This window comes from Desulfobacca acetoxidans DSM 11109, assembly GCF_000195295.1.
Classification (GTDB): Bacteria; Desulfobacterota; Desulfobaccia; order Desulfobaccales; family Desulfobaccaceae; genus Desulfobacca; species Desulfobacca acetoxidans.
Genome location: NC_015388.1, coordinates 1,210,950 through 1,326,292, shown reverse-complemented (window position 1 = coordinate 1,326,292; position 115,343 = coordinate 1,210,950). Strand labels below are relative to the sequence as shown.

The 115,343-nt window shown below is 53.9% G+C and carries 94 protein-coding genes and 3 tRNA genes (2 of these 97 cut by a window edge); 42 read left to right on the top strand and 55 right to left on the bottom strand.

Going from position 1 to position 115,343, the window contains the following annotated elements; genetic code table 11:
* Positions 1 to 457: the 3' portion of a cation-translocating P-type ATPase gene (locus DESAC_RS05690; protein ID WP_013706121.1), read on the top strand. The gene continues 2,282 nt to the left of window position 1, outside the view; the window shows 457 of its 2,739 coding nt (coding positions 2,283–2,739); the start codon falls outside the window, past its left edge; the stop codon is at positions 455 to 457.
* Positions 458 to 747: 290 nt separating this feature from the next.
* Here DESAC_RS05690 and DESAC_RS05685 read toward each other — a convergent pair whose 3' ends face one another.
* On the bottom strand, positions 748 to 1,125 hold the full coding sequence (locus tag DESAC_RS05685) for a hypothetical protein (RefSeq protein WP_013706120.1): 378 nt from the start codon (positions 1,123 to 1,125) through the stop codon (positions 748 to 750).
* A gap of 89 nt (positions 1,126 to 1,214) precedes the next feature.
* A complete protein-coding gene (gene ppdK / locus DESAC_RS05680) occupies positions 1,215 to 4,013 on the bottom strand; it encodes a pyruvate, phosphate dikinase (protein ID WP_013706119.1) in 2,799 nt (932 codons plus the stop codon).
* Positions 4,014 to 4,374: 361 nt separating this feature from the next.
* Between ppdK and DESAC_RS05675 the strand changes: the two genes are divergently transcribed.
* On the top strand, positions 4,375 to 5,382 hold the full coding sequence (locus DESAC_RS05675) for a GDP-mannose 4,6-dehydratase (protein ID WP_013706118.1): 1,008 nt from the start codon (positions 4,375 to 4,377) through the stop codon (positions 5,380 to 5,382).
* 45 nt (positions 5,383 to 5,427) lie between these two features.
* The gene (locus DESAC_RS05670) at positions 5,428 to 6,603 is read left to right on the top strand and encodes a DegT/DnrJ/EryC1/StrS family aminotransferase (RefSeq protein ID WP_013706117.1); all 1,176 of its coding nucleotides are present in this window, start codon (positions 5,428 to 5,430) and stop codon (positions 6,601 to 6,603) included.
* A 302-nt stretch (positions 6,604 to 6,905) separates the two neighbouring features.
* On the opposite strand, the gene ispH is transcribed toward DESAC_RS05670, so the two are convergent.
* Complete coding sequence (gene ispH, locus DESAC_RS16240; protein ID WP_013706116.1) at positions 6,906 to 8,645, bottom strand: 4-hydroxy-3-methylbut-2-enyl diphosphate reductase; 1,740 nt, start codon at positions 8,643 to 8,645, stop codon at positions 6,906 to 6,908.
* A gap of 365 nt (positions 8,646 to 9,010) precedes the next feature.
* On the opposite strand from ispH, the gene DESAC_RS05660 reads away from it, so the two are divergent.
* Positions 9,011 to 9,820 (top strand): carotenoid biosynthesis protein, encoded by an 810-nt coding sequence (locus DESAC_RS05660; protein WP_013706115.1) that lies wholly within the window; start codon positions 9,011 to 9,013, stop codon positions 9,818 to 9,820.
* Positions 9,821 to 9,998: 178 nt separating this feature from the next.
* On the opposite strand, the gene DESAC_RS05655 is transcribed toward DESAC_RS05660, so the two are convergent.
* The 3 genes from DESAC_RS05655 to DESAC_RS05645 all read right to left on the bottom strand — a co-directional run bounded on the left by DESAC_RS05655 (position 9,999) and on the right by DESAC_RS05645 (position 12,125).
* Positions 9,999 to 10,742 carry a phosphorylase family protein gene (locus DESAC_RS05655; RefSeq protein ID WP_013706114.1) on the bottom strand — a complete coding sequence of 248 codons (744 nt, stop codon included), beginning with the start codon at positions 10,740 to 10,742 and terminating at the stop codon, positions 9,999 to 10,001.
* A 146-nt stretch (positions 10,743 to 10,888) separates the two neighbouring features.
* Positions 10,889 to 11,626, bottom strand: coding sequence for a hypothetical protein (locus DESAC_RS05650; protein WP_013706113.1), 738 nt, complete (start codon positions 11,624 to 11,626; stop codon positions 10,889 to 10,891).
* Positions 11,627 to 11,681: 55 nt separating this feature from the next.
* Entirely contained in the window at positions 11,682 to 12,125 is a 444-nt protein-coding gene (locus DESAC_RS05645; RefSeq protein WP_013706112.1) for an acyl-CoA thioesterase, read from the bottom strand.
* A 225-nt stretch (positions 12,126 to 12,350) separates the two neighbouring features.
* On the opposite strand from DESAC_RS05645, the gene DESAC_RS05640 reads away from it, so the two are divergent.
* On the top strand, positions 12,351 to 13,421 hold the full coding sequence (locus tag DESAC_RS05640; protein ID WP_013706111.1) for an alpha/beta hydrolase: 1,071 nt from the start codon (positions 12,351 to 12,353) through the stop codon (positions 13,419 to 13,421).
* Positions 13,422 to 13,475: 54 nt separating this feature from the next.
* On the opposite strand, the gene DESAC_RS05635 is transcribed toward DESAC_RS05640, so the two are convergent.
* The 6 genes from DESAC_RS05635 to DESAC_RS05610 form a co-directional block, all read right to left on the bottom strand.
* Positions 13,476 to 13,787, bottom strand: a complete 312-nt coding sequence (locus DESAC_RS05635) for a hypothetical protein (protein WP_013706110.1) — start codon at positions 13,785 to 13,787, stop codon at positions 13,476 to 13,478.
* 99 nt (positions 13,788 to 13,886) lie between these two features.
* Positions 13,887 to 16,373, bottom strand: a complete 2,487-nt coding sequence (locus tag DESAC_RS05630; RefSeq protein WP_013706109.1) for a PEP/pyruvate-binding domain-containing protein — start codon at positions 16,371 to 16,373, stop codon at positions 13,887 to 13,889.
* 143 nt (positions 16,374 to 16,516) lie between these two features.
* Positions 16,517 to 16,897, bottom strand: a complete 381-nt coding sequence (locus DESAC_RS05625) for a response regulator (protein ID WP_013706108.1) — start codon at positions 16,895 to 16,897, stop codon at positions 16,517 to 16,519.
* Between the two features lie 11 nt (positions 16,898 to 16,908).
* Positions 16,909 to 19,008 (bottom strand): ATP-binding protein, encoded by a 2,100-nt coding sequence (locus DESAC_RS05620; RefSeq protein WP_013706107.1) that lies wholly within the window; start codon positions 19,006 to 19,008, stop codon positions 16,909 to 16,911.
* A 71-nt stretch (positions 19,009 to 19,079) separates the two neighbouring features.
* Positions 19,080 to 20,009, bottom strand: a complete 930-nt coding sequence (locus tag DESAC_RS05615) for a phosphate/phosphite/phosphonate ABC transporter substrate-binding protein (RefSeq protein WP_013706106.1) — start codon at positions 20,007 to 20,009, stop codon at positions 19,080 to 19,082.
* 121 nt (positions 20,010 to 20,130) lie between these two features.
* Positions 20,131 to 21,543 carry a sigma-54 interaction domain-containing protein gene (locus DESAC_RS05610; protein WP_013706105.1) on the bottom strand — a complete coding sequence of 471 codons (1,413 nt, stop codon included), beginning with the start codon at positions 21,541 to 21,543 and terminating at the stop codon, positions 20,131 to 20,133.
* 222 nt (positions 21,544 to 21,765) lie between these two features.
* Between DESAC_RS05610 and DESAC_RS05605 the strand changes: the two genes are divergently transcribed.
* The 4 genes from DESAC_RS05605 (at position 21,766) to rnhA (ending at position 25,199) form a co-directional block, all read left to right on the top strand.
* Positions 21,766 to 22,923: a sulfite exporter TauE/SafE family protein gene (locus DESAC_RS05605; protein WP_013706104.1), complete on the top strand. Its 1,158-nt coding sequence runs from the start codon at positions 21,766 to 21,768 to the stop codon at positions 22,921 to 22,923.
* An 89-nt stretch (positions 22,924 to 23,012) separates the two neighbouring features.
* Positions 23,013 to 23,543 (top strand): hypothetical protein, encoded by a 531-nt coding sequence (locus DESAC_RS05600; RefSeq protein WP_013706103.1) that lies wholly within the window; start codon positions 23,013 to 23,015, stop codon positions 23,541 to 23,543.
* A gap of 120 nt (positions 23,544 to 23,663) precedes the next feature.
* Complete coding sequence (locus tag DESAC_RS05595; RefSeq protein ID WP_013706102.1) at positions 23,664 to 24,494, top strand: DUF169 domain-containing protein; 831 nt, start codon at positions 23,664 to 23,666, stop codon at positions 24,492 to 24,494.
* Between the two features lie 198 nt (positions 24,495 to 24,692).
* Complete coding sequence (rnhA, locus tag DESAC_RS05590) at positions 24,693 to 25,199, top strand: ribonuclease HI (protein WP_013706101.1); 507 nt, start codon at positions 24,693 to 24,695, stop codon at positions 25,197 to 25,199.
* On the opposite strand, the gene qatC is transcribed toward rnhA, so the two are convergent.
* Genes qatC through DESAC_RS05570 form a run of 4 tightly spaced genes read right to left on the bottom strand, consistent with a single transcriptional unit; the run spans position 25,196 to position 29,100 of the window.
* Positions 25,196 to 26,482: a Qat anti-phage system QueC-like protein QatC gene (qatC, locus tag DESAC_RS05585; RefSeq protein ID WP_013706100.1), complete on the bottom strand. Its 1,287-nt coding sequence runs from the start codon at positions 26,480 to 26,482 to the stop codon at positions 25,196 to 25,198. The two genes, rnhA and qatC, sit on opposite strands and share 4 nt — an antisense overlap.
* The gene (locus tag DESAC_RS05580; protein WP_013706099.1) at positions 26,472 to 27,209 is read right to left on the bottom strand and encodes a Qat anti-phage system associated protein QatB; all 738 of its coding nucleotides are present in this window, start codon (positions 27,207 to 27,209) and stop codon (positions 26,472 to 26,474) included. Before DESAC_RS05580 ends, qatC begins: the two co-directional genes overlap by 11 nt.
* Positions 27,210 to 27,226: 17 nt before the next feature.
* Positions 27,227 to 28,540 carry a B12-binding domain-containing radical SAM protein gene (locus tag DESAC_RS05575; protein WP_013706098.1) on the bottom strand — a complete coding sequence of 438 codons (1,314 nt, stop codon included), beginning with the start codon at positions 28,538 to 28,540 and terminating at the stop codon, positions 27,227 to 27,229.
* A gap of 38 nt (positions 28,541 to 28,578) precedes the next feature.
* Complete coding sequence (locus DESAC_RS05570; RefSeq protein WP_013706097.1) at positions 28,579 to 29,100, bottom strand: hypothetical protein; 522 nt, start codon at positions 29,098 to 29,100, stop codon at positions 28,579 to 28,581.
* Positions 29,101 to 29,343: 243 nt separating this feature from the next.
* Between DESAC_RS05570 and yihA the strand changes: the two genes are divergently transcribed.
* Positions 29,344 to 29,991 (top strand): ribosome biogenesis GTP-binding protein YihA/YsxC, encoded by a 648-nt coding sequence (gene yihA, locus DESAC_RS05565; RefSeq protein ID WP_218915712.1) that lies wholly within the window; start codon positions 29,344 to 29,346, stop codon positions 29,989 to 29,991.
* A gap of 174 nt (positions 29,992 to 30,165) precedes the next feature.
* Positions 30,166 to 30,372: a hypothetical protein gene (locus DESAC_RS05560; protein ID WP_013706095.1), complete on the top strand. Its 207-nt coding sequence runs from the start codon at positions 30,166 to 30,168 to the stop codon at positions 30,370 to 30,372.
* Between the two features lie 84 nt (positions 30,373 to 30,456).
* Here DESAC_RS05560 and DESAC_RS05555 read toward each other — a convergent pair whose 3' ends face one another.
* Positions 30,457 to 30,831, bottom strand: a complete 375-nt coding sequence (locus DESAC_RS05555; RefSeq protein ID WP_013706094.1) for an EamA family transporter — start codon at positions 30,829 to 30,831, stop codon at positions 30,457 to 30,459.
* 155 nt (positions 30,832 to 30,986) lie between these two features.
* Here DESAC_RS05555 and DESAC_RS05550 point away from each other — a divergent pair, with 155 nt between their 5' ends.
* The 3 genes from DESAC_RS05550 to feoB all read left to right on the top strand — a co-directional run bounded on the left by DESAC_RS05550 (position 30,987) and on the right by feoB (position 34,822).
* Positions 30,987 to 32,048, top strand: a complete 1,062-nt coding sequence (locus DESAC_RS05550; RefSeq protein ID WP_013706093.1) for a M42 family metallopeptidase — start codon at positions 30,987 to 30,989, stop codon at positions 32,046 to 32,048.
* A gap of 330 nt (positions 32,049 to 32,378) precedes the next feature.
* Positions 32,379 to 32,627 (top strand): FeoA family protein, encoded by a 249-nt coding sequence (locus DESAC_RS05545; RefSeq protein ID WP_013706092.1) that lies wholly within the window; start codon positions 32,379 to 32,381, stop codon positions 32,625 to 32,627.
* Complete coding sequence (gene feoB / locus DESAC_RS05540; RefSeq protein ID WP_013706091.1) at positions 32,627 to 34,822, top strand: ferrous iron transport protein B; 2,196 nt, start codon at positions 32,627 to 32,629, stop codon at positions 34,820 to 34,822. The genes DESAC_RS05545 and feoB overlap by 1 nt, the downstream gene beginning before the upstream one ends.
* A 155-nt stretch (positions 34,823 to 34,977) precedes the next feature.
* On the opposite strand, the gene DESAC_RS15110 is transcribed toward feoB, so the two are convergent.
* From DESAC_RS15110 to hrcA, 6 genes are all read right to left on the bottom strand, one after another.
* Positions 34,978 to 35,496, bottom strand: coding sequence for a hypothetical protein (locus tag DESAC_RS15110; protein ID WP_013706090.1), 519 nt, complete (start codon positions 35,494 to 35,496; stop codon positions 34,978 to 34,980).
* A gap of 263 nt (positions 35,497 to 35,759) precedes the next feature.
* Complete coding sequence (locus DESAC_RS05530) at positions 35,760 to 36,749, bottom strand: P1 family peptidase (protein WP_013706089.1); 990 nt, start codon at positions 36,747 to 36,749, stop codon at positions 35,760 to 35,762.
* A 17-nt stretch (positions 36,750 to 36,766) separates the two neighbouring features.
* On the bottom strand, positions 36,767 to 38,611 hold the full coding sequence (locus DESAC_RS05525) for an ABC transporter substrate-binding protein (RefSeq protein WP_013706088.1): 1,845 nt from the start codon (positions 38,609 to 38,611) through the stop codon (positions 36,767 to 36,769).
* A gap of 509 nt (positions 38,612 to 39,120) precedes the next feature.
* On the bottom strand, positions 39,121 to 41,031 hold the full coding sequence (gene dnaK, locus DESAC_RS05520; RefSeq protein ID WP_013706087.1) for a molecular chaperone DnaK: 1,911 nt from the start codon (positions 41,029 to 41,031) through the stop codon (positions 39,121 to 39,123).
* Positions 41,032 to 41,229: 198 nt separating this feature from the next.
* Positions 41,230 to 41,802 carry a nucleotide exchange factor GrpE gene (gene grpE / locus DESAC_RS05515; protein WP_013706086.1) on the bottom strand — a complete coding sequence of 191 codons (573 nt, stop codon included), beginning with the start codon at positions 41,800 to 41,802 and terminating at the stop codon, positions 41,230 to 41,232.
* A 135-nt stretch (positions 41,803 to 41,937) separates the two neighbouring features.
* Positions 41,938 to 43,008 carry a heat-inducible transcriptional repressor HrcA gene (hrcA, locus tag DESAC_RS05510; RefSeq protein WP_013706085.1) on the bottom strand — a complete coding sequence of 357 codons (1,071 nt, stop codon included), beginning with the start codon at positions 43,006 to 43,008 and terminating at the stop codon, positions 41,938 to 41,940.
* A gap of 507 nt (positions 43,009 to 43,515) precedes the next feature.
* Here hrcA and DESAC_RS05505 point away from each other — a divergent pair.
* The 4 genes from DESAC_RS05505 to DESAC_RS15105 all read left to right on the top strand — a co-directional run bounded on the left by DESAC_RS05505 (position 43,516) and on the right by DESAC_RS15105 (position 46,706).
* Positions 43,516 to 44,328, top strand: a complete 813-nt coding sequence (locus tag DESAC_RS05505) for a LabA-like NYN domain-containing protein (RefSeq protein WP_052301986.1) — start codon at positions 43,516 to 43,518, stop codon at positions 44,326 to 44,328.
* A 57-nt stretch (positions 44,329 to 44,385) separates the two neighbouring features.
* Positions 44,386 to 45,855 carry a glycogen synthase GlgA gene (gene glgA / locus DESAC_RS05500; protein ID WP_013706083.1) on the top strand — a complete coding sequence of 490 codons (1,470 nt, stop codon included), beginning with the start codon at positions 44,386 to 44,388 and terminating at the stop codon, positions 45,853 to 45,855.
* Between the two features lie 10 nt (positions 45,856 to 45,865).
* The gene (locus DESAC_RS05495) at positions 45,866 to 46,066 is read left to right on the top strand and encodes a DUF6485 family protein (protein WP_013706082.1); all 201 of its coding nucleotides are present in this window, start codon (positions 45,866 to 45,868) and stop codon (positions 46,064 to 46,066) included.
* 433 nt (positions 46,067 to 46,499) lie between these two features.
* A complete protein-coding gene (locus DESAC_RS15105) occupies positions 46,500 to 46,706 on the top strand; it encodes a hypothetical protein (protein WP_013706081.1) in 207 nt (68 codons plus the stop codon).
* Between the two features lie 146 nt (positions 46,707 to 46,852).
* On the opposite strand, the gene DESAC_RS05485 is transcribed toward DESAC_RS15105, so the two are convergent.
* The 6 genes from DESAC_RS05485 to DESAC_RS05460 are packed head-to-tail and all read right to left on the bottom strand — an operon-like array spanning position 46,853 to position 53,968.
* Positions 46,853 to 47,275 carry a DUF3795 domain-containing protein gene (locus tag DESAC_RS05485; RefSeq protein WP_013706080.1) on the bottom strand — a complete coding sequence of 141 codons (423 nt, stop codon included), beginning with the start codon at positions 47,273 to 47,275 and terminating at the stop codon, positions 46,853 to 46,855.
* Positions 47,272 to 50,340, bottom strand: a complete 3,069-nt coding sequence (locus DESAC_RS05480) for an FAD-dependent oxidoreductase (protein ID WP_041283823.1) — start codon at positions 50,338 to 50,340, stop codon at positions 47,272 to 47,274. Before DESAC_RS05480 ends, DESAC_RS05485 begins: the two co-directional genes overlap by 4 nt.
* Before the next feature lie 24 nt (positions 50,341 to 50,364).
* Positions 50,365 to 50,847, bottom strand: a complete 483-nt coding sequence (locus tag DESAC_RS05475) for a 4Fe-4S dicluster domain-containing protein (RefSeq protein WP_013706078.1) — start codon at positions 50,845 to 50,847, stop codon at positions 50,365 to 50,367.
* Between the two features lie 2 nt (positions 50,848 to 50,849).
* A complete protein-coding gene (locus DESAC_RS05470) occupies positions 50,850 to 51,305 on the bottom strand; it encodes an ATP-binding protein (protein WP_013706077.1) in 456 nt (151 codons plus the stop codon).
* Complete coding sequence (locus tag DESAC_RS05465; protein WP_013706076.1) at positions 51,305 to 52,678, bottom strand: amidohydrolase family protein; 1,374 nt, start codon at positions 52,676 to 52,678, stop codon at positions 51,305 to 51,307. Before DESAC_RS05465 ends, DESAC_RS05470 begins: the two co-directional genes overlap by 1 nt.
* Positions 52,679 to 52,696: 18 nt before the next feature.
* Positions 52,697 to 53,968 carry a formylmethanofuran dehydrogenase gene (locus DESAC_RS05460; RefSeq protein WP_013706075.1) on the bottom strand — a complete coding sequence of 424 codons (1,272 nt, stop codon included), beginning with the start codon at positions 53,966 to 53,968 and terminating at the stop codon, positions 52,697 to 52,699.
* A gap of 406 nt (positions 53,969 to 54,374) precedes the next feature.
* Between DESAC_RS05460 and DESAC_RS05455 the strand changes: the two genes are divergently transcribed.
* A complete protein-coding gene (locus DESAC_RS05455; protein WP_013706074.1) occupies positions 54,375 to 55,406 on the top strand; it encodes a glycosyltransferase family 9 protein in 1,032 nt (343 codons plus the stop codon).
* A 232-nt stretch (positions 55,407 to 55,638) separates the two neighbouring features.
* Here DESAC_RS05455 and DESAC_RS05450 read toward each other — a convergent pair whose 3' ends face one another.
* The 10 genes from DESAC_RS05450 to DESAC_RS05405 all read right to left on the bottom strand — a co-directional run bounded on the left by DESAC_RS05450 (position 55,639) and on the right by DESAC_RS05405 (position 64,392).
* Positions 55,639 to 56,415, bottom strand: coding sequence for a DUF4198 domain-containing protein (locus DESAC_RS05450; protein ID WP_013706073.1), 777 nt, complete (start codon positions 56,413 to 56,415; stop codon positions 55,639 to 55,641).
* A gap of 169 nt (positions 56,416 to 56,584) precedes the next feature.
* Positions 56,585 to 57,049, bottom strand: a complete 465-nt coding sequence (locus DESAC_RS15100) for a MamS/MamX family magnetosome protein (protein WP_013706072.1) — start codon at positions 57,047 to 57,049, stop codon at positions 56,585 to 56,587.
* 188 nt (positions 57,050 to 57,237) lie between these two features.
* The gene (locus DESAC_RS05440; RefSeq protein ID WP_013706071.1) at positions 57,238 to 58,275 is read right to left on the bottom strand and encodes a transporter; all 1,038 of its coding nucleotides are present in this window, start codon (positions 58,273 to 58,275) and stop codon (positions 57,238 to 57,240) included.
* Between the two features lie 10 nt (positions 58,276 to 58,285).
* The gene (locus DESAC_RS05435) at positions 58,286 to 58,954 is read right to left on the bottom strand and encodes an energy-coupling factor ABC transporter ATP-binding protein (RefSeq protein WP_013706070.1); all 669 of its coding nucleotides are present in this window, start codon (positions 58,952 to 58,954) and stop codon (positions 58,286 to 58,288) included.
* The gene (cbiQ, locus tag DESAC_RS05430) at positions 58,954 to 59,733 is read right to left on the bottom strand and encodes a cobalt ECF transporter T component CbiQ (protein WP_013706069.1); all 780 of its coding nucleotides are present in this window, start codon (positions 59,731 to 59,733) and stop codon (positions 58,954 to 58,956) included. The genes DESAC_RS05435 and cbiQ overlap by 1 nt, the downstream gene beginning before the upstream one ends.
* Positions 59,730 to 60,368, bottom strand: a complete 639-nt coding sequence (locus DESAC_RS05425) for a NikL family nickel/cobalt ECF transporter subunit (protein WP_013706068.1) — start codon at positions 60,366 to 60,368, stop codon at positions 59,730 to 59,732. Before DESAC_RS05425 ends, cbiQ begins: the two co-directional genes overlap by 4 nt.
* Positions 60,361 to 60,966: a cobalt transporter CbiM gene (gene cbiM / locus DESAC_RS05420; RefSeq protein ID WP_013706067.1), complete on the bottom strand. Its 606-nt coding sequence runs from the start codon at positions 60,964 to 60,966 to the stop codon at positions 60,361 to 60,363. Before cbiM ends, DESAC_RS05425 begins: the two co-directional genes overlap by 8 nt.
* 348 nt (positions 60,967 to 61,314) lie before the next feature.
* A tRNA-Leu gene (locus DESAC_RS05415) sits at positions 61,315 to 61,402 on the bottom strand.
* A gap of 345 nt (positions 61,403 to 61,747) precedes the next feature.
* Positions 61,748 to 64,060, bottom strand: coding sequence for a cysteine synthase (locus tag DESAC_RS05410; RefSeq protein ID WP_013706066.1), 2,313 nt, complete (start codon positions 64,058 to 64,060; stop codon positions 61,748 to 61,750).
* Between the two features lie 62 nt (positions 64,061 to 64,122).
* A complete protein-coding gene (locus tag DESAC_RS05405; protein WP_013706065.1) occupies positions 64,123 to 64,392 on the bottom strand; it encodes a hypothetical protein in 270 nt (89 codons plus the stop codon).
* A gap of 1,740 nt (positions 64,393 to 66,132) precedes the next feature.
* On the opposite strand from DESAC_RS05405, the gene DESAC_RS05400 reads away from it, so the two are divergent.
* Together DESAC_RS05400 and DESAC_RS05395 are read left to right on the top strand one after the other, a co-directional pair.
* Complete coding sequence (locus DESAC_RS05400) at positions 66,133 to 66,576, top strand: universal stress protein (protein ID WP_013706064.1); 444 nt, start codon at positions 66,133 to 66,135, stop codon at positions 66,574 to 66,576.
* A 44-nt stretch (positions 66,577 to 66,620) separates the two neighbouring features.
* Positions 66,621 to 67,565, top strand: coding sequence for a hypothetical protein (locus DESAC_RS05395; protein WP_041283820.1), 945 nt, complete (start codon positions 66,621 to 66,623; stop codon positions 67,563 to 67,565).
* Here DESAC_RS05395 and mgtE read toward each other — a convergent pair.
* The gene (gene mgtE / locus DESAC_RS05390; RefSeq protein ID WP_013706062.1) at positions 67,558 to 68,898 is read right to left on the bottom strand and encodes a magnesium transporter; all 1,341 of its coding nucleotides are present in this window, start codon (positions 68,896 to 68,898) and stop codon (positions 67,558 to 67,560) included. The two genes, DESAC_RS05395 and mgtE, sit on opposite strands and share 8 nt — an antisense overlap.
* 328 nt (positions 68,899 to 69,226) lie before the next feature.
* On the opposite strand from mgtE, the gene DESAC_RS05385 reads away from it, so the two are divergent.
* Positions 69,227 to 71,821: a mechanosensitive ion channel domain-containing protein gene (locus DESAC_RS05385; protein ID WP_013706061.1), complete on the top strand. Its 2,595-nt coding sequence runs from the start codon at positions 69,227 to 69,229 to the stop codon at positions 71,819 to 71,821.
* A 96-nt stretch (positions 71,822 to 71,917) separates the two neighbouring features.
* Here the strand turns inward: DESAC_RS05385 and DESAC_RS15095 are convergent, their stop codons facing one another.
* The 3 genes from DESAC_RS15095 to DESAC_RS05370 form a co-directional block, all read right to left on the bottom strand.
* Positions 71,918 to 73,090, bottom strand: coding sequence for a lytic transglycosylase domain-containing protein (locus DESAC_RS15095; RefSeq protein WP_013706060.1), 1,173 nt, complete (start codon positions 73,088 to 73,090; stop codon positions 71,918 to 71,920).
* Positions 73,091 to 73,696: 606 nt separating this feature from the next.
* Positions 73,697 to 74,101 carry a CBS domain-containing protein gene (locus tag DESAC_RS05375; protein ID WP_013706059.1) on the bottom strand — a complete coding sequence of 135 codons (405 nt, stop codon included), beginning with the start codon at positions 74,099 to 74,101 and terminating at the stop codon, positions 73,697 to 73,699.
* A gap of 199 nt (positions 74,102 to 74,300) precedes the next feature.
* Positions 74,301 to 75,356, bottom strand: a complete 1,056-nt coding sequence (locus tag DESAC_RS05370; protein WP_013706058.1) for a uroporphyrinogen decarboxylase/cobalamine-independent methonine synthase family protein — start codon at positions 75,354 to 75,356, stop codon at positions 74,301 to 74,303.
* A 229-nt stretch (positions 75,357 to 75,585) separates the two neighbouring features.
* Here DESAC_RS05370 and DESAC_RS05365 point away from each other — a divergent pair, with 229 nt between their 5' ends.
* Positions 75,586 to 75,912, top strand: a complete 327-nt coding sequence (locus DESAC_RS05365; protein WP_013706057.1) for a carboxymuconolactone decarboxylase family protein — start codon at positions 75,586 to 75,588, stop codon at positions 75,910 to 75,912.
* Positions 75,913 to 75,926: 14 nt separating this feature from the next.
* On the opposite strand, the gene DESAC_RS05360 is transcribed toward DESAC_RS05365, so the two are convergent.
* The 8 genes from DESAC_RS05360 to DESAC_RS05325 all read right to left on the bottom strand — a co-directional run bounded on the left by DESAC_RS05360 (position 75,927) and on the right by DESAC_RS05325 (position 80,932).
* Positions 75,927 to 76,019 (bottom strand) — tRNA-Ser (locus DESAC_RS05360).
* A 21-nt stretch (positions 76,020 to 76,040) separates the two neighbouring features.
* Positions 76,041 to 76,126 (bottom strand) — tRNA-Ser (locus DESAC_RS05355).
* A gap of 85 nt (positions 76,127 to 76,211) precedes the next feature.
* Positions 76,212 to 76,844 carry a molybdenum cofactor guanylyltransferase gene (mobA, locus tag DESAC_RS05350; protein WP_013706056.1) on the bottom strand — a complete coding sequence of 211 codons (633 nt, stop codon included), beginning with the start codon at positions 76,842 to 76,844 and terminating at the stop codon, positions 76,212 to 76,214.
* The gene (gene mobB / locus DESAC_RS05345; protein WP_083800319.1) at positions 76,817 to 77,341 is read right to left on the bottom strand and encodes a molybdopterin-guanine dinucleotide biosynthesis protein B; all 525 of its coding nucleotides are present in this window, start codon (positions 77,339 to 77,341) and stop codon (positions 76,817 to 76,819) included. Before mobB ends, mobA begins: the two co-directional genes overlap by 28 nt.
* Before the next feature lie 26 nt (positions 77,342 to 77,367).
* The gene (locus tag DESAC_RS05340) at positions 77,368 to 77,820 is read right to left on the bottom strand and encodes a MerR family transcriptional regulator (protein WP_013706054.1); all 453 of its coding nucleotides are present in this window, start codon (positions 77,818 to 77,820) and stop codon (positions 77,368 to 77,370) included.
* 167 nt (positions 77,821 to 77,987) lie between these two features.
* Positions 77,988 to 79,208 (bottom strand): SufB/SufD family protein, encoded by a 1,221-nt coding sequence (locus DESAC_RS05335; protein WP_013706053.1) that lies wholly within the window; start codon positions 79,206 to 79,208, stop codon positions 77,988 to 77,990.
* Positions 79,187 to 79,921 (bottom strand): ABC transporter ATP-binding protein, encoded by a 735-nt coding sequence (locus tag DESAC_RS05330; RefSeq protein WP_013706052.1) that lies wholly within the window; start codon positions 79,919 to 79,921, stop codon positions 79,187 to 79,189. Before DESAC_RS05330 ends, DESAC_RS05335 begins: the two co-directional genes overlap by 22 nt.
* Before the next feature lie 690 nt (positions 79,922 to 80,611).
* The gene (locus tag DESAC_RS05325; protein ID WP_013706051.1) at positions 80,612 to 80,932 is read right to left on the bottom strand and encodes a hypothetical protein; all 321 of its coding nucleotides are present in this window, start codon (positions 80,930 to 80,932) and stop codon (positions 80,612 to 80,614) included.
* 651 nt (positions 80,933 to 81,583) lie between these two features.
* Here DESAC_RS05325 and fdhF (DESAC_RS15695) point away from each other — a divergent pair.
* From fdhF (DESAC_RS15695) to nuoF (DESAC_RS05300), 4 genes are all read left to right on the top strand, one after another.
* Complete coding sequence (gene fdhF / locus DESAC_RS15695; protein WP_083800212.1) at positions 81,584 to 84,277, top strand: formate dehydrogenase subunit alpha; 2,694 nt, start codon at positions 81,584 to 81,586, stop codon at positions 84,275 to 84,277.
* Between the two features lie 13 nt (positions 84,278 to 84,290).
* Positions 84,291 to 86,132: an NADH-quinone oxidoreductase subunit NuoF gene (gene nuoF, locus DESAC_RS05310; protein ID WP_013706048.1), complete on the top strand. Its 1,842-nt coding sequence runs from the start codon at positions 84,291 to 84,293 to the stop codon at positions 86,130 to 86,132.
* Positions 86,133 to 86,914: 782 nt separating this feature from the next.
* Positions 86,915 to 89,608: a formate dehydrogenase subunit alpha gene (gene fdhF / locus DESAC_RS05305; protein ID WP_013706047.1), complete on the top strand. Its 2,694-nt coding sequence runs from the start codon at positions 86,915 to 86,917 to the stop codon at positions 89,606 to 89,608.
* Positions 89,609 to 89,621: 13 nt separating this feature from the next.
* A complete protein-coding gene (gene nuoF, locus DESAC_RS05300) occupies positions 89,622 to 91,463 on the top strand; it encodes an NADH-quinone oxidoreductase subunit NuoF (protein WP_013706046.1) in 1,842 nt (613 codons plus the stop codon).
* 54 nt (positions 91,464 to 91,517) lie between these two features.
* On the opposite strand, the gene DESAC_RS05295 is transcribed toward nuoF (DESAC_RS05300), so the two are convergent.
* Positions 91,518 to 91,841, bottom strand: coding sequence for a type II toxin-antitoxin system PemK/MazF family toxin (locus tag DESAC_RS05295; protein ID WP_013706045.1), 324 nt, complete (start codon positions 91,839 to 91,841; stop codon positions 91,518 to 91,520).
* 5 nt (positions 91,842 to 91,846) lie between these two features.
* A complete protein-coding gene (locus DESAC_RS05290; protein ID WP_013706044.1) occupies positions 91,847 to 92,095 on the bottom strand; it encodes an AbrB/MazE/SpoVT family DNA-binding domain-containing protein in 249 nt (82 codons plus the stop codon).
* Between the two features lie 839 nt (positions 92,096 to 92,934).
* On the opposite strand from DESAC_RS05290, the gene fdhF (DESAC_RS05285) reads away from it, so the two are divergent.
* From fdhF (DESAC_RS05285) to DESAC_RS05240, 10 genes are all read left to right on the top strand, one after another.
* Positions 92,935 to 95,631: a formate dehydrogenase subunit alpha gene (gene fdhF, locus DESAC_RS05285; protein ID WP_013706043.1), complete on the top strand. Its 2,697-nt coding sequence runs from the start codon at positions 92,935 to 92,937 to the stop codon at positions 95,629 to 95,631.
* A gap of 69 nt (positions 95,632 to 95,700) precedes the next feature.
* A complete protein-coding gene (gene nuoF, locus DESAC_RS05280) occupies positions 95,701 to 97,545 on the top strand; it encodes an NADH-quinone oxidoreductase subunit NuoF (RefSeq protein ID WP_013706042.1) in 1,845 nt (614 codons plus the stop codon).
* A gap of 294 nt (positions 97,546 to 97,839) precedes the next feature.
* Positions 97,840 to 98,043: a cold-shock protein gene (locus tag DESAC_RS05275; RefSeq protein WP_013706041.1), complete on the top strand. Its 204-nt coding sequence runs from the start codon at positions 97,840 to 97,842 to the stop codon at positions 98,041 to 98,043.
* Positions 98,044 to 98,154: 111 nt separating this feature from the next.
* Positions 98,155 to 98,442, top strand: coding sequence for an RNA-binding regulator (rbp, locus tag DESAC_RS05270; RefSeq protein WP_258164927.1), 288 nt, complete (start codon positions 98,155 to 98,157; stop codon positions 98,440 to 98,442).
* Between the two features lie 161 nt (positions 98,443 to 98,603).
* A complete protein-coding gene (locus DESAC_RS05265) occupies positions 98,604 to 100,157 on the top strand; it encodes a B12-binding domain-containing radical SAM protein (protein WP_013706039.1) in 1,554 nt (517 codons plus the stop codon).
* Between the two features lie 66 nt (positions 100,158 to 100,223).
* Positions 100,224 to 100,658 (top strand): hypothetical protein, encoded by a 435-nt coding sequence (locus DESAC_RS05260; RefSeq protein ID WP_013706038.1) that lies wholly within the window; start codon positions 100,224 to 100,226, stop codon positions 100,656 to 100,658.
* Positions 100,659 to 100,903: 245 nt separating this feature from the next.
* Entirely contained in the window at positions 100,904 to 102,151 is a 1,248-nt protein-coding gene (locus DESAC_RS05255) for a DEAD/DEAH box helicase (RefSeq protein ID WP_013706037.1), read from the top strand.
* Between the two features lie 313 nt (positions 102,152 to 102,464).
* The gene (gene modA, locus DESAC_RS05250) at positions 102,465 to 103,238 is read left to right on the top strand and encodes a molybdate ABC transporter substrate-binding protein (protein ID WP_013706036.1); all 774 of its coding nucleotides are present in this window, start codon (positions 102,465 to 102,467) and stop codon (positions 103,236 to 103,238) included.
* A 103-nt stretch (positions 103,239 to 103,341) separates the two neighbouring features.
* Positions 103,342 to 104,010: a molybdate ABC transporter permease subunit gene (gene modB, locus DESAC_RS05245; protein ID WP_013706035.1), complete on the top strand. Its 669-nt coding sequence runs from the start codon at positions 103,342 to 103,344 to the stop codon at positions 104,008 to 104,010.
* Positions 104,010 to 104,765 (top strand): ABC transporter ATP-binding protein, encoded by a 756-nt coding sequence (locus DESAC_RS05240; RefSeq protein ID WP_013706034.1) that lies wholly within the window; start codon positions 104,010 to 104,012, stop codon positions 104,763 to 104,765. Before modB ends, DESAC_RS05240 begins: the two co-directional genes overlap by 1 nt.
* Before the next feature lie 141 nt (positions 104,766 to 104,906).
* On the opposite strand, the gene DESAC_RS05235 is transcribed toward DESAC_RS05240, so the two are convergent.
* Entirely contained in the window at positions 104,907 to 106,541 is a 1,635-nt protein-coding gene (locus tag DESAC_RS05235) for an FmdE family protein (RefSeq protein WP_013706033.1), read from the bottom strand.
* Between the two features lie 354 nt (positions 106,542 to 106,895).
* Between DESAC_RS05235 and fdhF (DESAC_RS15690) the strand changes: the two genes are divergently transcribed.
* The 5 genes from fdhF (DESAC_RS15690) to csrA all read left to right on the top strand — a co-directional run bounded on the left by fdhF (DESAC_RS15690) (position 106,896) and on the right by csrA (position 114,545).
* The gene (fdhF, locus tag DESAC_RS15690) at positions 106,896 to 109,604 is read left to right on the top strand and encodes a formate dehydrogenase subunit alpha (protein WP_013706032.1); all 2,709 of its coding nucleotides are present in this window, start codon (positions 106,896 to 106,898) and stop codon (positions 109,602 to 109,604) included.
* A 14-nt stretch (positions 109,605 to 109,618) separates the two neighbouring features.
* A complete protein-coding gene (nuoF, locus tag DESAC_RS05220) occupies positions 109,619 to 111,463 on the top strand; it encodes an NADH-quinone oxidoreductase subunit NuoF (RefSeq protein ID WP_013706031.1) in 1,845 nt (614 codons plus the stop codon).
* Positions 111,464 to 112,093: 630 nt separating this feature from the next.
* On the top strand, positions 112,094 to 112,738 hold the full coding sequence (locus DESAC_RS05215) for an L-threonylcarbamoyladenylate synthase (RefSeq protein ID WP_013706030.1): 645 nt from the start codon (positions 112,094 to 112,096) through the stop codon (positions 112,736 to 112,738).
* Between the two features lie 39 nt (positions 112,739 to 112,777).
* The gene (locus tag DESAC_RS05210; protein ID WP_013706029.1) at positions 112,778 to 113,773 is read left to right on the top strand and encodes an ROK family protein; all 996 of its coding nucleotides are present in this window, start codon (positions 112,778 to 112,780) and stop codon (positions 113,771 to 113,773) included.
* 562 nt (positions 113,774 to 114,335) lie between these two features.
* Complete coding sequence (csrA, locus tag DESAC_RS05200; protein WP_013706027.1) at positions 114,336 to 114,545, top strand: carbon storage regulator CsrA; 210 nt, start codon at positions 114,336 to 114,338, stop codon at positions 114,543 to 114,545.
* A 309-nt stretch (positions 114,546 to 114,854) separates the two neighbouring features.
* Here the strand turns inward: csrA and carB are convergent, their stop codons facing one another.
* A protein-coding gene (gene carB, locus DESAC_RS05195; RefSeq protein ID WP_013706026.1) for a carbamoyl-phosphate synthase large subunit crosses the window boundary here: on the bottom strand, positions 114,855 to 115,343 show its final stretch. The gene runs 2,754 nt beyond the window's last position; the window shows 489 of its 3,243 coding nt (coding positions 2,755–3,243); its start codon lies beyond the right edge, outside the window; its stop codon occupies positions 114,855 to 114,857.

Genomic DNA, 115,343 nt, shown 5'->3' with positions numbered 1-115,343 from the left:
CCCCCCCCGACCATTGACCGAGGGGGTTTTCACCAACACGGTTAATACCCTGCTGGCGGTAATCGCCGGTTATAAAACCCTCATCATCCTACCATTGTTTGCCTACTATTACCTCTATAATCCAACCGGCGCCACCGATTCCGAACAGATTCTGCCGCACGCCCAGACCATGGTATTCGTCACTCTGGTGCTGGCCGAATTGGTCAACGCCTTTAACTGCCGCTCCAGCCGCCTGTCTCTGTTCACCGTCGGCCCCTTTGCCAACCGTTTCCTGATCGCCGCGGTCATCATCTCCTTGGCAATGACCGTGGGGGTAGTGCAATGTACCCCCTTAGCCACGCTCTTCCATACGACTCCCTTGGACTGGCATGATTGGCTGCTGGCCGGCGGCCTCAGCCTCAGTCTGATCCCGGTGGTGGAATTAACTAAGCTGGCTCTCCGACGGCGGGCTCAATAAGCTCCTCGAGATTATCATCAAATCCCAGAAAATTAGACACCCGGTGAATGAATCCGATGATTAAAGCCGAAAAAACCAAACCGCTCAGGACAAATGCGGAATTCGCCGGATCAACCCACCTTTGCCTAGGGCGAATACAAGATTCGCCCCTACAGGCGAGCCTGCCGGGGTTGCAGTGTTGTAGGGCGGGAATCGCAGATCGGCGTAAGCCAAAGCGAAGCGCATGCCGCCTTCTGGAATGGTCCGACACCAATTTTCATGGTTCGCGGGTGACCGATAGGCAATGCCAATCAGTCAGAAATGGGCGAGCCTTTCAATGATTCCAAGACCTCTCCTATATCCTCTGGCATATCGAGGTCTTTGGGGACTGGGCGGCGGATTTTTTGGACAAACTCCTGATCTTCTACCTCATGGTGTTCCGGGACGACGGCCAGCAGGTAGGCCCTATCAGAGGGGCGGCGGTCGAAGCGGTGCACCACCAGTTCCACCTCCTCCCATTCCTGGGTGGCGGCCAGAATGGCGCGAGCCAGGTGTAGGGCCTCTTCTCGGGAAAGTCTGACCCCCATGGTTTTCAGTTCCCGATAAGCGGCCTCGCTCTCTTGCGGAAACACCTGCTGACAGCGGACATGCATGTCGATAGTGAGGCTGGACAAAGTTTTTTTCGGCATGTATTCCACCTCCTTATTTCAGGAGTTTGCAGTCTTCTCTTTATTAAGGTGCAGGGGCAGGTTACCCCGCCCCTAGCAGCGGGTTACTTTTACAACGCCTTGGTTACCGCCCTGCCCTTTTCCTTGATGACTGCGTGTGCCGCCGCCATCCGGGCAATGGGAATGCGCATGGGGGAACAGGAAACGTAATTCAGGCCGACCTGGTGGCAGAATTCGATGGCCTGTGGTTGGCCGCCGTGCTCACCACAGATGCCCACCTTGAGATTCGGGCGGGTCTGGCGGCCTTCCTTGACGGCCAACTCCATCAGGCGTCCTACTCCCATGACGTCCAGGATTTCAAAAGGATTGTCTCTCAGGATGCCTTCGGTATTATAGATCGGCAGGAACTTATTCTCGGCGTCTTCCCGGGAGAATGAGAAGGTGGCCTGGGACAGGTCGTTGGTGCCGAAGGAGAAGAATTCAGCGATTTCGGCAATCCGCCCCGCCCGCAGGCAGGCCCGGACGACTTCTATCATAGTACCGAACTTATGAGGAATCTTGACGTTGTAACGTTTTTCAACCTCGCCGTGAATGCGCACGGCCCGCTCTTTCACCCACTCGAGTTCCTTGGCAGTGCAAACCTGAGGAATCATGACTTCGGCGCGGGCGTCGATTTTATCCCGTAAAGCCAAGGCGGTGGCTTCGAAGATGGCCTGAAGCTGCATATCATAGATTTCCGGGAAGGAGATGCCGCAGCGGATGCCGCGGTTTCCCAACATGGGATTGACTTCGGTGAGCACCCGTACCCGGCGCAGGACTTCTTCCTTCTGCTTCAACAGCTTCTGGTCCAATTTTTTCGTTTTATATTCGCTAAACTCCCGAGTCATGGTCTCAATGCTGGGCATCAGCTTATAGAGCTCGGGATCGATCATCATGGCCGTTCCCGGCAGCTGCTCCAGGGAGTACATGACCTGGCTGAATTCCTTCAGGCGGCTGATATCGTTGAGCAGTTCCTCGATGGTGGGCAGAAATTCGTGCAACGGCGGGTCCAAGAGGCGGATGGTGACCGGCAGTCCGTCCATAGCCTTGAAGATATCGTAAAAGTCCTGCCGCTGCATGGGAAGCAGCTTGTCACACCAGCGCTTGCGCTCGTCCGGGGTGTTGGCCAGGATCATGCTGCGCACCAAGGGCAGGCGGTCGGCTTCATTGAACATCCGCTCGGTGCGGCACAGACCGATGCCTTTGGCCCCGTGTTCCCGAGCCTTGGCGGCCATCTCCGGGGTATCGGCGTTGGCCCAGACCTCCAAACGGGAGATTTTGTCGGCCCACTGCAGCAGCATGACCAGATCGTCGCTGACTTTGGGGTCTACCATAGGCACGGCGCCCAGATATACGGCCCCGGCGCCGCCATCGATGGTGACAATATCGCCTTCCTTGATAATATGCTTGCCGATGCGGGCCTCTTTGAGTTCATAATTAATGTCCATGCCCTCCGCTCCGGAGACGCAGGGTTTGCCCATGCCTCGGGCCACCACGGCGGCGTGGGAGGTCTTGCCGCCCCGGCTGGTGAGAATACCCTGCGCCGCGAAAAAGCCGTGGATGTCTTCCGGCTTGGTCTCAATGCGGGTCAGAATGATCTTCTCGCCCTCATTGCCCAAGCGTTCGGCCCGGTCGGCATCAAAGACCACCTTGCCGACGGCGGCGCCGGGGGAAGCTGCAATGCCCACGGCGATCGGCTCTACTTTGGCATCCGGGTCGATCCGGCGGTGCAGGAACTGTTCCAGGAAATCCGGCGGAATTCTGAGCAGCGCCTCCTCTTCATTGATAAGGCCTTCCTTTACCAGGTCCACCGAGGTCTTGCATAAGGCCCAGGCGTTCATCTTGCCGTTGCGGGTCTGCAGCATATAGAGCTTGCCCCGCTCGATGGTAAATTCGAAATCCTGGATTTCCCGGTAATGCTGTTCCAAGGTGTGCCGCAGTTGCTCCAATTGCTTATATATCTCCGGCATGTCGGTGCGCAGCTCCCGCAGGGGCCGCGGGGTGCGGATACCGGCCACCACGTCCTCGCCCTGGGCGTTTACCAGGTAGTCGCCGTAGAGGATATTCTCTCCGGTTCCCGGATCGCGGGTAAAGCCTACGCCGGTGGCCGAATCCGTGCCCATGTTGCCGAAAACCATGGTGCAGATGTTTACTGCCGTGCCATAGGCCATATCCGGGGTAATGTTAAACTGGCGCCGGTAGTCCACCGCCCGCTTGCCGGTCCAGGACTTGAAAACCCCGTCTACCGCCATCACCAACTGGGCCCAGGGATCTTGCGGAAAGGGTTTCCCGGTTTTCTGCTTGATCAGCTCCTTGAACCGGTCGCAGACCTCGGCCAGGGCCTTGGCATTAAGTTCCGTGTCTACATGGGCGTGATATTTACCCTTAATTTCTTCAAATATTTTGTCGAAATGTTCGTCCTGAATGCCCAGGCCGATCTTGCCGAACAGTTGCAGAAAGCGGCGGTAGGCATCATAGACAAACCGTTCGTTTTGAGTCAGTTTAATAAAGCCGGGAACCGTCTCGTCGTTTAACCCCAGATTTAAGATGGTATCCATCATACCCGGCATGGACAGCGCGGAACCGGAGCGCACTGAAATGAGCAGGGGGTTTTCCGGGTTACCGAAGCCCTTGTCCGTCTTTTTCTCCAAGGCCTCCATATATTCGTGCACTTCATCCATCAGGCCTTCGGGGAACTGGCCGCCTGACTCCAGGTAATCCACATTGGCCTTCGTGGTTATGACAAAACCCGGAGGCACCGGCAGGCCGATCTGCGTCATGGTGCAAAGACCCGCCCCTTTGCCGCCTAATAAGTGTTTATTTTTCCCGTCTCCCTCTTCAAAAGCGTAACAGTAGCGCTCTGGTGCCATGGATTCTCCTCCCTTATAAAAAATAGCCGTTTCCTGCCTTACGGCCACGGAATATAAGATTTTCGGCAAGGTAAGCTTAAAAATAATATAAATGACGGGAAAAATCTACTAGATATTTAACATTGGCTCCGGTAAGAGACTTTATTTCAAATATTTGGTTTTTTTTCATGAAATTTGCCACAATTAGTATTATAAATAAAAGATAAATCAGCTTTCAGCCAAAACCATATTTTAAAGTGTAAGTCCACAAGCTCGGTAGATATTTATAATTTTCTATCATATTGGTTTACCTTAATAATTTAACCGCTGAGGGCATGCTGAAAAACTACTTCATTGGACCTTTCAATCTGACCCGATAAAAATGGCCATAGATACTAACATATATTGGAAGAATACCCGCGTCCTGGTAACCGGCGCCGGCGGTTTTATCGGCAGCCACCTGACAGAATCATTGCTCCAACTCGGGGCCCAGGTCAGGGCCTTGGTACATTATAACTCCCGCAGCGACTGGGGCTTGCTGGAATTGATCCATCCGGATCTGAGAGGGCAACTAGAAGTAATGGCGGGAGATATTATCGATCCATTTTGCGCTTTCCGGGCCATGGCCGATTGTGAGATCGTCTTCCATCTGGCCGCCTTAATCGCTATCCCTTATTCTTATATCGCTCCGGCCAACTATGTGACCGTTAATTGTGGCGGCACCTTAAATCTGTTGGAGGCCGCCCGTCAGCACCGGGTCCGGCGTTTTGTCCATACCTCCACCAGCGAAACCTATGGCACCGCCCGATATACTCCCATCGACGAGGAGCACCCATTGAAGGGCCAATCCCCATATTCGGCTAGTAAAATAGGGGCGGATAAATTGGCGGAAAGCTACTTCCTCTCTTTCGGAACGCCGGTGTCAACAATCAGGCCTTTTAACACCTACGGTCCCCGACAGTCGGCCCGGGCGGTCATACCCACCATTATCTCTCAGGGGCTCTCCGGCAATATTATCCGTCTAGGAAGCCTAACGCCGTTGCGCGATCTCAACTTTGTCTCCGATACCGTTGCCGGTTTTCTCAAAGTAGCAGAATCCGACGCGGCGGTGGGGCAGGTCATCAATGTCGGCTCCGGAAAATCAGTTTCTATCGGCCAACTGGCCTACATGATTATTACCCTGTTGGGCGGCAATAAAGAGATTATCTGTGAAGACCAGCGCGTCCGCCCCGAGGCCAGCGAGGTTATGGAACTTCTTTGTGATTACAGTAAGGCCAAGGCATTACTAGACTGGGAGCCAATGATTAGCCTGGAAGAAGGCCTTAGCCACACCATCGCTTTTATTCGGGAGAATCTGGGACAATATAAACCGTATTTATACAACGTCTGAGCAGTAACCACTGCCGGTAATTTTACTTTATAGAAGATAATTCCTATGAATCCATGGAAAGTCCCCCTGGCTGATGTTACCTTAGGTCCCGAGGAAATTGCCGCCGTCACCGAAGTCTTACAATCTGGCTGGCTTTCGATGGGCCCCCGCACTCAGGAATTCGAAGAACGCTTTGCCACCTTTCTGGGCATCAAACACGCTTTTGCTGTGGCTAATTGCACTGCCGCGCTGCATCTGGCCGGCGAAGTTGTGGGTCTTCAAACCGGTGATGAGGTCCTCTGTCCGGCCTTAACCTTTGTGGCCACCGCCAACGCCATCCTCTACACCGGAGCCCAACCGGTTTTTGTGGATATCAACGGACCCCATGATTTGAACATCTCGCCTGGGGATGCCGCCGCCAAAATTACCCCTCGCACCAGGGCATTGATGGTAGTCCACTACGCCGGCTACCCCTGCGATATGGACTCCCTAGTTGAATTGGCCAAACAGCACAACCTCAAGATTATCGAAGATTGTGCCCACGCCCCAGGAGCAGTTTATCAATCGGCAGCCGGTCCTCAAAAAGCCGGAACCATCGGAAATATCGGCTGTTTTAGCTTTTTTTCGAATAAAAATATGACCACCGGCGAAGGTGGGATGCTTGTCACTAACGACGATGAACTGGCAGCTAAGATAAAGGTGGCCCGCTCTCACGGCATGACCACTTTAACATGGGACCGGCATAAAGGACATAGCTTCAGCTACGACGTTATAGCTCGAGGCTACAACTTTCGGTTAGATGAAATACGGGCTGCCCTGGGAATTGTCCAACTGGAGAGGCTGGTAGCGGGAAACGCGAGGAGACGGGAATTAACCTTGGCTTATCAGGAAAAATTGCGGGAGTTGGAACAATTGGAACTCCCTTTTCTCCGGGCGCCGGTTGGTTCTACCCATCATATCTTCCCTGTATTGTTAAATAAAGAAATCAATCGGTTCGAACTCATGACCGCCCTGGCTCAAGCAGGAATTCAGACCAGCATACATTATCCTCCGGTGCACCGTTTTACCCACTATCGCCACCTGTTGGGGGAAAACTTTGACCACCGCCTGCCTCTCACCGAAGACGCCGCGGCTCGTGAGCTTACTCTGCCACTCTATCCGGCGCTATCCAGCACCCAACTCGAAATAGTAACCGAGACAATTCGAAACTTTCTCACCTCCGGTCGTTTTCATCGCATCTAATTTTTGCTAATTTTCATAAATTGTACGTAACCTACAAACCATGAAAACAATCTTGCAGCGATTTGATGGCTTCGATCTGTTCAACCCGGAACTTGAAATTTGAAACTCATTTTCTTGATAGGATCATCACGATATTTTCAATATTGGGAAGATTATCAAAAAACTGCTAGAGGCTCTTGCATAACTATTGTTATGGGGTTATTGTCATTCTGAACGTAGCGAAGAATCTAATGTTTTTATAGGCTTAAGATCCTTCACATCGTTCAGGATGACAAAGACAACTGTTTTGCAAAAAGCTCAGATTAAAAAATATAATGAAAAGGATCCCATAGGAAGGAGATCCAGCCGGCCAGGATCATATTGCCTTCCACCAGACTTTCCAGCAGCAGGCCGGATTCCAGGTAGCCCCGGCGGTAAAGGGTCAGGTAGCCGAGGGCGTAGGCCCCGCAGCCGAGCAGGGCGTAGCCCAAGGTCGGCAGGACGCCCATGAGGCTGCCACCGGCCATGACTGCCAGCAGCAGTCCGGTTGACAGGTAAAGCATCTTAAACGTATTCTCTTTCCCCAAAGCTACCGCCAGGGTTTCCTTACCGACGACCCGGTCACCCTCCAGGGCTTGAATTTCGAAAAAGCCTGACCGGATAAACACCAGGCCGGCCACAAACAGGAAGGCAAAAGCCGTAGCCGGGGTAAGGCTGCGCTCCGAACAGATGACGGGGATCAAGGCCGCCAGGACCCCCCAGGCGATCGAGGTGAAGATGGCCTTAGAACCCGGAATCTCCTTCAAGCGATGAAATTTCATTAGAGAAGCCAGACGGGACGGGAAGATGTTAATGGTATACATCAGACCCAACACACTCATGATGAGGATAAAGACAAAGGCCAGGGGGGTCAGGGCCAGACCCAGGAGCAGTGCCAGGATTCCCGAAGCAACTCCGGAAATAAGCAGAAAACGGCGGTGGCGGCCGTAGAACCGGGTCTGCACCGGATCGTTCAGTCTGCTGGCGGCGTCGGTAAAATTGTTCAAGATATGCATGGCATAAATGTAACAAAAGGCCACAAAAAAATAGCGCCAGAGCGGTTCAACGGTCTGCAGGAGAGAAGAACTATAACTCAAACAGCCGGCCCCCAGGGCGACGTATAAGTTGGACTTCACCAGGAAACGCCAGAGACGCTGCCAGAGTTGGGCCACAAAACCATGCCGCGTGGCCCAGTCGTGCTTCAACATGGAGACAACGTTGCTGATCAGCCAATGGGGGGTGGAGGCGCCGGCGGTCACTCCCACCGTCTTAAACTGCTGCATTTCCTCCATGTCTAGTTCCTGTTCAGTTTCCACATGATAGGTCGGCGTCCCGGTAGCCCGGGCAATTTCCACCAACCGCTGGGTATTGCCGCTGCTCCGGCCACCGACAACTACGACCGCCTCCACCTCTCTCGCCAGTTTTTGAACCTCGGCCTGGCGGTTGGCCGTAGCGTCGCAGATAGTATTATAGACCTGCACTTCCGCAAATCTGGCCTTGATTTCCGCTACCCGCCTGGTAAAAACATCTTCGCTCTGAGTGGTTTGGGCCACCACGATAACCCGCGCCAACTCCGGCAGCCGGGCAACGTCATCTGAAGTCACGACTACCCGCCCGCGACCCTCGGTATATCCCATCAGACCCAGGACCTCGGGATGGTCCTCGTCGCCCACAATGATGGCGTCGTAGCCCCGTTGGGCCCACCGGCGAAGAATAGCGTGTACCTTAGCCACCTTGGGACAGGTGGCATCGATGATCTGGCAGCCGGCCGCCTTGAGCAGTTCCAGCTCTTGAGGAGGAATACCGTGGGCCCGGATGACTACCACGGAACCTGAGTCCGGCGTGGCGTTCTTCAAGATGCCAATGCCCCGTTCCTCCAGCAACTCCAAAACCTGGGGGTTATGGATCAGGGGACCATAAGTGTAAATGCTTCCGGACTTGCGGTTTATGGCCTGCAAGACCAATTCCATAGCCCGTTTGACGCCCATACAGAAGCCGGCTGTGCGGGCAAGAATGACTTTCAAGGAAGTGAACTCCTCTGGTAGGTTTCTGGTTTTTGGTTAGAATACTACAGTAATAGTAATTGCTTTTCCTGCTCACGGCTCACTGTTTTTATATAAGTGCACATGTTCTGCCGAACACAACGAAGCATAAAAACAGAATCGTGGCGGCTGCTCACAATAATGTTTTTGCGGCTCACGGCTCACGGCTCACGGCTCACTGTTTTTATATAAGTGTCAGGGTCTACCACCGGAATTTTTAAATCAACGGCCCTGAATAGCTTGACAAGTTTTTCCTATCCCGTCAAGATATCATCGCCGACAGCAAGCTTAACGCAAACCGCTTGCTAATCTGTCAGGAACCGTCGGTTATTTCTACAGAGGTTTAGATGTCTGAGTCCACTCCTTCTTTTGTAAGCCTGCTCTGGGGTACATTATTCCTGCGACCTTACGTCTTTATTTTTCTGGCGGCCTATCTCTGTCTGGCCACGCGCCATCTGGGTCTCGGGCCGACTCTGCTGTACCTGCTTCTCGGCTACGGCATTGCCTGGACGTCGGAATTCTGCTCTATTCACACCGGCATTCCGTACGGGTTATATATGTATATTCCGGCGACTCACAGCCAGGAACTCTGGGTTCTGGGAGTGCCCTTGATGGACTCCCTGTCATACGTCTTCCTATCTTACGCCAGTTACAGCCTGGCTTTGTTTTTGCTGGCCCCCCTACCACGTTCGCCCGTCTCGGGACATCCCGTCAACACCGGCAGGTATAATCTGGCAACCCTGCTTTTGGCGGTGGTGCTCTTTGTAACCCTGGATATCATCATCGATCCATTGGCGCTGCGCGGCTATCGCTGGTTTCTGGGGCAGATCTACGGGTATCCGGAAGCGGGCATTTATTTTGGCATCCCCTTGAGCAATTTTGTCGGCTGGTTTGTCGTCGGGTTGGTGATGGTCGCGGTCCTCCAACGCCTCAGCCACTGGTCTGTGCCGTTTCCGTGGCTGTCCTGGGGGCAAAGCCGGTCCACCAATGATGGCTATCTGGGCGCCGGGCTGTATCTTGGAATTCTGCTGTTTAACCTGATCCTGACATTTTATATCGGAGAGACCCTCTTGGGACTGGTAGGGCTTTTTATTTACCTGCCGTTCACCACTCTTGCAATACTAGTGCGCTGTCACCCAGGGTTCAAAGCGAACTAGAGCAGGGTCGGCGCCGTCCAGCAGGCTCATTTCTCATTATGTGCCATTAAGCCCCCGTCCCATGAAAAACTAAATTACTGCGAACTTTTATAAAAACAGTGGGCAGTGGGCGGTGAGCAGCAAAAGCATTATTGTGAGCAGCCGCCACGGTTCTGTTTTCATGCTTCGCTGTGACTTATTAAACATGAAAATCTATATAATCCAGTATGAGATTCAAGGCCCTGCCCAACTGTCGGCCAGCCAGACGGGAGCGGCGCCACAGATGCCCGAGATAACCCAGGCGTTGGGGACGTTGCCTGACTGCCTGGATGAGCGAAGATATCGTGACGATGCCTTGGGTATTGATGAGGTCGGCCAGAAAGGGGGCAATCTCCTCGCTGCCGGTATCAGTGATCGCCCGCACTCCTACCAATGGCAGGCGGTGCGCCTGGGCCGCCAACGCCACTGCGGCCGTCTCCAGATCAACCACGGGCAGGGGCAATCGGGTTATTTGGAGGGGGAGCGAGGCTTTTGGCATGATCGCCGGGGTTGTGATGCTGACGCCTTCGTAGGCGTTAATCCCCTTTTCCCGCAAATAACCTACCAATGCCGCCGGAGGCCCGGCCAGGATCGGCTCCAGACGATTGAGGGCGCCTTCCCGGGGTTCTAATTGCCAGAACTCGGCGGCCAACACCACCGCACCCGGCGGCAAAGATGGGTTCAGGGCGCCTCCAAATCCTGCCGTCAGCAGACAATCGGGGGCAAATGCGGCAATGGCCCGCTCGGTCCACCTCCGGGCCCGTTCTCTGCCCATACCGGACAGAACGGCGACACACTCATAATTGCCTTTCGTCAGAATCCAGGCTGGGGCCTTGCCGAATTCTATCCGCCGGGGTCGATTTCTACGCCAGAGCGGCTGCAATTCCTCTCGAACTGCCGCCATCAAGACTATGCGAACGATCGCCTTGCCTCCGAAAAAAAACCCCGCTGCTGCAGGGTTTATTATCTGGTCAGGTCTTAAATCGATGGCCTGCTCTTTAAAATAGCTTAAATATCAGGTCTTTCGATCTGGAACTCTAAAAATGCCCCCTACTCTTTCAACATCGGCAGGTTCTCATCCATTCCAGACTGGGGTTGGAGCAGCTGCGTCTGGGGGGGAAGTTTTCCTACCTGGCGAGCCCGCCGGAAACGCCGGTTACCCTGAACCAGGAGGTCGCCATTTTTGTGCAACACGGTCTGGTCTTCCAGGATGATCAGCCCATACTTGTTTGATATATCAGTATAATATTGATATTGCATGTGCTTTTTGTTCAAACGATATTTGTAAAACATAAAGAACACTAAATATAGGGCCACCAGGGCGCCGAACACTGCGACGGCGTAGCTGAGAAACTTAAAGGTCTGTTGACCCAAAGAACTCACCCAGGCCATGATGTGATTCATGTTGTACAGGCCCAGCATCGTCACCAGCAGGAGGAAGAGCAGGACAAGGTAGGGCAGACGCCGCATCTGGCTGAGGATAGTGGAAAAACGGTCCCTTGCAGGTGCTTCGCCGGCTTCGGCCTCCTGGTCATCGGCACCCATAAAATAATTGAAGCCGGTGATGACCACTCCCATAAGAAAAGTGAACATGACGGGAAAGGCGAAGGCAACAAACAGATATTGCCGCCAGGGGAAGGGAGTGTAAACCCGATGGTATTTATCATCCGTGGCCCAGAGCGCCACTACGATAAAAATCACGATCTCCAGGATGCCGATGAGCTTGAGGTAGTCGAAGAACAGTTTTTTGCGATCGCTTTTGGTAAAATAATCAGCGATTTTGGGCATACTTAGCTCCACGCACATGAATTCAGCAAAAATGTATCAAGAAAGCCCCTGCCGGTCAAGCCTTTTCGACTTTCCCCCCGGCCCGGGAAAGCCGGGTCTGTATCCGTTCCGGCAACGGAATGGCTCGCCATTGCGGGCTGATGGCGACCATAGTGGCTGTTCCTTCCGCTATCAGGTCTGATTTCCCGGCCAGGAAAAAATCAAAATGAAAGATGATTGCTTTGCGGCGTAGCTCCTGAATCCTGGTATCGATCTCGACTAGATCGCCATAGCGCGTCGGCCGCAGGAATTTCCCGTGGGCCTCCACTATCGGCAGGCCGAAGCCTTCTGGCACGTTCCGGAAAGTCTCCTCCGGAAGCAATTCGAGAGAGCGCAGGAATTCTTCGATGGCCTGGTGACAATAGCGGAAATAGCTGACAAAGTAAACGATGCCGTATGGATCGGTATCGCCGAAACGCACCCGCACCTCAGTCCGATGTCGATAGGTCTCCCAACTCATGACGTTCTCCTCATGATCGGTCAGCGCCCAAACATTACCTGAATTGTATCACAGCTTCTTCAAAGATTCCAAAAATCCAATCCACCTGAGATATCCGTTGACAAAAGACCTGCTCTAGTCACAATCTTTAATGGACAGATATCGTAAACTCCGGACATCCCATCCTGCGGCGGCCAAACCGTCAAGGCCCGGAGCCGCCGCCACACTCCACTCAGGAGGTTGATCATGCGATTGCGTAAATCATCCCTGCTTTTGATCATTATTACCTTACTAATTCAGCTCCTTTCCGCGGCTTCACTCCCGGCCCAGGCGCAGTCCGGGCGGCTGGTAGCTGATGCAGTGTCCAGCCCGGCATTGGCCAAAAACCTCTTGGGCGACCCGGCCCAGCGAGCGGTGACCGTCTACCTGCCCCCCCAATACGATAGTGAACCGCCACGGCACTTCCCGGTACTCTATCTCTTGCATGGGTTCGGCGGTAAACATCGGTTTTGGACCAGCTCGGACCGGCCGAAACGGCCTATCCGGCTCCAGGAAATGGCCGATGATCTCATCCGCCAGGGTAACATACAACCCTTGATTATAGTCATGCCGGACGGCGACAATGCCTACAAGGGAAGCTTCTATCTGAACTCTGCGGTAACCGGCCGCTGGGAGGATTTCGTCTGCCAGGATCTCGTGCGGCACGTTGACAGCACTTATCGCACTATCCCGCAGGCCTCTGCCCGGGCCTTGGCCGGGCACTCTATGGGCGGTTACGGCGCCCTGCTGCTAACTATGCGGCATCCCGAAACCTTTCGGGCCGTCTATGGACTCTCTCCGGCCTGTCTGGTCTTTGAGGAGCATTTCTTGAATCTGCAGAAGGCCAATCTGCTCACCGTTCTGAAACTCACCAGCCGGGACCAGTTCCCTGGCCTGTCCTGGCGGGATCAGGTGATTATTGCCGCCGGCGCCGCTATTGCCCCCAACCCCAACAAACCTCCGTTCCTCTTTGACCTGCCGTTCAAGGAAGAATCTGGCCAACCGGTGTTCGATGCCGCCATTTGGAAGACCTGGCTTAAGAGTGATCCATACTCACAGTTGCCGCTTTTAAAGGAAAATCTGGCCCAACTCAAGATCGCCTTCGACATAGGAACTGCCGACCGTATGCTCCCCCAAACCCGTCTTTTCAGCCAATCCCTGAAAAAACTCGGCATTCCTCACAGTTACGAAGAATACGACGGCGATCACTTCAACCGTCTGGCAGAGCGCCTGCATACCAAGGTGCTACCGTTCCTGTCACAGGCGCTTCATCCCTAAAAAGCCTAAGGGCGGCCCTTGTCCGCCCTAAGATATAGCAAGCGCCGGCTCTAGCTATTCATCCAGGTATTCATCAAAGTCCATCTGCTTTTTCTTTTCTGTGACCGCCGGCTTATAATAAGCTATATTGCTGTTCCTCCAACTGAGAACATATTGAGAGCCTTCATAAGAAATTAAGTGGTTAACCATTAACATTATCGTCTCCACCAGGCGCCCGTGCAAGGGATGCGCCAATACCGCGGTAATGGGTTTTATGGTTGTCTGGCCGACAAAATCCAAGCCAAAGCCATAGGGATCGATCATTTTGATATCCTCTTTGGTATTTACCCGAAAATCGACTTGGCCTTCCCCGTCCACCTGGATCAAGAGAGCCTGCCGCGCCGCTTTCAGGTCGTTCTATTATTAACATATGTCCGATTATGGGAAATACCACCGGTCAGGAAAATTTCTTTTGAAGCTAAACCATCAGCCGTCGCCAACATAGTCGGCAAACTTCTCTTTCAACGAACTCACCAGGGCAACGACCTGATCATCATCATTCAAGGAAATATCCAACAATTGGGTCTTTCCCTGCAGGATGCCTAAAAGCGTCAGGCGGGAGAGGACCGTCTCGGCATGGCGGCGCTCGAATCGGGCCTCGAGGAGATCTCCCTCGGTGATGACCTTGAAGCCGGCCCAGGTCAAAACTTCCTGGATTAATTGCACCCGCAAAAGCCGGTTCTCGTAGTTGCCCCCGCCGCCCTTAAAGCGAAAGGCGATGTAGTTGGCCTCGGGATTTCCTCCACAAAGGCAATCCAGGACGGCAAAATGGTAGCCGAAGCGCAGCACCAGATGGAGATAATGTCTGCCAACCAAGGCGTAGCTGGCTAAGGCGGCGGATTTCAGGTTTACGATGCCGGCGCTGACGCGGTCTAACTCCTCCCAATCAAGATAGACCAGACCTTGTCGCCAGACCACCTCGGGATGGGTAAGGCCTTGCAGACAGGCGTGCAGAGGTCGGGAAGCAATGAACTCGAGGGCAACTGATTTTCGGCCTTTGGCCGCTGGGGAGATGCTCTCATCCAGATCAAGGACATACAGCGTAAAAGGGAGAGCGGCATCCAGCCGCCGAGCCCGGCCCAGACCGCGACCGCTGCGGCCCGTGAGAAAGAACATTTCGGCCATACCCTTCTCGTGCGCAAATCGAACCAGATCGTGTATGCTCTGGCAGTTCTGGGGGGCAAAATCAGGAGAGGTAGGATCGATCAGACGTAAGGGTGAAATAAATTTCATAATCCGATGCAGTCGCGAGAAAAAAGGAGATTGGCGCGAAGTGAACGGTGTAGCCGGCCTTGGTGTGAGAGTAGCAATACTTCCTTGGTAAACCCGGCAGTGGTCGGCGTCCACGATGACGCTCATACCGGAAGCAAGGCGTTTGATAGCCTCTGAAGCCCCGGCAATGACGGGCAGTCCGAATTCTCGCGCTACCGAGGCAAAATGACTGGCCTGGCTGCCGCTGTGCGCCACCACTGCTCTGAGCCGACCGATGATACCTACGAAAGAGGGTGAAAGGATGGGGGCTGCCAATACGGCTCCTTCCGGAACCCGGCCCAGGTCAGTCTCATTCCGGATGACGTAAACCTCGCCCGCCGCAACACCGGAGCTGGCCGTCACCCCTCCCTCCAAGAGAATGGGACTGTCGGGCGGGATCAACTCTTTCCCGGTCACCGTTGCGCCCGGGTGGGACGATTCAATTTTTAAAGGCCGGGATTGAAGAATATAGCAGTTGCCAACCTTATCCTGACACCATTCGATATCCTGGGGACGGCCAAACATGGTTTCAAGCATCATGCCCCATTGAGCTAAGAGCACGGCTGTGGCTGAAGATAAACATGATCTCGGTTCGTTGCCGAACTCCAAAGGACGTGGCGCTGCTTCCCTGGTTAGATAAAAAATCTCCGGTTCGGCGCGGCCATCGACTAGCTGCCGGCCTAAACCGCAGACGGCGTAGACGGCCAGCGGAGCATCTGCTTCATGCACCAACTCCGGGGTCTGGGTGTACATCACCCCACCTGTAACAGCATCGATCATTTCAAGAAAGATGACCGCCATGGGAGTATCCTGATCGGCCAACCCACAGTGGAGGCGATACGCCAGGGCTCGGGGCGAATACTTGCTTGCTAGAACCCCTTTATACACCGTCAGGATGTCCTGATCGGCCACCTGCAATACGCTGAGATACTGGCCGGCAAAAGAGGCCTCACCATCCTCACTCAGGGCGCTGCTTCGCAGACACCAGGGGCCATCTAGTCCCCGCCGGTGATACTCCTCTACCCGGCAGGCAATTTCTTCTCCCACTACCGCGGGGACTTCCCCGTTTTCCACCAGGGACATGATTTTCTCGGATAGCTGCGTTAGCTGCTCCCAATTCTGAGGATCAACCTCGGCCAAGAGTTCGTTGAGGCGGGGGCGAAGGCGGTTGTGCTGCAGAAAAAGCTGAAAGGCCTTGGTGGTAATAATGAACCCTTCCGGCATTGGCAGTCCGGCTTCCAAGGCTATGCGGTTCAGGGCATGAGCCTTGCCCCCCACCAGGGCCGGTTCCAGCCCCGGCATCCCTAAAGAAACGGTGTACGGTGGGGTGGAATCATTTTCCGGTAGGGTCACGATGCCGTCTAAAACGGCATTTAAAAAACCAAGCTGTTCCTCGAGCTGGTCATAAGCGGTGGGATGCATAGCCGCCAGAGATCGGATCAGGTTCCTGGTTGCCGTAATCAACTCCCGCACCAGCTTTTCGATCCGGGCCCAGTCAACCGATTTCTGTTTATGCAGAATCTCTTCGAGCGCCGTAAGCAGTTCCAGACATCTCTGGTCTCGATGCAATAGTTCCTGGAACAATCGATACTTATAGCGCAGAAATCTACCCGGAAGGAAAATCTGGAGAAGCCAGTACCTGAACAGTTGATTAAATTTCATGCGCTTCAGCCACGGTCAGCCCTTGGCACAGGATATTATCCAGGCCGTTAGCGTCAGAGGATGAGATTTTTCTGTTGGCGATAGTAAATCCGGCTACTTTTGGTGGTTCATCGAATGCTCTCCATTGAACGTTGAGACCTTTATCAATCTTGAGCTGAGGTCCCGGTCCCCTTTAGGGCGTAGGCCACTTTCTCTTCCAGTTCTTCCTTGTCGATAGGTTTGACGCAATAGTCGAAGGCCCCCCACTCCTTGGCTTTAAAGGCCGTCTCCAGAGTAGGATGCCCGGTCAGCATTATCACCCGGGTTTGAGGCGAAATTTTTTTCAGCTCCTCTAAGACATCCATGCCGCTCATCTTCTTCAGGCGGATATCCAAAATGGCCACGTCCACTCGATGAGACCGGACATAAAGCAAGGCTTCTTCTTCATCGGTAAAAATGGCAACCTGATGACCTTTGCGTTCTAGGATACGTTTGATCATAATACATGCATCCAGGACATCGTCCAGGACCAACACTAGTCCCATACAGAACCTCCTTAGCCTGTTGCTGATATCTTATAGGGCTCTTGATGAAGAAAGAATTCTTCACACCCATCTTCTTCGGCGTCCCGGGTTATGGGAAGTTTGACGAGGAAGAGGGCGCCTGGTCCCGGCGGTTTGCCATTAGCAGTAGAAAGGGTTTTATACAATGGTGGAGACGGACTGACGGCAAATATCTTCCCCTGATGCTCACGGACAATGCCGGAGGAAACCGACAGACCTAAGCCGGTGCCTACTCCCGGCGCTTTGGTACTGAAGAAGGGGTCAAAGATTCTCTTCATGTCTTCCGGGGCGATGCCATTACCACTATCGCCTACGGTCACTATGGCATGGTGGCCATAAGGACACAGACTGGATCTGACCCAGATGGTCCCGCTCTGCTGAATGGATTCAAAGGCATTATTCAAAAGGTTGAGCCAGACCTGTTTGAGTTTTTCCTTATCGCCCTGGATCAATGGAATCTGCGGGTCGAGGTTGGCTTGAATATTCACCCAGTCTTGCTGAAAGATCTGGCGGATCAGATTCAAAACCTCTTCGATGGTAGCATTGAGGTCTAATTCTGCCATGCTGCTTTCGCTAACCCGCGAAAAACTAAGCAGATCTGCGACGATGCGGCGGCAGATCTTCACCTGTTTTTCAATGATCTCCAGATATTCATGGCTTTCCGCATCCTGGGGAATGTCTTCCAAAAGCATCTGGGCGTATCCCAGGATGATTCCCAAGGGGGTATTAATTTCATGCGCCACACCCCCGGCCAGTTTCCCCAGTTCCTCCATTTTGACCGATTGTACCAGTTTTTCCTGGTAGCGTTTGATATCGGTGATATCCCGCGCCGTGAACAACAGACCAACGATGCGATCCCGGTCAAACACCGGCAGTTTGACCATGTGAAACCAATGTTTCTCGCTATTTTTCTTAATGATGATTTCTTTAGAGAGAGGAACGCCGGTCTTAAGGATTTGGAGGTCTTCGGTTCGAATGGTCTCGGCCCATTTGGGCGTAAAAATATCGATTTCAGATTTCCCGATGGTTTTATTGGCATTTAAGGAAAAATGATCACAGAAAGACTGGTTGACGGCCTGGTAGATAAAATTGCTGTCTTGCAGGCTTACCAGATCGGGGGTGGCGTCTATCATTGTCTTCAGGAGTTGCTGCTGGCGGGTTAGATTGTTTTCCGCCGTTTTCAATCCCTCGATATGAGCATTTAAACTGAGGGCCATGTAGTCAAAGGTCTCGGCCAGGGTCTGGATTTCATCACCGGCGATGGTCTTGTAAACCTGACAATTCTGGCAGGCTTCTATTTTCTGCTCATATCCCCCGGGCTTGCACTCGGGACATAAGGTCCCTACCAGATACCAGCAGCGACGGCGGGTGTCGCCATAGGCTGGACATTCATGCTGGTTGCAGTTTTTTATCACCCAGCAATTTTTTTTGGACCGGGGTGCAGTTTGGAGGTCCAAATTTCCCTTGACGATCTCTTCGGCCGAGGCGCGCAGGAGATTCAGGCGTCGGGTTACGGTATCGGCAAAATAGTTTCCCAACAGCACCGCCGCCAGGACTGCACCGGCGGAAACACCGAAAATAATAAGCAATAGGCGATTTACTGCCGCCTGGGCTTTGATCTGGGACAGCCCCACCCTCACCACGCCTATGCGCTCGGCCCCGATCATAACGGGAATGGCGAAATCATAGAATGGTTCCTCTTCGGAGGCCAACAGTTGGACATGTTCGGAGGCGCCCACCGGAACTTTATTGGCGTCCAAAAGCTCCACCGGAAAACCGACCTGAAAGGTGTGGGATAAGACCTGGCCATTTTTGTCCTGGATGAAGGCATAGGTAATGTCGTCACTGGTCTCTTTGACCCCGTCCACCATGTTCTTCAAGCGCAGGAAGTCTTGGCCCAGGATAGGATCTGCACTTCTGGCGGCCAGGCTCAGCGCCAGCGTCAGGCCTCGTTTTTTGATCTCTCCCAACATGGCGTGGGTGGCCGCCTTACTGACAAAGATCGCCGACAGGAGGCCGAAAACCAAGATCACCGCCGTGATGCCTAAAAAAATCTTGCTGCGAAAGGATAACCTATCCAAAAATCGCGTCATGTCGACACCCTTGTAGTTTCTCAAGAGCCTAATGGTCGGACCATTCTAGATTATTGATTAAGCACCGCCTCTTAATGCTCGGCCTTGGATTCCACCATGGTCTGCAGACGGCGTACGACGTCAAAGTCCGAATCCTGAGCTGGCATAACTGCAATAAAGCCAGCTTTTTTGAGAATGATCTGATGGTCGGGATTTTTGATATCCAGGGCCAGAAGTGCCTGCTTGATTTTCGCCACCACAGCGGGATTCATGTCCTTGCGGGCGGCATAGACCCAGCCCGGGTACCAGGGGGAGTGGGCCAGGACGCGTATCTGTTTCAGATCAATCTTGTCGGCGACGACCTCGAGGGTCCCCTCCCGGATCAAGCCGACGTCATATTTCCCCGAATAAACCGCCATTACTACTTTCTCCTGTTTCCCTCCCGGTCCTGGTGCAAAAGCGACTTCGGAAAAGTCGCGGGCGCGCAGCCCTCGTTCCAGAATAAGACCCCAAGGGTAAAGATATCCTCCCGCGGAGGTGGGATCGACGGCAATAAGACGCTTGCCTTTTATGTCGGACAGAGATTTAATCTGCTGGTTGTCGGCCCGGCAGATGATCTGCCCCCGGAAGTTTTCTTTACCCACGGATTCGACCACCCGGGCAAAGGCCCTGGCGCCGTAGCGGTCGGCGATTTTCACGTAAATAAAAGGATTGCTGAAGGTAATATCAATCAGGCCTCGACCTACCATGTTCATGTGTTCATCGAAAGTATCCGGAAATACCTGACGGATATTCAGGCCGGTTGACTTGGCCAAATAATCCATTACCAGGTGGTGCCGCTGGTAGGAGACTGTATGAGCGTATTGAGGCAGGTAGGCGTAGGTAATGGCATTATCGTGCTTGACTAATGGAAGTTCTTGCAGCTTGGACAGATCTATTTTTTTTACCGGTTCTTCCTCGCCGCAGGCTCCTAGAAAAAACCAGATACCCAATAAGACTACAAAATATCGCCAGAATTGCATATCGACGGAACTCCCTTGCAGGGAAAAAACTTACTTGGCCGAAGCTCGAAGGTCTCGTAAGAGGTCAAGCGTGCCCGGCCTTATGATAACTAAACCTGACCTTTTTTCCAAAGCTCAGTGTTTAAAACTCATTCCCCTCTTCTGCATCATCGCTTATCTCCTCTTCCGCTTCCAGTTGCAGGTTATATTTTTTCAGTTTCTTCCATAAGGTCACACGGCTCACCCCTAAAATCCGGGCTGCTTCAGCCTTATTGCCTCCCGCCGTCCTCATGGCCTTGAGAAGCAGTTCCCGAGCCTGCTCCTGGAACAGGCGACCGCCATTCTTTCGAGTACTAGTGGAATGAAGGGATTTCGGATTGATCAGTTGCGGCAGGTGTTCTGGAAGGATGTTGCCTTCCTGGCAGAGCACAAAAGCATATTCGATGACGTTGATGAGTTCCCGGACGTTGCCCGGCCATTGATGGGCCAAAAGCTTCTCCAGGGCCTCTTTACTGATGCCTTTGATAGGTTTCTTGGACTTAAGACGAGCCCGCTCGATGAACGCTTCCACCAGGAGAGGAATATCCTCTTTCCGCTCACGCAGGGGAGGCAGATGGATAGGAATCACATTGATCCGATAATACAGGTCTTCCCGGAACCGTCCTTCGGCCATGAGTTGACCCAGATTCTTATTGGTTGCCGAAATCAGCCGGACATTGATCGGAATGGGCTGATGATCTCCCACCCGCTCGATGATTTTCTCCTGGAGGACCCGCAACAGCTTGGCCTGCGTCGATAGGGGCATATCTCCCACCTCATCGAGGAAGATGTCCCCTCCATCGGCAGCCTCAAAACGGCCTAAACGGGATCGGTCGGCACCCGTGAAAGCCCCTTTGACGTGCCCGAAGAGTTCACTCTCCAACAGCGATTCATGCAGCGCCGCGACATTGACTTTGATCAATGGCCCCTGCCGGCGGGGGCTGAGTCGGTGAATGGCCCCCGCCACCAGTTCTTTGCCGGTACCACTTTCTCCATAAATAATGGTGGGGGCGTCAGATTGAGCGGCGCTGGCAATCAGGGAAAAGAGCGGCATCATGACCGGGGAACGCCCGATGATCCCCTGAAAACCGTCTTCTCGATTGAGTTCCCGACGCAGCCGGTAAATAACCCGCTCCTGGGCGACAACTTCGGTGATGTCAGTGAAGGTTTCTACTCCGACGGCCTGACCATCATCACCTTTTAATAGGACGGCGTTCTTCAGGACATGCACCAAGCCACCGTCTTTTTTCACCAGAGCCGCTTTGCGCCGCCGCACGAAACCGGTCTGAAAGAGTTCGCAGGTCTTGCACCTACCGGAGGTACAAGGAGCAATGCAGCTATCGGTCTTGATCAAAGAACAGGGGTGGCCGACAAGTTCAGCGCGGGAGTAGCCGGTTATTTCTTCCATGGCCCGGTTTACAGCCAGGATAGTTCCCCGGGAAGACACCACTACCAACCCCTCCATCATGGTGTCAACCATCTTCTCCCAGAATTTTTCCGAAGTTTTGGGAATCATGCGGTCACAATTTCCACAAGAGAGTTTATCAGTGATGTTAACGTTAATACATAGTTAACATTAAATGGAACAAAATGGAAGCCCCATAATTCCACCAGCTAGGGCTCATATAAAAAATATATCAATAATCCCAAGGCAATATTTATTTAATCGTTAATATTCCTATTTGGCATAATTTTTGATAGTATTCAAAATAATTCTTTTTTTATTAAGGAGGCTTTTGTGAATAAAAAGGGTATCGTTCTTATCTGCCTTTTGGCCCTGGTTGCCGCGGCAGCCATCTGTGTGTTGGCTGAACCGGCGGCAGCCGGAAAACTTGAAGAGGCCATCGCCAAAACTCCGGTGGGTATGGGAACCGGGGAGATCAACCCGGATGCTCCCAAAGGCTTCATGGGAATTCCCGGGGCACCCCAGCCATTCTGGTTCTGGGGTATCTTATGGGGTATTTGGGTGGGTTGGATATTTTCCATCGTCGGCGCTTTTGGCGGCATCATGGCCGGCGTGGGCCACATTTCGGTTTTCGGCCTGGGTGATTACGCCGCCAGTTTTAGAAAAACCAGTCCGGTTTTAAATAAATTGGTTACAGATTCTATCCGTACCTCCAACCAATATTTAGTTGGTCTGTCGGCCTTAATGTCCTCCGTTACTTATTATCGCATGGGTCGTTTGGTTCTGCCTTTGGGAATTGCTCTGGCCCTCGGCGGCATCGCCGGCGCCTATCTTATTCCCGTCCTTACCGCTGGCAAGATTTCTCTGAAAGCTTATGTAGGTTATTTCGGACTGATCGTTTTAGTGATAGGTTGCTTCCTCTTTTATGATACCACCCCCAAGGGACAGGAAAAGAAGAAAAAGGCCAAGGCTGCCGCACAGGCTTTTCAGGAGGCCGTTAAAAAAGGAACTTCCGCCGGGGAAGTAGCGGCCCAAGGAGTACAGGTAAAATCCTGGGGGTTCACCCGGATAGAGTTTAGTTTTTATGGGGTGGAATTCCACTTCAACCCCGTCTGGCCGGTATTGGGTGGCTTCTTCATCGCCGCCCTGTCAGCCTTCATAGGAGTAGGCGGCGGCTTTCTCTATGTCCCCTTTCTTACTTCCGTGACTGCGCTGCCTATGTATGTAGTAGCCGGCACCTCGGCCCTGGCAGTCTTCATCAGCATGATAACCTCCATATTCACCTTCATGTTTGTCAAGGGAACCCCCATTGATTTCCTTTTTATCGGAGCTGAACTGATCGGCATCGCCACCGGTTCCATTGTCGGGCCTTATACTTCAAAATATATTCCTGATATCTGGCTGAAACGGCTTTTTGTCATCCTGGCTATATACGTAGGATTGGGTTATACTTTAAGGGGTTTTATTGACATCCGTTTACCGGGCATTTAAAAAAGAAAGACGCATTTAAAAGGGCGAGGCTTGGTAAACACCGGGCCTCACCGTTAAGAGTAAGCTCAGGGAAAAGACACTAAGTTTTGATGCAGCCGTTTATTCAACTTGCCGATAGCTTCCTTATCATGTTTTACCGCCTCACCGGCGTCGCCTGGGCCGATTTCGCCATCGGCACCTTTACCCTGGCCATTATCGCCTTATTCGTCGGGGAAGCCACCGTTAGGCTGGTGTTTCGGTTTTCCCGAAAACATCTTGATGAGAAAATATCCGAGGCCGATAAGTACCAGAACCTGTCCATGGACGCCTTAAGGGCCGGGAACAAGGAAGCTTACCAGGCCGCCAATAAACTGGCCAAGGAGGCCTTTGGCCACACCTTTTTCCAGCAGCTGACTCTATCCGGAGCTTTTCTGTGGCCGGTCTTTTTTGCCCTGGCCTGGATGCAGCAACGGTTCCTGGAGGTCGAGATACCCATACCCGGAACCGGTTGGTCCCTGGGGTTCATCGGGGCTTTTATTATTATTTATGCGGCAGCCTTTGTTTTTCTTAAGGTGCTGAAAAGAATCCTATTTCTTTCCCGCACACCAGAGCCTAGGGCTCTGTGCAGCGAGAAGCAATGATTCTCAAAGACCGATCTGTCTAGCAGGACGATAAGATTGTTAAAAATCTGGGATAGCATTGAATTTTGACTACCCCTGCTTTACGTCAACCATTTAATAAATAATCCAATGGAGATCATTATGGGATTAAAAGAAACTATGGCCGCGATTGCAGCAAAAAGTAAAGATGAATTAACCTATACGGACATAGCCGACACCTATATTTATTATGTCAGAGTAGACTTTGATCCGGTAGGGATCAAATTCTGCGCTGACGAAGCCGAAATCCCCAAGTACAAGCTCAATGCCAAGGCCAAGATGAAATTGACCTACTGCCAGTACCTGGCCATGGCCCGCGGCGGACATAAGGCCATGTACATGCCGTCCAACATGCTGTTGTGTGAAAATGCCGAACCGGTCTTTGGCTTTCGGGAGCTGGACAAGGAAAAAGACACCCAAAGGCATATGAAATATCTCCGGAACGAAGAACTGGCCTGGCAAGCCCCCTTTGGCAAGGCCAAGCTCCCGGTTGGCAAATATCGCGGCATTTTCATCGCTCCCCTGGCCACGTTTGACGAATCCCAAGTCGACCCGGACATCGTTTTCTTTATGATCCTGCCCTATCAGGCTTATCACATCCTCAACGACTATATGTCGGCCATGGGGCGCAGTAATCTCACCTTTAACCATACCCCTAATGGAGCCGTATGCTCCGGGTCGGTCTGGGCCTTCAACAACAATACGGCGAATATGACTACCATGTGCGCCGGCAGCAAGACTTCCGGCAAGACCGATATGGCCATGGTGAATCTTTTCATCCCCGGATCGCAGATCAAGGCCAGCGCCGCCCAATTTCTGAAACGCATCACCGAGACGGGTGGTCCTTCGGTTCTGGGCAAGGGCGGCCAACCCTGGCCGGGGTTGGATGTCTGCAAAGGATGTCCCCTGTTTAAATACGAAACTATTCCCTGACCGGGAAAGGCTACTATTGAATATTTCCCCAACGCGTTAAGATCATTCCCCAACTAACTAACCAAACCTCCAAACGGCGAGCGCAGACCTGATGGTCTGCGCCGTCAATCTGACCTTCACAACCCTATCACGTAAGGCTCTAGAATCGCTTGCAGTATTTGCTTTTGACAATGGCCATATTTCTGCTATAGAAGTATCATGGCCGTACTTGATAAAAGTATCACGCTCAAGAAAGTCACTATTTACACTGACGGCGCCTGCATCGGCAATCCCGGACCGGGAGGCTACGGCGCCATCTTGATCTATGGCAAACATCGCAAGGAACTCTCCGGCGGTTATCGCCTGACCACCAACAACCGTATGGAGCTTATGGCGGTTATTGCTGCCCTGGAGGCCTTGAAAATCCCCTGCCAGGTTGAGATCTTCAGCGATTCGCAATACGTCGTGAACGCCATGACCAAAGGTTGGGCCAAGAAGTGGAGAGCCTTTGGCTGGCGGCGGAATAAGGAAGATAAGGCCAAGAACCCGGATCTGTGGGACAGGCTACTGCGGTTATGCTCCCGTCATCAGGTCTCCTTTTTTTGGATTAAAGGACACGACGGCCATGTCGAAAACGAACGCTGCGATCAGTTGGCGGTGCGGGCCGCCTCTGCAACAGCTTTACCCCCGGATACGGTTTATGAGGCAGAAAAAAGAATCCGCTAATAATTTCCCTGTCTCACACTCAACCAGCGACTGACTTCTGTAAGCCCACGCCCCACCAGGTCAATCAGCTTTTCTCCCTCTGCCTGATCAACCGGCAACGGACCGCTTCGCCAGAGAAGCTGCCGGGGTTGGGGATTGAGCTGCCACTGTTTCACGGCATAAAGCAGACTGCGCAGGTCGGCTCCTCGAGCCCGATTGCGCCAGACCTCCGGCTGCCGCAAAACATCGATGGCATACTGTCGCCCGTCATCCCAACCGAGGGTATGCAGGGCCGCCCGGCGCATCAGGCAGGGAAAGCAGTAGCCGCAGTTGCCCTGGCGGCCTTTCAGCCAACGGGAGGCCACGGGGTGGGCGCAGGAAATGGTATGTGGCAGCAGGTCCCGTATGAGGGCCGGATTGCGGCTGCGGGCCAGCATCTCACCTTTGGTAACCTCCTGATAGGGATTTCCCAAGTCATGGGCGATCCCCCGGTTAACCCAGAACTGCTTCAATCCGGAAATAAAGTAAGGGTGGGTGGTGCGGGTGCTGTAGCTCCCCAGGCGGTTGCCGGTAAGCGGCGGGTTGAGGCTGATCCAGCCATTTTCGGGGATTACCAGCGGGAGGTTCTCACCCCAGACGGCAGCCGCGGCCAACCCGAGGGCGATGAACAACAGGGAGCGGCTGCGCAGACTTAACTCCGGCGCTTCGAATTGCACCCGGAAGCCCCAGCGGCGCACCCGGTGTGCACCATAGTGTTCTATGAGCGCCTGGGCCAGAATTTTTTGACTGGCTGCCAGTTGGCCAAAGTCATAGTGGCTCACCAACAGGACGTTCCGACCGTCCTCCAGTAGATCGACGGCGCCGGCCAGTGAGTCCACTCCCCCGGAAAAAAGGCAGATGCAGTCTGGTCGCCAAGTGAGATCAGGTTTGCCGGAAATCTCTAGAGACGGCTTTACCGCCCTTGCCTCCAGGTCCCAGGCATCGCCGGTGAGAAAGGTCAGCGGGACGGCCAACTCCGGCAAAAACGTCTCCCAGGCCGCTGCCGGTAAAGAGACCTTCAGGCTGCGGGTCCAGGCATCGGCCGCCAGTCCCCGAAGAGCCACTTTATCCGCCGACCAAATTCCGAGTGAGATCAAAAGGAACTTTAAAACCTCTGCCGGCAGGGGTAGGGAGCCGGTCCCCAGGAGGTCCAGGTTATGGTGCACTTTCAGTTTTAATGCTGTCGGCTCCAATCCGATAGCGATATCGGCATACCCTGTCTTTTCGGGCTGGCGGCCAACACCAAAATAGACGCTAATCCCCATGTCGGCCTCTGAGATGGTCCACCAGGCGTGTGAGGAGCTGTTCTACAGCCTCAGCGGGTTGGCTTGACAGCGTGCAAGATGACCGGTAAGATATTTCGGCCAGAACGCAGCTTTGGGCCAAAATGTATGACTTAACCTCCTCCTGCCGTTTAATACCGAAGATTACGCTCGGAGCTTTGAATTCCAAAGACTCTCCCAGATCAGAGAGAAACCGTTGAAACAGGGCCAATCCTAAAAAGTTTAATACTCGATTGACCATGGGGAGGTCTCCTGGTTCCGGGTCTGCCGTTTTTGTATAGGGATCAGCAGTTGTGGCGAGGCAAGCGGTTAGATGATCAATGAGGGCACTGCGGAGTGTGGCCTCTTTCAATCTGGCGCCCGGCCCGGCTAACCTATCCAAGAGGGCCGGAATCAGCGTCCCCGGAGTTTGTGCTGTAGCCTGATCTACTCCCAGATGATTAAGAGCTGCGGTCCATCCCTGCTCTACCAGGAGGGCATAAAAGTGCGCCAGAGATGTCGCGGTCTGGACCAATGCTGGCATGATGGCTCCTCCGCCGGTCATCTCCCGCTCTCCGGACGGTTGCTCCAAGGCCGTCAGATAGCCGGCGACAACCTCCTTTACCCTGGGAGTTGAGGCGTCTTGACCGGAAGCATAACGGGAGGCAAGGGTTTTTGCCCTCCGCCAGAATTTTCCTACCGGGGCCTTGCGGGCCGAAGAGGTGCCCACGTCATCTCCTTGGTATGTTAGACTTTGCCCATGGCCAGATTTTTCAGGCAAGTGTAGCGCCTCCAGGAAAACTCCGGCCAACAGGGAAAGATGGAATTGTTGTGATAGAGCGGCTCCGCCTCCAGATCATAACGAGAGACCTTGACGGCCTCGGACCACAGGACTGTGTGCGGGATGGGAGAATACTGGGTCAGGACCGGCGTGGCGCCCAAGCGGCGTACCTGACGGCTAGATTCCACGATTTCGGCATCCTCCTGGTGCGGCAGACCGATCAACAGATAGACGCCGATCTCCTGGGAAGCATAACCCGCCTCTCTAAGGGCGGCAATGGCCCGCTCTAGATCTCCCGATTGAACCTTGCGATCCGGACGGGTAGCGCCGGTGACCGTAGTCTCCAGACCAAGCCGCAGGGTGGCGAAATTGGCCCGTTTCAACCAGCGGGCCATCCTCGAATCAATAAGACCGACGTGCATACCGTTCGGCGTGTGGAACCGGAGCAGCAGCCCGCGGCTCAAAACCCCCTCCAAGATAGGGAAAAGATGGTTTTCTGCTTCAAATAGCAGGGCATCATCATAAAACGCCACTTCGGCAATGCCAAACTTCTGCTGCCAATAGACCAGTTCGCTGATTACGCTTTCCGGCCGCCGCCGCCGATACTGCGGCTCCAGCAGCCGCGAGGCGCAGTAGGGACAACTTAACGGACACCCCCGAGAGGTCAGCAGCGGCAGCACCCGATGGTCGGAGAGCAGGTCCCAGGCGGGATAGGCCATATTGTCCGGATCAGGAACATGAACGGCAGGGGCAACGTCGATACCGGTAATATCCTTCAATATCTCCAGGATATTCGCTTCCCCACTGCCGGTGATGACAGAATCGGCCCCGCTGTGGCGGCGGGCATGTTCCGGACAGAGGGTAGCATAAATGCCCCCCAAGATGATGGGGATGTTTGGAAACTGTTCACGGGCCAGCGCAATGGTGGCCTGAACCCCAGGATACCAGTAAGTCATCAGGGAAGTGACCAGGATTGCCACCGGCGGCTGCGGCAGGCGGCGGAGACGTTGCTTCAGGTCGGCCGGAGTGATCCCATAACGGCCGTAGCGCCGCGGTAAACCCCGGAACGCGGCGGGCGTCGGCAGTAGTTCTTTGGGCAGCTTGCCCGTCGGTTTGCCCCCATTTAATGGCCGGCTGGCGCAATCGATGCAGACTACCCGAAAACCTGAGGCGCGCAGGAGGCCGGCCAGGTATAACAAGCCCAAGGGGCGGGCGTAAAAGTCATGCGCCGCAAAATCATAGACCCAAGGGTTGAGACATAAGACTAGCGGACCGGTCATTATCTTGACTTAAATTGACTTTATGACTTAGCAATAGATTATTTAGCCGCCAGCAGATTTTGAAAGATCGACTGCTGGTTCCGCAGACTATAGATTTCAGAACGAACGAAGTGCTGCAGCGCCAACAGCCTCTCATTCCGGGCCTCCTGTTCCAGATTGCGGGACGCCTGCCGGTCGCCCTGGGCCGCTAATTCCTGGCTGCGGGCCAGCTTTTCCTGTGCCGATTTATCCAGGCGCTCCCCGGTGTTAAACAGGTCTTCGGCAATCCGATGATTGGCAGCCTCCTGCTCTGATTGGGCGGGCGTCAGCTCAGCCTGGGATAGACGGATAGCCAGATCGGTTTGCAGCAATTTAAAGAGCTGGCGGGCTTCCTTGACCGTCGCCAACGCCCCTTCCGGCGCCTCGGCGACTTCTTGCTCGGCCCTGTCGAGCAGACGGACGGCCTTTTCCAAAACTGCCTGGGAATTGGCCGGGGCTTGGGCTACTGCTGGCAGTGTCCCGGCCAGAAACGCCAACCATCCCAGCAGCCCCACTAAACAACAAGACAACCGGTAACTCATGTATTTCTTCCTTTCAAGAACAGCTCTGGCAATCTCCAATTATTTGCCTGCTTGGCAGGCAAGATTCTTATTGATTGTCATTACTTGCAAATTACTCGCCAACAATGATAATTTCTTTGGGAGAGGCGCAGCTTCTCCCCGTCCTCAATACTTTCACTTTTTATCTTACCCGGCAAGTGGAAAATGGTTGCTGAGACAACCTTAACTAGCTATAATTTTTAATTATTGCTGTCAAGAAGATTTATGCGCGTCAGATATCCACCCAGACGGCGGCTGGCAGCGGACGGATACATGACAATACCAAAAATTCTTTCGGCCGAATTTGTCGTAAGCGCTCATCAGATTGAGCAGCTCCCCGGAGGCGTATTGCCGGAGGTGGCTTTTTGGGGGCGCTCCAATGTCGGCAAATCCTCTCTGATCAACGCCCTGCTGCATCGTCAGAATCTCGTCCGGACCAGCTCGCGGCCCGGCTGCACCCAGGCTATTAATTATTTCCTGGTCAATCGGGTCTGGCACTTTGTGGACCTGCCCGGATACGGCTACGCCCAGGCGCCGTTGCCGGTAAAAGAAAAGTGGCTGCGGCTGATCTCCACGTATCTTGAAACTCAAAAAAGACTTCGAGCTGTAGTCTGGCTCCTGGATGCCCGCCGCCAACCGGGACCGGAGGAGCTGGACTGGCTGGACCGCTTGCGGAGCTGGCGGCAAGAAGTAGTGGTGGTACTGACTAAAGCCGATAAGATCAAGCGGGGGCAGCGGGATCGGCGGCAGAGCGAGATCGCGGCGCAGTTGGCCCCATCCGGGGTAAAGGCCCAGGACTTCATCTGGTTTTCGACTTTGACTCAAGAAGGACGCAGAGAACTCTGGGGCCAGATAATGCGCTTTCTCTCGTGAGGCCTTGATCCAAAACTTGCTAGTATTCAAGTGTAATGGTTAAATATAACTCTTGCACAGGCTAGGAGAGCAATGCCACCGATCAACCACTTTTACGGTTGGCGGATGCTATTGAAATAATGACAATTAAATCGGAAATATATCCCGGGCGAGGCCGGCCCTCAATAAAAGAGTATGTCTATCCGATATCTTGCCGTTGAGCTGTACCGTTGTGAAAAAAAAGTGGCGGCCTTAAGAAAAAGACTGGCGGAGTTAGGTCAAGGACCCTCTCCCGAGCGCTCCGGGTTGGAGATGGAATTGTTCCAGGCCGAAAAGGAGCGCGATCATTACCGAGCCTTGCTTGAAGCCAAAAAGGAACCGCCGCCTTGGCGCACCGGCTGATTCCCGGTAGTGCAATGGGTGGATAGCAGACTACTCCCGGCAACCTGGAACAGCGGTGCGGCTAGGTCAACCAGGGGCTTAGGCTTAACTCTGAGAAATAATAAAGACCCCGACGCAGGTGATGATGATGCCGGTCAAGCGCACCCAGGTAACGCTTTCTCCCAGCAGCCACCAACCCAGGGCCGCAGTCAGGACATATCCCAGACTGATGAGGGGATAGGCGTAGCTCACTTCTGCCTTGGCCAAAACCACAAGCCAGATAAGGAAGCCGGTGACATAACAGGACAGACCCAAGAGTATGTAGGGACTTAAAAAAGCCTTAACGAAAATCGGGAATAAACCGCTGAGCGAAATCTGAAAATTGCCGATTTTATTCATGCCATATTTTAAGCATAGCTGACCGATAACATTAAAGGCAATATTAACCGTCACCAGAGCCAGAACAGTATAGCGAACCATTTCCGGTAAAACCTCGTTTGCTGATATTAATGCGGTCTGGAAGGGCATACCTGAGTGTATACCTTTGAGCCAGGTCGGATTTTTTAGGTGAATATAAAGTATCTTCCAAAGCCTTTGTTTAATCAATAATTATTTTCAGAGAAAGGAATGGATGGATGTCAAACGCCTTGGATCTCCTGCGCCGACTGTCTGACAGTTTCGGTCCTCCTGGCGGAGAAGCGCCGGTAGCCCGGATAGTGGAAGAATATCTGTCGCCTTTTTGCCGGATGGACCGCGACGGCTTAGGATCGCTCGTGGCAGAGAAGACCGGCCAGGATCAATCGCCGCGTCTGATGTTAGCGGCACATCTCGATGAGGTCGGTTTCATGGTGCAAGGGGTGACAGCCCAGGGATACCTGCGTCTCCAAGCTTTAGGGGGTTGGGAACCGAGTCTGTTGCCAGGGCGGCGCCTTCAGATCCAGACCGCCACCGGCAGCCTCGAAGGCATTGTAGCCGCGGTTCCGTTTCATTTCCGCCCGGAAGCTAAGAAAGACATCAAAATAGAAGACCTCCTGGTAGACATCGGGGCTGCTTCGATATCGGAAGTTCAGGCTCTCGGTGTTTGCTTAGGTGATCTAGCCGTCCCCCGGAGTGGTTTTGCCACCCTAAATAATGATTACCTGGTCAATAAAGCCTGGGACGACCGGGTGGGAGTAGCGGCCATGATCTTGGCCCTGCAGCGATTACGGGAACAGCCACATCCTAATACTGTTTTGGCAGTGGGCACAGTGCAGGAAGAAGTGGGCTGCCGGGGGGCAACCACGGCAGTGGAGGCGGCCAAACCGGACATAGCCATTGTCCTGGAAGGGCCGCCAGCCGACGATCTGCCCGGCTTGAGCCAGGATCCGCCCCAAGGGGCTTTAGGCAAAGGGGTGCAGATCCGCCTCTTTGATCCGACCGTCATTGTCCCCCAAAAACTCTGGCGTTGGACGGTGGAACTGGCCCAACAACGTCACATTCCTTATCAGTTGGCCGTCAGGCGCGGCGGCGCGACGGATGCTCGAGCGATTCACCTGGCCCACGGCGGCGTCCCCACTCTCGTTCTGGGCGCGCCGGTGCGTTATGCCCACTCTCCGGTAGGAATAATCCACCGCCAGGATTTCGCCGCCATGGTAGAACTGACCGTGGCCATCATCGAAACACTCGACGCAGAGCGCCTGGCAGCTTTATCCGCATAGATAACATAATTGCCATTATTGATAGATCACCCGCGCACCGTGAAAATCATTTACCGGTGGCACAGGCTTTCCAGCCCGTGCAGAAATTGTTCTCCAACTGCGGCGGGATGGGCGCGGCGCTTTCCCACCCTAAGCCACTGGCCACTGCCACTGTATTCTCTTAGTAATGGCCACCACTGTCCGGCCCATTCTTCCTGCTGGGTTGATAACCTATTAGCTTTGCGGGATTATCTTATGAATCGCAGGGTTTTTCCGTTTCTGTTACCTTGACAGGTTGAATGAGAAGCTATATTTTACTGCCACTGAATATCAATTGCCAAAGGATGCGGTATGCCTGTAAAAAAACTAAGTGAGCTGCTCCCCGGGGAACATGGTGTGGTGGAGAGGGTGACCGGAGTAGGGCCTTTCCGCCAGCGCCTGCTGGAAATGGGTCTGACCCGAGGGGTTCGCGTGGACATGGAAAAAACGGCGCCATTAGGCGACCCAACGGAGTATGTGGTCAAAGGGTGTCACATCAGTCTCCGGAGAAGTGAGGCCGATATGATTGTCTTAAATATTGATTCTGAGGGAACTGATTAATGGCCAAAACTTTGACTGTCGCCCTGGCGGGCAATCCCAATGTAGGCAAAACCGCACTATTCAACAACCTTACCGGCGCCCGGCAGCACGTCGCCAACTGGCCCGGCGTGACGGTCGAAAAGAAAGAGGGGAAGGTCTATTTCGGCGACTACGAAATCACCATCATCGACCTGCCCGGAACCTACAGCCTCAGTCCGTTTTCTTTAGAAGAAATCATTGCCCGCAATTTTATCGTTGATGAAAAGCCTGATGTGGTAATCAATGTCATCGATGCCTCCAATCTCGAACGCAATCTTTTTCTTTCTGCCCAGATCATTGATTTAGGGGCCAAGATGGTTTTTGCCCTGAATATGGTGGATACCGCCGCCACCCGAGGCATTCAGATCGATCAGGCGCGGCTGGCGGAATTGTGGGGCGTGCCGGTGGCGCCTACCGTGGCCAATCGCAATCAGGGCACCAAAGAACTCATAGAGGCGGTTATCCGCACTGCGGAGGCACGCGACCCGGTATCCCGGCATATTCATATTGATTACGGATCGGATGTGGAAGCCGCCCTGATAAAGATTGAAGCCGTATTAGCCCGCGATCCTAATCTGGCCGGTGGGCACTACCCCCGTTGGCTGGCCACCAAGCTGCTGGAACTCGACCCGGACGTCATCCGCCGTCTGGAACAGAGTCCACAACGATCCCAGGTTATAGCCCAGGTGGAGGAATCCCGCCGGCAACTGGAAAAGACCTGGGGAGAAGACGCCTCGGTGCTGGTAGCGGAACGGCGCTATGGTTTTTTGGGTGGCACGGTCCGGGAGGTCCAGCGTCAGGAGCTGGCCCGACGGGTAGTGTTGTCGGAGCAGGTTGATAAGGTCTTGACCCACCAGCTTTTCGGCTTCCCCTTCTTTCTCTTCTTCATCTGGCTGCTGTTTCAGATGACCTTTACCCTCGGTGAGCAGCCCACGGAGTGGATCCAAGCAGGGGTGGGATGGCTGAAAGGTGTGGCCCAAGCCCAGATAGCAGACGTGTGGCTCCGAAATCTCGTCGCCGACGGCATCATCGCCGGGGTGGGAAGCGTACTGGTCTTTCTCCCCCAGATCACGCTGCTCTTTTTGGGCATATCGTTCTTGGATGACACCGGCTACATGGCCCGGGTGGCCTTTATCATGGACCGCATCATGCACGCCCTGGGACTGCACGGCAAGTCTTTTATACCCATGCTGATGGGTTTTGGCTGCAACGTGCCGGCCATCATGGCTACCCGCGGACTGAGCAGCCATCGGGATCGGGTCCTCACCATGCTGTTGGTACCGCTCATGAGCTGCAGCGCCCGGTTGCCCGTGTATGTGCTCTTTGCCGGGGTGTTCTTCCCCAAACGCGCCGGTCAGGTTATCTTCGGGCTCTACCTCCTGGGTATTGTCATGAGCGTGTTGCTGGGTATGCTATTCAGTCGATTTCTACTCAAGGGACAGGAAGAACCCTTTGTGATGGAGCTGCCCCCGTATCGCCTGCCGGCTATGCGGGGTTTAATAGTGCATATGTGGGACAGGGTTACCGTCTATCTCAAACGCATGGGTACCGTCATCCTAATCGCCTCTATTGTCATCTGGTTCCTGGGGGCCTATCCCAAAAATCAGCAGCTAATTGCCAGCTTTGAACAGGAAAAAAACCAGGTAGAGGCGCGCTTCGAGGCCCAAGCCAAAGCTTTGCGGGATAATCCGAACTTCACCACCCTGAATGACAAGCTGATCCAGGAAAAAGAGGCCGCCCTTACCGAACTCACCCAAAGGCAGAAAGCTGAAGAAATGCGCCAGACCTTTATCGGCCGCCTGGGAGCTGCTTTCGAACCGCTCATGCAGCCTCTGGGCTTTGATTGGCGCATGAGTGTCAGCCTGGTCACCGGGTTTGTGGCCAAAGAGATTGTCGTCAGCACCATGGGAGTGCTCTACGGGGTCGGCGAAACCGCCGACGAGGCCTCGGAAAGCCTGCAACAGGCCATCAAGGCCTCGGGTGTGAGCGCCGCCGCCGCCCTGGCCTTTATGGTCTTCGTGCTGCTCTACACCCCCTGCCTGGCCACGGTAGTCACCCTCTGGCGTGAAAGCGGCTCGCTCGGGTGGATGTGGTTCAGCCTCGGCTACCAACTACTCCTGGCCTGGACGGCGGCCTGGGCGGTGGTACGTCTGGGGCGGGTCCTCGGACTGGGGTGAAGAAGTTAACCCGAATAACTCACCAGTAGCGCCAGACCTCCAGTTCTGGCGAGATAATATCTTTGCAGACCTGGAGGCCCGACCGGCGGGGTCGTTCTTTAGATGTTTCTTAGCCTCTCCCCGCTTTCGGGGAGAGGCTAAGGAGATACAGGGAATTAGTGATTCCAGGCCTGTCTCCGGTCCCGATTGGACACCCTAAAAAACCTGCCGTGCTCCCTATGGTTCGGTCGATGGGCAACTCTTTGCATACGTTGTGGTTCTTTATTCCAATATCGCTGGTCTCGCCGGTGATTGTCCTGCCATTGCCGGTGATGCGGTTGGTGATGGTTCCTGTATCCAGGATAGGCTGCCTGGCGATCATTCTTTTCCCGATAGATATTCCGATCGGCTTTATCCAGCATCCGGTCCAAACGGACTCGCTCTTTGGGGTCCAATCCACTGCGAGACCGCATCCGGTTCTCGGCAGTTTGAATGCGCTGCTGTTCGTGCTCCAATTTCCTAACTTCTTGGGGTGTTAAGGTCCCAGACGCGATCCCATTTTGGATGCGGCACTGCTGATTTTCCTGCCGTTGATCGATGTGTCCGCCATAATACTGAGCCTGAGCGGAACCACTCCAGGCGTAGATCCCGATTACCAGAAATCCTGCTATCCTGATTACTTGCCATACTTGCATTATTGTATCCTCCTGTCTCAGATTTAAAAAATGGGGGGTCACGCTGGATTCGACTTAGTGCAAGGACCTTGCCAAAGATATCCATCTCATCAGATTATTAAGGATATTCAATGAATTACCTGGATACCGAAGGAAGGCGCCCGGTGATTCCTCCGGGCCTACAGAGACTGGATTTTGATAAAAGGACCCCGGAAGGGCAGGATATCTGTCTCAATCTGATAAGCGGGGGACCGAGGAGAGCCAGAACCGATTCTGAAAAATCATTATTGTTTGTTCAGGCTCAGCTCATCCTCATAGGCCGGCAGAACTCCCAAGCCGTGCGCCGTTTTTACGGCCCGGTCGATGGCCAGGCGCAGGGCTTCTTCGCCCAGGAGACCGATGATGTGTAGGTCAGCATCAACTTTGGGATGGGAAAGGACAAAGACAATATCACCGTCAAAGAGGGTGTGGATAGGGGTGATGGTTCGAGCCAGGCCATTGTGACCCATCTGGGCCACTTTCTGGGCCTGTTCCCGCGTCAATCGGGCGTTGGTAGCAATAACTCCCAAGGTAGTGTTGGGATCCGCAAACTGTTGCCGGACATACCCCCGGCGGATGTAGGCGGCGCTGTCCGCAAATTCAGGGCTATCCGGCGACAGTCGCGCACCAGCGATAATCTTTCCGGTAGCATAGTCGCGCACATCTCCAAAGGCGTTGACCACCACAAGGGCCCCCACCAACAGACCATTGGGCCCGGCCAGACAGACGCTGCCCAAACCGCTTTTCATGCCTTGGGAGATACCGAACAACTTGCCTACCGAGGCCCCGGTCCCGACCCCGATACTGCCCTCCGCCACTGGCCCGGCATGAGCCTGGGTACAGGCAGTATAACCCATGGCCTTATCCGGCCGGGCCCGGCAGTTGCCCAAACCTAGGTCAAAGATGACTGCGGTGGCAACCGTCGGGACGCGGGTGATGGCGACGTCAAAGCCAAGTCCCCGTTCCTCCAGAAACTCCATGACGCCGCCACCGGCATCCAATCCGAAGGCGCTACCGCCGGAAAGCAGCACCGCCTGAGTTTCATTGACAATATGGTAACCCAAAAGGGCATCCAGTTGGCGGGTGCCCGAAGCAGAACCACGAATGTCGACCCCGCCGATCGTTCCGGGTGGACAGATGATGACTGTACAGCCGGTGAGATTCTTAAAATCACTGGCATGACCAACCAAAAAATCGGTAACCTGGGTAAGACCGCCGGGGATTTCTTGAGACATGGTAATCAACCTTGCGATTATGGGGCCAACTGAAATTCCTGCCCCCGGATGGTTAATATTTTTATCGCCAACTGGGCCTCTCGGACCGTGTTGAAACTTTTAAACAGGGTAAATCCCGGCGGTGGCAATTGCTGTGACAACTTTTGGGCAAACTCTCCCCGTCCGATTCCAGGAGAACCCTGCAATGCCTCTGCCGCCAACCGCAGGCTGCTGTAGCCCTGAGCCGCAAGGTAGCTGGGGGTCTGCTGAAACTGTTGCTGATAATCCGAAACAAAGGCCCTCACTGCCGGATCCGGGTCACCCGCGAAAAAGCCGTCCGGGAAAAAAATGCCATCGAGCCTGGCATCATGTTGCAAGGCTGACGGTGTATGCAAGATATTGGTCCCCAAGAGCGGCATACGGAACTGGGAAGTAGAGGCCAGGACAGAGGCAGCGGCGGCCACTGCTCGATCTTCGTCAGGAATAAAGACGGCATCAAGAGAAGGTCTCCCGTCGGGACCAGGATTGACCGTGGTTAGTAGGGTCTGCACCGCCAGGGCCAGGTTATGCCCGTCCTCGGCATAAGAGACCTGAGAGACCAACAGCATCCCATGTTTGTTGAGTTCTTCGGCAAATTGGCGGGCCATGGTCCGCCCATACTTTGAATCAGGACAGATGATGGCATAACGCTGCCAGCCCATACGACTGCCGGTATAACTGACGAGGGCCTGCAGCATCAGCGGAGGTCTGAGAAAATCTTGAAAAATAAACGACCCCGTTTGGGTAATATCTTTCTTCTGAGTCAGGGCCAGCAGGGGAACGCCCAACCGTTGAGCGGCCGCGGCCGCAGCTTCTGCAACGGCTGAAGGGAAAAAGCCGATCAACGCCACGATCTTGGGGTCATTGGCAAGTTTCTCCAAAGCGGCAACCGTTGTGTCCGCCCCACCGCCGCAATCCTCTACCGCGAGGCTCATATGAGCCTGTAAGGCGGCCAGCTCCAGGCCATTTTTTACCTGATGGCCGACCTCGGCATATTCCCCGGACAGCGGCAATAGACAACCGATAGCGGCGGTAGATCCGACTGCCTCAGTTCGAGCCGGAGGGGCGCTCAACTTCGCTGCTAAAACGGCCTCAGGACTCTGAGGAAAACGCCGCTGCAGGGTGGCCAGCCATTCCTCCGCCTTCTCCGGACGCCCGGCCTGGGTCTCCAGCCTGATCAACTGGAGCAGCAACGCCGGGGTAAGAGGGGTGTCGCGATAGAGATCGGCCAGTTTCTCCAACTCAGGTGCCGCGGCCCGTTCCAGCAGACGACTTTTCAGATCCTGATACCACTCTTCCTCCCCATAAGGCAGATCCTTTTCTACCAACAGCAGGCGGCTGCAGGCCTGGGGGAAGTTTCTAGACTGCAGGGACAACTCCGTCAGGAGGGCATTGGTTTTAAAACGCAAATCACCGGAGAGGTTGGAGGCGGTCAGGTTTTCTAGAATTCGCTCGGCTTCTAAAAAATTGCCCAACTTATATTGGGCCTGCCCAACCCCGTAGCGAGCTTTGAGAGCCAAACCACTGTCTACCGGAACTGCCAGGATCCTCTCGTAACGCGCCCGGGCTTGGAGCCAATCGCCTTTAATACCGTACAATTCGGCCGTGCGCAGCCAGGCGTGCTGCCACTGCACGCCCTGAGGAGAAGTTTGAAGATACTGTTCATACGTAGCCAGGGCTTCGTTATACCGATGTGCCCGGTAGAAATTATCCGCCTGTTGCAGGAGGGCGGCATCGTTCCGGATCAGATCTCCGGTGGATGGAGGCAGCATGGCAGCACAGCCAAAAGCCAAGAAAATCAACGGCAATAGGACAAACAGCTTAAGAGAAATGAGGTTTTTCATACAAATTGACATGTTCCGGTGATCACAACAAAGCATGCAAACAGAACTGCGGCGGCTGCTCACAATAATGCCTTTTCTGCTCACCGCTTACTGTTTTCATTCAAATTTCTTCGCATCGACCATGTTAAACAGAAGCGGCGGCCATGGGCCGCCCTATCCCATTATCGATATCTTATCGGCAACTTACCATAGGGCGGGCCGCGCCCGCCGTCTTTAAGAGCACTGTTTTCAGATAAATCATCATGTTCCGGTGATCACAACAAAGCATGCAAACAGAATTGCCGCGGCTGCTCACAATAATGCCTTTTCTGCTCACCGCTTACTGTTTTCATTCAAATTTCTTCGCATCGACCATGTTAAACAGAAGCGGCGGCCATGGGCCGCCCTATCCCATTATCGATATCTTATCGGCAACTTACCATAGGGCGGGCCGCGCCCGCCGTCTTTAAGAGCACTGTTTTCCTATAAGGTGGGGACAGACTAGCCCCACCTTATCTATCCGTCTAATATTATTTTGATTCTTCCTTTACTTCCTCAAACTCCGCTTCCACCACGTCGTCTTCGGGTTTCTTCTGTTGCGCCTGGGCGCCGGCCCCGGCGGCACCTTCGGCGCCAGCGGTATGGGCATAGACAGTCTCAGCCAGCTTATGAGAGGCCTTCATGAGCTCCTCGCTGGCCTGCTTGATTGCCCCTTCATCTTCACCTTCCATGGCCTTTTTCAACTGTTCCACTTTTTCGGTAATCGTGGCCCTGGTGGCGCCGTCCACTTTATCACCCAGTTCGGTGAGGGTCTTCTCCGTCTGGTAGACAAGCGAGTCGGCGTGGTTGCGGGCTTCCACCAACTGACGCTTTTTCTTATCTTCTTCGGCATGAAGCTCAGCATCTTTAATGAGCTGTTTGATCTCTTCTTCCGACAGTCCGCTGGAGGCGGTAATTTTTATGGATTGTTCCCGACCGGTGCCCAAGTCCTTGGCAGAGACCGAAACAATGCCATTAGCGTCAATATCAAACGTTACTTCAATCTGCGGGATGCCTCTCGGGGCGGGAGGAATGCCGACAAGCTCGAAACGACCCAACGTCTTATTATTGGCGGCCATTTCCCGTTCACCTTGAAGCACGTGAATGCTCACTGCCGGTTGATTGTCTGCCGCAGTGGAAAAGACCTGGCTGCGGCGGGTTGGGATGGTAGTATTCTTTTCGATCAGTTTCGTAAAGACCCCACCCAACGTTTCGATACCTAGGGAGAGTGGCGTAACATCCAGAAGCAGCACATCCTTGACTTCGCCCTTCAATACCCCGGCCTGGATAGCAGCGCCCACGGCTACCACTTCATCCGGGTTAACTCCCTTGTGCGGCTCCTTGCCGAAAATCTGCTTGACTTTTTCCTGCACCTTGGGCATCCGGGTCATACCGCCCACCAGGATGACTTCATCAATATCTTTCGGAGAGGCGTTGGCATCCTTCAAGGCAATGCGGCAGGGGCCTTCCAACTTCTGGATGAGATCCTCCACCAGGGCCTCCAGTTTGGCCCGGGTAAGTTTGATCAACAGGTGTTTCGGACCGGAGGCGTCGGCGGTAATAAACGGCAGGTTGACTTCGGTCTCCAGCGACGAGGATAATTCCATTTTTGCCTTTTCCGCCGCTTCTTTTAAACGCTGCAAGGCCATGCGGTCGCCGCGCAGGTCGATGCCCTGATCCCTCTTAAATTCATCGGCCAGAAAGTCAATAAGCTTCTGATCGAAGTCATCGCCCCCTAAGTGGGTGTCGCCGTTGGTTGATTTAACTTCAAAAACACCATCGCCGATCTCCAGGATGGAAATATCGAAGGTGCCGCCGCCAAGGTCAAACACCGCAATTTTTTCATCTTTTTTCTTGTCCAGACCGTAGGCCAGCGACGCCGCGGTAGGCTCATTTATGATGCGCAAAACGTTCAAACCTGCAATCCGACCGGCGTCCTTGGTAGCCTGCCGTTGGGAATCGTTAAAGTATGCCGGAACCGTGACGACGGCGTCGGTGATTTTTTCACCCAAATATTCCTCCGCCGTCTGCTTCATTTTGGCCAGGATCATAGAGGAGATTTCCGCCGGGCTGTATACCCTTCCCCGAATCTCCACGTGGGCATCGCCATTTTCGGCCTGGACGATTTTATACGGCAGGATGGTCAGGTCTCTTTGCACCGCCGGATCGGCGTATTTCCGCCCGATCAGCCGTTTTACCGAAAAGATCGTGTTCTGCGGGTTGGTCACGGCCTGGCGTTTCGCAATCTGGCCGACCAATCGTTCACCGCTGTCGGTGAAAGCTACCACTGAGGGGGTCGTCCTGCCGCCTTCGACATTGGCGATGACTTTGGGGTCACCACCCTCCATAACCGCAACCACGGAATTGGTGGTGCCTAAATCAATTCCGATAACTTTACCCATGAATATATTCCTCCTGATAGATCATCTTGGTTGATTTCTTTTTTTTATCGGCTTTCAATTAGCTGCTCGCAGCACCAGAGGCGCTAAGCTCTCCCAGACAGGTTAAACCCCGAACCTCTATGATTATTCATTGCGAGATACTCTTTCACTGTAAGCAGGCCGCTGAAGATATGCCGGATATTGAGAACATAGAGATTCCTAAGACTGGGAATGACGGGCCACCACTACCATTGCCGGCCGCAGGAGACGGTTATGGAGAAGATACCCTTTCTGAAGCTCCTGAATGATGGTCTGGTCTTCCACCGAATCATCTTCCTGTTGCATGACGGCATTGTGAAAAGTCGGGTCAAATTTATCTCCCAATGCCTGGATGGGCGTCACCCCGAATTTGGTCAGGGCAGCCAGAAAGCCTTTGAGCACATTTTCGACCCCTTCCTGAAGAGCCGAGCCTGGTTCTTGCTGACGCCCATGATTGATGGCCAACTCCAGGTTGTCCACTATCGGCAGAAGTTCTTTGATCAGCGATTCATTGGCGAATTGTCTCAGATCAGCCCTCTCTTTTTCCTGGCGTCTCTTAAAATTTTCCATTTCGGCAGCCAGTCGCAGCCAGCGATCATGGATTTCTTGGGCCTCCTGAGTCTTCTGCGCCAGTTGGCGGATCAAGGCCTCGGTCTCTGTTTCTTCAATGACGCTTTCGGCCGCCTCCATCTCGGAAGATTCGACTACTTCCGGGTTAACTGTTTCATTACACTCTTGGGAGGAAAAACCCATAGAAAACAAACTCCTTTTGATTGATAATCGGTTTATCGAACTGACATATGGTTTCAACCGGTTCTGACGTTGTCCCTTTTAGAATAATCCGCCCCCACCGGGTCACAAGCATATCCGCCGATATCCGGCATTACATCATTTCAGCGGAGGAGGCCAATTATTCAAGATACCGCTCATCACTTCGGCGGTAAATTGCACCAGCGGAATGATTCGATCGTAATTCATCCGCAACGGTCCGATGATGCCCAGAGTCCCGATGGGCTCCAGATCCCTTTGAAAATTAGTGCTTACCAGACTCCATTCCACTGTCGGGATAGTGATTTCGGGACTGAGGAAAATTTTAACTCCCTCTGAGCCTAAACTTTCGTCCAATAATCTGATAAGTTGGTGTTTTTCTTCGAAAGCTCGAAACAGGGCGCGAATTTTTTCGATATCGGCAAATTCCGGATAATCTAGAATCTGGCTGGCGCCCTCTACATATAACTCCCGATCCTCCTCTGCCTGGAGGGCCTTTTGACTCAACATCAAGGCCTGCAAGAGCATCCGATCAAAAAGAACCTTCTCCTGCTCCATCTGCATGAGCACCGTTTGGCGGGCCTCAACCAGACTCAGATTTTGCAGCAGACCATTCAGATAGCGGCTGAATCGGTCTAACTGCTCCTGGCTAAATTGCTCCAGATTATCGATAAAGCGGTTTTGCACCAAGCCATCTACGGATACCAGGACCGTCAGGATGCTGCCGGCTCCGGCATTGATAAACTGAATATGACGGATTCGACTGATGGCCGGCTTCGGGGCCCGCACAATGGCCGGATGTCCGGAAACCTTGGATAACACTCGGGAAGCCTGGCGGATGAGATCATTCAGCTCACCTGCCGGAGGTTTGAACCCTCCTTCGATCCTGCGACGGGTACTCGCCTGCAGATCACGGCTGGCAAGCATATGATCCACATAATAGCGAAACCCCTGCGACGTCGGCACCCTCCCGGCAGACTGGTGCGGTTGACGCAACAACCCCTGTTCTTCCAAATCGAACATGATGTTGCGGATTGTCGCCGGGCTCAGGGACAACCCCGATGATTTGGCCACTGTCCGTGACCCGACTGGTTCTCCGGTATTGATATATTGTAAAATTATGGTGTGAAGAACCTGGGTTTCGCGTTCCCCCAAAATGCCTCTAAATTCTTGCAACGCTTCCTTTTTCATGTTTCCTCAATAAATTAAGTACGCCGGTGAATCTTGTCAAGTCTCCGACTTATAGATTGTCATATATAACATCTTGAATTTACTGATACTGCCCTGAACGGGGGCAGATTTTTATGAAACCATACCCCAAGAGCACAAAAGCTGGATTCATCTTTGCAAACGCCTCTCGAGTACAGGTTCTTTATCTGATAATAGCAGAAATGCATCAGACCGGTATCCCGGTCCCATACGCCTAACTGAAAATCATCAATAACCCATTGCGGGGCGCTCCGTACCCGGTTTTCGTTTGTATCGGTTGGAAGCCTGCGTTGCCGGTAAAATATTTTCATAGCTTGCGGTGACTGATAGGTAGTAGCTATTATCACATTTTCGGGTCGTTGGTAAAACTGACCGGGTTCAAAAAACTTTGACACTCTGACAGGCAAAATGATATCTTTTATTTATGAGGGGTGCCTTGAGGATACCCCTCTTCACCGTTATTTCAAAGCCAACCTGATAAGCTCGGAAATGTCCAAAATCGGCGTTTATGTAGATTCCATGAATATTGTCCGCAATGGCGGCTACGGCATGCGCTACGAAGTGCTCCGCCGTTTCGCCACGCGCAATGGTGGCCAGATTGTTCGTTTGAATGCCTATGTCGCTCTGGACGAAGAGCGCGTCGGTGCCGACCCCAATTATAATGCTACTTTGAACTTTATTTCAACCCTGCGCGACCTAGGTTTCAAGGTCATTGAAAAACCCATTCGCTGGTTTACAGATGAATCGGGCCGCACCTACGGCAAAGCCAACGCTGACATGGATATGGCACTGGATATTATTTCCCAGTCAGATCGGCTGGATATGGTACTGCTGCTCACCGGTGACGGCGACTTTTGTAACGTTGTGACGATGGTGCAGAATAAAGGCTGCCGGGTGGAATTGGTGGCCTTCGCCAATGTCTCCTCATGGCTGCGGCGGGAAGTGGACCTCTTTGTTTCAGGTTTTCTTATTCCTGGCCTGTTGCCGGTTCAGGCGCAATTAGGTGCCCCCCCTTGGGGTGAGACGGGCAGCCGGGTACGGGGGGTCTGTACGAAATATCTGCACGACAAATCCTACGGTTTTATGCGCTATATTCATAGCCTGGGCAAATTGTGGATCACCGACACCCGTCAGGAGGATTCACCATATAAATCTGTTTTTTTTATGGAAAAAGATCTGCCACAGACGGTTGATCCGGATGATCTGCCCAGCCGGGAACATATTTTTGAGTTTACTCTGATCGAAGGGGATAAAGGTTTTCTGGCCACCGATATCGCCATCGTCTATCAATATCATTCTTGAGAACCTCATAGTCCGGGGCGGATTGTTCATCTGTAATTAAGTGAGGAGAATTTTTTTATGAACCGCGCGTTACATATCATGTTTGTGGTCTCAGAAGCCGTGCCCTTTGCCAAAACGGGCGGGCTGGCCGACGTCGCCGGCTCCTTGCCCCTGGCCTTAAGCCGAGCGGGTATGCATCTGTCAGTCGTCATGCCGCTCTATGGAGTGATCAAGCAGGGAAATTTTACTCTCACAAAAGAGCTAACCGATCTCGAGGTCGCTTTTGATTTCTTCAAGTTGACCTTTGATGTTTATCGCGCCGACGTCGAGGGGGTCAGCTTTTACTTTATCGAACGGGATGAATTTTTTGAGCGTCGCCAATTATACGGCACTCCTAAAGGGGACTATTTTGACAACCTGGAGCGCTATACCTTCCTGGCCAAAACTCTGTTGCCAGTCTGCCAGGCCCTCAACCTTAATCCTGATATTATCCACTGCCATGATTGGCAATCAGCCCTGGTGCCGGTGTATTTGCGGGAAAAATGGCGAGAGGCGGAGTGCTTTGCCCAAACCGCCTCGGTCTTTACTATTCACAACCTGGCCTACCAGGGTCTTTTTCGCAAAGAAAAATATCACCTGCTGGATCTGGATCCGTCCTTGTTTAGCATCGATGGCCTCGAATTCTATGATCAGATTAATTTCTTGAAGGCCGGGATTTTGTGGGCTGACGCTATCACGACGGTCAGTCGGCAGTACAGCCGCGAAATCCAGACCCCGGAGTTCGGCTGTGGCCTGGAAGGTGTCTTGCAGAGCCGGGCCGCATCCCTCACCGGCATCGTCAACGGCGTTGATTACCGTACCTGGAACCCCGCCAGCGACAAGCTTATCGCCGCACCTTTCAGCCCCGGTAATCTGGCCGGCAAGACCAAGAACAAGAAGGCACTCATGGAAGCCTTTCTCCTTGATGCCAAACTTTTAGAGGCGCCACTCTTTGGGATGGTCTCCCGCCTGGCGGACCAGAAAGGGCTTGACCTGCTGTCGGCAATACTGCCAGAGCTGATGGCTGCAAAAGCAACCCTGGTCATCTTGGGCACCGGAGAGGAAAAGTACCACCAGCTCCTGACTGAAGCGGCTCAAAAATACCGGGGACAGCTCGGGATTAAAATCGCCTTCGACAACCAACTGGCACATCTGATCGAAGCGGGAGCCGATATGTTCCTGATGCCTTCCCACTACGAACCATGTGGCCTCAATCAGATTTATTCCTTAAAATATGGCACTATTCCCGTCGTTCGAGCCACCGGCGGACTGGTCGATACCATCGAACCGGTGGATGCCCAAAAGAAAACCGGCACCGGTTTTCGCTTTACGGGAAAAACTCCGGAAGCCTTTTGGGCCTGTATGCAAGAAGCCATGCAGGCGTATCAAAATAAAACACTCTGGAAACAACTTATGAGCAACGCCATGAACCAGGATTTTTCCTGGGAAGCTTCCGCCACAATGTATGAATCCCTCTACCGCCAGACCCTGGCCCCGATACAATTCTAAGGAGGTATGTATGCAAGAATGCCCCAACAGAGAAAAAAACCTGCAGCAATGCAACTGTACCTATGAACCTTGCAGCCGCAAAGGCATCTGCTGTGAATGCATCCGTTATCACCGCCGCATGGGTGAACTTCCCGCCTGTTATTTCCCGCCCGACGTGGAAAAGACCTATGATCGGTCCATCACCAGGTTCCTCAAAATAAAGCGCTCTTAAACAATGTGCTACGGACATCCGAACCGGGGGGCAGTGGAGAAAACCCCAAAAACCTCCTTTAGTTACATTCCGTATGCCCTGAAAATATACAGAGACCACGGGCATATCACCTCAAAAGACGCACCAGGTGTGGTTCAACCCCCTAAAAGTCCCATTTCTCTTCCCCACTTGATGATTCATACCAGTTCGCCGTCAGACGTAAATCTTGCCTTGGGAGACGAATCTTGTACTCGCCTCAGGCTATAAGCGAAAATAAGGTTCGCAGCTACATGGCAAAACTTTTGAGAGTGCAGATTGGTATCAGTCTATACCTTGTGAGACAAGTCTAGACCTTATTGAATTCGAATCAAATTATATTTAATATAATTCAGTAGGTTAGAGCTTGGCACACTTTTTGGTAAAGATATTTCCAAATCTATTTTGGGGAAAAAGAATGGCGCGGAAAAGAAATAAAAGAACCAGGGTCGTCTCCAAACTGGAACTTTCTAACCTGACGGAACATATTCTTGCTACCATGGGCGAGGAAGGAAGATGCATCCGTGAACGCCTGATCCGCTTCCTTCAGGAAAAAACTGTTCCCGACCAGAAAAACTTCAATAAGACTCCACAGACCAAAACAGCAGAAATCGCCAGCAATTGAAGATTGCGCACCGGCCGTGAAGGGCCAACAGAAATGGCAGGACGTCGTTGAGAGAATGGCGCCTCGTTGATTGGGGCATAAGAGTATGGACAAAAGCGTTGCGGCAACAGGCCTGTTGACGCCTGTCTGCTGCTTTTTCCAGAAGGTCAAGCCCTCTGTTCGGCTTCCAGGCGCCGATGGTGTTCCCGGGCCTTAAATTGCATCTGCAGGCGCAGGAGTTTGATTTTGACGTCGGGGAACTCTGCGATCAAAAAATCAAATTTCTCGCACTCCTTCAAATCCGGACACTCATAGCAATTTTCTATCCCCCGGCCGACGGCACAGAGGCGAATCGGGCAATCCGCCAACCCCCGGCCCTGCTTGCATCCAGGACATTCAGTATGAGTTAACAGCCAGTCCAGACCTTTGCGAAATTCAGCAAAATTAAATCCTTCACCCTCCGGAAAGCAGTGGGTCCAGTAGTTGGCCCGAAAGCGGATAATGTATTCTTTCATGAGGGCCACGGTTTCTAAAAATTCTGCATCACCTAACTGACACTCATTACAGAGGCCGCAATAACTTTCTCTCACGCGTGCTTCTCCCTGTCTAAAGCAAAAAAAGATCCATGAATCTGCGCCTCCAGTTCCGGTTCGGTCAAACGGCTCATGGAGATGGCCTGGGCCGGGCATTGGGCGGCGCATAGACCGCAGCCACGACAGAGTTCGACATGGATAGTCGGCCGACCTTTTTCGCCCAAAGAAACTGCACCGAACGGGCATATCGCCAAACAACTGAGGCAGCGTCGACAGTTCGGCGATCTGATGGTGGCGAAGTACTCGCCGCTGGCGAAGGCTGGTTGCGACAGGATTCGTGCAGCTCCGGCGGCCGCAGCCTGCGCCTGCAGGACGGTTTCCGGCAGGCTGCGCGGCGAGTGGGCCAGACCGCAGATGAAAATCCCTTCGGAGGCAGCCTCCACCGGCTTGAGCTTCTGGTGAGCCTCCAGGAAAAAACCTTCGGGAGTACGCTGCACACCTAAAAGCTGGGCCACCTGGGCGGTGTCAGCACCAGGTTCAATACCGGCGCTTAAAACCACCAAGTCTGCCTGAAGTTGCACTTCGCGCTCCAACAGCTCGTCCCACACCTCCACCAGCAAAGCTCGATGGCGCCTGGCAATCACCCGGGGAGGACGCTGCGCGGCATAAGGCAGAAACCTGACGCCCTGTTCCTTGGCCTTGACATAGTGTTCTTCTTTAAAGCCATAGGCCCGGATATCCCGATAAAGAACGGCAATATCCGCCAAGGGACGCTGCTGTAATAAGAGCATAGCATTTTTTATGGCGGTTGCACAACATACTCGACTACAATACGGATGTTCCGGCTCCCGAGAGCCAACGCATTGGATCATCACAATTGCCGGAGTTTTTCCCAAGGTCAAGGAGTCAGATCGTATCTGGGCCTCCAATTCCAGTTGCGTGACAACCCTAGGGTCCTCACCATAGAAATAGCGGTTGTCAGGTTTGAATTCCCTTCCCCCTGTGGCGGCAATGATGACGCCGTGTTCCAGTTGCAATTCCTCGCAACCCACCGGCGTCCGCCAGCGCACCTGGGATCGGAATTGGCCACAATGGCCCTTCAAGCCCACTACCTCGGCATTGGCGTATACCTTAATATTCGGATGACCCAGAACAAGCGAGCTAAGCTGCTGCACAAATTCCTGTGGACGGGTACCTTCTAGCAGAGAATGCAAAGAGTTGGCTATCCCTCCCAGGCACGGTGATTTCTCAATGAGATAGCATTGGTAGCCTTGATCGGCCAGGTTCAGGGCGGCGCTCATACCAGCTACGCCGCCGCCAATAATGAGGGCCTGCGGGATGATCGGGAAACTCTGGGATAGAATTGGGGGCAGATTTTTGGCCTGTTCCACTGTCATAGCAACCAACTGTCCCGCCTTTTCCATGGCCTGGGCTCTCTCGCGCTGATGCACCCAGGCGCACTGCTCCCGGACATTGGCCATCACAACATATCCGGGATTGAGGCCGACCGAACTCACAACCTCCCGAAAAACCGGTTCGTGCGTCCTGGGGGTGCAAGCGGCGACCACAATCCGATTCAATCCTTTGGTTTGAATTACTTCGGCAATCTGTTTAGTCGACTCCAGGGAGCAGGCAAAGAGTTTTTCCTCTACATGCACGACGCCGTCCAGATGCCGCAAGCTCGCCGCCAGGGTCGTCAGGTCCAGCACCCCGGCAATATTGGTCCCGCAATGGCAGAGAAATACGCCAATCCGGACCGGGAAATCTGGTATGGCCGCCGGCTGGCGAGGTTGCACATCCGACTTCCGACGGCGGGGGATAATCCCCAGGAGCTGTGAAGCTGCGGCTGCGGCAGCACTGGCCGAAGTTACAGTTTCGGAGATATCCATAGGTTCGCGGGCGGCTCCGCAGACAAATACTCCCGGACGGCTGGTCTGTACAGGTTGTACCGGCGACGCCGCGATAAAACCAAAAGCGTTTAACGCCAATCCCCATTTATTTGCCAGCGTAGACCATAGCGACGGCGTCTTCAGTCCCACGGCCAATACGACCAGGTCAAAGGTTTCAATACAGGAGGCGCCCTGGGCATCGGTGAAGTGGACATCGATGCCCCCTTGGAGACGGGGAACCACCTCGGCAACTCGAGAGCGAACCAGCCGCACCCCGTGTTGCTCCGCCTGCTGCAGGTAGCGTTCAAACCCCTTGCCAGGAATGCGCAGGTCCATATAAAAAATTGCCGTCTGCAACCCGCCGCCGCTAATTTCGGTGGCCATGACGGCCTCTTTAAGACTGGCAGTGCAGCAGACAGAGGAGCAGTAGTTCGCCCCGAGACGTGGATCGCGAGAACCGACGCATTGGATAAAGGCGATCTTCTCCGGCGGCCGGCTGTCCGAGGGTCGGCAGAGCTTCCCGGCATACGGGCCGGTAGCGCTCAGCATCCGCTCAAACTCCAGACTGGTTACGACATCCGGGTGATCGCGGTGAGGGATATGGGCCGCGGAAGCCGCCTGAATACCGGCAGCAAAGATAACGGCACCGGCCCTCAGGGTCCATTCTTCCGGCTGTTCCTGCAGATTAATGGCCCCAGCCGGACAGACCTTGATGCAGGCCCCGCATTTTTTCCCCTGAAAGAATCGGCAGACCTGGGGGTTGATGATGGCTGCCAACGGCACCGCCTGGGGAAAGGGTAGATGAATGGCCTTGGTTTGATTAAGTCCTTGATTATAAGGGTCGGGCATCTTGACCGGACAGACCCGGGTGCATTCTCCACAGCCCGTACAGGCGCTGATATTCACGTATCGGGGACGGCGGTGGATGACAACCCGGAAATCTCCCGCCTCTCCCTCTATCTGTAGAACCCGACTGCAGGTAACCAGTTCAATGGCCGGATTGCGGCTGATCTCCAGCAATCGAGGGGAGAGGATGCACATGGCACAATCGTTGGTGGGAAAGGTCTTATCCAACTGTGCCATCACCCCACCCACTGAAGGGCCTTCTTCAATGAGCGTCACCGGCAGACCCAGAGCGGCACAATCCAACGCCGCCTGGATGCCACCGATGCCGCCCCCGATCACCAGCACCCGACGCTCTGCCACACTCTCTAAAGGCCGGTTAAGAGACATACCGCAACCGCATTCCACCAAATATCAAGCCTGTTCCACCGTTTTCAGGTCTTTAACGACATCAGCCAGCAGGGAGGCCAGGTCTTCTTCCTGGACCGGATGCGCCATGAGCCGGGCAATGAGCCGCCGCCGCATTTCCTGCAACAGGACCTCTCCCTGGCGCAGACGCTCCGGCAGTTCGGAATTAACCGCGCCTTCCCGCACCGCCAGGTGGCGCAGGCCCTGGATAATATCCAGAAATCTGACGTCCTGGGGACACTGGAAAGAACAACGGGCACAGCTCAGACAATACCACAAAGCTGGCGAAGCCAACAATTCCGTCCGCATCCCACACAAAATCTGCCTCAGGATACGACTCGGGCTGAAGCTCGGCTCAATGACACTCACCGGACAGGTGGCAGTACAAATGCCGCAGGAAAAACAGCGTCGCAGATGTTGACACCCTGGTTCTTGGGCCAATTCATCGGGAAAACGCGGGTCTAAGTCTTGAATGTGCAATTTTTCCATGGTTAGAAGAGCATAATGGCTTTCGTGGGACAATGTTCGGCGCACTTGCTGCATTGCTCCGCAGCCTGCACCAAACGGACGCACCGTTCCTGATGAACCACAACGGCACTGCCATTGACAATATGAAAGATGATCATCTCTGAAGACCGTGGACCTTTCCCCAACCTGGCTTCTGTACAATTACCCATGTGATACTCGCAGGTAGCCACACAAATGCCGCAGCCGATGCATTTCTCGGAATCGATTTGCATGCCTCGAGCCGGCTCGGCCGCCGGCTGGCCTAACAGTTCGTGCAGGGCCTCAATAAAACCGGCGTAATCGGGTTCATGGAGTACCGGGCAGTCTTCCGGCGCCAGTTCGAAAGTTAGCAAAAAACCGGCAAATTCAGCACAGGTGAGACCACACTGGCCGCAATCGAGGTTTGGCAAAAATTCTTTGACTTCCTCCAGAGTGGGCATCAGGCCACCTGTTGCCAATGAACACCCAGATGTGGTTGCACCCAAAGGTTTTCCGGGCGGAAGCTCCGGTACTGACAGATGTCAGCAACCAATTGATTTGTCTTCCCACCGGTGCCGCGATAGAAAGTAGCTTTGCCAACCTGGGGGGCAACGAGCTGGTAATTGTTGACTACAATTTCCCCGGCCTTCAAGAGCACACGGCAGCGGACCGAGTTTTCCTGCCAGGGCGCCGGGTTCCCATCGGGGGGAAGGTCATACATGGCCACATCCGCTCTGGCACCCGGACGGAGGTGGCCCCGATCGGCAAGTCCCAGATGCTTAGCCGGCAGGGTTCGGGTGGACCAGAGCCAATCCTGAAAGGAATACGCCTGCTCCGGCAAAACCTCACCCCAATCCCGTTGCCGAACGGTCGGTTCTGTCAGCCAGGAGACTAAAAGGGGAAGACTCGCCACCGGGGTGTGCAGCAAGCTCGCCGCCGAAAATGCCAGATTATCCCTTCGGCCGGCTAAGGCGACCTGAAGGATGCGACGGCCAGCATCCGGCTCCGGGCAAGCAGTAAGATGGAAAGGTTGAAACCAGCCCAGATCAATCTTCACCGGCAATTTCGAGGAATCTGGCTGCCGCACCGGAGGAAGAAGACCCATATCGGCACTCATACCAGCCTCCAACAATTGAGAGGCTCGATCCATCACCTCGTCGTTCACCAAGGCCGGTCCCAATGCCGCCAGATGAAACTTTTGCGGAGCGGGGCTCAGAAGAAGCAGTTCCGGAGTCGTCTCCAGAATAATGCGACTGTCCAGTGAATCCGCCAGTTCAACCAACACCGCTAAAACTGCCTCGGTGGACAGGGTGCGATGAATATAAAAGTCCTGGCGATAGCGAATAAATGGCTCCACTACACGCAGATTCAGCGTCCGGGTATGTTCCACCAGATAGGCGCCGGCGGCGATGACCTCCGGCAGTTTGTCCGCCGCCTTGAACCAAATATCCATCTCACGCAGATTGAGCAGGAACGAAGCCGAAGTGTCTACAATGGGAATAGCGGCCAGCTCCCGATGAACATAATTGGCAGTTGCCAGGGTTAAAAAAGGTTCATGTATATGAGTATAACCTTGGAGGGCGTAGGTCTCCCCCAACTCTTGCGGGGTCGGCAGGCAACCCCACAAACGGAGGTAATTTTGCCCATAGCCGGCAGCCGGAGAACGCAGATCTATGGCTGCCGGTGTCACCGCCAGGCCCTGGGCCGCAATGACCTGGTCCCAATCGTCTAATTGAGCCACAATGCGGTCATCTTGAATGAAGAGGTCTTGCTCCTCCCCGTCCCAACCGGAGCCTGGATCAAAAACCTTCCCCCCCCGAATGACTAAACGCATAACCCGTCTCCTATTGTTTCAGAGGGCCTTGGCCAGATCCTGCAACACCTGAGAGTCGGCGGGCAGGGAAGAGGAGACTAATTGGGGCAGACACAGGGGCAATCCATCCATGCGATAAGCAATTTCAGGCACCTCCACTCCGGCCAGGGCTACTGGCAGGACCACGTCGGCATGCCCCGCGGAACGGTTGGCAAAAGGGCTCAGGACCACGACCGGGGTCCGCCGCCGCTTTAAATCACTTATCTGTTCGAGTGTTAAAAACCAAAAGAGATCAGCGCCACAGACCACCAAGGCGTCTCGATCCTGCAGACGTACCGGTTCCGCACAAAAGGAACAACCCGTATCTCCACTAAAATCCGGAGCCAGGGGAGAGCCCAATTCTCTCAGCAGCAGGTGATATAAACCCACGGAATTAAAATCGGCCGATAATGGGAAGAGAATAGCCGGCGCCTTCTGGTTCAGCTCAACTGTCAGGGCCGCCAGCCCGTCCAAAAGCTCCTCAGTCGGACCATAGCTCACCCCCCGGCCAAAAAAGATGACCCCATAAGAGGCCTCTTGGAGAAGATTGGCCAATCGGCGAACACCGCGCACCGGTCGGGTTGGCTTCTGCCCTGATACCGTACGCCGCACACCTTCCAGGAGGGCAAGTTCTTGGCCGGGTTCGATCTGAACGAATATATTTACAAACTCTGCCAGCTCCGTGCGGTGCAGATCCACTGCGGCAGTGCGACGCTCTTCGATGCCGCGTTCGGTGAATCTCCCTCGGGAAAAAACGGAATACCGCACTACATGACGAGGGCAGGAATGGAGAGGATTTGCCCCCCAGAAAAGAAAAGTATCAGCTTCATCCCGGATCATCTCCAGGGGGGCCCAACGCAGACCATATTTCATGAGACTCTGATAATATGGAGCTTTGAAATCCAGGTCGGCCGGTTCCAACCGGGCTCGAGCGCGGCGGGCCAAAGTTAGGGCTGCTTCCTGAGCCCAGCAGCCTGAATTGGTCAATCCGTAGATAACGGGTTTGCGGGCTTGAGATAAAATTTCGGCCGCCCGGTTGACGGCGTCTTCGTAAACGACCGTTTCCCAGCGACCTCGGTGTTTTATTTGGGGCTGTTGCAGTCGGCGGCGTTCTTTTTTGGGATGGAATCTCTGGTGGGAGAACATCTTACTGGCCCCCCAGAGACAGATATTATCGGCCAGAGAGATACGGTTGTCCACCACGGTAACATCGATGTCATCGCAGAGGCAGGCGCAACCGGGACAGATGGCGGATTCGATTCTCGCTTCCAAAGAATTTTTACACCTGTTCCCATCCGGAAACAAACTTTTCACGGCCATGCAGAGTTGTGCGCTCTGCCCCACCCCTTGCCGTTGATTTCCCGGATGGAACCTTCGCTAGACGCAGTTAAAATCTAACGCTCTGGCAAAAATCTGCTTTTCTCCTGTTGGCCAGGCTGAGACAGGCACAGGCGTTAGGCCAATTTTCAAACTGAGATTCTTCTGAATCATCGGGTTAACCATGAATGGCCTTTTGCCTAAATCTCGTCTGACCGAGATATTTAGTTTATACTACCATCGGGGGCAATCAACAACCGAAATATGATGGACAATATTTATTATTGAATAAAAACAGTGACCTATAGACAAAAAAAGAGGACTGGAATAGTATTTGGATCAGAGGAAGGGACGCGATCCTATGGTGGGCCCTGCAGCCGATATCCGGATACCGGCTCAAGCCAATCGGATTTTCGTCTGGCACCGCGGAGCGGTCGGTGACATCATATTAGCCGGTCCGGCGTTGCAGACCGTGGCGGCGCACTATCCAGCAGCCCGATTTACCCTGGTGGGAAAACCGAACCGGATGAGCCTCCTGGTCCCAACCCTGCCGGTAGAACAGATTTGGGACGCCCAGCGAGCAATCTGGCTTGATCTTTTTCAGGCTGGCGGCCCCATCGACCCGAAGCTGCGGGCCGGGCTGGCGGAATTTGATCTGGCCCTGGTGTTTACCCCACAACGCTCGCCAGAATTCCTCAACCGTTGCCGCCAGGCAGGTCCGGCTCCCCTGCTCTGGCTGCCCAGCTTCCCGGTAGCCTGCAGAATGCCAGTTTCCTCAGTCCAGACCGAGACCTTGCAGCGCTATGGCATTCAAAGGTACCCCGCACCTTTTCAGCTTGCCATGGACGCCTCAGAACTGCAAAAGGCTCACCTCTGGCGGCGCGCCTATCAGCACCTGCAAGGACCTCTCACAGTACTGGCGCCCGGCAGCGGTCACCCGCTGAAGAACTGGCCCTGGGAACATTTCGCCAGGTTGGCCCACTTGCTGACGGAACAGTACCAAGCCCGGATATGCTGGGTGGTCGGCCCGGCGGAAACCGGCCTGGCGGAGAAGCTACGAACCATCTTTTCGGACCATGATCTCCATGTCTGGGACAATCTGCCTCTCTCCACCCTGGCCGCACGCCTGTCCCTCTGTCAGCTCTATATCGGCAACGACAGCGGCGTCACCCACCTGGCCGCGGCTCTCAATCGGCCCAAGGTTATTGCCCTTTTTGGTCCCTCCGATCCTGAGATTTGGACCCCTTTAGGAGATCAATGCAGCTGTCTTACCTCAAAGAAATCCTGCTCCCCGTGCACCTCAGGACCGGAAATTCGCTGCTCGGCCAATATCTGCTTAACGGATATTACTCCCGATGAGGTGTTGGCCGCCATCAAATGCATCACCTCATAGTGCGGCATGGTGGTATAAAGGGGAGGAGCGATCGCTATTCTTCACTTTCATGGACATGCTTCTCTTTTTCCCCTGATCTCATCGATGACCCTTACTCTTCCAATTTCTGGGTATTTAGTAGACTGCATCTCCAGGAAAACGCCCCATTATACTCCAACTTATCGGAAGTTTTTCCTGTTTGCCGCTATCCCACTGGTCAGCCAAAGGGTCAGGGTGAGATTGCATGCCTCCTCTATTTCGTTGGCCAGTCGGTAAACTGGGCCCAGAGGACGGCGCCGTATTCCGCGTCTTTCTTCTTCCCCTCGTGGACTATGGCATTTTTTTCTTCATTTAAGGCGGAAAAGGCCCACCAACCCGCCTTGGGCACGGCAAAGGTAAAAACGCCGTTCTTGTCGGTTTTCACCACCTGGGTAAAGAAATAGTCATTGGGCGCAGTCACTTTCTTATCGGCATTCCAAAATTCCACTTCCACATCGGCGTTGGCCGCGGGTTTACCTTTAAATTTGACCATACCCTGAAAGACATTGCCAGCATAGAGGCCAAAGGGCCGGGTCAGAGGGATTATTTCGGCCTTGAGGCCTATTTCCTGGTCCCAGTTCTCTTCTTCTCCGAAAGCGGCGACATATGTCTTGGTCTGGTGGATGATGAACTTATCTTCAGCCGGTTCCCAATACGGTTGAGGATCAAAATAAAAGGTGTAGACGCCGGGTTTCTTCAAAGTGTAGGAAGCCTTCCAGGCCTCTTTGCCCATCACCTTGATCTCTTGAAGTGTGCCGAGGAGATCGGTTTTCTCTTTCCCGGACTTGACGCCAAAGGCTTTGGGTTTGGCCAGATCCATACCATTCTGCTCAAAGGGATGGCAGAAGGCCAGGGTCAGTTCCAGATTGGGGTTGTCCCCCTGCATCACCATGGCTTTATCAGGCATGATCATACCGAAATGGGCCTGGGCGGCCGAACTGAAACCCAGGATAAGACATGTGCTCAGCAGGGTTTTTAACAGAATGTGCATTATTTCCTCCTTTCAGGAAACTCTTTAACCGCGGCGGCAGGCCGCCGCGGTTAAAGAGCGGACATCAAATAAGGTTCAAATGGACACTATGAGCTCATACCCGCCTGACAATAAAGACACAAAGAAAAGACTTGAGCTGCCGTTGCCATACACAGAAGATGTCATTCGGTTACCGTTTCCGCCAGGCTTCCCACATAGGGCGACCTTCCAGGTCGCGCAGCAACAGGACATTATCGCCCGTCGCCACCCTGGCAGCAACTAGTCTGGTTTTCCCCGCCTCATCGACACAGATGCCCTGTACTGTAACCTCCTGACCCGGGCTCAGGTCAAATTCCTGCCGTTCCAGGTACCACACCGGACCCAGATGGACATGTATCTGGCCCTTATCCTTGGAATCAACCTTGATAGCCATGCCGGGATATGCTTTATCATCCAGGGTTTCGGTAAAAACCCGGCTCACCGTCCCGGTGACGGTCATAGGCTTGCAGACGCCCGTGACGGGGCATTGATACGGGGCATAAGGGCAGGGGCGGAATCCCTGTCCCCGACCCTGGGCGTATGCCGAAGAGATGCAAGTACATCCTACAAAGACTGCCATTCCCACACCTAAGCTGATCAAATGCCAACGTTTCATATTGTTCTCCCTTCATTGGAGATTTTATGTTATAGGGATTATCGGAAATCCTGTCTTGGGAAAAACGAGAAATCCAGACCCTAATAAAATACTATCTTACGTGATTCTATAAACTCCCGGCAAGCGCTTTCATAACGCCTTTTTGGACAAGCAGTTAACTCCACGGGAATCTTCATTTTCAGAGGGCATCAAAAAGCATAAACCATGGATAACAAGGGCGTAATAGTGGCGTCGGTGTTCTTGCCCACCATGTCAATATTTAACCCTAATGCCAGAGAAAATTTATCTGTAGCCATGTATTCGATGCCCGGAACGACGGAAACCAGGGCGCCCGGCGGCGTGTTAGATTTATGACCGAAGAGTCGACCACCGTCCCAACAGCTGACGAATTCCAGCAGTGCTACCCATTTCTTGGTCATGGGATACTCGGCGGCCAGATTGAGGGTTACACAGTCCCGTGGATGTTGGCGGCCATCGTCGCTGCTGTAATCAGTCTGGACCGAGTACCAGAGATTACCGTACACAATAAAGGGCCGCATATATTTTGACAGGTTCAATCCGGTGGTAAAGACATAGGCGCCACCGCCAATTTCGTCCGTGCCTAAATTGCCGGGATTGAGATGTCTAAACTTGCCGGTGGGAAAATCCGTGGCAAACAAAGCGGTTACAGTCGGTCGCTTTTCCGTTTCCTCCACCAGCCGGTATTTCAGCGTGAGGTTAATATCCCCCAGACCTCCATAATCTGCCGATCGCTCCCCGTTGGGGCCGGGCTCATTAACATCGCCGGCCCAATTATGGGTATAGGGAATGACTACAAAGCTCTCCAGGTTATCCCAAAGGCCATAGGTAAATTTCCATTCCATGCCAAACGATTTGAAATTTCCTCCTGCCGTTTCCCTCCGCCAGTTTGGGGTTAAGGAATCGACGACGAAGCCCATGCCAAAAGTAGGTTGGATGGCAAAACCGCCCTTATCTATAGGCACCGCCGTATCAGTAATGATGGGACCGAAGGTGGCCGGGCATTCCTCGCCTTCTTTGGTTTCCTCGGCCTTGGTCTCGAAGCCTTCGCCGCGGCCTGATGTTTCCTCTCCCTTCCCTGCTTCCTTTTCAGCAGAGGCCGCTGTTTCTTTGGCAGATCCGGCAGCCTCTTGGGCTACCCACCCCGGCTTGGGCGTCATCAGCAGCAACATGAACATTACGATAAAAAAATAGCGCACACACTTCATACTCCCCCCCTTAATTTATTGGTATGATTTCACAGAAAGTGGCGTGCACATGGCAGCATTCCTTCACCGTATGATGCAAGAAATCGTTCTCGTGAGAGACGATGACGAAGGGAATGGTCAGATCTTGCAGAATGTGGATAAGGCGGTGCTTCGTATCCTCATCCAATCCGGCAGTGGGTTCATCCAAAAGGAGGACCTGAGGTTGCATGGCCAGCACGGTGGCCAAAGAGACCAGCTTCTTTTCGCCGCCCGATAGTTTATAGGTTACCCGGTCTTCGAAGCCAGCCAGTCCCAGGTTCGCCATGGTATTTCGGGCAATCTCAATGGCTTCAGCCGGGGTTTTTCCCTGATTCAGAGGACCGAAGGCCACATCCTCCAGGACAGTGGGGCAGAAGAGCTGGTCATCGGCATTTTGAAAGAGCAATCCTACTTTTTGTCGGACCTCGATGAAATCTTTTTCTTTTTTCATTTCCTGACCGAAGATAAAGATACTACCCGCCTGGGGGCGCAACAGTCCCATAATCAGAGATAACAGAGTGGTCTTGCCACTGCCATTAGGACCGACGAGCCCTAACTTCTTGCCGGGCAGGAGCTGAAAGTCGAAATTATGGAGAACCGGCTTGGGAGCGCCGGGATAGGTGAACGATAGATTGTGCGCTTGAATCAATGGTTCGGTCATCAGATCCTCACCGCATCATGGGGGGTTCGCCACTCCAGAAAAAGGACTGCTACCAGGGCCAGGAGGGAAACGGTCACGAAAACCACATCACGGCGGTGCCAGGAAAAGCTTCGCAGACTATAAAAGACCCCGTGGAAGCCCCGGCACAGCATGGCTTGAAACACGCGGTCGGCCCGGTCATAACTGCGCACCAGCAGCATGGCGGCCAGATAGGCGTAGCTGCGATAGGTATGAAGATTGGTGCGCGGCTGAAAACCCCGGACTTTCATGGCCTGGACCAGCCGGTGAAATTCCTGCTCAAAAACATAGAGATAGCGGTAGGTAAACAACAATAGATGGCACAGCTTTTCGGGGAGCCGCAGGTTATGCATGGCCTGTCCCAGAGTGACGATCGGCACCGTAGCGATCAGGGCAATCAGGCCGATGATAATGGCATTGGATTTCAAAGTGATCAAACCGGTAAAAATCAAACCCTGGCGGCTGACGGTCAGCGGTCCGATCTGCCCCAGCGGCTCTCCCGGATAGGTAACAGGCAAGATAATCCACAGAAAAATAATAAAGGTATTCACGAGCAATAACCGGCCTGCCACTTGTTTCAGCGGCAGCCGCGCCAGGGCCAGCCAGATCAGAGCCAGTCCCAAGCCCCCCAGGGTCGCAACATAACTTTGCGAAACCGCTAGTAATACCGCAAAGAGGGCGGCCACGACAATCTTGCCGCGTGGGTCCAGGCGGTGCGCCAGAGAAGCGCCTTCTGAAAACGACTCCTGAATAGGACTCATGGTTTAGGCTTCTTTTTACTTAAAAAATAGGCCGCCAGACCAAAGATGCCCAGGATATAGCCGATGCCGCCGATGATATCCGTCGGCGTAGTCCGATGGATAGTCAATTCGGTAAGCTTTTCGTTGATGGGGCCAAGTTGGCGCTCCAGGGCTCTGTTCAGCAAGGCTTCCAATACCTGGGGATCCACCGGACCGGCTTTAGTCCCTGGCGCTGTCGAAACATCCGCAGGTGTTGGCTTGGGTGCGGCGGCTGGTTGAGCTCCGGCAAGATAACTGTCGGCCTTGAGCAGCCATTCTCCCCGATGCCCCATGCCCGCATCCACCACGATCCCCAAATCCAACTTTTCCGCTACGGCTTCGACAGGAATCTTAAAGGCGAATTTTCCCTCGTCATCTGTTTGACCCGTCAACAGAGTACTGCCCGTCTTTTTATCCATGACCAGAATCTTGCCCTGGCGGACCGGCGAGTCGGGAACAAACTTGCTTTCCGTGTATATGGTATCACCCTCGGCATAGGCGTAAATCAACACCCGGTGGGCCAGGGCGTTGGAGGGAAAGACCCCGATAGTCAGAATCAAAACGACTCCCTGTATCCAATAAGCCGGCAGATATCTACTCCATGATAATTTAGGCATATACTCCCTCCAACATTTCAGGCCGAACTTTTTTAATAAACTGGAATATGAACAGCGTGATGACTCCCTCAATAATCATGATAGGGATATGGGCGATGAGGACCAATTCGGCCACTTCGAGAAATGCCTTGCCGGTGGAGATCAAAGCGGCGGCCACCAGCAACCCGCTCAACAGAATAGCAGTGGCGCCACAGGCAAAAGCCCCTATGGCCGCAGCGTAACTCTCTCGGCGCAACCAAGGCCGGAATAGATAAAAACAGATAACCGCCGGCGCCGCCATGGTCACGGTATTTACCCCCAACGCCGTCAGTCCCCCGAACTGAAAAAGCAGGGCCTGTAAAAACAGGGCAATAAGGATGGCGGGAACGGCCATCCAGCCCAGCAACAGTCCCATAAGACCATTGAGAACCAGGTGCTCCCCTACCGGCCCTACCGGAACGTGAATGAGGGTAGCCACAAAAAAACCGGCAGAAAGGATGGCCACTCGGGGGATGGCCTCATAGTCCATTTTTTTCAGGCCGATGGCGGTTCCTATAACCGCCAAGGCGGCACCCCCGGCCAAGACCGCTGGACTCAACACTCCTTCGGAAATATGCACTGTTCCCTTCCGATCTGGTATATGAATTTTGGGAATGAACATAAAAAAAACCACGAAAACCGGTCCCTTGATGGACGCAAGCCTTCGTGGCTTCTCTTATTAAAAAAAGTCTGGGTTCACTCCCGAATTAATCTTTTTATTATCACCGAAAGGTAAAAATGTCAAGATTGCTATAGATTTTTTCTGCCATTGCACCAAACGTAACTCTTCGAGCCTCTGAGGAAATGAAAAAATATGTCATATTTCACAGGTATTTTGTACTTTTAAAGTCTCCCCCAGACTCTCACACAGCAAGAAAAAAGGGCTCAGGCTGATACACCTGAACCCCATCAAGCTATTTGATATTATTGGTGCCGGAGGCGAGACTCGAACTCGCACAGGCATAAAGCCCGGGGGATTTTGAGTCCCCTGCGTCTACCGATTCCACCACTCCGGCACTCATGGGAAGTTGATATGTTATTCTAATATATTCCGCCTTATCGGGAAAGTAAAATCTGCTGCTTCAGGGATTATTTTATCTCCTCGCTTAAATCGGCTGAACAGTATCCGGTTAGGTTTTCGCACGTTTCGCGCTCATAAAGGAAAGATTCTAAATGTCAGCCGGGCCTGTCATGCCGAAACCTTAAGCGGGCCAACATATCTACCACCCCTATCCCCAATACTGTTGAGTCAAGATTGTCATTCTGTACGGGGCGAAGCGGAGTGAAAAATCTAAAAGAAAGAATATCACTCCCTAAAAAAGCTAAAGGGGACGCGGAGCTGAAACCACCGGCGGGAATCTTCAGCGCCGCCGCCAGGCCGGTCCGGTGGGGGTGTCCAGCACTTCGATGCCCAGGACCGCCAATTCCTGGCGAATTTCATCGGCCCGAGCGAAATCCTGCCGCCCACGAGCCTCTTCCCGCTCCCGCAGTTTCTCTTCGATGGCCGCATCCGTCGGGGCCGGGGTGGGAAAATTCATCACCCCCAACACCCGGTCAAACTGCCGGAACTGATCAATAATAGCCTCCGCCTCGGCCTCGGCCAGCCGCCCCCGATCCATCCAGATATTGATTTCCCGTTGAAAATTGAAGAGTGCTGCCAGGGCTCCGGCGATATTCAAGTCGTCATCCAAAGCCGCGGTGAATTCACTTTCCAGCCTGGCCAGCCGCTCCGGCAAATCTCCTTCCGGCTTCCCGCCGTTCACCCGGTTGAGGCGCTCCAGAAAAAGGTCCAGCCGCCGACGGGACCGGCGGGCGGCATCCAAAGCCTCGTTTGACAGGTGCAAGGTTTTGCGGTAGTGGGTAGCCAGCAGCAAGAATCTGAGGTCCACCCCCCAGACCCCGGTCTGAAAAAGGCGGCGCACTGTCGTCGGCCCCTCGCTTTCCTCCGCAGCGGCCATGACCCCCAACACTGATTCATTATGCAGCCAATATCGTGCTAAAGGTTTACCGGAAACGGCTTCACAGATAGCGATGACGTTTTCATGATGTGGGAAAATCAGATTTGAGCCGCCGGTAACAATATCAAAGGACTCACCCAGGTGTTTCAGGGCCATGGCGGCGCATTCGAGATGCCACCCGGGGCGCACGTTCCCCCATTCCGTGGGATAGTACAAACCCAGTTTCAGCTCCCCCAGCTTCGCCCGTTTCAGCAGCGTGAAATCGCAAGGATTGTCCTTCTCGTAGTCATCCAGATCCACCGTCTTCCCCAAGCGGATCTTTTCCAGGTTGACATGCGAGAGTTTCCCGTAGCCTCTGAAACGGGAGATATCGAAATATACCGAGCGCAGTTTTTCATAAGCATAGCCCTTTTCCAGCAGGCGCTTGACCAGGGCCACCATATCATCGATGTGATCCGTGGCTTTAGGGTAGACCTCAGCCCGCTTCAGCCGCAAGGCATCGATATCGGCAAAAAACTCATCTATATACTGTTGGGTGAAGGCGTTCAAGGGCAGACCGGCAGCTACCGCACCCCGGATGGTGCGGTCATCCAGATCAGTGAGGTTGACGACCTGTTTCACCTGATAGCCCCGATACTCCAAATACCGTCTGAGTAAATCCGCTACCATCAGCCGCCGGGCGTCCGTCAGGGTCAGATAGCCGTCCATGGTGGGGCCATCAGTGTAAATACTCGCCTGGCCCAAGTGTTGAGGCAGAAAGGCCTGCTTGCTCCGCCCCTCGGTGTTAAAAAAACATAAGGTCGGCCTGGCTTTTTCCGCAAACAACGGGGTGGACAGATATCGTTCGCCACTATCCGGGGCAATGGCCACAATCAGACCCTGGTCGAGCTTCTGGGCCATTTTTAAGGCAATGGCGACGGCGGCGCCGGAACTCATGCCTAAGAACAGTCCTTCTTCCCGGGCCAGCCGACGGGCGGTCTCAAAGGCCTCCTCATCATCCACATTAATGATCAGATCGGCCTTGGTCTTATCAAAGATTCCAGGCTTGTACGATTCCTTCATATTCTTCAAGCCTTGCAGCTTATGTTTGGGGTAGGGCTCGACGCCGATGATCTGGATGGCCTGATTAAGTTCCTTGAGCCGCCGATAAAGCCCCATGAGCGTACCGGAGGTCCCTAAAGTAGCCACCACCATCGTGACCCGGCCTTCGGTCTGATCATAAATTTCCTGCGCCGTTCCATGGTAGTGGGCCATGGGATTACTGGGATTGTTAAATTGATCCGGCAGATAATATTTATCGGGGAACTCCCGGGCCAGCCGATAGACCTCCTCGATAGCGCCATCAGTTCCGAGGGACGCCGGAGTCAGCAGGATCTGGGCTCCGAGGGCTTTGAGGATGAGCTTCCGCTCCTCGCTCGCCGATTCGGACATAGCCAAAAGACAGGGGAAACCCCTGACGGCGCAGACCATGGCCAGACCGATACCGGTATTGCCGCTGGTGGCCTCGATAACCGTTTTACCGGGTGTGAGATCACCTCTGGCTTCGGCGTCGCGCAGCATCTCCCACGCTACACGATCCTTAATGGACCCACCCGGATTAAAGTATTCTAACTTGACGTAAACCTGCACCCGCGGATTGGTGTTCAGGCGGTTCAATCGCACCAGGGGGGTATCCCCGATGAGTTCCAAGATATTCTGGTAGCAGCCCCTCACCACCGCATTCCCCTAAACCACCGAAGAAAGGTTGTTCTGACCCCGTTCAACATCAATACCATACCTCAGGACTGACAGGCGGGAGTAGAGTTGCTTTCCAGCATGCCTAAAAGGTGCTGGTTGACCACCTCGATTATTGCAGCCACGAAGGCGCGCTGCTCCTCCTGGTTTACTTGCAATACCCCCATGAGCCGATGTATTAGGGCCAAAACCACTGTGCCCGCTTCCGACGGAGAGATATTGTGTTGATTGAACATGTTTAGGATATCATTGACGATGGCACGAAGCCGCTCTGAGAGCTCCAGGACAGCCGGAGACACATCATTTTCGGGCATATGTGTTCCTTTCCGGTGAAAATATTCAGAGCACCATAACACCAAACCGATCAGATTGCCTGTGAGAAGCAACAACGGATCGAAGGAGGTGCTCTAGCCTACCAGACCTCATTTTAAGATTGGAAATTATCATATTTAAAGGATATTTGCAAATTGCCGCGGCCCCCTGAACCGATAAATCGGAGAAGAAAGCTCACAGATTAAGTCCGTGGTTAAACTATGAAACAATAGACTCCTAAATATTTAGGCGAAGAAAATCATCCGGTTTCAAAGTATGAACTGCATAATCATGATCGACATTCCCCCAAAAAATAATATTCCTTTAATAACAAATAGTTCAAAACTTCTTTATATAAATCAAACGGGTAGTAAAAATATTTGAACTCAATGTTTTACAATTAAAACATCTTCTGCGCTTATCCCTAGCTGCTGAAATTGTAATACATTGATTTATCATAATATATTTTCTTTGATTCTCTTGGTATATTATTTGCTTTAATAATATGTAGAAGAGATGATCAGCCCCAAAAAAACAGACTATGTCCTGTTTCTAAAACAATTTGTGGTGGGCAGCAGGAGTGCGAAAGTCTGCCATTGAGGCAGGAAGTTTAGTAAGATACCGGTAACATTGAGATTGCTTATCATCAAACCACCAAATATTTTTTGGCAGGTTTTAACCTCCATATCATCCCACGAATAGGGGCCGGGCAACCGGCCCCCCCTCCTTTGGTAGAATCCTCCGGTGAGCAACCTAATGAATCTCCCCGATCAGTCTTGGGCGCGCCCTAACCTTGCTAAGTTGTTCCTTGATATTGAGTAACTGTCTTTCAAATATTGAAAAAATTCCCCGCAAATCTCCGGCCGGGATCGTGACTTTAGGTAAAACGGTGATTAATATTTATTTTAGCGTTCATTCGCACTGAAAATTTACTAAAACAGAGGCATAAACCTTGACGTCTCTGATAGGTTAGAACCACATACAAATCCTCATGTTCTGAGGAACCCAACGAAGCAGGAAAGAATAATTGGTGGCATAGGCCTCCTGGCCTGTGCATCGGTATGCCGGCTGCAAAGCCTGCACCACCTTCTTTCATATAAGTGCACATGTTCTGCCGAACACAACGAAGCATGAAAACAGAATCGTGGCGGCTGCTCACAATAATGTTTTTGCTGCTCACGGCTCACGGCTCACTGCTCACTGTTTTTATACAAGTGCACATGTTCTCCCGAACACAACGAAGCATAAAAACAGAATCGTGGCGGCTGCTCACAATAATGTTTTTGCTGCTCACGGCTCACGGCTCACGGCTCACTGTTTTTATATAAGTCCACATGTTCTGCCGAACACAACGAAGCATAAAAACAGAATCGTGGCGGCTGCTCACAATAATGTTTTTGCTGCTCACGGCTCACGGCTTACGGCTCACTGTTTTTATATAAGTCCACATGTTCTGCCGAACACAACGAAGCATAAAAACAGAATCGTGGCGGCTGCTCACAATAATGTTTTTGCTGCTCACGGCTCACGGCTCACTGCTCACTGTTTTTATACAAGATTTGTCCATACAATAAAAAGCTGATTTTTAAGACGCATCGGTCTAAGGGGGGGCAGGCGCCGTTTATTCGCAGCAAAGCGGCCAGGTATCCGTTATACTCTAATAAGCTCGGCATCTATTACCATATCAGCGGCTGCTGTAGTGCTTTGAGGCAATCTTTTTCATTCTTCGGAGGTTGGAGCTCGTGATCGTTATCGAAAAAATTCTTTTCCCGGTGGACCTGAGCGAATCGGTTAACTCATTTATTCCCTACGTCGTAACCATGACTAGAAAATTTAACGCCACCCTGTATATCGCCACGGTTACTCCCGATGTCTCCTCCATAACTTCTTTTTTTGTCCCCCATACTGATATACGGAGCCTGCAGTACGAAGTTCAGCAGGGTGCAGCCCACCACATTAAGGCCTTGGCCGACCGTCTCGAAGGAGTGGAACGGGTGGAGGTCTGCGTCTTGGTCGGCGATCCCGCCGATCAGATCATCGATCTTGCCCGCCAGGAAGAAATTGATCTCATCATCATGGGGACCCGCGGCCGTAGCGGGCTGCAAAAAAGCATCTTCGGCAGCGTCTGCGACAGGGTTATCAGGAGCGCCATCTGTCCGGTCTTTTCCATCTCTCCGATGGACTGATGCCTGATCGTCATCAAAGGACAGACCCCGGGTCGGGGCCATCTTTGTTCACCATCGGCTTCTCTACCCATCGGTTGGAATCCCTGCCTTTCGCACATCGGGAAATGACGCAGCACCAGGCCATTGTCTTGGAGGAGCCCCCCTCTCCCATCCTGACGGCGGTGCTGAGCGGGGAAGTGGACGTCGAAGAATATCTTTGGGAAATGGAGGCCGAGTTTCCGGAGTTCGGACGTCAGCAATTAGCCATCCTCCAGGAAATCTGGCATCAAAAAAGGGCGATCCGGCAGATTGAACCGTACCTGGAGAGGCTGGTGCAGATTCATGACCTATTTGCCCAGGACGCCACTCCGGCAGAGGTCATGGCCAGATCGGAATTGAAAGAGGTGTATCAGATGGAGCGGGAGGCCTCCGCCGCCCTGCTGAAATTTTATCAGGTATCGCTGTTGGCGCCTTTTTCCCAGGTGGTGGAATCGGTACAACGGTTTGCCCGGCAGGATGCAGCCCGTTTCCGGCTCCGGGACGCCCTGCGTGCCCAAGCTTTAACTGGCCTGGCGGGACATTTCGAGACAATTTATGTTGAAGCCGGCTACCTGCATCTAGCCCTGCCCGGCGAATTGTATCGTCGGCTCAATGGCACCGGAAAAGTCAGGTCGGTCTTTTTATTGAAGGAGGCAGCCCGCTGCCGCTCCCCACATCCTTTGGTCTTCGGACCTGGCGACATCCTTACCATCCACCACCTTTTTCGGCGGCCGCTGACCCCGGAAAGAGAAAAACTCCTGGCCGCTCAGAGCTTGATTTATATCAAGGTATTGTCTAAAGAAGAGATTCCCGCTAGCGACTCCCCTACCCCACATTTAGACGAAGAACTGCATCTCAATCAGCTCGTGCGCCGCCTGGCCTACGAAGACTGCGAACGCCTCTACCCCCGACTGAAGCGGGCCACGCCTCCGGTCGCCTTAAAGGAATTAGAGCACTTTCTGCTTATCTGAAAATAATCAACCTGGCGATCTGAAAATAGGTGAACACCCCTAAGACATCCACCATGGTAGAGATGAAAGGGGCCGACACCACCGCCGGGTCGATGCCTATGCGAACAAAGATGAGCGGTAACAGACCACCAAAAAAGGTGGCTATGGTGGAGATGACCACCAGACTACATCCCACCACTAATGCTACCAGCCAGTCTCCTTGCAGCCAATAGGCCCAGATGACCACCATAGCACCGAGAAGAGAACCCAGGATCAAACCGATGCCCACCTCCCGCAGCAGCATCAGAAAGGCATTACTAAACGTTACCTCCTGCAACGCCAAACCACGCACCATGACGGTAGAGGTCTGCGAACCGATATTGCCGCCGCTGCCGATTAACAACGGCACGAAGGCTGCCAGGGCAACCACTGATTGAAGCAGAGTATTCTGATCCATAATAATGGAACCGGTAAGAGTGTTGGTCAAAAGCAGCACCAACAGCCAGCCGACGCGATGCGTCGCCACGGTAAAGATTTTTGCCTTAAAATAACTCTGCTCCGGCGCCGCCACGGCCCCCAGGCGGTAGATGTCCTCGGTAGCCTCTTCTTCTAAGATATCCATGACGTCATCATGAGTAACGATCCCCACCAGCCGGTCTTCCCGGTCCACCACCGGGATAGCCAGCAGGTCATATTTTTTCATCGCATGGGCCACAACTTCCTGGTCATCATCGGTATGGACGGCAACCACCTCCCGGTGCATCAGATCACCGATTCTCCCCTCCGGGTCGGCCAACACCAGGTCTTTCAAAGAGATCATGCCCAACAGTTTCCTTTGCTCATCAATGACATAACAGTAGTAGACGGTCTCTTTATCTAATCCTATTTTTCTGATCTTATGCAGCGATTCACTCACCCGGAGATACGTTTTCAAGGAGATGTATTCCGGGGTCATGATCCTTCCTGCGGTGTTTTCCTTATAGCCCAGAAGCAGTGAGGTGGCCTGCCGTTCGGATGGACTAAGCATCCGCAACAGACGCTTGGCTACCCTGGCTGGCAGTTCATCCAAGAGATAAGCCCGATCATCTGGCGACATATGTTCCACCAAGTCCCGCACCTGTTCATCCCGAAAACCGGCCAACAATGTTTGCTGGTCATCTATTTCGAGGCTTTCAAATACCTCCACGGCCTTGGGTTTTTCCAGCAAACGGAAGCACAAGGCACACTCGGTGGCCGGTAGGGAAGGCAGGACACCGGCCAAATCTATGGGATTTTTCTGACTTAAGAAGGTCTTCAATTCATCCCAATGCTGCGCCGCTAATAATTCCTGCAGGGTATCCGCCAGGGTTTCCATACAGTCACCTAATCCAGGTTAATTTTATCTTCTTATGATATAATTGTTTTGATCGAATCTAAAAGTCGTTTATCTATTATTTTCGGCTCGCTTTTTATAACATAATAATTCAGAAAAAACGATTTCCTGATTTTTGCCGGTTCTAGCCTCTTGTGAAAGGTGGGTGCGATCGCGTTCGCTTTGCCGGCTCCCGGAAAGGTCTTGGAGACATTCGCCTCTGGGAATGTTTCCCGAGCTTTGCCGATACGTGCAAGATCGGTAAATTGTTGCTTTCATCCCTCTGACGAAAGACTTGGAGGGAAAAGGCGGGGTAAGACAAGGAGTCCTTATGAACTATACCCAGGAACTTAACAATGCTCGGTTTCAGCTTAGATCAGGCATCCTCATGCTCTGTCTATCGCTCTGTCTGACCTCAAGCGGGTGGGCTCAAACTTCCTCCCCGCCGCCGGCGCGCATTCCGGCGCAAGAAAAAATCCTTCCCGATATCGCATATGAATTACAAGAAAAGGCTGCCAAGTTTAAAGAGCAATTGGCTCAGATCCAGAACGAGCTACGCCAGACCCAGGGGGAAACCGCCGAGTTGGCTAACGCTATCTCCACCCACACTGCCGCTCTGACAGTCGATACCATTACTTTAGAGCATGCCAGGAACTTACAGCAACATTATAATGACCTGCTCCAAAAGAAAATTGAGAACGTACAGGCATTGACGCACAACCTCGAGGAGCTTACCAAAATTCAGGAGGAATTGACTCAGGCCAAAAACAAGTTTCAAGAGCATTTGATTCAGTTAGCCAAAACCAAACCGAAAACCAAAGAACACCGGACCGTGGAACTCCGGAATCAGAAAAATTTAAAACTGGCTGAATCTGCTGTAAATCTGTTGGAGGACCTGAAAAAAACCTTAACCGCCCAGTTAGAACTGCTTCAGCAACAGTCGAACTCCCTGACAGAAATCACTTCGAAGCTGCAGACATTCATAGATCAAAAGTTTAAGACCCAACTCCTGGAGCGCCGGGAGCTCTCCGACATCTTCACGCAGATCAAAGGCCTATTAACCGAATCCCTTTCTCTGCCGCAGCGGTTATACGCCTGGCTATGGGCAAAGCTCCAATCGGGTGCTTTCACCAAGATGCTAAAGACCTATCAGAGTCAATCGTTAGGCCTGCTATTACTTCTAGGCCTGCTAATCTACGGCGCCATCGTTCTGCGACGGGCCAGTCGCGACCTCCGCCAAAAGCTGGCCGCCGGAGCAGCTACCTTCAGTCTTAAACTGATCATGGCGCTGATCAACGCTCTGGCCCGCACCTCTCAGCTATTGGCTCTCACCATCTGGCTGACGCTTTTTTTCTGGACCCTCGATCTCTTGGCCCACCCGCTTGCCAAGGTCATGCTGCTCGGCCTAGTGGTCATTACCACCCTGCTCCTTCAGGCCCATTTCCTCCAGGAGGTGTTTCAACCCGGTCTTCCGGATAAGGGCGTCATCATGCTTGATGAGCCTACTGCCCGTTATTACTACCGCACTCTAACGCTGACCTTAAGCCTTTTGATCGTCGGTTATTACGCGCTCTTGAGTTTAAATCTGCTGGCCTATAAGACACCAGGCTCTAATTTTGCCCTTTTCTTAGGTCTGCTTTTCCTGCTTTTTTGGTTTGCCAGGCTGCTCAAGAGGCCTCATCTGGAGAATCTGCTGGCCGGCGCCGGTCTGCCTGCCGGACCCTGGCAGGTCGGTATATTGAAGGCAGTACGTTTGGGGATGCTGCTGTTGCTGAGCGCCATTGTCATCATCGACTTGTTGGGCTTCCAAAACCTGGCCTTATTTCTCTCCGGGGCGGCGGTCGCCACTACCCTGCTCTGCCTCGCCGGTTGGTTTGTTATCCGGATGGGGGTCGATCTGAACACCTATCTGACTCATCCGCGAGACGGACTATTGGCGGTGAAATTCGGCTTCCGAGCCGAGAATTTAGATACCATCCACACGTTGCTGCAATACACTTTTCAGTTAACCATCTCTCTCCTGACTACCGCCGCCATCCTTTTTACCTGGGGGGCGGATGCTGCCTACTTGCGTAATATGCTGGGGCTGCTCTCCCATGGTCCAACCCTGGGACCGGTAACCCTCTCACCTCTGGCCCTGCTGTTGGCCGGACTCAGCATCTTTTTCGCCAGAAAGCTATCCAGGATGAGCCGCCATATTTTGGAGAGGCGCCTGTATCATCGGCAGGGTTGGGACATCGGCGTCCAGAGCGCCATTTCCAGCTCTGTCAATTATACCGTCATGGCCCTGGGAATCATCTTCGCCCTCGGATTTTTAGGCATCAATTTTTCCAACCTGGCCATCATCGTTGGCGGTCTGGGGGTTGGGATCGGCTTCGGTCTGCAAAATATCGCCAATAATTTCATCAGCGGCCTGATTCTTCTCTTCGAGCGCCCTATCAAGGTGGGAGATATGTTAGTAATAGACGGCCAGTGGGGCACCGTCAAGGCCATCCGGGTGCGCAGCACCATCTTTGAGACCTTCGAACGCTATGTGCTGATCATCCCTAACTCAGACCTCATCTCGGGTAAGATACTCAATTGGACGTTTTACGGCCGGGGACCAAACCGGCTCGCCCTCAAAGTCGGCGTCGGCTACAACTCAAACGTCCACGAAGTTACCAGGATAATTGACCAGGTCTGCCGGGCAAATGAACGCGTCCTCCTGGACCCGCCGCCTCAGGTTTATTTCAATGCGTATGGGGACAGTTCCTTAGACTTTAATATCTGGGTCTTCGTCCGTGCTCCGGAGGATCGGATTCCTGCTACCCATGAACTCAATGCCGCCATCTTCGACGCCTTTAACGCCCACGGCATCGAGATCCCTTTCCCGCAACGGGATCTCCGTTTCCGAACTCCTTTGGAGACAGTAAACCGTAATCAATAAGCGACAAAAAACAAAAGGCGGGATGCGCTTCGCTTCCCCGCCTTACGGTCTTTGTATTTACTCAGCACTCAGCACTGATATTGGAGGTTCACCTGATTAGGGCAAATACTTCGGTTGACCATTGTGTTTGGCCAAGAGGCGGACCACTTCCGGATTCTGGCGCACGGCGGCGGGGATTCGAGCCAGAATGATGGTTGGACGAGGGGGAGTGAGCCATTTGGGACCGCCGATCTTGAACTTTGCCTTGGGGACATTCCAATCAAGACCGGATTGTTCGGGAGCCGCCTCGGTTGTCTCCGGCTGCTCTCCCAACCTGGCTGCGGCTAGGAGCGGCAACGGCAGGTAGGTCGAATGGCCGGTATAATCCCGCATTACCCTCAGGACATAGGTCCGGGTTTCAGCAAACGGCGGGCACCCCTGGTATTTAACAACATTATCCGGCCCGGCGTTGTAGGCCGCCAAGGCCCAGATGACGTTGTTGTTGAATTTGGTCAAACAGATCTTCAAATATCTAACCCCACCGTTGATATTCTGCTCCACATCGAAAGGATCGCTCACCCCCATAAGGGCGGCGGTGCTGGGAATGAGCTGCATCAGACCCATGGCTCCTTTAGGAGACACGGCTCGGGGGTTGAAACCTGATTCGTGGCGCATCACCGCCCAGACCAGCTTCGAATCCACCATGTGAAGCCGGGAGTATTTTTTTATCAGCTCGCTCAGCCAGTTTTTAGGCAACTGCTCGGCCCGGCGGGAAAAGTCCTGGCGTTTCATCTCGACTTCGTAGCGGCCAAGCATGGCCTGAAAAGCCTCTTCATCCCAGAGCTCCCGCTTTTTGGCTTCGATTTCCTGCTCCACCGGGGCTGGATCCGGCGCCAGCGTTGGCGGGTCGGATTGTGCCGCCACCATTGCCGCTTCCTCCGGCTGCTTTTCTGCTACCACCACTTGACCGCGGTCGTTTACAGTAATGGCCGCGGCGTTGATATCCGGAGCATAGAGCAGACCCGGCCGCTGACTGGCCAATAACCTCAAAGGCCGTTGGAGCGAGCCTTTGCCAGACTTGCCAACCCGACAGTAGCCATCGTTTTTTTCGAGATCACCGTCCGGTTTCTCGGACGGCGGTTGTTCCAGAACCGCAACTTCCTCTGCCGAATTACGTCTTTCCGCCGCATTGTCCAGTGGCAGGAGAAGCACGACAAAACAGGCGATGCAAAAAATCAACCAGATTGACCAGATAATACCGGTGAGGGGAACGCGTTGGGCCAGCGGCACTAAGAACTCCTTATAGAGCACACTATTATCTCTCAGACTAATTTAACCTCAAAGTTAGAGTTTAGAACAGATGACTTAAAGGTCGATCAGATAAGGTGGAACAGGCTTTCGGCTTGTTCACTATTGCACAGGCGGGACGCCTGTGCCACCGATAGTTTTTCAATTACTCTTTATTTGACATCAAATTAGTATCAATGAACGAAAAACCTCTGCCGATTAACTTATGCAACAATCAGACCACAAGGCGGCTCTGGCTCTGATTTGAATAACTTCTTAATATTAATGATATTATTGTTAAACAACCCATGATCCGATAAAAGGCAATGTTTAGACTCTGAAACGATCTCTCGTTCATAATTAGGCATGACTCTGTTATCATTCATTATTTATTGTTCAAAATATTTAACTAAGTCTGCCTAAGCTCTCAAACACCCTGAATGAACTGATGACAAGACACTATTTTTCGGAGGGGCATTTTTTCCCCCGCCAAACCATCTAGGGAACCAGAGTCCGCCGGTTCCTATAATTTCCTTCGGGGTAAAGGATTTACTGAAGCGGCAAGTAATAGGCAGGTAACTAATTAAGCCAGATTCTCCGGGGAGACGGCTACTCTTCTTTCAGAAATAGCCGCATGATGTCGGTTTCGGTGAGCAGGCCGATCAGCCTGTCTTCTTGCACCACCGGGAGACACCCGATTTTGTGTTTCAACATCAGCCGTACTGCTTCTTTGATATCGGCCTCGGGAGAAATCGATATTACATCTGTAACCATGATCTGCTCAATCCGGATGGACTTCATGACGTTCCGGGCTTTGTCCGGTTCATGGCCGAGCGCTTGCGCCAGTGAGCTCCGAAAGAGGTCTCTTTCCGAAACGATGCCAGCCAGTTTTTGACCGTCCAGCACCGGCAGATGTCTTATACGCCCCAATTTCATGATATCATTAGCGAGACTAAGTTCATCGCCGGCATCCAAAGTTGCCACATCCCGTACCATGATTTCTTTGACTTTCATCCTCATTCCCCTCATTTGATGGGGGCCTTACCATCGGTTAAGCGCAATCGATCACCCCTCACCCTCCGCAAGCAGGGCGAGGGGACAAAGGACTTTACGGATGGATACTGCTTAACTAGGAACTCGAAATTTATTTGCTTGGTATATATAATACTCCAGCCCGACTACCTGTCCCCTATATGCTAGTTTTTCACAAACGTCAAAGGGAGGCCAGCCAGGTCTTGCCCCGCTGGCTGAGCGACGCTAACGTGACAATTGCAGTACGTGCCTGCTCCGGGCTTAGATAGCCTAAACCACAGGCCGGGGTGAGCAGGCTCTGAGACAGGACAAGTCTTTCATCCATCCCAAGGTCGGCCAACTCCCGAATCTGGGACTCAAACCTCTGCCACAAGGCCGCTTCGGTCTCGATCGGCGCCGTGGGACTGGTTGGCACCAGACCCCACGCCAGATAGCCGCCCCGGGCCAAAAAGTCCTTAAGAACCTTGGCGTAGAGCTTCAAGGTGCCAAAATACTCATAAGAATCGAAACTGAGGATGTCAACGGGGGTTTCCAACAGCATCGACCAATCCGTATTACCGCAGCAATGGATACCGCAGTAGATCAGACCGGCCTGCCTCGCACTAGTGATGGTTTCGGTGAGCAGTCGGATGACCTCCTCCCGGGAAATCGGCATAAAGGCAGAACCGAAACCGCTCAGAGAGGGTTCGTCAAAAAAGATAATCGCCCAGCGTCCGGTCTCTCTGATCTTAGCAGCTTGCCAGGCCGCTTTGAGAGCCAGCCCCTGGGTAACCGCCTGAGTCAGTTCCTGATCAAAGAGAATAGCCTTGCCGTCTGCTCCTTTGACGATCGTGGCGAAGGTTATCGGGCCCACTATCTGGCCTTTAACATACTCCGGACCACCCCCGCCGCTGGCTGGCAATTCCTCTAACAGGGCGTAGAATCCCGAGGCCTCATCCGGCGACAGGCCGAATCTGTCCAAATCTAGCTGCAGTACGGCCTCATAAAAATCAGTGAGGCCCTCTTCCCGATCAGCCCTTTCATCCAACCGCACCAGGCGCTGCTCGGAATCTAACTGCATCAGCGGTAAACCTCCCGCCCCCTGGGGAACCATGTCCTCCAGAAACCCTTTCTGCGGCAGCTGCGGCCAAAAGGGCATTTCCGTAAGATTTTCCAAAATCAACCTTGCCGCCGCGTGGCTATCCCAAAAAGGCGTCGAACCGATGCCGGTGGCAGCTAATGGCGGTAAAACCTGCATATTGCCTCTCCTAACAGACCTCGCCGGTATGTTTATCCAACATTAGTATTTTTCCCCCCGCTTGTCAATATCCCACACAAATAGCTTATCTAGCCGGGGAAGGCACTGGCGATAAACCTTATCTTTGACCGGAGCAAGAAAGATATGGTAATATTAGATAGTGGGCCAAAGCCCTCAAGGGGTCTCGGCTTTCTAATCTTAAGCTCTTGAAAACAGGAGGACGTTCGTCATGTCCGAAGGCAAATTTCCACCCTGGTATACTCACATTAAAGAAAAACACGGCAGTATCATCGAGGCCCTGGAAAATCTGGGAGAGGCGGTGCGCCAAGCCGGACCGCTCCCGGAAAAAACGGTGCAATTGATCCAATTGGCCGCAGCCGCGGCTAACCGCTCGGAAGGTGCGGTGCACAGTCATGTCCGGCGAGCCTTGCAGGCCGGCGCCACTCCGGACGAGATCTACCATGCCATATTGCTACTGACCAGCACTATCGGTTTCCCGACAGTGTCGGCGGCCTTGAGTTGGGCCTACGAAGGCATCGAACAAAAGAAGGCGTAAGTCGAAAGAAAAGGTGGCGGAGAGAGAGGGATTCGAACCCTCGGTGGAGGTTTCCCCCCACACTCGCTTAGCAGGCGAGCACCTTCGGCCGACTCGGTCATCTCTCCGGGTTCTTAGCTCGGGAACGCTGGCGGAGGGAGTAGGATTCGAACCCACGGACCTTTCGGTCAGCGGTTTTCAAGACCGCCGCCTTAAACCACTCGGCCATCCCTCCATGGTGCAATTTTAACCATTTTCGCTTCCTCCTGTCAACCGTCTTACCGGCCACAGAAGGTAGAAAAAAGGCGCTTCTGGCAGGATCAAAGCAGCAGAGATGCGTCTGGTTGATCTAAACAAGAGGCCAGTGCCCTTGCCCGCAACAGATCCTGGGGAGTGTTCAGGTTAAAAAACGAGAGTCCGGCAGGGTCGTGAGAAGCCACTTCTGCGGCTGATAAGACCCTGGTACGACAGGCGTCTAGAAAGGTCCGGAGCCGTAATTCTCCCCTTTCAACCCGGTGCTCCAGCCGCAATAGGAGGCGGCGGCTGAATACGCCTGGCAGCGGCTCCAACCCCCGGCTGGAACGACAGACCACCACCTCCGGGCTTCCCTGCCGGGCGTAGAGCAGCATCGCCCTGAGCAGAGACGGCTGTAAAAAAGGCATATCGCAGGCGCTCAACATGATAAGATCGCCCTGGGCCACCAACATGCCACTCAGCAATCCCCCCAAGGCGCCTCGCCCCGGGAGAAGATCGATCAGGAGGGGAAGTCCCAGGCTGAGGTGTTCCAGGGGCCGATTGCTTACCAACCAACACTCCGATGCCAATGGCGACAAGACCTCCCAGACCCAACGCCCCAGAGGCCGTCCGGCCAACTCTAATCTTACCTTATCCTGACCCAAACGGCGGCTGCGCCCGCCCGCCAGGATCACACCGGCCACTTGAGGTTCAGCCATCGAAGAATGAAGGCGCCGATCTCCGGGACCTGCTCCCGAGAGAATAGCGGCAGAGGGGTGTCCACGACCACACCGCTGATAAAAGCAATGATGCTGCTATATTCCGGCAGGTAAGATAGTATCTCCTCAGAAGGAAGAAACACCAGCTTGGGCAGAAGGCTGCTCTTATAGCCTTCTATCAGGACAAAATCCAGGTCGGAGGGCAGCGCCGCCAATACTGTCGCTACCGGGGGATCATCCCTGCATACCTGAGTTATCTGCAACATACCCCTGGTAGCCAGCGCTACGGCTTGAGCTCCAGCCTGACGGAATCGCCAGGTGTCTTTGCCCGCGCGGTCAACCTCTATGGCTTTGTGGCTGTGCTTCACCGCCGCCACTCGAAGCCCCTGTTGATTATAAAGTTTCAGGAGTCGGCAGATTAATTCGGTCTTGCCGCAATTGGAAGGGCCTACCACGGCCACTGCCTTGAGGCGGGATAGGCCGCCCGAACAATCCATATTACCATAATATTCAGGTGATTCGGTCACGGTTCGAAGGGGTGTTGCACCAAGACTTTTTCCTTGGGAATGTTGCGGTTAAGGAATACGGCACAGCGTTCACACGGACCATTACAGGCTGTTTCGCGATATTCCCGCACTTCGTAGCATGGTCGCCAGGGGAGCTGGTAGGCGGCACACTGTTCTTTTACCTGACAATCAAAGATATTCCAGCAGGGTGCCAAGACTAACAGGCTTTTCAGACCGGCCACGGTGAAACCGCTCTCGTGGATGAGAGTGTTGAGCCGCTGGATCTGGGCGATGTCAAATTCGGAGTAGAGGCGGTTATTGGTGCTGCTTTCCCGGATGGGTTTAATAAATCCCTCTTTTTCGTATTCCCGGATGCGCTTTTGAGAAAGATTTACTATGCGTGAAACCTCGTTGATGAGGTAGAGCTTGTCATCCGTTAAGCGTTTGCGCTGATATGTTCCCCGACGCATGGATACCTGAGGGCTATCTGATTAGAGATAATTATTGGAGAATTTTGGTAATTTATAGCACAGCCAGGAAAATGCCGCAAGAACTAAATAGGACGGCGGAAAAGCAAAGGGCGGGAGGTAACCGCCCCCGCCCTTTTATGGAGTCGCCGATCTGGGGCTACAAAGAGCTACAATCCCTTCTCCGTCTCCTGGATGGTGCGTTCGATATCGTCCCTTAACGCCTGCGGCAAACCCTCGATCTCCACGTTGAGAAACCCCCGCACAATGGTTGAAGCGGCTTCTTCTTCGGTCAGACCGCGGGCCATAAGATATTCGATCTCCTCCTGGGCAATACGGCCAACAGCGGCCTCATGTGACATCTCTACCCCGGCCACCTCCCCGGTCAATTCCGGGACGGCATAGATAATGCCTTTGGGGGCCAGGATCAATCCCCGACATTCCAGATGCGCCTTGACCTGAGGAACCTTGCCGATGAGATGCCCACGAGAAATGACCGTACCCCCGGTGGTTACCGTCCGGGCAATAACTTCGGCTTTGGTATTGGGGGCCTCTAAAAAGACCCGCCCGCCCAGATCCAATTCCGTACCGGGATGGCCCACTACTACCGAATTCATCCGCGCCACGGCGCCTTCCCCTATGAGTCGGGCAGTGGGGTACATCTGAACCGATTTCACCGGTTTGAGCACGATATAGTTCGAAATATATACTCCACCCTCTTCCACTATAATGGCAGAGCGCGGCCGCACATGGATGTTTTCGGCCCAATTATGGACCATGGTAAATGTCAAATGTGCCCCTTTTTTGACAAAAAATTCCGAAATGCCCAGGTGCAGACCGGAAGTCACCCCTGGATGAGTAGTGCAGCCGGTGATGATATGGAGGTGCGATCCGGGCTCAGCTACCACAATGTTATGAACGTGTTGAGCTGCACCCTCCGTCCGGATATACAAACAGGCCTCTACGGGTTGGCTGATGCGGGCTCCCGGCAGCGCCCGGATAAAATAACCGTTGTCCAAAGCCAATTCGGCCGCGGCAGTGTATTTATCGGCATCAACGGCCACCAACTGCCAGTAGTATTCTTTCAGGCCGTCATATTTCTGCAATGCGTCTTTGATGGGAAGAATTTCCAAACCCGGCTGGCTGGTTTTACAGTGCATGATAGAACGATCGGCTTGCAGAAACGTTCCGGCATGATCGACGTCTGTCAGTTCAATACCCGCCCTTAAAAGGTGTTCTCTCTCCTGATCATCGAAACTCTGATAACCGGGATCATAGGACCATTCCTTGGTCTGGCGCTTGAACTGGCTGAGATCCAGGTCCTGACCGAAAGAAGCTTTCTTATCCCGGCTTTTTGCTGCGGTCTCTTTTAAAACTGGGGACAAAGACATCGTACACACTCCTCATAGCCCGATTTTTTCACGTGATCCAAGATATCCATAGGGTGACCCTGGCAGGCGACTTGGCCATCAGCCATAACGTGGCCGACGTCGGCATTCAGATACGTCAAGATATGGCCGGTATGAGTAATAATCAGGCCGGATTTGGTGCGATCCACCCGACGCAGGTCTTTTTCCAGTAGACGCCGGATGATCTGACCGATAAGCTGCAAATTTTCCAGATCAACCCCGGATTCTGGTTCGTCTAACAAGACCAATTTGGGGTCTTGCGCCACCAATTGCAACAATTCGGATTTTTTGATCTCGCCCCCGGAAAAACCATAGTTGATCTCCCGATCCATAAAGCTTTCAAAACCATATTCGAAGGCTAATGCCTCCACCGAGATGCGGCCACCGGCGCAAACCCGAAAGATATCCTTGGTCTTGACCCCTCGGATGGTCGGGGGACGCTGGAACGCCATACCTATACCCAACTTTGCCCGTTCATAGGTCGGCAGTGCCGTAATGTCCTGCCCTTGAAAGAGAATCCGACCCTGACCTACCTTGTAGTGAGAAAAACCCATAATAGTCATCAACAACGTGGTCTTACCAGAGCCATTCTTCCCAAAGAGGGCATGCGTTTCACCCGGTTCAACCTTCAGGTTGATGCCTTTTAACACCTCTTTGCCTTCAATGCTCACCCATAGGTCTTCAATCTGAAACATCCTCTACTCCTCTGGCGCCTTTAGGTATGATACTCCCTTGAGACCGATAACCTTCGGTTTGAGCCAAGCCCGCTGAAACGCCTGCTCATATGTATTGTCATCATTTATAAATCACTCGCGGCCAGGAAAATAACCCTAATTCTGCCCTCACCCTATCGGAAAGGCCTTCTAGCCCGGACAAAACTTAATTTTTCAACCAACCACCGGAAACCGGAAACTGTATTTTCTTGGTAATGCGAGTCACTAACGGAATTATAGAATTAATTGCGAGATGGAAAGCGCAGCTGCATAGTAAGACTCGTGCCTTATGGTATAGAGGAGATATATTCCTAAACTCTCAAGGGGAATATGATGCAATCAGTTGTTGGAGGCGGACCTCAGACCTGTTTCCGATGGTCAGATGATACAGTCTCACAACTATAGTTTCTAATTCCGGTTATTAGCTTTGAGATTAATTTGTAAGAAGAAACATTTCGAAGCTTCCCATTAGAGACGCATATCATCATCTCTTACCAAAAATCGGGGCATCAAACTCTCGTTTCCTGAGAGCGGATCGATAAAGATAAAATGAGCCCCCAAAGTCAAAACTTTGGGGGCTGCAGTTCGCTTCAGGGCTGGTCTAGGTCGTAGCAGTATCTGCTTCTCCCCCTCCAGCAGGGCTAGACAACCATGCTGGCCCTATTAACCCCTTTAATTCGCCCGCTCCGGAACTGCTAATCCAGGTAACGTGGGCGCCAGTTTTTCATACCTCATACCGAAGGCACGAGTCTCCAAAGCTTTGGGGTTGAAGGCCTTGGTAAGTTCGACTTCTTCCGGACTCAGAATCCGCACCAAACCATACTGATCCACTACCGCAAACCGATCGCCTTTGGCCACACATTGGGCTACGGACTGTTCACCTTTCAGTTCTTTGTTCGAAACACACAGCAGTTTGCCCTGCGCTAAGGCGGGGGTGGCCGTCAGGCCGATAGCCACTGCCAATACCAACATCATAACCAATTTTGACCGCATACCCTTTCCTCCTTTTTCCTGCCCAAAAATTAGGTTTCTCAGCCGATTACTACAACCTCAGACCATATTGTTAGAAAAATCCTATCCTAAGGCAACTATATACAGCCTCTCAGGGAAAGTCAATAAAGAGTAACAATTTCTTCGATAGGAATTGATTTACTAGGCCGGACTTCATAGGAGATGAAAGCTTATCATTCCTGCGGCAATACGGTAACGAAGCCCCATCCCCTCCAACGTCTTATTCTTTTACGCGAAAACTATACACGCAATGAGATGTGAAAGTCAATAGCTATATTAAGGCCGTTGCAAAAAGATAGGCAGCCGCTAAAAACGCGGTGCAACATCCCCACTATTCCTCGAATGCCAGAATTTACTGAATCAAGCGAGGTATTCGGGTCCTTGGTGAAGGTCATGGCAACAGTTTCATAGTATTTCTTCTTAAGAAAAAACTTCCGCCTAGATCGTCTAGACCCACTATAAATTTCAATAAATCTATCCAGATTCGGTATGTCATAAATGACATATATAAGACTTTACTGATAATTTGGGTTGACGTCATCCGAATGGTCTTATATCATAGCATGTGAAAAGATATACTTACTGTATCCGTAAGTCTTAATTGGGCTAACCAAGATGGAGGCGAAGGAGAAAATGAGCAATCCCACAATAACGATAGACGGGAAGACCGTCGAGTTTCAAACTGGGCAGACCATCATTGAAGTTGCCCGGTCGGCGGGTATTTACAATATCCCCACGCTCTGTCATTTTCCGCCGCTCCAACCCACCGGCTCCTGCCGGATCTGTGTGGTGGAAGTGGAGGGTTGGCGGACTTTGGTAACTGCCTGTTCCACTGCGGCCACTCCCGGTATGGTGATACAGACGGAGAGTGAGCGAGTCGTTGCCGCCCGAAAGAATATCATCGAGCTGATGTTAGCTTCCGGCAATCACAACTGTCTCATCTGTGAGGCCAATGGCAAATGCGAACTCCAGGCCTTGGCCTATAGATATCAGGTAGCAACCCCGTCGTACGCCAACCCGCCCGGTACCACATATTATTACGAAGACGATAATAGCATGATCGTCCGGGATTTTTCCAAATGCATCATGTGTGGCCGCTGCGTCCGGGCCTGTAATGAACGGCAGGTAAACCTGGCCATCCAGATCGGTTACCGCGGGAGCCATAACAAGATTGTAGCCAAATGCGATTTCCCCTATTTCAACTCAGATTGTGTCTTCTGCGGTACCTGCGTCCAGGCCTGTCCGGTGGGTGCCCTGCTCGACAAAAACGCCATCGGCAAGGGCCGACCCTGGGAGCTGCGGGTCGTACGCACTACCTGCCCCTACTGCGGCGTTGGTTGTCAGATTGACCTGCATGTCAAAGACGGACAGATTGTCAAGGCCACGGGCGCTCGGGCCATCCCCAACGAAGGCCGCCTGTGCGTCAAGGGCCGCTTCGGTTTGGGGTTTGTCCACCACCCCGAACGTCTCACCGCGCCGATGATCAAAAAGAACGGCAAACTCGAAAAGGCCTCCTGGGATGAGGCCCTCGATTTGGTAGCTGCCAAACTGCAGGAGATCAAGGAAAAGCATGGCCCCAAGACCATCGGCGGCTGGTGTTCCGCCCGCATCACCAACGAGGAAAATTATCTCTTCCAGAAATTTATGCGCGGTGTCGTCGGCACTAATAATGTCGACCACTGCGCCCGTCTCTGACACAGCTCCACGGTAGCCGGTCTGGCTGCTGCCTTCGGTTCCGGAGCGATGACAAACTCTATAGCTGAATTGGAAGATACTGACTGCATTCTGGTCGTCGGGTCCAACACCACTGAAAACCATCCGGTCATCGCCGCTCGGATCAAACGGGCGGCGCGATATAAAAATAAGACGTTGATTGTCATTGATCCCCGGCGCATCGACCTGGTGAAACACGCCACCATCTGGCTGCGCCAGAAGCCGGGCACTGACATCGCCGTGTTCAACGGCCTGATGAATATCATCATTAATGAAAATTTGCATGCGGCGGATTACATCGCCGCACGAACGGAAAATTTCGAAGCCTTCAAGGCCACGTTAGCCAAATACACGCCGGAATATGTGGAGCAGATCAGCGGTATCCCCGCCGCCGATCTGATTAAAGTAGCCCGCCTCTACGCTCAGGCCAAAGCCGCTGCCATTGTCTACTGTATGGGTATTACCCAACATACCGTCGGCACCGACAACGTCAAGACCATGGCCAATCTGGCCATGCTCACCGGTAACGTCGGCGTCCTGGGGGGCGGCGTCAATCCCCTGCGGGGCCAGAACAACGTCCAGGGCGCTTGCGACATGGGCGGCCTGCCCAACGTCTTTTCCGGTTATCAGGCAGTTACCGATCCCGCCAGTCGCAAGAAGATGGAAGACGCCTGGGGAGTAACGGGATTGCCCGATTACGTCGGCATGACCATGACCGAGATGCTGCCGGCGATTCTAAAAGGGGAGATTAAAGCCTTATATGTGGTGGGGGAAAACCCGGTAGTCTCGGACCCCGATCTCAACCACGCCATCAAAGAATTGCAGGCACTGGATTTCTTCGTGGTCCAGGATATCTTCCTGACGGAAACGGCGCAGTTGGCCGACGTTGTCCTGCCAGCCGTTACCTTTGCCGAGAAAGACGGTACTTTCAGCAACACCGAACGCCGGGTGGCCCGAGTGCGGCAGGCGATACCACCGTTGGCCGGAGCCCGGCAGGATTGGCAGATCATCGCTGAGATCTCCAAACGTATGGGTTTCCCCATGAATTATGCCAATCCCGAAGACATTTTCGAGGAAATCCGCCAGGTGACCCCATCTTATGCCGGTATCACCTATAAACGTCTGGATTCCGGGGGCATCCAGTGGCCTTGTCCCACGGAAGATCATCCCGGCACCATGTTTTTGCATAAAGATAAATTTGCCCGCGGGTTGGGACAGTTCTTCGCCATCGACCACAAGGATCCGGTGGAATTGCCTGACCCGGAATACCCGCTCTACCTTACCACCGGCCGCCTCTTGTACCATTATCACACCGGCACCATGAGCAGAAAAGCCCGAGGATTGAATGAAAAGGCGCCTGAATGTTACGTGGAGCTCTCCGATCTGGACGCCAGCGCCTATGGTATAACTTCCGGCGACCAGGTGCGGGTCAGAACCCGGCGGGGGGAGATTACTGCAAAAGCTCAGGTTTCACCCAAGGCCAGGCCCGGCACTGTGTTTGTGCCGTTCCACTTCGCCGAGGCGGCTGCCAACCGCTTGACCATCGCCGCTTTGGACCCGGTGGCCAAGATTCCCGAATACAAGGTCTGCGCCGTGCAGATCGAGAAAGCTTAAGGAGGGCCTGATCATGTCTGCACACTGCCATTCGCACAGCACTCCGGCCCCGGAGATCACCCCGGAGCAGTGGAACGCCATCGACAGCATCATTGAGTCGTATCGGAATGTCCCCGGCAACCTGATGCCGGTCCTCCAGGCGGTTCAGGAAGAGATCGGCTGTCTGCCGCCGGCGGTCCAGGACCGCATCGCCACCGGCCTCAACATCCCCGGCAGCGATGTCTTTGGGGTCATGAGCTTCTATTCCATGTATACCTGGCGGCCCAAGGGGAAGTACGTCATCCGCTTCTGCGAATCACCTCCCTGCCACATCCAGGGGGCCGACAACCTGCTGGAATTCACCCAGGCCGAGTTGGGTGTGCCGCTCAAGCACACCACCAAGGACGGCCTCTTCACCTTGGAGACCACCGCCTGCCTGGGGGTCTGCGAAGTGGCCCCGGCCATGCAGATCAACGAGGTGGTGCACGGCAACCTCACCAAGGACAAGATCAGGCAGATCCTGGCCGACTACCGGGCCGGGAAGGCCCCGGACTATAAAAAACTGCCCTACAGCACCAACGCCTTCCGCAGCTACAAACAGGCCCCGGGAGAATTGATCCTCCTGGAGAACGTCGGGGTCATCGATCCCGAGAAGATCGACGACTACCTGGCCAAGGGCGGCTACCAGGCCCTGAAACAGGCGCTCACCGGCATGACCCCGGAAAAGATCGTGGAAGAGGTCAAGGCCTCCGGCCTGCGGGGCCGGGGCGGGGCGGGTTTCCCCACCGGACTGAAGTGGTCCTTTACCCGGCCCCTGGACGTTCCCCAGAAATACATCATCTGCAACCTGGATGAGGGCGAGCCGGGCACCATCAAAGACCGCTACATCGTCGAAGGCGACCCCCACAAGCTCTTGGAGGGCATGGCCATCGCCGGGTTCGCAGTGGGGGCCGACAAGGGCTATATCTACTGCCGGGGGGAGTACTACCTCTGTAAACACCGGCTGGCTACGGCCATTGCGCAGGCAAGGGCTAAGGGATATCTCGGAGAAAACCTCTTCGGCCGCGGCTTCTCCTTCGACATCGAGGTCCGCTCCGGGTTCGGCTGCTACATCTGCGGCGAGGAGACGGCGCTGATCGAGTCCATCGAAGGCAAACGGGGCTATCCCCGCTCCAAGCCGCCTTTCCCGGGGGTGGCAGGATTGTGGCAGAAGCCGACAATTGTCAACAACGTCGAGACCCTGGCGGCAATCCCGGCCATTATCACCCGAGGCGGGGAGTGGTACAAATCCCTGGGCACGGCCGACACCACCGGCACCAAGATCTACCAGATCATCGGCCATGTCCGGACGCCGCAGATCGTGGAGGTCCCGGCGGGCATCACGCTAAGAGAGCTCATCGACACCTATGGCGGCGGCATGCGGGACGGCGGGAAGTTCAAGATGTGCCAGACCGGGGGCGCCTCGGCCGGTATCGTCGGCCCCGAGGCCCTGGACGTGCCGGTTGACTTCGGCATGGCCAAGGTGGGCGGCGCTTTGGGTTCGGGAACCATGCTGGTGATGGATGAATCCGTCTGCGCCGTGGACTTCGCCCGCAGCGTGGCGGTCTTCTTCGCCCACGAGTCCTGCGGCCAGTGCACCCCCTGCCGGGAAGGGACGCGCCAGCTCCTGCAGACCCTGACCCGCATCTGGGAGGGCAAGGGGCAGCCCGGCGACCTCGATTTTTTGGAGAGGCTGGGCAAGACCATGATGGACGCCTCGTTCTGCCCCCTGGGCCAGACGGCCCCGGCGCCGCTCTTCAGCCTGCTGAAACGCTTCCGCCAGGAGTTCGAGGACCACATCGCCGGCAAGTGCACCCACGGGGTGTGTAAGATGTAACAAGGTTGCCAAGCAACCATCATCTGATGCCATCATAATGGGGATGGGGATATCCTGTCCCCATTGTTTTCCTTATACTTTCACCTTGCCTGTTGCAATTTCCAAGAGCTTTTTTATAACCTGACTGTCCACAGAGTATTTTTTAAATCAACCTATGTCAATAATGATATAAGGGGGAATGGTTGACAGAGGCAGTGCGGTCTTCTATAATGGCGATGTGAAATAATGTACTATTCATAATACTTTTTCATAAGTATAGGATTCACTATGTATCATTTCGGCTTTACGTGAGTTCACACCAGTGAACTCCACCCGGAACGGGTGAGCACTGCGCAGGGCTAGGCCGAAAGACTTTCCTATCTCGTATTCCCTCCTAGCATCACATCCTTAGGTCTTCCTGGCCAAGTCCTGGCCTTTTCAGGTTGGGTTAGAAGGCCATTCAGTTTTCAGAGCATGGGGAAATAATTTTCTCATCCTGCCTGAAAAGCAACATTCTCCCTTTATCCCTCTGTATTATGCGGCAGCCGGTCAATTTGGCGGGCAGCCGGGAAGCACATAGTCTGCCTGAGGAGGGTTTGCCATGGAAGATCCCTAGAAAGCATCATCGTCTCCTGTTGTTAATGATTCATCGAGTACTTTGCTGCCGTTGTGGAAAAACCAGACCCACGGTTTCGCAACGAGAGATTTCTCAGCTGAAACGAACCACAGTAAGGGAATGACGTACCTAAACGAGGGGCGGCAAAACATCTTTTATCAACCCGGTTATGAAGGAATACTTGTCCATGAATAATGTAACGCTTAAAATTGATGGGAAAATGGTCGATTATGCGCCGGGCCAGACCATATTAGAGGCAGCCCGCAGCGCCGGCATCTATACTATTCCTACCCTTTGCCATATGCCGCTTCTGAAACCCACCGGCTCCTGCCGGATCTGTGTGGTGGAAGTGGAGGGTTGGCGGACTTTGGTAACTGCCTGTTCCACTGCGGCCACTCCCGGTATGGTGATACAGACGGAGAGTGAGCGAGTCGTTGCCGCCCGAAAGAATATCATCGAGCTGATGCTGGCTTCCGGCAATCACAACTGTCTCATCTGCGAGGCCAATGGCGAATGCGAACTGCAGGCCCTAGCCTACCGTTACCAGGTGCCGACGCCGACGTTTGCCAACCCGCCGGATACGACCTACTATTACGAAGACAACAATAGTATGATCGTGCGGGATTTTTCCAAGTGCATCATGTGCGGCCGCTGCGTCCGGATCTGCAACGAACGGCAGGTGAATGAGGCCATCCAGATCGGCTACCGGGGGCATCACAACAAGATCGTCACCAGGGCTGATAGTCCTTATATTGACTCCGACTGTGTCTTCTGTGGGCAATGCGTCCAGGCCTGCCCGGTGGGTGCCTTGATCTTTAAGGAAGCCCGCTATCAGGGCCGCCCCTGGGAGCTAAGGAAAGTTCGTACCACCTGTCCATATTGCGGGGTGGGCTGTCAGTTGGAACTCAACCTCAAAGGCAATAAAATTGTCAAGGTGATGGGAGTGCGGGCCATTCCCAATGAGGGGCGCCTGTGCGTCAAGGGCCGTTTTGGCATGGGGTTTGTGAACCATCCCGATCGCCTGAAAACCCCTTTGGTAAAGAAGAACGGCGAGCTGGTGGAAGCTAGCTGGGATGAGGCCCTGGATCTGGTAACTAGCAAGTTCAAGGAGATGAAAGAGAAATACGGCCCCGAGAAGATGGGGGGCTTTTCATCGGCCCGGGTCACCAACGAAGAGAATTATTTGATGCAAAAGTTCATGCGGGCGGTTATCGGCACCAACCACGTCGACCATTGCGCCCGCCTTTGCCACGCCTCCACGGTGGCCGGTTTGGCTACGACCTATGGCTCCGGGGCTATGACCAACTCGATCATGGAACTGGAGGATGCGGATTGCATTTTGGTAATCGGTTCAAATCCAAATGAAAATCATCCGGTTATTGGCACTTATATTAAGAGAGCCGCGAAACTGAAAAATAAAGACCTCATTGTCATTGATCCGCGGAGACAGAATTTAGTGCGTTATGCCCGTCTTTGGCTGCGTCAATTCCCCGGAACCGACATTGCAGTGATCAACGGCATGATGCATGTCATCATTGCCGAAAACTTGCATGCCGTCGATTATATCGCCGAACGGACCGAAAATTTCGAGGCGGTTAAAGAGACGGTGAGCAAATACACTCCGGAATATGTGGAGAAGATCAGCGGCGTGCCGGCGGCGGAGATCATCGCCGCGGCCCGCCTCTATGCCAAGGCTCCGGCGGCATCCATCGTGTTTTGCATGGGCATCACCCAGCATACGGTGGGCACCGACAATGTCAAAACCATGTCCAATCTGGCCATGCTCTGCGGCAATGTGGGCATTCCCCATGCTGGCGTCAATCCGCTGCGGGGGCAGAACAATGTGCAGGGGGCCTGCGATATGGGAGCGCTGCCCAATGTTTATTCGGGGTATCAGGCGGTCACCGATCCGGCCAACCGGGCCAAGATGGAAGCGGCTTGGGGAGTGGCGGGGTTGCCTGATTATGTGGGCATGACCCTCACCCAGATGATCCCGGCCATTTCTGAAGGTGGCATCAAGTCCCTCTATATTATGGGGGAGAATCCGGCGATGTCTGACCCTGATTGCACCCATGCTATCAAGGAGATGCAGGGATTGGAATTTATGGTGGTTCAGGATATCTTCCTTACCGAAACAGCCAAACTCGCCGACGTGGTGCTGCCGGCCTGCACCTTTGCCGAGAAAGACGGCACCTTCACCAACACTGAACGCCGGGTGGCCCGGGTGCGCCGAGCCATTCCTCCCATCGGGCAATCCAAGCCGGACTGGCAGATTATCAGCGAGATCAGCACCCGCATGGGATATCCCATGAACTATAAAAACGCCGAGGAGATCTTTGAAGAGATTCGCACGGTGACGCCCTCCTACGCCGGTATGACCTATGAGCGTTTGGAATCAGGGGGGTTGCAATGGCCCTGCCCCACCATTGAACATCCGGGGACGCAGTATCTGCACAAAGGCCAATTCACCCGCGGCAAGGGTCTCTTTTTTGCCATCGAACATCAAGACCCGGCGGAAATGCCCGACGCCGATTATCCCCTCTATCTCACCACCGGCCGGTTGCTCTACCAGTATCATACCGGCACCATGAGCCGGAAGGCGGTGGGATTGAATGAAAAAGCGCCGGAGTGTCGTGTCGAGCTTTCCCCCACAGACGCAGAGGCTTACAAGATCGCCTCAGGAGATATGGTGAGGGTCACCAGCCGGCGGGGCGCCATCACTGCCAAGGCGGAAATTTCGCGTAAAGCCGTGGCGGGAACCATCTTTATCCCCTTCCATTTTGCCGAAGCGGCAGCGAACACTCTCACCATAGCCGCCTTGGACCCGGTGTGCAAGATTCCGGAATTCAAGGTCTGTGCCGCTCGTATCGAAAGAGCCTAAAGGAGGCCCCATCATGACATTGCATTGTCATTGCGGCGCACCCGCCGCCTCAGCCCTTAGTCAAGCCCAGTGGGATCAGGTAGACGCCATCCTGAACCGCTATAAAGATACCCCGGGCAACCTCATGCCGGTGTTGCAGGAAGTGCAGGAAGCGGTCGGGTATATCCCCGCCGAGGTGCAGCAGCGCATCTCCTGTAAGCTCAACATCCCCGGCAGCGATGTCTTTGGGGTCATGAGCTTCTATTCCATGTATACCTGGCGGCCCAAGGGGAAGTACGTCATCCGCTTCTGCGAATCACCTCCCTGCCACATCCAGGGGGCCGACAACCTGCTGGAATTCACCCAGGCCGAGTTGGGTGTGCCGCTCAAGCACACCACCAAGGACGGCCTCTTCACCTTGGAGACCACCGCCTGCCTGGGGGTCTGCGAAGTGGCCCCGGCCATGCAGATCAACGAGGTGGTGCACGGCAACCTCACCAAGGACAAGATCAGGCAGATCCTGGCCGACTACCGGGCCGGGAAGGCCCCGGACTATAAAAAACTGCCCTACAGCACCAACGCCTTCCGCAGCTACAAACAGGCCCCGGGAGAATTGATTCTCCTGGAGAACGTCGGGGTCATCGATCCCGAGAAGATCGACGACTACCTGGCCAAGGGCGGCTACCAGGCCCTGAAACAGGCGCTCACCGGCATGACCCCGGAAAAGATCGTGGAAGAGGTCAAGGCCTCCGGCCTGCGGGGCCGGGGCGGGGCGGGTTTCCCCACCGGACTGAAGTGGTCCTTTACCCGGCCCCTGCAAGTTCCCCAGAAATACATCATCTGCAACCTGGATGAGGGCGAGCCGGGCACCATCAAAGACCGCTACATCGTCGAAGGCGACCCCCACAAGCTCTTGGAGGGCATGGCCATCGCCGGGTTCGCAGTGGGGGCCGACAAGGGCTATATCTACTGCCGGGGGGAGTACTACCTCTGTAAACACCGGCTGGCTACGGCCATTGCGCAGGCAAGGGCTAAGGGATATCTCGGAGAAAACCTCTTCGGCCGCGGCTTCTCCTTCGACATCGAGGTCCGCTCCGGGTTCGGCTGCTACATCTGCGGCGAGGAGACGGCGCTGATCGAGTCCATCGAAGGCAAACGGGGCTATCCCCGCTCCAAGCCGCCTTTCCCGGGGGTGGCAGGATTGTGGCAGAAGCCGACAATTGTCAACAACGTCGAGACCCTGGCGGCAATCCCGGCCATTATCACCCGAGGTGGGGAGTGGTACAAATCCCTGGGCACGGCCGACACCACCGGCACCAAGATCTACCAGATCATCGGCCATGTCCGGACGCCGCAGATCGTGGAGGTCCCGGCGGGCATCACGCTAAGAGAGCTCATCGACACCTATGGCGGCGGCATGCGGGACGGCGGGAAGTTCAAGATGTGCCAGACCGGGGGCGCCTCGGCCGGTATCGTCGGCCCCGAGGCCCTGGACGTGCCGGTTGACTTCGGCATGGCCAAGGTGGGCGGCGCTTTGGGTTCGGGAACCATGCTGGTGATGGATGAATCCGTCTGCGCCGTGGACTTCGCCCGCAGCGTGGCAGTCTTCTTCGCCCACGAGTCCTGCGGCCAGTGCACCCCCTGCCGGGAAGGGACGCGGCAGCTCCTGCAGACCCTGACCCGCATCTGGGAGGGCAAGGGGCAGCCCGGCGACCTCGATTTTTTGGAGAGGCTGGGCAAGACCATGATGGACGCCTCGTTCTGCCCCCTGGGCCAGACGGCCCCGGCGCCGCTCTTCAGCCTGCTGAAACGCTTCCGCCAGGAGTTCGAGGACCACATCGCCGGCAAGTGCACCCACGGGGTGTGTAAGATGTAAATTGGTTAATCTCTCGTCACGATAGGGCGGGTTCTGCCCGCCCCTATCCTCACCCTAGGGGGCAAACATTTCCTGTAAGGTCTCCAATATCCGGCCCAGGACGTCAGGAGGGAGTTCCCCCAGTCGCCGCACCAAACGCCCTCGGTCCACGGTGCGAATCTGGTCGAGAACCACGAAGCCGGCTTTACCTTCGAATTGACAAGGTAAGCGGAAGGGATAGGGATGGCCGCCTGTAGTCAAGGGAGCCACGATGAAGGTTCGCAAATGGGTATTCAGTTCATCAGGAGAAATAATGATACAAGGGCGGGTCTTTTGGATCTCGCCCCCTTGAGGCGGGTCAAGACTGACCAAAAACACGTCGCCGCGTCGAATTTCCATCGCCTTCACCATTCCCAATCTTTTTCGTCAAAAATAGTGGGGGTAAGCGGTTCTATCAAGACATCTTCTTTCCGATGACGCAACTCCTGGGCGGCTTTAGCCCACCCGGCGCGTGGGGTTGAGGCCCGCACAATCACAATAGCGCCATCCTGCACATGCAGTTCCACTTCGTCGGTTAAACCGGCTTGTAAGAGGAGAGGTTTGGGCAACCGAACTCCTTTTGAGTTGCCAATGGGAATCAACTTTGTTTTCATATGGCGCCTCCGTCAATGAATAAGTAATTACATTGTAATTCTATTGTCTTGCGTATGTCAAGGCAAGAGGATAAGAAATTTTATCAAATACCAAGATTTCATCCAACCTAAAGGAAACTGCGGTCTTTCAATCCATATCGGGCAATATCGCCGAGTTATCATCCATACCTTCTTCCCTTCCATACCTCCATTTTTCTATCCTTCGGGGTTCCTCCCCCATTCCTCGGGTCTCACTGGTTCACCTAACGCAGCCGATTTATTTGAGAGTATATATGTTAATAATAACATATAGTTGAACGGTTGACAGACGCAGCGCCGTCTTTTATAATGGCATTGTGAAATATTGTGCTATATCTGCTTCTCTTCCATTGGCATAGGATTCACCATGCATAACTTCGGCTTTACCTGAGTTCGAAACCGAGGACTCCACCCAGATAGGGTGAGCAGAGCGCAGGGTTAGGCCGAAAGATTCTTCCCTCTTCCGTATTTCCTCCATAAAGCATCTGCCAAATCTTTCTGGCCAAGCCCCTAGCTTTTCAGGTTTGATTGGGCAGCCGACAAGACCATTAGCCATGGTTAGGATGCCACATAATCTCACCTGAAAAAGCAATTTTCTCCTATTCAAAGATTGTGTTACCTGACAGCAGTTCCATCTGGCAATCTGGCGGCGGACACTTATTTCCATAAGGAGGATCGGCCATGGAAGACCCATAAAAACCATCTTAATCTATTTACTCAGGATTTATCAAACATCATACTGCCTTTATCTAAACAAGACCTTAGGTTTTCTGGGACGTTATCCCAGATCAAATCTAACTGGCATAAGGGAATTTACAGCCATGAATAAATCAACTCTCAATATAGATGGCAGAATAGTCGATTATATTTCAGGTGAAACTATCTTAGAAGCAGCTCGCCGAGCGGGGATTTATACCATCCCCACCCTTTGCCACCTAAAAGACACTAAACCTACCGGTTCCTGTCGGGTCTGTGTGGTGGAAGTGGAGGGCTGGCGCACCCTGGCACCGGCCTGCGCCACTGCCGCCGCCGCCGGAATGGTGATTAAGACTGATTCAGAGCGCGTGACCGCGGCCCGGAAGATGGTTATCGAACTCCTGTTGGCCTCCGGCAATCACAACTGCCTGATCTGCGAAGCTAACGGGGAGTGCGAATTGCAGGCCCTGGCGTACCGCTACAACATCCCGGCACCGAGTTTCGCCTTTCCACCGGAAACGCCATATCACCTGGAAGACAATAAGAATCTGATCCGCCGGGATTTGTCTAAATGTATTATGTGCGGTCGTTGCGTTCGCGCCTGCAAAGAAAGACAGGTCAATAATGCCATCAGTATCGGCTATCGCGGGTCGCACAATAAGATTGTAACCATGGCCGATAGCTCCTATGGCGACTCAGATTGTGTTTTCTGTGGCGAGTGTGTACAGGCCTGTCCGGTAGGCGCCCTCGTCGCCCTTAAATCTGTCGGTCTGGGGCGCCCCTGGGAAACAACGAAGGTTCGCACCACCTGTCCTTACTGCGGCGTGGGGTGCCAACAGTTGCTGCATGTTAGAAATGGAAAAATCATTAAGGTCACCGGGGCGGAGGACGGCGCGCCGAATAAAGGCCGCCTCTGCGTCAAGGGCCGTTTCGGGTATGACTTTATCTATTCCCCCGATCGGCTCACTACCCCCCTGATTAAGAGTGGCGACGGTTTTCGGGAGGCCTCCTGGGACGAGGCCCTGGATCTGGTAGCCGGCAAAATCAAGGAGATTGTCGCCAAACACGGGCCGGACGCCTGTGCCGGCATCAGTTGCGCCCGGAGCATCAACGAAGACTCCTACCAGATGCAAAAACTCTTCCGGGTGGCCATCGGCACCAACAACATCGATCACTGCGCCCGCATCTGTCACGCCCCTACGGTGGCAGGGTTGGCGGCGTCCTTCGGTTCCGGGGCTATGACCAATTCCTTCGCGGATTTTGCCAAGGCCAAGATGTTTTATATCACCGGCTCAAATATGACCGAGGCCCATCCGGTAGCCGCCACCTTTGTGAAGAACGCCGTGCGCAACGGGGCACAGCTCATCGTGGCCGATCCCCGGCGCGTCAAGCTGGCGGAATTCGCCGATATCTACGCGCCCATCAAAGTGGGGTCCGACGTGGCCTTTATCAACGGCCTGATGCATGTCCTCATTACCGAAAACCTTTATGACAAAGACTACGTGGAACGCTGCTGCACCGGCTTCGAAGCCTTGAAGGCTAAGGTTATGGAGTATCCCCCGGAGCGGGCTGCGGCCATCGCCGGGGTCAGCGTGGATATGTTAAAAGAGGTAGCCCGTCGCCTGGCCTCGGTAAAACCCGCGATCCTCATCTACACCCTGGGGATCACCGAACATACCTGCGGCGTCCATAACGTCATGAGCTGTGCCAACCTGCAGATGCTTTTGGGAAACGTCGGCTTTGAATGCGGCGGTGTGAATCCCATCCGGGGCCAGAACAACGTCCAAGGCGCCTGCGATATGGGAGCGCTGCCTAACGTCTACCCCGGCTATCAGCGGGTGGAAGACCCCGCGGCCCGGGCCAAGTTCGAAGTGGCCTGGGGGGTCAAACTGCCGGAAAAGAACGGCTTGATGATTCCGCAGATGATAGAAGGCCTGACCACCGGCACGATTAAGTTTCTCTATGTCTTCGGCGAAAATCTGGCCAACGCCGAACCGGACATCCGTCATGCGGAGCACTGCCTGGCTTCCGCCGAATTCCTGGTGTGCAATGATATCTTTCCCACTGAGACCACCCGTTTTGCCGACGTCATTTTTCCAGCGGCGGCCTGGAGCGAAGACGACGGCACCTTTGCCAGCAGCGAACGCCGGGTCAGCCGGGTGCGCAAGGTGTCCGAGCCGCCGGGGCAGGCCAAACCCAACTGGTGGATTTTCAAAGAATTGGCCAAACGCCTGGGCCACGACTGGACCTCCAACAACGGCCAGGAGATCTGGGACAACGAAGTCTCTCACCTGGCGCCAATCCTGGCAGGTATCAAGTATTACCGCATCGAGGAGGATGGACTGCAATGGCCGGTGCCCAGCCTCGACCACCCGGGCACCTGCATCATGCACCAAGACGGCTGTTTTACCTGCGGCCAAGGCCGCTTTATGGCGCTGGATTGGACCCCGCCGGCGGAAGTCCCGGATAAGGACTATCCCATGGTGCTCAGCACCGGCCGGCGGCTCTTCCACTACCATACCCGGACCCAGACCGGTCGGTGCCTTGGACTAAATGATCTCTTGAGCGAGGAAACCGCGGATATCTCTCCGGCGGACGCGGCGCGCCTGGGCGTCAAAACAGGTGAGCCGGTGCGGGTCAGATCCCGACGGGGAGAGGTCAAAGTCAAGGCCCGGGTGACGGAGGAAGTTCCACCAGGATTGGTGTGGATGTCCTTTCATTTCCGGGAAGGAAACGCCAACTGGCTCACCAATCCGGTCTTCGACCCGATTTCCCAGACGGCGGAACTTAAGGCCTGTGCCGTGCAGATCGAAAAGGCATGATACGATCCTTTCGTTTACTTCTTTGAAAGCAGCTTTGGTATTAGCCATCATGTAATAATGGAGAAAACTATGGGAGAACATTGTCATTGCGGTACTCATGCCGCCTCAGCCCTTAGTCAAGCCCAGTGGGATCAGGTGGACGCCATCCTGAACCGCTATAAAGATACCCCGGGCAACCTGATGCCGGTGTTGCAGGAAGTGCAGGAGGCGGTGGGGTATATTCCCGCCGAGGTGCAGCAGCGCATCTCCTGCCAGCTCAAGGTGCCGGGGAGCGACGTCTTCGGAGTCATGAGCTTCTACTCCATGTACACCTGGCAGCCCAAGGGGAAATACGTCATCCGCTTCTGCGAGTCGCCCCCCTGCCACATTGCCGGGGCCGAGAACATGCTCCACTTCATGCAGGAGGAATTGGGCATCAAGGTGGGAGAGACCACCGCCGACAGCCTCTTCACCTTGGAGACCACCGCCTGCCTGGGGATCTGCGAAGTGGCCCCGGCCATGCAGATCAACGAGGTAGTGCACGGCAACCTCACCAAGGACAAGATCAGGCAGATCCTGGCCGACTACCGGGCCGGGAAGGCCCCGGATTATAAAAAACTGCCCTACAGCACCAACGCCTTCCGCAGCTATAAACAGGCCCCGGGAGAATTGATCCTCCTGGAGAACGTCGGGGTCATCGATCCCGAGAAGATCGACGACTACCTGGCCAAGGGCGGCTACCAGGCCCTGAAACAGGCGCTCACCGGCATGACCCCGGAAAAGATCGTGGAAGAGGTCAAGGCCTCCGGCCTGCGGGGCCGGGGCGGGGCGGGTTTCCCCACCGGACTGAAGTGGTCCTTTACCCGGCCCCTGGACGTTCCCCAGAAATACATCATCTGCAACCTGGATGAGGGCGAGCCGGGCACCATCAAAGACCGCTACATCGTCGAAGGCGACCCCCACAAGCTCTTGGAGGGCATGGCCATCGCCGGGTTCGCAGTGGGGGCCGACAAGGGCTATATCTACTGCCGGGGGGAGTACTATCTCTGTAAACACCGGCTGGCTACGGCCATTGCGCAGGCAAGGGCTAAGGGATATCTCGGAGAAAACCTCTTCGGCCGCGGCTTCTCCTTCGACATCGAGGTCCGCTCCGGGTTCGGCTGCTACATCTGCGGCGAGGAGACGGCGCTGATCGAGTCCATCGAAGGCAAACGGGGCTATCCCCGCTCCAAGCCGCCTTTCCCGGGGGTGGCAGGATTGTGGCAGAAGCCGACAATTGTCAACAACGTCGAGACCCTGGCGGCAATCCCGGCCATTATCACCCGAGGTGGGGAGTGGTACAAATCCCTGGGCACGGCCGACACCACCGGCACCAAGATCTACCAGATCATCGGCCATGTCCGGACGCCGCAGATCGTGGAGGTCCCGGCGGGCATCACGCTAAGAGAGCTCATCGACACCTATGGCGGCGGCATGCGGGACGGCGGGAAGTTCAAGATGTGCCAGACCGGGGGCGCCTCGGCCGGTATCGTCGGCCCCGAGGCCCTGGACGTGCCGGTTGACTTCGGCATGGCCAAGGTGGGCGGCGCTTTGGGTTCGGGAACCATGCTGGTGATGGATGAATCCGTCTGCGCCGTGGACTTCGCCCGCAGCGTGGCGGTCTTCTTCGCCCATGAGTCCTGCGGCCAGTGCACCCCCTGCCGGGAAGGGACGCGGCAGCTCCTGCAGACCCTGACCCGCATCTGGGAGGGCAAGGGGCAGCCCGGCGACCTCGATTTTTTGGAGAGGCTGGGCAAGACCATGATGGACGCCTCGTTCTGCCCCCTGGGCCAGACGGCCCCGGCGCCGCTCTTCAGCCTGCTGAAACGCTTCCGCCAGGAGTTCGAGGACCACATCGCCGGCAAGTGCACCCACGGGGTGTGTAAGATGGGTTAGGACCGGTAGCCATAATTTTTTTATAACCAGGCTTGGGGCAGACAACCATGGGTCTGCCCCAGTTTTGTAACAGGTATGTTGCTCGACATGTTAAAATAATTCTGTATCCTGCTTGACAATGATAAATATTCTTGTATAATCAAAAAAGTTTAGCATGTCAGACGTAATTCAGGTCGCAAATCCTGGACAAGAATCGGAGGGGGTGCCTACTCCCACCGATTTTTTTTTGCCTGACGGCTTTGTGTCCTGCTTATGTGGTAGGATATTTATGTAGCATATTGAGGAGGTTTCACCATGAAGGAAAACGGTACAGTAAAATGGTTCAATAATTCCAAGGGCTTCGGCTTTATTAGCCGGGAAAGCGGTCCTGATGTGTTTGTGCATCACAGCGCCATTCAAACGGATGGCTATCGCTCCTTGTCAGAAAACCAGGCCGTGGAGTTCGAAGTAGTTCAGGGTCCCAAAGGTGTTCAGGCCCAAAATGTCGTAATTCTTTAAGCTGAACTGACAGATGAACGGAACTCCGCAGTTTTAGGAGTTCCGGCACCCCTGCCGATATTAATACCAGCCAGTCAACCCTGGCAAATCCAACAAGGAGAAGATATGAGCATGAAGTTATACGTGGGCAATCTGTCCTTCGAGATGACCGAAGAACAGCTCGGCACACTGTTTTCCGAGGCTGGTCCTGTGACCTCGGCCAAGATTATCACCGACCGGCAAACTGGCCAACCCCGGGGCTTCGGTTTTGTAGAAATGGAAACTAAATCGGAAGGCAGGAAAGCAATATCCATGCTCAACGGCCGGACTGTCGACGGACGCCCCCTGGCAGTCAATGAAGCCAAACCTCAGCAAAAAAGCGGGTTTGGCGGTGGTGGCCGCCGGGGTGGGTACCGATAGAACCAGGGTTCAGGCGGCCGCATGAGGCTCCGGTCACTTTCAGTCATCTGATTTCCGGGTTATCAAAAGGCGGCCTATTGGCCGCCTTTCGGTTAAGAAACCGAACCCAGTGGCATATTCCCGCTGTTTAACATACATCTGCGACTACGGTGGATTTTCCGATGAATGTCTTCCTGGTTTTCGTCCGAGACCACAACTTTTGCCAGTTACTCCCGAGGGAACTGGATAGGTCAGGGTCTGACAATGGCCGGATCAAAATTATGGGCTTCCCACCCCTGGGAATCCAAACCCTTGCTCCGATCGTACGCCAGCATGGACATCAGGTCCGGCTATTCGACACCTGTCACCCGCAAATGCAGCCAGAACACATCGCTCAGGCAACCGAGGCCGATCGTCCCGATGTCATTGCCCTCTCTTGCCTCTCGACGACCACCTACCCGGCGGTCAAAGATTTATCCAGGCGGCTAAAAGTCGCGGCCCCGAAAATTCCCCTTATCCTGGGCGGCGCCTTTGCCACCATGAATTCGGTCCGTATCCTCAGAGACTGCCCTGACCTGGACTGCGTAGGGGTTGGGGAAGGGGAAGAGCTTCTCCCTGACTACCTTCAGAACCTTGACGATCCAGGCTCCGTGGCAGGACTGGTCTGGCGTCATGGTGGGAAGATTGTGAGAAACGTACCACGTCCGCTCCTTCGAAATCTGGATCAATTTCCTTATCCTGACCGGGCCAGCCTTCCCATCGACTACATCGAGTCATTGCCTTTGGATGTCCCCGCTGTTCTCTCTTTGGATAAATTTTGTACCATGCAGACATCGCGAGGCTGCCCCTATTCCTGCATCTATTGCGACATCCCGGCCCTGTCCCGGGGCAAATGGCGCTACCGTTCCTCGGCCCATGTACTGGGAGAAATGCAGCTGCTAAATGATTCGGGTTATCGGTCGATTTACCTCACTGACGATCATTTTCTTCTTAACCGAAAGCGCATTGGTGAAATCTGTTGCGGTTTCCTGGAACGCCGACTGGAATTCCGGTGGGGCTGCGAAGGTCGGGTTGATGCGGTCGCGGTTGATCAACTGTCTCTGATGAAAAAAGCCAATTGCAATTTCCTGGCCTTTGGAGTGGAGGCGGGCACCCAAAAGGTCCTTGACCGACTAAATAAAAAGCAGACTCTGCTACAGGTGAAACACGCCGTCAGTGAAGCGAAGCGTCAAGGCATCGAAAGGGTGCACGGTTTTTTTCTTGTCGGCTCTCCCGGGGAATCGAAAAAAGACATGATGGCCAGTTTCCGCTTTGCCACCAGGTTGCAGATCGACACCTTCGGGTTCAATCGCTTATGCACCTATCGGGGCACTCCGTTATGGCAGGAGTACATCGACCGAGGGATCATTGATGACGAGCGCGATTGGGATAAATGGTTCAAATGTTCAGATATCGATCCCACCGCCCTGTCCGGATCGGTGGTAAACCGGGTACGCATGCAAGGCTATGCCTGGCTTTTTGCTTGCCGTATTTTCCGGCGGCCTATCCGTACCTATAAGCTCCTGCGATTGTTAGGCCGGCATATGAAGAGAACCGATATCTTTAAGTTGCTCTGGAGCCCATTTCGGCGCCGGAGTTTAAGCCGGAAACCGGATCTCCCGGCCAGGATGATGGAGCTAGGACTCACCGAACCCCTCAGAAATATCCTCCCCATCACAGGAAGCACCCCATCCTGATAATGGCCAACAACGATAATTCTCTTTCGGTCTAATCTTGACTAGTTAGATTACGGGGTAAAAATTATGACCCAATCTGATGCATGTTCGAACCATGAATGTAACAGGTTAGATTCTGATACACCCATTAAAATTGATCCTCTAAGTTTCTTCCGGTATGCTTCCTTTAGTAAAGATCGCTGGCAGGAGCTTATCGGACTCACTATCAACCACTGTACCTTTGGCTTGGGAACCATCAAGAAAATAGATGGGGAATATATCTATATAGACCTACCCCAGCGCCAAGGCAAAAAACAACTTACGGAATTTGGGCTGGATTCTTTCCGGAGAGGTTTTTTCAATAATCTTGAGGTTAATAATGCCTTGCAGCAGAAAATCTTGGCGCCGGTTGAGGCCAGCCCAGAAATGCCATCTCAATCAGCAACCGTAGAGGCAGAAACTCCCCAGGAACCAGCTAAAAAGAAGAGAAAATACACTAAAACAACTAAAAAACAAGGATAGTTGATAAAGTCAAAGGTTATAGGCGAGAGGCTAGGCGGCTGGCCGTCAAAAACATTGCCTACCTTAAGCCTGTTGAGCGGAATAATAAGGCGGTCTGCTTTTAAATACCCTTACCTCAGAAGCAATGCCATATCAAAATAACTTGGGCTCACAACTATTGTCTCAGGATAATCACATCATTTTTTAACCCTCTTATTATACAGGGAATATTTTTGTCGAACCTAGAAGGAGAAGAAAAGGAGTTTATGGAATTTAGCATATTCGATTTTCACCACCAGGTCACGGCCGGCGTTGTGGCGGCACGATTTAGGACGCCTACGCCGATCCAGGCCAAGGCAATCCCGCTAATCATGCAAGGGCATGACGTTGTGGGCCTAGCCCATACCGGTACCGGGAAGACCGCGGCCTTTGTGCTGCCTATCCTGCATCGCTTGATGCAGGGCGAGCGTAGGCAGGTCAGGGCTCTTGTTATTGCCCCCACCCGCGAATTGGCCCAGCAGATTCACGAAGCCATAGGAACCCTGGGAAGCCGGACCGGACTCAGGAGCGTTACTATTTATGGCGGAGTTGGTTTCAATCCTCAGGTGGATAAGCTGAAGCGCGGCGCCGAGATTGTCGTTGCCTGTCCGGGTCGCCTGCTTGACCACATGAATCAGGGCACCATCGACCTGTCGAATCTGGAAGTGCTCGTCCTGGATGAGTCAGACCGGATGTTCGATATGGGATTTCTGCCTGATATTAGAAAGATCATCAAGCACGTGCCGACAGAACGCCAGACACTGTTGTTTTCGGCAACCATGCCTGATGATATTCTTCATCTGGCCCACGAAGTACTAAAAGCACCGGTTACGGTGCAGGTCAACAATATTGGACCGGCAATCAATGTCTCACACAGGCTTTATCCGATCAAGCAGCACCTCAAAACCGCGCTCCTTCTCGAGCTGTTGCGCCATACCAACACTGAATCGGTATTGATCTTTACGCGCACCAAACACCGGGCCAAACGGTTAGGGGAACAACTGGGGAAGGCCGGCTATCGCGCCACGTCACTGCAGGGAAATCTCTCCCAGGGGCGGCGACAGGCCGTGATGAACGGATTTCGCAACGGTACGTTCCAGATACTGGTGGCTACTGACATTGCCGCACGCGGGATTGACGTAACCCAGATTTCCCATGTTATCAATTACGACATGCCGGATACTATCGATGCCTATACGCATAGAATCGGACGTACCGGCCGAAATACGAAAACCGGGGATGCCTTCACTTTCATTACCTCTGAAGATGAGGATATGGTTCGCCGGATCGAGAATGTCCTCCGCACCAGGGTTAGACATTGTATACTTGACGGTTTTGATTATAAAAAAGCTGATGCGCTGCCCGATTGCAAGTTAGCCCGACCGTTGTCCCAAGCTCAGCGCCGCAGAGAACGGAAAAAAACTGAACCATCCAAAGGGCGCGGTAAAGATTCACAGTTTTTCGGACACAGATAAAGATTAAATCAGGCCAGCCACCGGGGGGGTCACTTGAGATGATTTGCTCCGATGGCCCAGGCCTCACACTACCGTTATTATGTTGATCCTTTGAGACACCTCCGAGGATATCGTATTTTACCTTAATCGGTACCGAAAAGAATTGTAGACCAAACCAAGATCCTCACCCGCCCTTCCCACCTAAAAAAACTTGTCAGACACTGATGAATGATAAACAAAGTTTAATCTGCTCTTCTTTTTCTCTTTAAATATATGCTATTCTAGACATATAATGAATTAGTCGTATAAACCAGATTAAGGGGGAAAATCGGTCATGAAGAGGATTGTATTTCTGTTAGGCATTATGTACATCATCAGTAGTTCTGGTGTCTGGGCCGGGGCGCAGTCGGAAATTCTGGTTTCCGCCGCCATCAGCCTGAAAAATGCCTTTACGGAGCTCGGCCAACTCTATCAGAAGAAGCATTCCGACGTCAAAGTAAGCTTTAACTTCGGCGCCTCCGGCGATCTGGCCCGGCAGATTCAGGGAGGGGCGCCGGTGGCGGTCTTTGCTTCGGCGGCTCAGAAAGATATGGATGTGCTTGACCAGGCTGGCATGTTAGTGCCGGGAAGCCGTAAGGATTTTGCCGGCAACGGGGTAGTCCTGGTTCAACCCCGGCAGGTATCCGTCAAAATTGGCGGTTTTCAAGATTTAACCAGACCTGAGATAAAAAAGATCGCCATCGGCAATCCCAAGACGGTTCCGGCGGGAAGATATGCCATGGATGTCATTAATTACTTTAAGATTGCCGATGTCATTCAACCCAAGTTGGTCCTGGCGGAAAATGTCCGGCAGGTGTTGGATTATGTCTCCCGAGGGGAAGTAGACGCCGGTCTGGTTTACCAAACCGATGCCTTGACCCGTCCCAAGGAAGTGCAGGTAATAACCCTGGCTCCACCTGCCAGCCACAAGCCGGTGGTGTATCCTCTAGCTTTAATCAAAGGCGCCGCCGATACTGCGGCGGCCAAAGAGTTTATCAGCCTGATTCTTTCTGCCGAGGGGCAGGACATACTCAAAAAGTATGGGTTTAAACCAGTTTCAAAAAATTAAGTATAAAATAACGCAGACCTGGTAGCTGGGAGAAAACTATTCCGACCCAACCATCAGCCTTTCCACCCGGAAACCGTTTACATAAAACCGGAAACTGTTTTTTATGTTAGACAGCGCCACACTTTTTTCTTTAAAACTCTCCCTGCAGGTGGCCGGCCTGGCCACCGTATTGGTCATGGCCAGCGGGATCGGCATGGCCTATCTGCTGGCCCGCAGAGATTTTTTCGGCAAGGAATTGCTGGACATCTGCCTGACCCTGCCTCTGGTCCTGCCGCCTACGGTCACGGGCTATTATCTGATCATCCTGTTCGGCCGCAACGGCGTTATCGGACGCCTCGTCTACGAGTGGACCGGCTGGACCATTATGTTCAGTTGGCAAGCGGCGGTCCTGGCCTCGTATGTGGTGGCCCTGCCCTTGATGATCAAAACGACGCGGGCCGCCCTGGAAGCAGTGGACCGCAACCTCATCAATGCCTCTTATACCCTGGGACACTCGGAGTGGCGCACGGCCCTCTGGGTCGTTCTGCCCTTGGCCAAGAAAGGCATCATCGCCGGAACCGTTCTCACCTTCGCCCGCGCCTTGGGCGAATTTGGGGCCACCCTGATGCTGGCCGGGAACATCCCCGGCAAGACCGATACCATGCCGCTGGCCATTTACACCTTGGCCAGCAGCGGCGAATGGCGTCAGGCAAATTTCATGGTCATCTTCCTGACGCTGATATCCGGGTTATTCCTCTACGTGGCCAATCGTTTCAGCCGGAGGATGGCGTAATGGGGCTGGCGGTACAGGCAATCAAGCGGGTCAATGGCTTCAAGTTAGAGGTGGACTGGCAGATAGGAAATGAACTGGCCGTGCTCTTCGGCTATTCCGGCGCCGGTAAGTCATTGACCTTACAGCTCATCGCCGGATTTCTGCAGCCTGATACCGGGCGGATTACCGCCAACGGCCAGGTGCTGTTTGACAGTCGGATGCGAATCAACGTCCCGCCGCAACGGCGCTCTCTGGGCTATGTCTTTCAAGACCTGGCGCTCTTCCCGCATATGACGGTGCGGCAGAACATTGCTTATGGAGCTACTGGATTATCCCGAACGGAAAGGGAACAACGGGTTGAAGAGATGTTGCACATTTTCCATCTGGAGGGGTTGGCCCGCAAACCCCCGGCAGAGATTTCCGGAGGCCAGAAGCAAAGAGTGGCTCTGGCTCGGGCCCTTATCCGAAGACCACAGGCCCTGCTCCTGGATGAACCGTTCTCAGCCCTGGATAATCCCCTGCGGCGGGAGATGCGCCGGTTTTTAAAACAGATTCACCGCGAGTTTGCCCTACCGGTGATCCTGGTAACTCACGATCTCCTGGAGGCAACCAGCCTGGCGGATACCCTGCTTATCTACACTGCTGGTAAAATCGCCCAGAGAGGGAGCCCCCAGGCGATCATCAGTCAACCGCGCACCCCAGAGGTGGCGGCGCTGGTAGCGTCTTATGATGGGCAGAGTCTCCAGAATCCTCAAGGAGATGAAAATTTAGATTGATTGCCTGCAAGTAACTTCTGCAAGGAAAGAGATATTGCCATGTAGGGGCGAATCTTGTGTACGCCCCTAGGTGAGGGCGAATACAAGATTCGCCTTTACAACAATAGCTCTGTTTGCCGATAAACTACAATTACACATGGTCTAACAGCCGAAATTGCATTTCGGGAAGGTACAGGTGGGGCATTCCTGGCAGAGGGCGCCGTGTCCCATGGCTGCCAGATCCTGCCGGGTGATGGTCAGGCCGGTCAGCAGACGGGGGAGCAACAGATCAAAGCTGGTATTCTTATAATATAGGGCGCAGGCCGGAACACCGATAACCTGCACCGCCCCAATACTGGCCAATAGGGTCATGGCTCCGGGTAAAATCGGCGCTCCATAGAGCAAGTCCTCCGCCCCGGCGTCGATCAGCCCCTGACGGGTGACATCGTCCGGATCCACCGATAGGCCGGCGGTCGTGACCAACAGGTCAATCCCTTTGTCCAGCAGGTCGGCTACCGCCTGACGGATGGCCTCCCGCTCATCCGGCACAATAATTACTCCCAAAACCCGGCTGCCCAGATATTCCACCTTTGCCTGGATTATAGGGGCAAACTTATCCTGAACCAGACCGCGGACGATTTCGGTGCCGGTGACCAGGATACCGACGCGGGCCCGGCGCAGGGACCGGACCTCATAGACCGGTCCGGCTTTTAGGACCGTCAGGGCCTGCTGCAAGGCAGCGGTCGGCAGATACAGAGGAACAGCCCGGGTACCGGCAATAATCTGTCCCTCGCGGACAATTCGAAAACCTTGGCGGCCGGCGCACATCACCCCTTCTACCAGATTAAACCGGGTCAACCGTTCCCGGTTTACCAACAGTAATCCGTCGCGCTCGGCCCGCAGGTTGATCTTGCCTTCCCGGGGTGGTCCATTAAAACACACCCCTGGCCCGGCCAGAGCCTGGGCAAAGGCCAAGGCGGCGGCGTCTTCATGCGTCCATTCTTCCGGATCGGGTTGGTTATCGGCGACAAAGATGTGATAGCGCCCCATCTGGTGCAGCCGGCAGAGGTCGCCTACGGTAATTTCCTGGCCATGAAGCAGAGCTGGCCCCTTGCTCACCCCCGGAATGATCTTTGTCATGTCGTGTAAAGCCGTCCGCCCCACTGCTTTTTCCACCGGGGTTCTGGTCAGGAGCGGCGCATCAATCTGCGTTGGACCAATTTCACCAGGTACTTGAGCGTACGGCGTTTCTCCCTGGCAGGCCCGACAGAGAAGACCGTCGGCAATCGGATAAGCCTCGCGGCATTGGGGGCAGATACCGATCTCTCCTTTGCTCCGGCGCATTAGAAATTGGGGCTGCATCCGAATCGGCTGCAAGCTGCAGATAGAATCCCCGGCGGCTTCAATTTCTTGCATCAATCGCGGGGTATCCTGCTCTTTTTTGGGCTTGAGTTTCAAGAACCAGGTCTTGATCTCCGGCCAATCCGAGAGTTTTTCCGGGTCCACATAGACCCGCCAACCCTCGCCGCAGTATTTGTCATAGAGACTCAAGGCATAGCGACCGAAATGGAAGACTCGCAGCCAATTATTGCCGACCGAACAGGGGGTAAGGAGTTGAATGGCGTCCGGGAGGCAACTGCGGGTCTCGCAGACAGCATCGTACAGGACGCCTTCAGGCAACCTCTGTTGAGCCGCTGCGACCATATAGCCGCCGACAAGAACCCCCGGAGCGGTGTAGCCATGAAAAGCCTTGACCATCACTAAATATTCCTGCCAGCTATAAGGACCGATATTCATTACGCCACCTTCTGAAATTTATAAATAAGGAACGGCGGACAGTGCCTATCTGGCATATTTACCGCCGTTGCTAAGCTCAATCCTGCCGTCCTTTGATTTATGGACGTTAGTCCATTTTATGTTAATAATAACATTAATATTATTGCCATTTAGCGATTGACAGGTTTTTTTCAGCTCACTATACTATAACCTATGTCAATTATGACATAATTATGATAAAGAGCCAACTAAAATGATATCATGACTCATACGGGCTCTGTCAGGTTCTGGGCGTTCCAGACGAAAATTTTTTTCTGATGGTATCGCCGGTCATCGGATTCACATTCCAAAGAAAGGACGGAGGTAAATCTTGTCATGTCTAAGCCGACGCTGACCCTGGACGGCCGAGTGGTAGAGTTCGATCCGGGGCAGACTATTCTGGAAGTGGCGCGCCAGGCGGGAATATACTCTATCCCCACCCTCTGTTATATGAAAAATACTCACCCCACCGGCTCCTGCCGCGTCTGCGTGGTGGAGATAGAAGGTTGGCGCACCCTGGCGCCCGCCTGCTCCACCGCCGCCACCGCCGGAATGGTGATTAAGACTGAGTCAGAGCGCGTGACTGCAGCCCGGAAGATGGTTATCGAACTCCTGTTGTCCTCCGGCAATCACAACTGCCTGGTCTGCGAAGCCAACGGTGCCTGTGAGCTCCAGGCCCTGGCCTATCGTTACCAGGTTCCTACTCCCAGCTTTGCGGCGCCGCCCGATACACCCTATTATTTTGAGGACGATAATAAGCTGATCGTTCGGGACTTTTCCAAGTGTATCATGTGTGGCCGCTGTGTCAGGGCCTGCAATGAGATTCAGGTCAACCGGGCTATTCAGATCGGTTACCGCGGCTCGCACAATAAGATCGTCGCCAAGAGTGATCTGCCCTATAAAGATTCCGACTGTGTATTCTGCGGCCAGTGCGTCCAGGCCTGTCCCGTCGGCGCCTTGACCGAAAGGAAGGCCAAAGGCCTGGCCCGCTCCTGGGAAACCCAGAAGGTACGCACCACCTGTCCGTATTGCGGTGTGGGCTGCCAGTTGCTCCTGCACCTGAAGGGCGAGCGCATCGTCAAGGTCACCGGTGTGGAAGGAGCGGCCCCCAACCAGGGTCGGCTTTGCGTCAAGGGCCGGTTTGGTTATGATTTTATTTATTCCCCAGAACGTCTGACTACCCCATTGATTCGAGATAAGAAGGAGGGAGAGCTGCGGGAGGCCTCTTGGGATGAGGCCCTGGACCTGGTAGCCGGCAGAATCAAGGATACCATCGCCAAGCACGGCCCCGATGCCATTGCTGGGGTGAGCTGTGCCCGCAGCATCAACGAAGATTCCTATCAGATGCAAAAACTCTTCCGCGCCGTGATCAAGACCAACAATATTGATCACTGCGCCCGTACCTGACACGCCCCCACTGTCGTCGGTCTGGCGACTGCATTCGGTTCCGGGGCTATGACCAATTCTTTTGCTGACTTTCCCAAGGCCAAAGGTTTCTTCTGCATCGGCACGAATATGACCGAGGCCCATCCAGTGGCTGCCACGTTCCTGAAGAACGCCGTCTTGAATGGCGCTCAACTCATCGTGGCAGACCCCCGCCGCACCAAGCTGGCCGAAATGGCCGATATCCACGTCCCCATCAAGGTAGGCTCTGACGTGGCTTTCCTGAATGGCTTGATGTATGTGCTTATTACTGAAAACCTGTACGACCAGAAATATGTCGAAAGCTGTTGCACCGGCTTTGAGGCTCTCAAGGCCAAGGTATTGGAATATCCCCCGGAAAAAGCAGCCCCCATTGTGGGCATTGAACCCGAGCTATTCCGGGTGGTGGCCCGCCGCATGGCTGCGGTCAAACCCCAGATGCTGATCTACACCCTCGGCATCACCGAGCACACCTGTGGGGTCAATAATGTCTTAAGCACCGCCAATATTCAAATGCTCCTGGGCAACGTCGGTTTTGAGTGCGGCGGCGTCAACCCGCTGCGGGGTCAGAACAACGTTCAGGGGGCCTGCGATATGGGAGCACTCCCGAATGTTTTTCCCGGCTACCAAAAGGTTATCGACCCGGCGGCCCGGGCCAAATTCGAGGCCTTCTGGGGAGTGAAAGACCTGCCGGATAAAAACGGGTTGATGATGCCCCAGATGATGGACGGCCTGCCCACCGGCAAGGTCAAGTTGTTTTACGTCTTCGGGGAGAATCTGGCCAACACCGAACCGGACATTCACCATGTAGAGAAGTGCCTGGCCTCGGCGGAATTCATGGTCTGCCATGATATCTTCCCTACCGAGACAACCCGATTTGCCGACGTCATCTTCCCGGCCGCGGCCTGGTGTGAGGACGACGGCACCTTTGCCAGCAGCGAACGCCGGGTCAACCGGGTGCGGAAAGTCAAGCAGCCCCCGGGCCAGGCCAAACCCAACTGGTGGATATTCAAGGAACTGGCTAAACGTCTGGGACAGGAATGGGCCTCCAATAGCGCCCAGGAGATCTGGGATAACGAGGTCTCTCATCTGGCCCCGGCCCTGGCGGGAATTAAATACTTCCGCATTGAGGGAGACGGTGTCCAGTGGCCGGCGCCCAACCTGGAGCATCCGGGCACCTGCTATCTCCACAAAGATGGCTGCTTCACCTGCGGTCAGGGTGTCTTCACCCCGGTGGATTGGACCCCGCCGGCGGAAGTGCCGGATGCTGAATATCCTTTTGTCCTCAGCACCGGCCGCCGCCTCTATCATTATCATTCCCGTACCCAGACCGGCCGCAGCGTTGGACTTAATGAAAGGTTAGGGGAAGAAACGGCGGATATTTCTCCGGCCGATGCCGCTGCGTTGGGAATCAGCAATGGGGAAAAGATCAAGCTCTCCACCCGACGCGGGCAGGTCATGGTCAAGGCATTGGTCACACCCCAAGTACCGCCGGGCATGGTGTGGATGGCCTTCCATTTCCGAGAGGGCTGCGCCAACTGGCTCACCCACGCGGCCTTTGATCCTGTCTCACAGACTGCGGAGTATAAGGCCTGTGCCGTCAAAATTGAGAAGGCAGGATAGAGGGAGGAAAAACCATGTCTGCACACTGCCATTCGCACAGCGCTCCGGCCCCGGAGATCACCCCGGAGCAGTGGAACGCCATCGACAGCATCATTGAGTCGTATCGGAATGTCCCCGGCAACCTGATGCCGGTCCTCCAGGCGGTTCAGGAAGAGATCGGCTGTCTGCCGCCTACGGTCCAGGACCGCATCGCCACCGGCCTCAACATCCCCGGCAGCGATGTCTTTGGGGTCATGAGCTTCTATTCCATGTATACCTGGCGGCCCAAGGGGAAGTACGTCATCCGCTTCTGCGAATCACCTCCCTGCCACATCCAGGGGGCCGACAACCTGCTGGAATTCACCCAGGCCGAGTTGGGTGTGCCGCTCAAGCACACCACCAAGGACGGCCTCTTCACCTTGGAGACCACCGCCTGCCTGGGGGTCTGCGAAGTGGCCCCGGCCATGCAGATCAACGAGGTGGTGCACGGCAACCTCACCAAGGACAAGATCAGGCAGATCCTGGCCGACTACCGGGCCGGGAAGGCCCCGGACTATAAAAAACTGCCCTACAGCACCAACGCCTTCCGCAGCTACAAACAGGCCCCGGGAGAATTGATCCTCCTGGAGAACGTCGGGGTCATCGATCCCGAGAAGATCGACGACTACCTGGCCAAGGGCGGCTACCAGGCCCTGAAACAGGCGCTCACCGGCATGACCCCGGAAAAGATCGTGGAAGAGGTCAAGGCCTCCGGCCTGCGGGGCCGGGGCGGGGCGGGTTTCCCCACCGGACTGAAGTGGTCCTTTACCCGGCCCCTGGACGTTCCCCAGAAATACATCATCTGCAACCTGGATGAGGGCGAGCCGGGCACCATCAAAGACCGCTACATCGTCGAAGGCGACCCCCACAAGCTCTTGGAGGGCATGGCCATCGCCGGGTTCGCAGTGGGGGCCGACAAGGGCTATATCTACTGCCGGGGGGAGTACTACCTCTGTAAACACCGGCTGGCTACGGCCATTGCGCAGGCAAGGGCTAAGGGATATCTCGGAGAAAACCTCTTCGGCCGCGGCTTCTCCTTCGACATCGAGGTCCGCTCCGGGTTCGGCTGCTACATCTGCGGCGAGGAGACGGCGCTGATCGAGTCCATCGAAGGCAAACGGGGCTATCCCCGCTCCAAGCCGCCTTTCCCGGGGGTGGCAGGATTGTGGCAGAAGCCGACAATTGTCAACAACGTCGAGACCCTGGCGGCAATCCCGGCCATTATCACCCGAGGTGGGGAGTGGTACAAATCCCTGGGCACGGCCGACACCACCGGCACCAAGATCTACCAGATCATCGGCCATGTCCGGACGCCGCAGATCGTGGAGGTCCCGGCGGGCATCACGCTAAGAGAGCTCATCGACACCTATGGCGGCGGCATGCGGGACGGCGGGAAGTTCAAGATGTGCCAGACCGGGGGCGCCTCGGCCGGTATCGTCGGCCCCGAGGCCCTGGACGTGCCGGTTGACTTCGGCATGGCCAAGGTGGGCGGCGCTTTGGGTTCGGGAACCATGCTGGTGATGGATGAATCCGTCTGCGCCGTGGACTTCGCCCGCAGCGTGGCGGTCTTCTTCGCCCACGAGTCCTGCGGCCAGTGCACCCCCTGCCGGGAAGGGACGCGCCAGCTCCTGCAGACCCTGACCCGCATCTGGGAGGGCAAGGGGCAGCCCGGCGACCTCGATTTTTTGGAGAGGCTGGGCAAGACCATGATGGACGCCTCGTTCTGCCCCCTGGGCCAGACGGCCCCGGCGCCGCTCTTCAGCCTGCTGAAACGCTTCCGCCAGGAGTTCGAGGACCACATCGCCGGCAAGTGCACCCACGGGGTATGTAAGATGGGTTAAAACCGTCAGACAATCAAAACATTCGCGGCCATTTGTCGGCCCCGATGGATTAAAATCCCCCCTTATCCATTTTAATACCGAGGGTCAGGGGGGATTTAACTTATATAAAAACAGTGAGCCGTGAGCCGTGAGCCGTGAGCCGCAAAAACATTATTGTGAGCAGCCGCCACGATTCTGTTTTTATGCTTCGTTGTGTTCGGGAGAACATGTGCACTTATATAAAAACAGTGAGCCGTGAGCCGTGAGCCGTGAGCCGCAAAAACATTATTGTGAGCAGCCGCCACGATTCTGTTTTTATGCTTCGTTGTGTTCTTGAGAACATGTGAACATATATGAGAACAGTGCTCTTATAGACGGCGGGCGCGGCCCGCCCTAGGCGGAAATTGCCGCTAAATTATCGATAATGGGATAGGCCGCCGCTTATATTTAACATGGTCGATGAGAAAAAATTTATATGAACACAGTGGGCAGTGGGCAGTGAGCAGTGGGCAGAAAAAACATTATTGGGAGCAGCCGCCACGGTTCTGTTTTCATATTTCGTTGTGATCACCAAAACCTGACAATTTATAAGTCGGACTTCACTTTTCGGTTCGAGCTTGCCAAGCGGGATGAGCTCCAGTAAGATGAAGCATGGCACAGGTTCTGATCTGGCGAGGTCCGGTAGATGATAGAATCTTGGATCCGGCATTGCCGACGCTTCAGGAGGGGGGCGTTATTGCGTGCCCTACTGAAACATATTACGCCCTGGCCGTGGATGCTTTCCAGGAGTCGGCCTTGCATCGACTCCTCCAGCTCAAGAAAAGGCCGAGGTCTAAGGGACTGCTCGTGCTGTTGGCTGATCTGCAGATGCTGGATCTGGTAGCAGCAGAAGTTCCATCACTAGCCCAACGACTGATGGCGCAGTTTTGGCCCGGCCCGCTCACCCTCATATTGAAAGCCCGGCCAGATTTGCCCAAGGCCCTGACTGGTGGAGATAATACTATCGGGGTGCGGGTATCGAGCCATCCCCTGGCGCAACATCTGCCGCAGATGTATGGTCGCCCCGTCACCGGAACCAGCGCCAATCTTTCAGGACAGGCGCCAATGATCAGTGCCTCGCAGATAGAGCAGGAACTAGGCGCGCAGATTGATCTAATCCTAAAAAACAGCCCCTGCGGCGGCGGCTTGCCGTCAACCATCCTTAATATTACCTGCAAGCCTCCTCTTTTAGTACGAGCCGGCGCCGTCAGCCTGGAGCACCTCGAAGAATGCATCGGTGTAATCAGAGGCTTATAATTTAAGTCTTCTGAATAGTAAATGGTTATGGGATCTTAAATGGTGCAGCAAAGAATCACGGCAGAACCAGAATCCCTGGTTATGGCCGGAGACCTGGGGGGAACGAACTTCCGTCTGGCCTTGGTGACCAGGACTGGGGAGATTATCCGACGTCTGACTCTGCCAACCCCCAAGGGTAAGGGCGCCGATCACCTTCTAGACCGGATGGCTGCCGCCATATTAGGCCTGATGGAAGAGGAAGGCATTATTCCAGGGCGCCTTCAAGCCGTTGGAATGGGGATAGCCGGTCTCATCCAACCAGATAAAGGACGGGTAGTGAAATCCCCTAATATTCCCGAATTGGACTGGATCTGGCTTGGACCGGAACTCAGGCGGCGGTTGCCTTGGCCGGTAACCATAGACAACGACGCTAATCTCTTTGCCCTGGGCGAACATTACCAGGGAGCTGGCCGCGGCGAGGACAACCTGTTGGGCCTCACTCTGGGAACCGGCGTCGGCGGCGGCTTAATCCTGAACGGCAGGCTCTGGCAGGGGGCCGGCGGCCCTTCAGCAGAGGTCGGCCATATTACCATCGACCCGGAAGGCGAGCGCTGTTCCTGTGGCAACCAGGGTTGCCTGGAGACCTTGGCTTCAGCCACCTGGACGGTGAGATGGACAGCCGAACGCTTGGCTGCCGGACAAAAATCCCTGCTCCAAAAAAACTGGCGGGAAAATCCCGAGGGACTCTCAGCCTTGACGATTTATCAGGCTGCGACTGCCGGAGATGCCCTGGCGCAAAAAGCCTTTCAGCGGGTCGGCCGAGCCCTGGGAATTGCCATAGCCGATGTGGTGCACCTCCTGGGCATCCCTTTGATCATTATTGGCGGCAACTTCGCCCAGTCTTGGGATCGATTCATCGGTCCACTGAGAGAAGAGTTGGAACGAAGACTCACGTTCTTCCCAGCGGCTAAGCTAGTCATTCGACCCGCGGCCTTGGGCGATAATGGCGGCCTCTTGGGCGCCGCCAGGCTGGCGTGGATGCAGGTTTCCTGCTAATAGTTGTTATCGGAACTCTGTTGTTCGTCTGACGTTCGATTAATCGAGTGTAGAAATAATAGTCGAAAATCCTCGGATAAGGAATCAATATCATATTTTGACCAGGGAGGGCGGTTCAACGAAGTGTTGAGATCAGGCGGAGGACTGGGCTTGCTAAAATGCAGATTGAGAATTTCCAAGAGGTTCGGAACAGGCAATTGGGCATATAATTTACTGATCGTAATCACCAACTCAAAGTGTTCATGGAACAACCAGCGATTATAAGGCCGCATCTGTCTTTCCCCTTTATTTAAAGATTACCATATCCCTCCCGCACAAGGCAAGATTCCTCCAGCGCTTTCCAACTGTCTTGTAATTTTAAGGCAGACTATGATAGAGTGGAGTCGGAAAAATTCAGTCGGAGGAAATATTTTCAATTTTATGATTGTATTTCTGGTAAATTACAATAAAATTGATAACTAGAAATATGATAGAAATCTGATTGCTCTTTTTAGGTTTCCGACGGTATGACAACGGGTGAGATTAGCCACAGGACAGACAGCTCAGACCAAGGAAGGTTAAGGTGCTAATTTTCACGCGCAGAATAGGAGAGTCAATCCGTATCGGCCATGATATTCGAGTCAGAATAATTGATATCAAAGGAAAACAGGTGCGTTTGGGTATTGAAGCACCCCCGGAAGTGATCGTTCACCGCGAAGAGATATATCTCCGTATCAACGAAACCAACGCCCAATCCCATGAAAATGCGGGCGGAGACCCCGTGCCGGATTAATTCCCAGCAATAAATTAACTCGTGCCCATCCGGAAAGGGGATACCTTAAACTCTGTTATCCTTCCTGCGGCGAAGGTTTGAGAATACCGCCAGTGGTCGAAGGACAACAGATCTCAACAGGCCCTTTCCCTCACCTTTTCCTTTCACCAGCACCCGCCGCTTATAATCAACCAGCCGATAGTCCGGCACTGACTCAAGGGATTTACCCTCCTGCCACCGCCGCGTGGTTACCCATATCCCAATCTCTTATAATCCCATGACTTCTAGCTTATCATTGTATTTCACGTCTCACTTCAAAGTGTGGAACGTCTATTTCAGGGACGTATGATACTCCTGTAGGCTTTTGACGGTTAGCTGGCCGGTCTTGACGGCCCGGATGGCCTCGAGGGTGGCCCTGGCGGCGGCAATGGTGGTAGTGTAAGGAATGTCGTATTCCAGGGCGGTCCGGCGGATGGAGAAGGAATCGTCGGTAGTATAACGTCCCTGGGGCGTGTTAATCAGCAGGGCGATGTCCTGGCTCTTGATCCGATCGATGATATTCGGCCGCCCGGCCCGTATCTTATGAACCATGGCAACCTTAACCCCATGCTGGCAAAGATAATCCGCCGTCCCTTGGGTAGCCAGGAGTTCAAACCCCAATTTTTGAAATCCCCGAACGATTTCGAGCAGGGCAGGTTTGTCCGAATTTTTAACGCTGAAGAGCACTCCCCCCTCTAAAGGCAGTTGTTGCCCTGCCGCTATCTGGGATTTAGCAAAGCTCAAGGCAAAGTTCTCATCTAAACCCATGACTTCGCCGGT

Excerpts from the sequence above, each read along its gene's own strand:
- DESAC_RS05685 (WP_013706120.1), bottom strand. The coding sequence starts at position 1,125 with ATGCCGAAAAAAACTTTGTCCAGCCTCACTATCGACATGCATGTCCGC.
- ppdK (WP_013706119.1), bottom strand. The coding sequence starts at position 4,013 with ATGGCACCAGAGCGCTACTGTTACGCTTTTGAAGAGGGAGACGGGAAA.
- DESAC_RS05675 (WP_013706118.1), top strand. The coding sequence starts at position 4,375 with ATGGCCATAGATACTAACATATATTGGAAGAATACCCGCGTCCTGGTA.
- DESAC_RS05670 (WP_013706117.1), top strand. The coding sequence starts at position 5,428 with ATGAATCCATGGAAAGTCCCCCTGGCTGATGTTACCTTAGGTCCCGAG.
- DESAC_RS05660 (WP_013706115.1), top strand. The coding sequence starts at position 9,011 with ATGTCTGAGTCCACTCCTTCTTTTGTAAGCCTGCTCTGGGGTACATTA.
- DESAC_RS05655 (WP_013706114.1), bottom strand. The coding sequence starts at position 10,742 with ATGGCGGCAGTTCGAGAGGAATTGCAGCCGCTCTGGCGTAGAAATCGA.
- DESAC_RS05650 (WP_013706113.1), bottom strand. The coding sequence starts at position 11,626 with ATGCCCAAAATCGCTGATTATTTTACCAAAAGCGATCGCAAAAAACTG.
- DESAC_RS05645 (WP_013706112.1), bottom strand. The coding sequence starts at position 12,125 with ATGAGTTGGGAGACCTATCGACATCGGACTGAGGTGCGGGTGCGTTTC.
- DESAC_RS05640 (WP_013706111.1), top strand. The coding sequence starts at position 12,351 with ATGCGATTGCGTAAATCATCCCTGCTTTTGATCATTATTACCTTACTA.
- DESAC_RS05630 (WP_013706109.1), bottom strand. The coding sequence starts at position 16,373 with ATGAAATTTAATCAACTGTTCAGGTACTGGCTTCTCCAGATTTTCCTT.
- DESAC_RS05625 (WP_013706108.1), bottom strand. The coding sequence starts at position 16,897 with ATGGGACTAGTGTTGGTCCTGGACGATGTCCTGGATGCATGTATTATG.
- DESAC_RS05620 (WP_013706107.1), bottom strand. The coding sequence starts at position 19,008 with ATGACGCGATTTTTGGATAGGTTATCCTTTCGCAGCAAGATTTTTTTA.
- DESAC_RS05615 (WP_013706106.1), bottom strand. The coding sequence starts at position 20,009 with ATGCAATTCTGGCGATATTTTGTAGTCTTATTGGGTATCTGGTTTTTT.
- DESAC_RS05610 (WP_013706105.1), bottom strand. The coding sequence starts at position 21,543 with ATGATTCCCAAAACTTCGGAAAAATTCTGGGAGAAGATGGTTGACACC.
- DESAC_RS05600 (WP_013706103.1), top strand. The coding sequence starts at position 23,013 with ATGCAGCCGTTTATTCAACTTGCCGATAGCTTCCTTATCATGTTTTAC.
- DESAC_RS05595 (WP_013706102.1), top strand. The coding sequence starts at position 23,664 with ATGGGATTAAAAGAAACTATGGCCGCGATTGCAGCAAAAAGTAAAGAT.
- rnhA (WP_013706101.1), top strand. The coding sequence starts at position 24,693 with ATGGCCGTACTTGATAAAAGTATCACGCTCAAGAAAGTCACTATTTAC.
- qatC (WP_013706100.1), bottom strand. The coding sequence starts at position 26,482 with ATGGGGATTAGCGTCTATTTTGGTGTTGGCCGCCAGCCCGAAAAGACA.
- DESAC_RS05575 (WP_013706098.1), bottom strand. The coding sequence starts at position 28,540 with ATGACCGGTCCGCTAGTCTTATGTCTCAACCCTTGGGTCTATGATTTT.
- DESAC_RS05570 (WP_013706097.1), bottom strand. The coding sequence starts at position 29,100 with ATGAGTTACCGGTTGTCTTGTTGTTTAGTGGGGCTGCTGGGATGGTTG.
- yihA (WP_218915712.1), top strand. The coding sequence starts at position 29,344 with ATGCGCGTCAGATATCCACCCAGACGGCGGCTGGCAGCGGACGGATAC.
- DESAC_RS05560 (WP_013706095.1), top strand. The coding sequence starts at position 30,166 with ATGTCTATCCGATATCTTGCCGTTGAGCTGTACCGTTGTGAAAAAAAA.
- DESAC_RS05555 (WP_013706094.1), bottom strand. The coding sequence starts at position 30,831 with ATGGTTCGCTATACTGTTCTGGCTCTGGTGACGGTTAATATTGCCTTT.
- DESAC_RS05550 (WP_013706093.1), top strand. The coding sequence starts at position 30,987 with ATGTCAAACGCCTTGGATCTCCTGCGCCGACTGTCTGACAGTTTCGGT.
- DESAC_RS05545 (WP_013706092.1), top strand. The coding sequence starts at position 32,379 with ATGCCTGTAAAAAAACTAAGTGAGCTGCTCCCCGGGGAACATGGTGTG.
- feoB (WP_013706091.1), top strand. The coding sequence starts at position 32,627 with ATGGCCAAAACTTTGACTGTCGCCCTGGCGGGCAATCCCAATGTAGGC.
- DESAC_RS15110 (WP_013706090.1), bottom strand. The coding sequence starts at position 35,496 with ATGCAAGTATGGCAAGTAATCAGGATAGCAGGATTTCTGGTAATCGGG.
- DESAC_RS05530 (WP_013706089.1), bottom strand. The coding sequence starts at position 36,749 with ATGTCTCAAGAAATCCCCGGCGGTCTTACCCAGGTTACCGATTTTTTG.
- DESAC_RS05525 (WP_013706088.1), bottom strand. The coding sequence starts at position 38,611 with ATGAAAAACCTCATTTCTCTTAAGCTGTTTGTCCTATTGCCGTTGATT.
- dnaK (WP_013706087.1), bottom strand. The coding sequence starts at position 41,031 with ATGGGTAAAGTTATCGGAATTGATTTAGGCACCACCAATTCCGTGGTT.
- grpE (WP_013706086.1), bottom strand. The coding sequence starts at position 41,802 with ATGGGTTTTTCCTCCCAAGAGTGTAATGAAACAGTTAACCCGGAAGTA.
- hrcA (WP_013706085.1), bottom strand. The coding sequence starts at position 43,008 with ATGAAAAAGGAAGCGTTGCAAGAATTTAGAGGCATTTTGGGGGAACGC.
- DESAC_RS05505 (WP_052301986.1), top strand. The coding sequence starts at position 43,516 with ATGTCCAAAATCGGCGTTTATGTAGATTCCATGAATATTGTCCGCAAT.
- glgA (WP_013706083.1), top strand. The coding sequence starts at position 44,386 with ATGAACCGCGCGTTACATATCATGTTTGTGGTCTCAGAAGCCGTGCCC.
- DESAC_RS05495 (WP_013706082.1), top strand. The coding sequence starts at position 45,866 with ATGCAAGAATGCCCCAACAGAGAAAAAAACCTGCAGCAATGCAACTGT.
- DESAC_RS15105 (WP_013706081.1), top strand. The coding sequence starts at position 46,500 with ATGGCGCGGAAAAGAAATAAAAGAACCAGGGTCGTCTCCAAACTGGAA.
- DESAC_RS05480 (WP_041283823.1), bottom strand. The coding sequence starts at position 50,340 with ATGTCTCTTAACCGGCCTTTAGAGAGTGTGGCAGAGCGTCGGGTGCTG.
- DESAC_RS05475 (WP_013706078.1), bottom strand. The coding sequence starts at position 50,847 with ATGGAAAAATTGCACATTCAAGACTTAGACCCGCGTTTTCCCGATGAA.
- DESAC_RS05470 (WP_013706077.1), bottom strand. The coding sequence starts at position 51,305 with ATGCCCACTCTGGAGGAAGTCAAAGAATTTTTGCCAAACCTCGATTGC.
- DESAC_RS05465 (WP_013706076.1), bottom strand. The coding sequence starts at position 52,678 with ATGCGTTTAGTCATTCGGGGGGGGAAGGTTTTTGATCCAGGCTCCGGT.
- DESAC_RS05455 (WP_013706074.1), top strand. The coding sequence starts at position 54,375 with ATGGTGGGCCCTGCAGCCGATATCCGGATACCGGCTCAAGCCAATCGG.
- DESAC_RS05450 (WP_013706073.1), bottom strand. The coding sequence starts at position 56,415 with ATGCACATTCTGTTAAAAACCCTGCTGAGCACATGTCTTATCCTGGGT.
- DESAC_RS15100 (WP_013706072.1), bottom strand. The coding sequence starts at position 57,049 with ATGAAACGTTGGCATTTGATCAGCTTAGGTGTGGGAATGGCAGTCTTT.
- DESAC_RS05440 (WP_013706071.1), bottom strand. The coding sequence starts at position 58,275 with ATGAAGTGTGTGCGCTATTTTTTTATCGTAATGTTCATGTTGCTGCTG.
- DESAC_RS05435 (WP_013706070.1), bottom strand. The coding sequence starts at position 58,954 with ATGACCGAACCATTGATTCAAGCGCACAATCTATCGTTCACCTATCCC.
- cbiQ (WP_013706069.1), bottom strand. The coding sequence starts at position 59,733 with ATGAGTCCTATTCAGGAGTCGTTTTCAGAAGGCGCTTCTCTGGCGCAC.
- DESAC_RS05425 (WP_013706068.1), bottom strand. The coding sequence starts at position 60,368 with ATGCCTAAATTATCATGGAGTAGATATCTGCCGGCTTATTGGATACAG.
- DESAC_RS05405 (WP_013706065.1), bottom strand. The coding sequence starts at position 64,392 with ATGCCCGAAAATGATGTGTCTCCGGCTGTCCTGGAGCTCTCAGAGCGG.
- mgtE (WP_013706062.1), bottom strand. The coding sequence starts at position 68,898 with ATGGAAACCCTGGCGGATACCCTGCAGGAATTATTAGCGGCGCAGCAT.
- DESAC_RS05385 (WP_013706061.1), top strand. The coding sequence starts at position 69,227 with ATGAACTATACCCAGGAACTTAACAATGCTCGGTTTCAGCTTAGATCA.
- DESAC_RS05375 (WP_013706059.1), bottom strand. The coding sequence starts at position 74,101 with ATGAAAGTCAAAGAAATCATGGTACGGGATGTGGCAACTTTGGATGCC.
- DESAC_RS05370 (WP_013706058.1), bottom strand. The coding sequence starts at position 75,356 with ATGCAGGTTTTACCGCCATTAGCTGCCACCGGCATCGGTTCGACGCCT.
- DESAC_RS05365 (WP_013706057.1), top strand. The coding sequence starts at position 75,586 with ATGTCCGAAGGCAAATTTCCACCCTGGTATACTCACATTAAAGAAAAA.
- mobA (WP_013706056.1), bottom strand. The coding sequence starts at position 76,844 with ATGGCTGAACCTCAAGTGGCCGGTGTGATCCTGGCGGGCGGGCGCAGC.
- mobB (WP_083800319.1), bottom strand. The coding sequence starts at position 77,341 with ATGGATTGTTCGGGCGGCCTATCCCGCCTCAAGGCAGTGGCCGTGGTA.
- DESAC_RS05340 (WP_013706054.1), bottom strand. The coding sequence starts at position 77,820 with ATGCGTCGGGGAACATATCAGCGCAAACGCTTAACGGATGACAAGCTC.
- DESAC_RS05335 (WP_013706053.1), bottom strand. The coding sequence starts at position 79,208 with ATGTCTTTGTCCCCAGTTTTAAAAGAGACCGCAGCAAAAAGCCGGGAT.
- DESAC_RS05330 (WP_013706052.1), bottom strand. The coding sequence starts at position 79,921 with ATGTTTCAGATTGAAGACCTATGGGTGAGCATTGAAGGCAAAGAGGTG.
- DESAC_RS05325 (WP_013706051.1), bottom strand. The coding sequence starts at position 80,932 with ATGCGGTCAAAATTGGTTATGATGTTGGTATTGGCAGTGGCTATCGGC.
- nuoF (WP_013706048.1), top strand. The coding sequence starts at position 84,291 with ATGTCTGCACACTGCCATTCGCACAGCACTCCGGCCCCGGAGATCACC.
- fdhF (WP_013706047.1), top strand. The coding sequence starts at position 86,915 with ATGAATAATGTAACGCTTAAAATTGATGGGAAAATGGTCGATTATGCG.
- nuoF (WP_013706046.1), top strand. The coding sequence starts at position 89,622 with ATGACATTGCATTGTCATTGCGGCGCACCCGCCGCCTCAGCCCTTAGT.
- DESAC_RS05295 (WP_013706045.1), bottom strand. The coding sequence starts at position 91,841 with ATGGAAATTCGACGCGGCGACGTGTTTTTGGTCAGTCTTGACCCGCCT.
- DESAC_RS05290 (WP_013706044.1), bottom strand. The coding sequence starts at position 92,095 with ATGAAAACAAAGTTGATTCCCATTGGCAACTCAAAAGGAGTTCGGTTG.
- fdhF (WP_013706043.1), top strand. The coding sequence starts at position 92,935 with ATGAATAAATCAACTCTCAATATAGATGGCAGAATAGTCGATTATATT.
- nuoF (WP_013706042.1), top strand. The coding sequence starts at position 95,701 with ATGGGAGAACATTGTCATTGCGGTACTCATGCCGCCTCAGCCCTTAGT.
- DESAC_RS05275 (WP_013706041.1), top strand. The coding sequence starts at position 97,840 with ATGAAGGAAAACGGTACAGTAAAATGGTTCAATAATTCCAAGGGCTTC.
- rbp (WP_258164927.1), top strand. The coding sequence starts at position 98,155 with ATGAAGTTATACGTGGGCAATCTGTCCTTCGAGATGACCGAAGAACAG.
- DESAC_RS05265 (WP_013706039.1), top strand. The coding sequence starts at position 98,604 with ATGAATGTCTTCCTGGTTTTCGTCCGAGACCACAACTTTTGCCAGTTA.
- DESAC_RS05260 (WP_013706038.1), top strand. The coding sequence starts at position 100,224 with ATGACCCAATCTGATGCATGTTCGAACCATGAATGTAACAGGTTAGAT.
- DESAC_RS05255 (WP_013706037.1), top strand. The coding sequence starts at position 100,904 with ATGGAATTTAGCATATTCGATTTTCACCACCAGGTCACGGCCGGCGTT.
- modA (WP_013706036.1), top strand. The coding sequence starts at position 102,465 with ATGAAGAGGATTGTATTTCTGTTAGGCATTATGTACATCATCAGTAGT.
- modB (WP_013706035.1), top strand. The coding sequence starts at position 103,342 with ATGTTAGACAGCGCCACACTTTTTTCTTTAAAACTCTCCCTGCAGGTG.
- DESAC_RS05240 (WP_013706034.1), top strand. The coding sequence starts at position 104,010 with ATGGGGCTGGCGGTACAGGCAATCAAGCGGGTCAATGGCTTCAAGTTA.
- DESAC_RS05235 (WP_013706033.1), bottom strand. The coding sequence starts at position 106,541 with ATGAATATCGGTCCTTATAGCTGGCAGGAATATTTAGTGATGGTCAAG.
- nuoF (WP_013706031.1), top strand. The coding sequence starts at position 109,619 with ATGTCTGCACACTGCCATTCGCACAGCGCTCCGGCCCCGGAGATCACC.
- DESAC_RS05215 (WP_013706030.1), top strand. The coding sequence starts at position 112,094 with ATGGCACAGGTTCTGATCTGGCGAGGTCCGGTAGATGATAGAATCTTG.
- DESAC_RS05210 (WP_013706029.1), top strand. The coding sequence starts at position 112,778 with ATGGTGCAGCAAAGAATCACGGCAGAACCAGAATCCCTGGTTATGGCC.